This is a genomic window from Leptolyngbya sp. 7M (assembly GCF_018128485.1).
The window spans coordinates 6,302,197-6,412,372 of sequence record NZ_CP070897.1; the positions used below are offsets into that span (position 1 = coordinate 6,302,197).

General features: G+C 51.3%; 122 protein-coding genes and 19 pseudogenes (2 of these 141 running past the window's edge). 73 read left to right on the plus strand and 68 right to left on the minus strand.

Features of this window, described 5'->3' with window-relative positions; all coding sequences use genetic code 11:
- Window positions 1-702 carry the 5' portion of an SIS domain-containing protein gene (locus tag JVX88_RS33650; RefSeq protein ID WP_211623018.1) on the minus strand. It extends 288 nt beyond the left edge of the window, so 702 of the gene's 990 nt are visible here — the first part of the coding sequence; it begins with the start codon at window positions 700-702; its stop codon lies beyond the left edge, outside the window.
- Between JVX88_RS33650 and JVX88_RS33655 the strand changes: the two genes are divergently transcribed.
- The 3 genes from JVX88_RS33655 to JVX88_RS33665 are packed head-to-tail and all read left to right on the plus strand — an operon-like array spanning window position 694 to window position 1,887.
- Window positions 694-1,110 carry a hypothetical protein gene (locus JVX88_RS33655; RefSeq protein WP_211623020.1) on the plus strand — a complete coding sequence of 139 codons (417 nt, stop codon included), beginning with the start codon at window positions 694-696 and terminating at the stop codon, window positions 1,108-1,110. The two genes, JVX88_RS33650 and JVX88_RS33655, sit on opposite strands and share 9 nt — an antisense overlap.
- The gene (locus tag JVX88_RS33660; RefSeq protein WP_211623022.1) at window positions 1,091-1,555 is read left to right on the plus strand and encodes a response regulator transcription factor; all 465 of its coding nucleotides are present in this window, start codon (window positions 1,091-1,093) and stop codon (window positions 1,553-1,555) included. The genes JVX88_RS33655 and JVX88_RS33660 overlap by 20 nt, the downstream gene beginning before the upstream one ends.
- A 2-nt stretch (window positions 1,556-1,557) precedes the next feature.
- Entirely contained in the window at window positions 1,558-1,887 is a 330-nt protein-coding gene (locus tag JVX88_RS33665; protein ID WP_211623024.1) for a hypothetical protein, read from the plus strand.
- Here the strand turns inward: JVX88_RS33665 and JVX88_RS33670 are convergent.
- The 6 genes from JVX88_RS33670 to JVX88_RS33700 form a co-directional block, all read right to left on the minus strand.
- Complete coding sequence (locus tag JVX88_RS33670; protein WP_211623026.1) at window positions 1,820-2,596, minus strand: carbohydrate kinase family protein; 777 nt, start codon at window positions 2,594-2,596, stop codon at window positions 1,820-1,822. The genes JVX88_RS33665 and JVX88_RS33670 overlap by 68 nt on opposite strands.
- 233 nt (window positions 2,597-2,829) lie before the next feature.
- Window positions 2,830-3,657, minus strand: a complete 828-nt coding sequence (locus JVX88_RS33675) for a DUF29 family protein (RefSeq protein WP_211623028.1) — start codon at window positions 3,655-3,657, stop codon at window positions 2,830-2,832.
- Between the two features lie 247 nt (window positions 3,658-3,904).
- Window positions 3,905-4,123: a BrnA antitoxin family protein gene (locus JVX88_RS33680; protein ID WP_211623030.1), complete on the minus strand. Its 219-nt coding sequence runs from the start codon at window positions 4,121-4,123 to the stop codon at window positions 3,905-3,907.
- Window positions 4,120-4,509, minus strand: coding sequence for a BrnT family toxin (locus tag JVX88_RS33685; protein ID WP_263975370.1), 390 nt, complete (start codon window positions 4,507-4,509; stop codon window positions 4,120-4,122). The genes JVX88_RS33680 and JVX88_RS33685 overlap by 4 nt, the downstream gene beginning before the upstream one ends.
- Window positions 4,510-4,524: 15 nt before the next feature.
- Window positions 4,525-5,379: an ABC transporter permease gene (locus JVX88_RS33695; protein ID WP_211623033.1), complete on the minus strand. Its 855-nt coding sequence runs from the start codon at window positions 5,377-5,379 to the stop codon at window positions 4,525-4,527.
- Between the two features lie 49 nt (window positions 5,380-5,428).
- Window positions 5,429-5,584, minus strand: a complete 156-nt coding sequence (locus JVX88_RS33700; RefSeq protein ID WP_263975371.1) for a hypothetical protein — start codon at window positions 5,582-5,584, stop codon at window positions 5,429-5,431.
- On the opposite strand from JVX88_RS33700, the gene JVX88_RS33705 reads away from it, so the two are divergent.
- A complete protein-coding gene (locus tag JVX88_RS33705) occupies window positions 5,583-6,479 on the plus strand; it encodes a cytosine permease (protein WP_211623035.1) in 897 nt (298 codons plus the stop codon). The two genes, JVX88_RS33700 and JVX88_RS33705, sit on opposite strands and share 2 nt — an antisense overlap.
- A gap of 34 nt (window positions 6,480-6,513) precedes the next feature.
- On the opposite strand, the gene JVX88_RS33710 is transcribed toward JVX88_RS33705, so the two are convergent.
- A complete protein-coding gene (locus JVX88_RS33710; RefSeq protein WP_315875378.1) occupies window positions 6,514-6,882 on the minus strand; it encodes a DUF4394 domain-containing protein in 369 nt (122 codons plus the stop codon).
- Window positions 6,883-6,990: 108 nt separating this feature from the next.
- Here JVX88_RS33710 and JVX88_RS33715 point away from each other — a divergent pair, with 108 nt between their 5' ends.
- The 3 genes from JVX88_RS33715 to JVX88_RS33725 all read left to right on the plus strand — a co-directional run bounded on the left by JVX88_RS33715 (window position 6,991) and on the right by JVX88_RS33725 (window position 10,196).
- The gene (locus tag JVX88_RS33715) at window positions 6,991-7,902 is read left to right on the plus strand and encodes a glycine betaine ABC transporter substrate-binding protein (protein ID WP_211623039.1); all 912 of its coding nucleotides are present in this window, start codon (window positions 6,991-6,993) and stop codon (window positions 7,900-7,902) included.
- A gap of 182 nt (window positions 7,903-8,084) precedes the next feature.
- The gene (locus JVX88_RS33720; RefSeq protein WP_211623041.1) at window positions 8,085-9,392 is read left to right on the plus strand and encodes an LIC_10190 family membrane protein; all 1,308 of its coding nucleotides are present in this window, start codon (window positions 8,085-8,087) and stop codon (window positions 9,390-9,392) included.
- 42 nt (window positions 9,393-9,434) lie between these two features.
- Entirely contained in the window at window positions 9,435-10,196 is a 762-nt protein-coding gene (locus JVX88_RS33725) for an MBL fold metallo-hydrolase (protein ID WP_211623044.1), read from the plus strand.
- A 214-nt stretch (window positions 10,197-10,410) separates the two neighbouring features.
- Here the strand turns inward: JVX88_RS33725 and JVX88_RS33730 are convergent, their stop codons facing one another.
- Window positions 10,411-10,923: an AAA family ATPase gene (locus tag JVX88_RS33730; protein WP_263975372.1), complete on the minus strand. Its 513-nt coding sequence runs from the start codon at window positions 10,921-10,923 to the stop codon at window positions 10,411-10,413.
- A gap of 265 nt (window positions 10,924-11,188) precedes the next feature.
- Between JVX88_RS33730 and JVX88_RS33735 the strand changes: the two genes are divergently transcribed.
- The 3 genes from JVX88_RS33735 (at window position 11,189) to JVX88_RS33745 (ending at window position 12,368) form a co-directional block, all read left to right on the plus strand.
- On the plus strand, window positions 11,189-11,821 hold the full coding sequence (locus JVX88_RS33735; RefSeq protein ID WP_211623046.1) for a glycosyltransferase: 633 nt from the start codon (window positions 11,189-11,191) through the stop codon (window positions 11,819-11,821).
- Between the two features lie 80 nt (window positions 11,822-11,901).
- Window positions 11,902-12,144: a DUF6888 family protein gene (locus JVX88_RS33740; RefSeq protein ID WP_211629115.1), complete on the plus strand. Its 243-nt coding sequence runs from the start codon at window positions 11,902-11,904 to the stop codon at window positions 12,142-12,144.
- A complete protein-coding gene (locus JVX88_RS33745) occupies window positions 12,141-12,368 on the plus strand; it encodes a DUF6887 family protein (RefSeq protein ID WP_211623048.1) in 228 nt (75 codons plus the stop codon). Before JVX88_RS33740 ends, JVX88_RS33745 begins: the two co-directional genes overlap by 4 nt.
- 27 nt (window positions 12,369-12,395) lie before the next feature.
- Here JVX88_RS33745 and JVX88_RS33750 read toward each other — a convergent pair whose 3' ends face one another.
- Window positions 12,396-12,962 carry an ATP-binding protein gene (locus tag JVX88_RS33750; RefSeq protein ID WP_211623050.1) on the minus strand — a complete coding sequence of 189 codons (567 nt, stop codon included), beginning with the start codon at window positions 12,960-12,962 and terminating at the stop codon, window positions 12,396-12,398.
- A 34-nt stretch (window positions 12,963-12,996) separates the two neighbouring features.
- Window positions 12,997-14,142, minus strand: a complete 1,146-nt coding sequence (locus tag JVX88_RS33755; RefSeq protein WP_211623058.1) for a transposase — start codon at window positions 14,140-14,142, stop codon at window positions 12,997-12,999.
- A gap of 773 nt (window positions 14,143-14,915) precedes the next feature.
- On the opposite strand from JVX88_RS33755, the gene JVX88_RS33760 reads away from it, so the two are divergent.
- Together JVX88_RS33760 and JVX88_RS33765 are read left to right on the plus strand one after the other, a co-directional pair.
- Window positions 14,916-15,512, plus strand: coding sequence for a Crp/Fnr family transcriptional regulator (locus JVX88_RS33760; RefSeq protein ID WP_225931271.1), 597 nt, complete (start codon window positions 14,916-14,918; stop codon window positions 15,510-15,512).
- Between the two features lie 272 nt (window positions 15,513-15,784).
- The gene (locus JVX88_RS33765; protein WP_211623061.1) at window positions 15,785-16,150 is read left to right on the plus strand and encodes a single-stranded DNA-binding protein; all 366 of its coding nucleotides are present in this window, start codon (window positions 15,785-15,787) and stop codon (window positions 16,148-16,150) included.
- Window positions 16,151-16,191: 41 nt separating this feature from the next.
- Here JVX88_RS33765 and JVX88_RS33770 read toward each other — a convergent pair whose 3' ends face one another.
- Window positions 16,192-16,662, minus strand: coding sequence for an NUDIX hydrolase (locus JVX88_RS33770; RefSeq protein ID WP_263975373.1), 471 nt, complete (start codon window positions 16,660-16,662; stop codon window positions 16,192-16,194).
- Here JVX88_RS33770 and JVX88_RS33775 point away from each other — a divergent pair.
- The 15 genes and pseudogenes from JVX88_RS33775 to JVX88_RS33840 all read left to right on the plus strand — a co-directional run bounded on the left by JVX88_RS33775 (window position 16,655) and on the right by JVX88_RS33840 (window position 29,044).
- On the plus strand, window positions 16,655-17,365 hold the full coding sequence (locus JVX88_RS33775; RefSeq protein WP_263975374.1) for a PleD family two-component system response regulator: 711 nt from the start codon (window positions 16,655-16,657) through the stop codon (window positions 17,363-17,365). The two genes, JVX88_RS33770 and JVX88_RS33775, sit on opposite strands and share 8 nt — an antisense overlap.
- 188 nt (window positions 17,366-17,553) lie before the next feature.
- The gene (locus JVX88_RS33780; RefSeq protein WP_211623070.1) at window positions 17,554-17,880 is read left to right on the plus strand and encodes a hypothetical protein; all 327 of its coding nucleotides are present in this window, start codon (window positions 17,554-17,556) and stop codon (window positions 17,878-17,880) included.
- 74 nt (window positions 17,881-17,954) lie between these two features.
- A complete protein-coding gene (locus tag JVX88_RS33785) occupies window positions 17,955-18,338 on the plus strand; it encodes a mechanosensitive ion channel family protein (protein ID WP_410503816.1) in 384 nt (127 codons plus the stop codon).
- A gap of 530 nt (window positions 18,339-18,868) precedes the next feature.
- Entirely contained in the window at window positions 18,869-19,273 is a 405-nt protein-coding gene (locus JVX88_RS33790; protein WP_211623072.1) for a hypothetical protein, read from the plus strand.
- The gene (locus tag JVX88_RS33795) at window positions 19,200-20,147 is read left to right on the plus strand and encodes an S-layer homology domain-containing protein (RefSeq protein ID WP_211623074.1); all 948 of its coding nucleotides are present in this window, start codon (window positions 19,200-19,202) and stop codon (window positions 20,145-20,147) included. The genes JVX88_RS33790 and JVX88_RS33795 overlap by 74 nt, the downstream gene beginning before the upstream one ends.
- Before the next feature lie 222 nt (window positions 20,148-20,369).
- On the plus strand, window positions 20,370-21,365 hold the full coding sequence (locus JVX88_RS33800) for an MBL fold metallo-hydrolase (RefSeq protein WP_225931272.1): 996 nt from the start codon (window positions 20,370-20,372) through the stop codon (window positions 21,363-21,365).
- Between the two features lie 223 nt (window positions 21,366-21,588).
- Entirely contained in the window at window positions 21,589-22,590 is a 1,002-nt protein-coding gene (locus tag JVX88_RS33805; protein WP_317134543.1) for a hypothetical protein, read from the plus strand.
- A gap of 49 nt (window positions 22,591-22,639) precedes the next feature.
- Window positions 22,640-22,816 carry a type II toxin-antitoxin system HicB family antitoxin gene (locus JVX88_RS33810; RefSeq protein ID WP_263975375.1) on the plus strand — a complete coding sequence of 59 codons (177 nt, stop codon included), beginning with the start codon at window positions 22,640-22,642 and terminating at the stop codon, window positions 22,814-22,816.
- A 136-nt stretch (window positions 22,817-22,952) separates the two neighbouring features.
- Complete coding sequence (locus JVX88_RS33815; protein ID WP_211623076.1) at window positions 22,953-24,176, plus strand: DUF4038 domain-containing protein; 1,224 nt, start codon at window positions 22,953-22,955, stop codon at window positions 24,174-24,176.
- Complete coding sequence (locus tag JVX88_RS33820; protein ID WP_211623078.1) at window positions 24,091-25,467, plus strand: efflux RND transporter permease subunit; 1,377 nt, start codon at window positions 24,091-24,093, stop codon at window positions 25,465-25,467. Before JVX88_RS33815 ends, JVX88_RS33820 begins: the two co-directional genes overlap by 86 nt.
- Before the next feature lie 105 nt (window positions 25,468-25,572).
- On the plus strand, window positions 25,573-26,457 hold the full coding sequence (locus tag JVX88_RS33825) for a hypothetical protein (protein WP_211623080.1): 885 nt from the start codon (window positions 25,573-25,575) through the stop codon (window positions 26,455-26,457).
- 94 nt (window positions 26,458-26,551) lie between these two features.
- Window positions 26,552-27,316 (plus strand): annotated as a pseudogene (locus JVX88_RS43560) (hypothetical protein); the annotation flags it as partial.
- Window positions 27,317-27,406: 90 nt separating this feature from the next.
- Window positions 27,407-27,733 (plus strand): annotated as a pseudogene (locus tag JVX88_RS43565) (sigma-70 family RNA polymerase sigma factor); the annotation flags it as partial.
- 8 nt (window positions 27,734-27,741) lie between these two features.
- A complete protein-coding gene (locus tag JVX88_RS33835) occupies window positions 27,742-28,050 on the plus strand; it encodes a hypothetical protein (RefSeq protein WP_211623084.1) in 309 nt (102 codons plus the stop codon).
- A gap of 136 nt (window positions 28,051-28,186) precedes the next feature.
- Entirely contained in the window at window positions 28,187-29,044 is an 858-nt protein-coding gene (locus JVX88_RS33840) for an Rpn family recombination-promoting nuclease/putative transposase (RefSeq protein ID WP_211623086.1), read from the plus strand.
- Here JVX88_RS33840 and JVX88_RS33845 read toward each other — a convergent pair.
- The 5 genes from JVX88_RS33845 to JVX88_RS33865 form a co-directional block, all read right to left on the minus strand.
- On the minus strand, window positions 28,940-29,356 hold the full coding sequence (locus JVX88_RS33845; RefSeq protein WP_263975376.1) for a glutamine amidotransferase-related protein: 417 nt from the start codon (window positions 29,354-29,356) through the stop codon (window positions 28,940-28,942). The two genes, JVX88_RS33840 and JVX88_RS33845, sit on opposite strands and share 105 nt — an antisense overlap.
- A gap of 68 nt (window positions 29,357-29,424) precedes the next feature.
- Window positions 29,425-29,919 carry a 4a-hydroxytetrahydrobiopterin dehydratase gene (locus JVX88_RS39910; RefSeq protein WP_225931274.1) on the minus strand — a complete coding sequence of 165 codons (495 nt, stop codon included), beginning with the start codon at window positions 29,917-29,919 and terminating at the stop codon, window positions 29,425-29,427.
- 151 nt (window positions 29,920-30,070) lie between these two features.
- A complete protein-coding gene (locus tag JVX88_RS44710; protein ID WP_263975671.1) occupies window positions 30,071-30,175 on the minus strand; it encodes a hypothetical protein in 105 nt (34 codons plus the stop codon).
- A gap of 286 nt (window positions 30,176-30,461) precedes the next feature.
- Window positions 30,462-30,689 carry a Calvin cycle protein CP12 gene (locus JVX88_RS33860; RefSeq protein ID WP_036000717.1) on the minus strand — a complete coding sequence of 76 codons (228 nt, stop codon included), beginning with the start codon at window positions 30,687-30,689 and terminating at the stop codon, window positions 30,462-30,464.
- Window positions 30,690-31,352: 663 nt separating this feature from the next.
- Complete coding sequence (locus JVX88_RS33865; RefSeq protein WP_211623088.1) at window positions 31,353-31,820, minus strand: hypothetical protein; 468 nt, start codon at window positions 31,818-31,820, stop codon at window positions 31,353-31,355.
- Between the two features lie 602 nt (window positions 31,821-32,422).
- Between JVX88_RS33865 and JVX88_RS43570 the strand changes: the two genes are divergently transcribed.
- Together JVX88_RS43570 and JVX88_RS33870 are read left to right on the plus strand one after the other, a co-directional pair.
- Entirely contained in the window at window positions 32,423-32,800 is a 378-nt protein-coding gene (locus JVX88_RS43570) for an NAD(P)-binding protein (RefSeq protein ID WP_263975377.1), read from the plus strand.
- 98 nt (window positions 32,801-32,898) lie between these two features.
- Complete coding sequence (locus tag JVX88_RS33870) at window positions 32,899-33,945, plus strand: peroxidase family protein (RefSeq protein WP_263975378.1); 1,047 nt, start codon at window positions 32,899-32,901, stop codon at window positions 33,943-33,945.
- Here the strand turns inward: JVX88_RS33870 and JVX88_RS33875 are convergent.
- Window positions 33,833-34,465, minus strand: coding sequence for a deoxyhypusine synthase family protein (locus tag JVX88_RS33875; RefSeq protein ID WP_263975379.1), 633 nt, complete (start codon window positions 34,463-34,465; stop codon window positions 33,833-33,835). The genes JVX88_RS33870 and JVX88_RS33875 overlap by 113 nt on opposite strands.
- 808 nt (window positions 34,466-35,273) lie before the next feature.
- On the opposite strand from JVX88_RS33875, the pseudogene JVX88_RS33880 reads away from it, so the two are divergent.
- Window positions 35,274-36,203, plus strand: a pseudogene (locus tag JVX88_RS33880) (B12-binding domain-containing radical SAM protein); the annotation flags it as partial.
- A gap of 31 nt (window positions 36,204-36,234) precedes the next feature.
- On the opposite strand, the gene JVX88_RS39920 reads toward JVX88_RS33880, so the two are convergent.
- The 3 genes from JVX88_RS39920 to JVX88_RS33890 form a co-directional block, all read right to left on the minus strand.
- Window positions 36,235-36,819, minus strand: coding sequence for a DUF924 family protein (locus JVX88_RS39920; RefSeq protein WP_225931275.1), 585 nt, complete (start codon window positions 36,817-36,819; stop codon window positions 36,235-36,237).
- Between the two features lie 22 nt (window positions 36,820-36,841).
- Window positions 36,842-37,219, minus strand: coding sequence for a hypothetical protein (locus JVX88_RS33885; protein ID WP_211623092.1), 378 nt, complete (start codon window positions 37,217-37,219; stop codon window positions 36,842-36,844).
- A gap of 184 nt (window positions 37,220-37,403) precedes the next feature.
- A complete protein-coding gene (locus JVX88_RS33890) occupies window positions 37,404-38,648 on the minus strand; it encodes a hypothetical protein (protein WP_211623095.1) in 1,245 nt (414 codons plus the stop codon).
- Between the two features lie 96 nt (window positions 38,649-38,744).
- Between JVX88_RS33890 and JVX88_RS33895 the strand changes: the two are divergent.
- From JVX88_RS33895 to JVX88_RS33905, 3 genes and pseudogenes are all read left to right on the plus strand, one after another.
- Window positions 38,745-38,966 (plus strand): annotated as a pseudogene (locus JVX88_RS33895) (HAD hydrolase-like protein); the annotation flags it as partial.
- A 227-nt stretch (window positions 38,967-39,193) separates the two neighbouring features.
- Window positions 39,194-39,958: a glutamate 5-kinase gene (gene proB / locus JVX88_RS33900; RefSeq protein ID WP_211623099.1), complete on the plus strand. Its 765-nt coding sequence runs from the start codon at window positions 39,194-39,196 to the stop codon at window positions 39,956-39,958.
- Window positions 39,948-41,213 (plus strand): SGNH/GDSL hydrolase family protein, encoded by a 1,266-nt coding sequence (locus tag JVX88_RS33905; RefSeq protein WP_211623101.1) that lies wholly within the window; start codon window positions 39,948-39,950, stop codon window positions 41,211-41,213. The genes proB and JVX88_RS33905 overlap by 11 nt, the downstream gene beginning before the upstream one ends.
- Here JVX88_RS33905 and JVX88_RS33910 read toward each other — a convergent pair.
- Together JVX88_RS33910 and JVX88_RS43575 are read right to left on the minus strand one after the other, a co-directional pair.
- Window positions 41,210-42,052 carry a hypothetical protein gene (locus tag JVX88_RS33910; protein WP_211623103.1) on the minus strand — a complete coding sequence of 281 codons (843 nt, stop codon included), beginning with the start codon at window positions 42,050-42,052 and terminating at the stop codon, window positions 41,210-41,212. The two genes, JVX88_RS33905 and JVX88_RS33910, sit on opposite strands and share 4 nt — an antisense overlap.
- 322 nt (window positions 42,053-42,374) lie before the next feature.
- The gene (locus tag JVX88_RS43575; RefSeq protein WP_263975380.1) at window positions 42,375-43,100 is read right to left on the minus strand and encodes a peptidoglycan DD-metalloendopeptidase family protein; all 726 of its coding nucleotides are present in this window, start codon (window positions 43,098-43,100) and stop codon (window positions 42,375-42,377) included.
- A gap of 626 nt (window positions 43,101-43,726) precedes the next feature.
- Here JVX88_RS43575 and JVX88_RS44715 point away from each other — a divergent pair.
- Window positions 43,727-43,939, plus strand: a pseudogene (locus tag JVX88_RS44715) (IS3 family transposase); the annotation flags it as partial.
- A 94-nt stretch (window positions 43,940-44,033) separates the two neighbouring features.
- Here JVX88_RS44715 and JVX88_RS33925 read toward each other — a convergent pair.
- The 5 genes from JVX88_RS33925 to JVX88_RS33945 form a co-directional block, all read right to left on the minus strand.
- On the minus strand, window positions 44,034-44,852 hold the full coding sequence (locus JVX88_RS33925) for a hypothetical protein (protein ID WP_211623113.1): 819 nt from the start codon (window positions 44,850-44,852) through the stop codon (window positions 44,034-44,036).
- 588 nt (window positions 44,853-45,440) lie between these two features.
- Window positions 45,441-45,728 (minus strand): hypothetical protein, encoded by a 288-nt coding sequence (locus JVX88_RS33930; protein ID WP_211623115.1) that lies wholly within the window; start codon window positions 45,726-45,728, stop codon window positions 45,441-45,443.
- A gap of 319 nt (window positions 45,729-46,047) precedes the next feature.
- Complete coding sequence (locus JVX88_RS33935; protein ID WP_211623122.1) at window positions 46,048-46,563, minus strand: lasso peptide biosynthesis B2 protein; 516 nt, start codon at window positions 46,561-46,563, stop codon at window positions 46,048-46,050.
- A 41-nt stretch (window positions 46,564-46,604) separates the two neighbouring features.
- Window positions 46,605-47,267: an asparagine synthase-related protein gene (locus JVX88_RS33940; protein ID WP_211623125.1), complete on the minus strand. Its 663-nt coding sequence runs from the start codon at window positions 47,265-47,267 to the stop codon at window positions 46,605-46,607.
- Window positions 47,192-48,460 carry an MFS transporter gene (locus JVX88_RS33945; RefSeq protein ID WP_211623127.1) on the minus strand — a complete coding sequence of 423 codons (1,269 nt, stop codon included), beginning with the start codon at window positions 48,458-48,460 and terminating at the stop codon, window positions 47,192-47,194. Before JVX88_RS33945 ends, JVX88_RS33940 begins: the two co-directional genes overlap by 76 nt.
- Window positions 48,461-49,336: 876 nt before the next feature.
- On the opposite strand from JVX88_RS33945, the gene JVX88_RS33950 reads away from it, so the two are divergent.
- The 3 genes and pseudogenes from JVX88_RS33950 to JVX88_RS44720 form a co-directional block, all read left to right on the plus strand.
- Entirely contained in the window at window positions 49,337-49,726 is a 390-nt protein-coding gene (locus JVX88_RS33950) for a Tic22 family protein (RefSeq protein ID WP_211623129.1), read from the plus strand.
- Window positions 49,696-50,178, plus strand: coding sequence for an MFS transporter (locus JVX88_RS33955; RefSeq protein ID WP_211623131.1), 483 nt, complete (start codon window positions 49,696-49,698; stop codon window positions 50,176-50,178). Before JVX88_RS33950 ends, JVX88_RS33955 begins: the two co-directional genes overlap by 31 nt.
- Before the next feature lie 201 nt (window positions 50,179-50,379).
- A pseudogene (locus JVX88_RS44720) lies at window positions 50,380-50,619 on the plus strand (pentapeptide repeat-containing protein); the annotation flags it as partial.
- A 94-nt stretch (window positions 50,620-50,713) separates the two neighbouring features.
- Here JVX88_RS44720 and JVX88_RS33960 read toward each other — a convergent pair.
- Entirely contained in the window at window positions 50,714-51,757 is a 1,044-nt protein-coding gene (locus JVX88_RS33960) for an ABC transporter ATP-binding protein (protein WP_211623133.1), read from the minus strand.
- 152 nt (window positions 51,758-51,909) lie between these two features.
- Between JVX88_RS33960 and JVX88_RS44725 the strand changes: the two are divergent.
- Window positions 51,910-52,044, plus strand: a pseudogene (locus JVX88_RS44725) (molybdopterin-binding protein); the annotation flags it as partial.
- 63 nt (window positions 52,045-52,107) lie between these two features.
- Here JVX88_RS44725 and JVX88_RS39940 read toward each other — a convergent pair.
- Window positions 52,108-53,310: pseudogene (locus tag JVX88_RS39940) on the minus strand (efflux RND transporter permease subunit); the annotation flags it as partial.
- Window positions 53,311-53,331: 21 nt separating this feature from the next.
- On the opposite strand from JVX88_RS39940, the gene JVX88_RS33980 reads away from it, so the two are divergent.
- From JVX88_RS33980 to JVX88_RS33995, 4 genes are all read left to right on the plus strand, one after another.
- Window positions 53,332-54,552 (plus strand): FAD-dependent oxidoreductase, encoded by a 1,221-nt coding sequence (locus JVX88_RS33980; RefSeq protein WP_263975382.1) that lies wholly within the window; start codon window positions 53,332-53,334, stop codon window positions 54,550-54,552.
- A 593-nt stretch (window positions 54,553-55,145) separates the two neighbouring features.
- Window positions 55,146-55,451, plus strand: coding sequence for a response regulator transcription factor (locus JVX88_RS33985; protein ID WP_263975383.1), 306 nt, complete (start codon window positions 55,146-55,148; stop codon window positions 55,449-55,451).
- Window positions 55,452-55,757: 306 nt separating this feature from the next.
- Window positions 55,758-56,426 (plus strand): hypothetical protein, encoded by a 669-nt coding sequence (locus JVX88_RS33990; protein WP_317134545.1) that lies wholly within the window; start codon window positions 55,758-55,760, stop codon window positions 56,424-56,426.
- Between the two features lie 33 nt (window positions 56,427-56,459).
- Window positions 56,460-56,972, plus strand: coding sequence for a PP2C family protein-serine/threonine phosphatase (locus JVX88_RS33995; RefSeq protein WP_211623140.1), 513 nt, complete (start codon window positions 56,460-56,462; stop codon window positions 56,970-56,972).
- Between the two features lie 106 nt (window positions 56,973-57,078).
- Here JVX88_RS33995 and JVX88_RS34000 read toward each other — a convergent pair whose 3' ends face one another.
- Window positions 57,079-58,197, minus strand: a complete 1,119-nt coding sequence (locus tag JVX88_RS34000; RefSeq protein WP_263975384.1) for an ATP-binding protein — start codon at window positions 58,195-58,197, stop codon at window positions 57,079-57,081.
- Here JVX88_RS34000 and JVX88_RS34005 point away from each other — a divergent pair.
- Window positions 58,189-58,719, plus strand: coding sequence for a hypothetical protein (locus JVX88_RS34005; protein ID WP_211623142.1), 531 nt, complete (start codon window positions 58,189-58,191; stop codon window positions 58,717-58,719). The genes JVX88_RS34000 and JVX88_RS34005 overlap by 9 nt on opposite strands.
- A gap of 4 nt (window positions 58,720-58,723) precedes the next feature.
- On the opposite strand, the gene JVX88_RS34010 is transcribed toward JVX88_RS34005, so the two are convergent.
- Window positions 58,724-59,419, minus strand: a complete 696-nt coding sequence (locus tag JVX88_RS34010; RefSeq protein ID WP_263975385.1) for a S41 family peptidase — start codon at window positions 59,417-59,419, stop codon at window positions 58,724-58,726.
- Here JVX88_RS34010 and JVX88_RS34015 point away from each other — a divergent pair.
- From JVX88_RS34015 to JVX88_RS34030, 4 genes and pseudogenes are all read left to right on the plus strand, one after another.
- Window positions 59,414-60,145, plus strand: a complete 732-nt coding sequence (locus tag JVX88_RS34015; RefSeq protein WP_211623144.1) for a hypothetical protein — start codon at window positions 59,414-59,416, stop codon at window positions 60,143-60,145. The two genes, JVX88_RS34010 and JVX88_RS34015, sit on opposite strands and share 6 nt — an antisense overlap.
- Before the next feature lie 139 nt (window positions 60,146-60,284).
- A pseudogene (locus tag JVX88_RS34020) lies at window positions 60,285-60,581 on the plus strand (ATP-dependent Clp protease proteolytic subunit); the annotation flags it as partial.
- Window positions 60,571-61,035, plus strand: a complete 465-nt coding sequence (locus JVX88_RS34025) for a FecCD family ABC transporter permease (protein ID WP_263975386.1) — start codon at window positions 60,571-60,573, stop codon at window positions 61,033-61,035. The pseudogene JVX88_RS34020 and the gene JVX88_RS34025, both read left to right, overlap by 11 nt.
- 4 nt (window positions 61,036-61,039) lie before the next feature.
- A complete protein-coding gene (locus JVX88_RS34030) occupies window positions 61,040-61,795 on the plus strand; it encodes an ABC transporter ATP-binding protein (protein ID WP_211623149.1) in 756 nt (251 codons plus the stop codon).
- Here JVX88_RS34030 and JVX88_RS34035 read toward each other — a convergent pair.
- Together JVX88_RS34035 and JVX88_RS34040 are read right to left on the minus strand one after the other, a co-directional pair.
- Window positions 61,791-62,345, minus strand: a pseudogene (locus tag JVX88_RS34035) (DNA gyrase subunit A); the annotation flags it as partial. The gene JVX88_RS34030 and the pseudogene JVX88_RS34035 overlap by 5 nt on opposite strands.
- 185 nt (window positions 62,346-62,530) lie before the next feature.
- The gene (locus tag JVX88_RS34040; protein ID WP_211623151.1) at window positions 62,531-63,910 is read right to left on the minus strand and encodes an ATP-binding protein; all 1,380 of its coding nucleotides are present in this window, start codon (window positions 63,908-63,910) and stop codon (window positions 62,531-62,533) included.
- On the opposite strand from JVX88_RS34040, the gene JVX88_RS34045 reads away from it, so the two are divergent.
- Window positions 63,909-64,082, plus strand: coding sequence for a hypothetical protein (locus JVX88_RS34045; RefSeq protein WP_211623154.1), 174 nt, complete (start codon window positions 63,909-63,911; stop codon window positions 64,080-64,082). The genes JVX88_RS34040 and JVX88_RS34045 overlap by 2 nt on opposite strands.
- Before the next feature lie 103 nt (window positions 64,083-64,185).
- Here JVX88_RS34045 and JVX88_RS34050 read toward each other — a convergent pair whose 3' ends face one another.
- Entirely contained in the window at window positions 64,186-64,542 is a 357-nt protein-coding gene (locus tag JVX88_RS34050; protein WP_211623156.1) for an alpha-amylase family glycosyl hydrolase, read from the minus strand.
- A gap of 298 nt (window positions 64,543-64,840) precedes the next feature.
- Here JVX88_RS34050 and JVX88_RS34055 point away from each other — a divergent pair, with 298 nt between their 5' ends.
- Window positions 64,841-65,572 (plus strand): hypothetical protein, encoded by a 732-nt coding sequence (locus JVX88_RS34055; RefSeq protein ID WP_211623159.1) that lies wholly within the window; start codon window positions 64,841-64,843, stop codon window positions 65,570-65,572.
- A 60-nt stretch (window positions 65,573-65,632) separates the two neighbouring features.
- Window positions 65,633-66,517: pseudogene (locus JVX88_RS34060) on the plus strand (asparagine synthase-related protein); the annotation flags it as partial.
- 63 nt (window positions 66,518-66,580) lie between these two features.
- On the opposite strand, the gene argJ reads toward JVX88_RS34060, so the two are convergent.
- Entirely contained in the window at window positions 66,581-67,585 is a 1,005-nt protein-coding gene (gene argJ, locus JVX88_RS34065) for a bifunctional ornithine acetyltransferase/N-acetylglutamate synthase (protein WP_317134546.1), read from the minus strand.
- 80 nt (window positions 67,586-67,665) lie between these two features.
- Window positions 67,666-67,833 (minus strand): peptidylprolyl isomerase, encoded by a 168-nt coding sequence (locus tag JVX88_RS34070; protein ID WP_211629020.1) that lies wholly within the window; start codon window positions 67,831-67,833, stop codon window positions 67,666-67,668.
- Between JVX88_RS34070 and JVX88_RS34075 the strand changes: the two genes are divergently transcribed.
- From JVX88_RS34075 to dtd, 5 genes are all read left to right on the plus strand, one after another.
- On the plus strand, window positions 67,826-68,011 hold the full coding sequence (locus JVX88_RS34075) for a hypothetical protein (protein ID WP_211629116.1): 186 nt from the start codon (window positions 67,826-67,828) through the stop codon (window positions 68,009-68,011). The genes JVX88_RS34070 and JVX88_RS34075 overlap by 8 nt on opposite strands.
- Window positions 68,012-68,179: 168 nt before the next feature.
- The gene (locus JVX88_RS34080; RefSeq protein ID WP_211623163.1) at window positions 68,180-69,028 is read left to right on the plus strand and encodes a nitrate ABC transporter ATP-binding protein; all 849 of its coding nucleotides are present in this window, start codon (window positions 68,180-68,182) and stop codon (window positions 69,026-69,028) included.
- Between the two features lie 71 nt (window positions 69,029-69,099).
- Window positions 69,100-70,302 carry a M10 family metallopeptidase gene (locus JVX88_RS34085; protein WP_211623165.1) on the plus strand — a complete coding sequence of 401 codons (1,203 nt, stop codon included), beginning with the start codon at window positions 69,100-69,102 and terminating at the stop codon, window positions 70,300-70,302.
- A gap of 146 nt (window positions 70,303-70,448) precedes the next feature.
- On the plus strand, window positions 70,449-70,856 hold the full coding sequence (locus JVX88_RS34090) for a Fur family transcriptional regulator (RefSeq protein WP_036005916.1): 408 nt from the start codon (window positions 70,449-70,451) through the stop codon (window positions 70,854-70,856).
- A 56-nt stretch (window positions 70,857-70,912) separates the two neighbouring features.
- Entirely contained in the window at window positions 70,913-71,362 is a 450-nt protein-coding gene (gene dtd, locus JVX88_RS34095) for a D-aminoacyl-tRNA deacylase (protein ID WP_211623175.1), read from the plus strand.
- 44 nt (window positions 71,363-71,406) lie between these two features.
- On the opposite strand, the gene JVX88_RS34100 is transcribed toward dtd, so the two are convergent.
- Together JVX88_RS34100 and JVX88_RS34105 are read right to left on the minus strand one after the other, a co-directional pair.
- The gene (locus JVX88_RS34100; protein WP_211623177.1) at window positions 71,407-72,237 is read right to left on the minus strand and encodes a DUF4347 domain-containing protein; all 831 of its coding nucleotides are present in this window, start codon (window positions 72,235-72,237) and stop codon (window positions 71,407-71,409) included.
- A gap of 457 nt (window positions 72,238-72,694) precedes the next feature.
- Window positions 72,695-73,879: a GTP-binding protein gene (locus JVX88_RS34105; RefSeq protein WP_225931276.1), complete on the minus strand. Its 1,185-nt coding sequence runs from the start codon at window positions 73,877-73,879 to the stop codon at window positions 72,695-72,697.
- A 93-nt stretch (window positions 73,880-73,972) separates the two neighbouring features.
- Between JVX88_RS34105 and JVX88_RS34110 the strand changes: the two genes are divergently transcribed.
- Complete coding sequence (locus JVX88_RS34110; RefSeq protein ID WP_211623179.1) at window positions 73,973-75,604, plus strand: IS4 family transposase; 1,632 nt, start codon at window positions 73,973-73,975, stop codon at window positions 75,602-75,604.
- Window positions 75,605-75,637: 33 nt separating this feature from the next.
- A complete protein-coding gene (locus JVX88_RS39950; RefSeq protein ID WP_263975387.1) occupies window positions 75,638-76,402 on the plus strand; it encodes an MBL fold metallo-hydrolase in 765 nt (254 codons plus the stop codon).
- Between the two features lie 318 nt (window positions 76,403-76,720).
- Here JVX88_RS39950 and JVX88_RS43580 read toward each other — a convergent pair whose 3' ends face one another.
- Together JVX88_RS43580 and JVX88_RS39955 are read right to left on the minus strand one after the other, a co-directional pair.
- Entirely contained in the window at window positions 76,721-77,266 is a 546-nt protein-coding gene (locus JVX88_RS43580) for a hypothetical protein (protein WP_263975388.1), read from the minus strand.
- A gap of 25 nt (window positions 77,267-77,291) precedes the next feature.
- Window positions 77,292-77,519: pseudogene (locus JVX88_RS39955) on the minus strand (potassium-transporting ATPase subunit KdpA); the annotation flags it as partial.
- A gap of 674 nt (window positions 77,520-78,193) precedes the next feature.
- Between JVX88_RS39955 and JVX88_RS34120 the strand changes: the two are divergent.
- On the plus strand, window positions 78,194-78,421 hold the full coding sequence (locus tag JVX88_RS34120) for a hypothetical protein (protein WP_035997790.1): 228 nt from the start codon (window positions 78,194-78,196) through the stop codon (window positions 78,419-78,421).
- Window positions 78,422-78,732: 311 nt separating this feature from the next.
- Window positions 78,733-79,425, plus strand: a complete 693-nt coding sequence (locus JVX88_RS34125) for a hypothetical protein (protein WP_211623182.1) — start codon at window positions 78,733-78,735, stop codon at window positions 79,423-79,425.
- Window positions 79,426-79,806: 381 nt separating this feature from the next.
- On the opposite strand, the gene JVX88_RS34130 is transcribed toward JVX88_RS34125, so the two are convergent.
- Window positions 79,807-80,196, minus strand: a complete 390-nt coding sequence (locus JVX88_RS34130; RefSeq protein WP_211623184.1) for an HpsJ family protein — start codon at window positions 80,194-80,196, stop codon at window positions 79,807-79,809.
- Window positions 80,197-80,735: 539 nt separating this feature from the next.
- Between JVX88_RS34130 and pgl the strand changes: the two genes are divergently transcribed.
- Entirely contained in the window at window positions 80,736-81,095 is a 360-nt protein-coding gene (gene pgl / locus JVX88_RS34135; protein WP_211623186.1) for a 6-phosphogluconolactonase, read from the plus strand.
- Here the strand turns inward: pgl and JVX88_RS34140 are convergent.
- A complete protein-coding gene (locus tag JVX88_RS34140) occupies window positions 81,083-81,514 on the minus strand; it encodes an ABC transporter ATP-binding protein (protein WP_211623195.1) in 432 nt (143 codons plus the stop codon). The genes pgl and JVX88_RS34140 overlap by 13 nt on opposite strands.
- Window positions 81,515-81,609: 95 nt before the next feature.
- On the opposite strand from JVX88_RS34140, the gene JVX88_RS34145 reads away from it, so the two are divergent.
- Window positions 81,610-81,804 carry a hypothetical protein gene (locus JVX88_RS34145; protein ID WP_211623197.1) on the plus strand — a complete coding sequence of 65 codons (195 nt, stop codon included), beginning with the start codon at window positions 81,610-81,612 and terminating at the stop codon, window positions 81,802-81,804.
- A 103-nt stretch (window positions 81,805-81,907) separates the two neighbouring features.
- On the opposite strand, the gene JVX88_RS34150 is transcribed toward JVX88_RS34145, so the two are convergent.
- Both JVX88_RS34150 and JVX88_RS34155 read right to left on the minus strand, forming a co-directional pair.
- Window positions 81,908-82,216 (minus strand): hypothetical protein, encoded by a 309-nt coding sequence (locus tag JVX88_RS34150; RefSeq protein WP_211623199.1) that lies wholly within the window; start codon window positions 82,214-82,216, stop codon window positions 81,908-81,910.
- A 65-nt stretch (window positions 82,217-82,281) separates the two neighbouring features.
- On the minus strand, window positions 82,282-83,004 hold the full coding sequence (locus tag JVX88_RS34155; protein ID WP_211623201.1) for a PTS transporter subunit EIIC: 723 nt from the start codon (window positions 83,002-83,004) through the stop codon (window positions 82,282-82,284).
- A gap of 69 nt (window positions 83,005-83,073) precedes the next feature.
- Between JVX88_RS34155 and JVX88_RS44730 the strand changes: the two genes are divergently transcribed.
- On the plus strand, window positions 83,074-83,634 hold the full coding sequence (locus tag JVX88_RS44730) for a DUF2993 domain-containing protein (protein WP_410503743.1): 561 nt from the start codon (window positions 83,074-83,076) through the stop codon (window positions 83,632-83,634).
- Here JVX88_RS44730 and JVX88_RS34160 read toward each other — a convergent pair.
- The 9 genes and pseudogenes from JVX88_RS34160 to JVX88_RS34205 all read right to left on the minus strand — a co-directional run.
- A pseudogene (locus JVX88_RS34160) lies at window positions 83,531-83,746 on the minus strand (30S ribosomal protein S3); the annotation flags it as partial. The gene JVX88_RS44730 and the pseudogene JVX88_RS34160 overlap by 104 nt on opposite strands.
- A gap of 29 nt (window positions 83,747-83,775) precedes the next feature.
- A complete protein-coding gene (gene rplV, locus JVX88_RS34165) occupies window positions 83,776-84,138 on the minus strand; it encodes a 50S ribosomal protein L22 (RefSeq protein WP_211623214.1) in 363 nt (120 codons plus the stop codon).
- Window positions 84,139-84,183: 45 nt separating this feature from the next.
- Window positions 84,184-84,462, minus strand: coding sequence for a 30S ribosomal protein S19 (gene rpsS, locus JVX88_RS34170; RefSeq protein WP_036002416.1), 279 nt, complete (start codon window positions 84,460-84,462; stop codon window positions 84,184-84,186).
- Window positions 84,463-84,525: 63 nt separating this feature from the next.
- Window positions 84,526-84,690: pseudogene (rplB, locus tag JVX88_RS43585) on the minus strand (50S ribosomal protein L2); the annotation flags it as partial.
- A gap of 305 nt (window positions 84,691-84,995) precedes the next feature.
- Window positions 84,996-87,716 (minus strand): annotated as a pseudogene (gene glgX, locus JVX88_RS39965) (glycogen debranching protein GlgX); the annotation flags it as partial.
- Window positions 87,713-88,288 carry a peptidylprolyl isomerase gene (locus JVX88_RS34190; protein ID WP_263975389.1) on the minus strand — a complete coding sequence of 192 codons (576 nt, stop codon included), beginning with the start codon at window positions 88,286-88,288 and terminating at the stop codon, window positions 87,713-87,715. The gene JVX88_RS34190 and the pseudogene glgX, both read right to left, overlap by 4 nt.
- Window positions 88,251-89,408, minus strand: coding sequence for a TonB-dependent siderophore receptor (locus JVX88_RS34195; RefSeq protein ID WP_211623224.1), 1,158 nt, complete (start codon window positions 89,406-89,408; stop codon window positions 88,251-88,253). The genes JVX88_RS34190 and JVX88_RS34195 overlap by 38 nt, the downstream gene beginning before the upstream one ends.
- A gap of 576 nt (window positions 89,409-89,984) precedes the next feature.
- Window positions 89,985-90,197 carry a DUF2839 domain-containing protein gene (locus JVX88_RS34200; RefSeq protein ID WP_211623226.1) on the minus strand — a complete coding sequence of 71 codons (213 nt, stop codon included), beginning with the start codon at window positions 90,195-90,197 and terminating at the stop codon, window positions 89,985-89,987.
- A 79-nt stretch (window positions 90,198-90,276) separates the two neighbouring features.
- A complete protein-coding gene (locus tag JVX88_RS34205; RefSeq protein WP_263975390.1) occupies window positions 90,277-90,705 on the minus strand; it encodes a helicase C-terminal domain-containing protein in 429 nt (142 codons plus the stop codon).
- Here JVX88_RS34205 and JVX88_RS34210 point away from each other — a divergent pair.
- Window positions 90,700-91,272 (plus strand): CHAT domain-containing protein, encoded by a 573-nt coding sequence (locus JVX88_RS34210; protein ID WP_211623227.1) that lies wholly within the window; start codon window positions 90,700-90,702, stop codon window positions 91,270-91,272. The genes JVX88_RS34205 and JVX88_RS34210 overlap by 6 nt on opposite strands.
- A 686-nt stretch (window positions 91,273-91,958) precedes the next feature.
- Window positions 91,959-93,092: a hypothetical protein gene (locus JVX88_RS34215; RefSeq protein ID WP_211623228.1), complete on the plus strand. Its 1,134-nt coding sequence runs from the start codon at window positions 91,959-91,961 to the stop codon at window positions 93,090-93,092.
- A gap of 60 nt (window positions 93,093-93,152) precedes the next feature.
- On the opposite strand, the gene JVX88_RS34220 is transcribed toward JVX88_RS34215, so the two are convergent.
- Window positions 93,153-94,508 (minus strand): ABC transporter substrate-binding protein, encoded by a 1,356-nt coding sequence (locus JVX88_RS34220; protein ID WP_211623230.1) that lies wholly within the window; start codon window positions 94,506-94,508, stop codon window positions 93,153-93,155.
- Between JVX88_RS34220 and JVX88_RS42655 the strand changes: the two are divergent.
- The 3 genes and pseudogenes from JVX88_RS42655 to JVX88_RS34230 all read left to right on the plus strand — a co-directional run.
- A pseudogene (locus tag JVX88_RS42655) lies at window positions 94,393-94,731 on the plus strand (DNA cytosine methyltransferase); the annotation flags it as partial. The gene JVX88_RS34220 and the pseudogene JVX88_RS42655 overlap by 116 nt on opposite strands.
- 294 nt (window positions 94,732-95,025) lie before the next feature.
- On the plus strand, window positions 95,026-96,306 hold the full coding sequence (locus JVX88_RS39975) for a DNA cytosine methyltransferase (protein ID WP_315875379.1): 1,281 nt from the start codon (window positions 95,026-95,028) through the stop codon (window positions 96,304-96,306).
- Between the two features lie 100 nt (window positions 96,307-96,406).
- A complete protein-coding gene (locus JVX88_RS34230; protein WP_211629117.1) occupies window positions 96,407-96,715 on the plus strand; it encodes a hypothetical protein in 309 nt (102 codons plus the stop codon).
- Here JVX88_RS34230 and JVX88_RS44735 read toward each other — a convergent pair.
- The 5 genes from JVX88_RS44735 to JVX88_RS34255 form a co-directional block, all read right to left on the minus strand.
- A complete protein-coding gene (locus tag JVX88_RS44735) occupies window positions 96,639-96,932 on the minus strand; it encodes an SAM-dependent methyltransferase (RefSeq protein ID WP_211623241.1) in 294 nt (97 codons plus the stop codon). The two genes, JVX88_RS34230 and JVX88_RS44735, sit on opposite strands and share 77 nt — an antisense overlap.
- A 45-nt stretch (window positions 96,933-96,977) precedes the next feature.
- Window positions 96,978-97,334 (minus strand): Fe-S cluster assembly protein IscX, encoded by a 357-nt coding sequence (gene iscX / locus JVX88_RS44740; protein ID WP_410503744.1) that lies wholly within the window; start codon window positions 97,332-97,334, stop codon window positions 96,978-96,980.
- Entirely contained in the window at window positions 97,298-97,717 is a 420-nt protein-coding gene (locus JVX88_RS44745; protein WP_211623253.1) for a 2Fe-2S iron-sulfur cluster-binding protein, read from the minus strand. Before JVX88_RS44745 ends, iscX begins: the two co-directional genes overlap by 37 nt.
- A gap of 115 nt (window positions 97,718-97,832) precedes the next feature.
- Window positions 97,833-98,096, minus strand: a complete 264-nt coding sequence (locus tag JVX88_RS34250) for a hypothetical protein (protein WP_211623255.1) — start codon at window positions 98,094-98,096, stop codon at window positions 97,833-97,835.
- 3 nt (window positions 98,097-98,099) lie between these two features.
- Window positions 98,100-98,333: a hypothetical protein gene (locus JVX88_RS34255; RefSeq protein ID WP_211623257.1), complete on the minus strand. Its 234-nt coding sequence runs from the start codon at window positions 98,331-98,333 to the stop codon at window positions 98,100-98,102.
- Here JVX88_RS34255 and rpsB point away from each other — a divergent pair.
- A pseudogene (gene rpsB, locus JVX88_RS44750) lies at window positions 98,324-99,058 on the plus strand (30S ribosomal protein S2); the annotation flags it as partial. The gene JVX88_RS34255 and the pseudogene rpsB overlap by 10 nt on opposite strands.
- Before the next feature lie 78 nt (window positions 99,059-99,136).
- Here rpsB and JVX88_RS44755 read toward each other — a convergent pair.
- From JVX88_RS44755 to JVX88_RS34275, 3 genes and pseudogenes are all read right to left on the minus strand, one after another.
- A pseudogene (locus JVX88_RS44755) lies at window positions 99,137-99,562 on the minus strand (homocysteine S-methyltransferase family protein); the annotation flags it as partial.
- A gap of 250 nt (window positions 99,563-99,812) precedes the next feature.
- Window positions 99,813-100,118: a 50S ribosomal protein L31 gene (rpmE, locus tag JVX88_RS34270; protein ID WP_211623259.1), complete on the minus strand. Its 306-nt coding sequence runs from the start codon at window positions 100,116-100,118 to the stop codon at window positions 99,813-99,815.
- A 29-nt stretch (window positions 100,119-100,147) separates the two neighbouring features.
- Window positions 100,148-100,369, minus strand: coding sequence for a hypothetical protein (locus tag JVX88_RS34275; RefSeq protein ID WP_211623261.1), 222 nt, complete (start codon window positions 100,367-100,369; stop codon window positions 100,148-100,150).
- Here JVX88_RS34275 and JVX88_RS34280 point away from each other — a divergent pair.
- On the plus strand, window positions 100,368-101,549 hold the full coding sequence (locus tag JVX88_RS34280; protein ID WP_211623263.1) for an ABC transporter ATP-binding protein/permease: 1,182 nt from the start codon (window positions 100,368-100,370) through the stop codon (window positions 101,547-101,549). The two genes, JVX88_RS34275 and JVX88_RS34280, sit on opposite strands and share 2 nt — an antisense overlap.
- Before the next feature lie 439 nt (window positions 101,550-101,988).
- The gene (locus tag JVX88_RS43600; RefSeq protein ID WP_211623273.1) at window positions 101,989-103,887 is read left to right on the plus strand and encodes an iron uptake porin; all 1,899 of its coding nucleotides are present in this window, start codon (window positions 101,989-101,991) and stop codon (window positions 103,885-103,887) included.
- 93 nt (window positions 103,888-103,980) lie between these two features.
- Here JVX88_RS43600 and radC read toward each other — a convergent pair whose 3' ends face one another.
- The 4 genes from radC to JVX88_RS34305 form a co-directional block, all read right to left on the minus strand.
- Window positions 103,981-104,712, minus strand: coding sequence for a RadC family protein (radC, locus tag JVX88_RS34290; protein ID WP_211623282.1), 732 nt, complete (start codon window positions 104,710-104,712; stop codon window positions 103,981-103,983).
- Window positions 104,713-104,949: 237 nt separating this feature from the next.
- A complete protein-coding gene (locus tag JVX88_RS34295; RefSeq protein WP_211623284.1) occupies window positions 104,950-105,483 on the minus strand; it encodes a hypothetical protein in 534 nt (177 codons plus the stop codon).
- A gap of 137 nt (window positions 105,484-105,620) precedes the next feature.
- Window positions 105,621-106,322 carry an ABC transporter ATP-binding protein gene (locus tag JVX88_RS34300; RefSeq protein ID WP_263975393.1) on the minus strand — a complete coding sequence of 234 codons (702 nt, stop codon included), beginning with the start codon at window positions 106,320-106,322 and terminating at the stop codon, window positions 105,621-105,623.
- A complete protein-coding gene (locus JVX88_RS34305) occupies window positions 106,231-107,637 on the minus strand; it encodes a recombinase family protein (protein ID WP_211623286.1) in 1,407 nt (468 codons plus the stop codon). Before JVX88_RS34305 ends, JVX88_RS34300 begins: the two co-directional genes overlap by 92 nt.
- Before the next feature lie 191 nt (window positions 107,638-107,828).
- Between JVX88_RS34305 and larB the strand changes: the two genes are divergently transcribed.
- The 3 genes and pseudogenes from larB to JVX88_RS34320 form a co-directional block, all read left to right on the plus strand.
- Window positions 107,829-108,656 carry a nickel pincer cofactor biosynthesis protein LarB gene (gene larB, locus JVX88_RS34310; protein WP_211623289.1) on the plus strand — a complete coding sequence of 276 codons (828 nt, stop codon included), beginning with the start codon at window positions 107,829-107,831 and terminating at the stop codon, window positions 108,654-108,656.
- Between the two features lie 351 nt (window positions 108,657-109,007).
- On the plus strand, window positions 109,008-109,466 hold the full coding sequence (locus JVX88_RS34315) for a hypothetical protein (RefSeq protein ID WP_035997326.1): 459 nt from the start codon (window positions 109,008-109,010) through the stop codon (window positions 109,464-109,466).
- A 103-nt stretch (window positions 109,467-109,569) separates the two neighbouring features.
- Window positions 109,570-109,818 (plus strand): annotated as a pseudogene (locus JVX88_RS34320) (tRNA-guanine transglycosylase); the annotation flags it as partial.
- On the opposite strand, the gene JVX88_RS34325 reads toward JVX88_RS34320, so the two are convergent.
- On the minus strand, window positions 109,758-110,176 hold the 3' portion of the coding sequence (locus JVX88_RS34325) for a DUF4126 domain-containing protein (RefSeq protein ID WP_225931280.1). Its footprint extends 262 nt past the window's final position; 419 of the gene's 681 nt are visible here — the last part of the coding sequence; the start codon falls outside the window, past its right edge — the gene reads right to left on this strand; its stop codon occupies window positions 109,758-109,760. The pseudogene JVX88_RS34320 and the gene JVX88_RS34325 overlap by 61 nt on opposite strands.

The window sequence follows — 110,176 nt, forward strand, 5'->3', positions numbered from 1 at the left end:
GTTACGCAACTCACCGCCATCGCCACCCAACAGCGCAATGGTTTTCACGTTGAGTCGTCGGGCCGCCTGAAAGGCCGCAATTACGTTTTTGGAACGTCCGCTGGTGCTGATTCCCAACAGTAAATCATGGGCTTGGGCAAAGGTTTCCACCTGGCGCGCAAAGATATCGTCATAGCTGACATCGTTCGCCCAGGCGGTGAGAAAGGCTGAATCGGCCGAGAGCGCCATCGCCGGTAGTCCAGCTCGATGCGGACAGCAAAACCGCCCTACCAATTCCGCCGCAAAATGCTGGGCATCCGCCGCACTACCCCCATTGCCGCAGAGCAGCACCTTGCCGCCGCGCGCAAAGCAAGCACTCATAGCTTGGGATGCCGCCTGAATTGCCGGACGCAGCAGCCGTTGCGAGCGCTGTACCGCGCTGATCACCGCCTCGAAGCCCCGATCCAGAATCGCTAACTGGCTGGCTTCTCCATCTGTGACTGGGCTAGCGCCGCTCAACACCTCTTCATACAGTGCCGCCACCGCACTCGTCACCTTTGGCCAGGTAAAATGCTCTTGACAGCGCCGGATCGCCTGTTGTCCCAACAAACTCCGGAGCGGTGAATTTTCGGCTAGATGCAGCAGCCTTTCGGCTAACAGTTCGGGCGCATTCGGCGGCACCAGATAGCCGGTCTCGCCATCTTTGACCGTGAATTGATCCACGCACCCCGACCCGCTCTTCTACCTGACCGCGCGCTGGCGCCGGGCGGTCGAGACGATGGTCCGGCGAGCCCCGGAGCAGTACCTCTGGATGCACAGGGTCTGGCGCAGCCGACCAAGGCACGAGCGGCTGGGCCGGCCGTTCCCGCCCGCCCTGCTCGACAAGCTCCGGGCCCTGCCATGGATGACCGCGGACGGCCTGGACCGCCTGGTCGACCGCTCCGCCCGAGATGCTCGCCTGCTGGCGGAAACCGGCCAGGACAAGCTGTCGTAGCGGGAGGAGCACGGGCCCGCTGGGCGGCGTGCCCCCGGGAGCGTGTGCCGACGCGAGTCGGCCGTGGAGCGATGTGGCCCCTAAACTGGATCAAGCCCTCTTCGGCGGAGGTGCGGCATGGAAGGCGTGATGGCTGAGCTTCGACTCGAGGACGTGAAGGTGCTGATCGTCGACGACGATCGGGACGTGCTTGAGTCCATCGAGGCGGCGTTCCAGTCCGAGGGCGCCGCGACGCAGCTGGCGATGGACGGGCAGGAGGCGGTGCGGATCTGCCAGGAGGAGCCGCCCGACCTGGTGGTGCTCGACATGATGCTGCCCAGGCGGAGCGGGTTCCTGGTGCTGGAGAAGATCAAGGGCCACGAGGACTCGCCGCTGGTGATCATGGTGACCGCCAACGAGGGCAAGCGGCACCAGGCCTACGCCGAGAGCCTGGGCGTGGACGCGTACCTTCTCAAGCCCGTGCCGCTCTCGCGGCTGCTTGACACCGCGGTTCGGCTGCTCGACCAGGCCGACGCGGAGGAGCACGACGAGGCCAAGAACGGGAAGGCGGACAACGACGCCGGCCCCGCGCCGCGTGAGTGATCATGCCCAAGAAGCGTCAACTGGTCATCACCCGCAGCAGTCGAGCCACCGGCGGCTCGCCCGGTGAGCTCGCCAGCATGGGGCCCATGGCCAATGTGCTCTCGTCGCTGGCGCTCTACAACACCGCGCCCGACGGCTCGCGCCGCAACACCGGGATGGAAGTGCTCTGGGGGCCGGGCATGGTGCTGGAGATCCCCGCGGGAGTGGACGAGGTCTCCCAGGTGCTGGCGACCATCACCGACGACGACATCGCGTTGCCCGTACTCATGCGCGCCTGCAAGGCCCTTGGCTGGGCCATGACCGACGTCGAGACCGGGCGATCCTTCGGCTGACGCCGACTCGACGCTGCACCCAACGGAATCCGACATGCCCACCTGTCTGCTCACTAATTTCACCGGGGTCAGCGGTACCAAACAGCCACTCGGCTTCTTCTACCGTCAGCTTCAGGAAATCAATTTGGCTAACTAGCTGATGAATCCAGGGCTTGGCCAAACTTGGTTCGGTCCAAAACATGGGCCGCCAGTTTACATCTACCAAAATCTTGAGATAGTGTTGCTCGGCCAAGTCCAGCGCCCGTTCAATCGCGGCACGAGTATCAGGATAGGACAACTCCAGCGTTCCCAAAATCAAAAACTCAGCAGCTTCAAACAACTCCACAGGCAGCAAGTCGGCTTGCAATTGGGTATCAGCAAACTCAGTGGTGGCTCGTCCGCGAAATCCGGCAAACTGCCGTTCACCTCCTGGTAAGCGCAGCACTTCTACTTGTCGGGTTGGGGCGGTGGGATGATGCTGGATGCCGATGGTATTAACCCCTAGCATTTGGAGAACATCCACCAGCTTTTGGCCCAGTTCATCAGTGCCAACACAGCCAATAAATCCGGCAGTAGTGCCCAACTTTACCAAAGCCGAGGCAACATTAGCGGGTGCTCCACCTGGATAGCGTGTCCATGCATGCACTTGAGCGATTGATTCAGTGACTTGATCGGCCAAACAATCCCAGAGAATTTCCCCCAAACATAAGACACGCAAGCTCTGCACCATTTCTACCCTGTTCTTCTGAGGTTTGGCCTACACTATACCATCGAGACTCAGGGGCAAGTTAGCAGACCATCCAATAACAAGGCAATGGGATAGAACATGGGATAGAACATGGGATAGAAATAGGTGTCAAAAGGTTCGTCGTTGCTTCCAAATGGCAAGGGCATAACAATAAAGGGCATAACAATAAGGGAGAAAGGGCGATAGGAATTGGAGCGTCCTGTCTAGCGTCCTGTCTAAAGTTCGAGCCAAAAGTCTCGATCGAGCATTGCTTCAAGCGAGCGCGAGTAGGGCCATTCGGGAGGAAAGTTCGTCTGAGGATATTCCTTGCATGTATTTTTGAGCGCAATCTGCCAAGCCTTATCAAAGCTAGCGTCCCATCTCGTTTTCAGACTAGGAACTGCATCTAATAAAATTTCGAGTTCACCGCGCTGAGTCCGAATGGTTCGTTCCCACCCGTTGTAATCATCTGGTGATTTCACATACAGTCGTTTCAATAAATGCTCTAGTAAAACAATTAAACGACTAATCAGTTCCTTTTTTTGAGCAATTCCCAATCCCTCTACCTCTTCGACCTGGAGCCGCAGGTTTAGAGCTTGGCTGCACTGGTCTGCAATCCGTAGGTAGCGTCCTTCTTGCAAACGATACCCCAGCAACTGTCCGTCAATCCAGTCGCCTTTGGGATCAAACAGCCAATATTCTTCGACTTCGAGCTGTTCATAGAGCACCTGTTTGTGGCCGGTGTCTTCCTGCCGAGTGCTGGCCGAGGTAATTTCAAAAATCACTTTAGGAACCTGTCCTTCTTGCCAAATTTTGTAGTTGTCGCGCCCGCCCGGTTCTACGTCAAAAATCACCATCACATCGGGCGCAACCCGCAGCTTAGGGAAGCCTTGGGCATAGTAAAGAAACTGATTTGCTAATACAGTGGCCCGTTGGCCTTGCGAATACTGCCGCAGCACTTCCAGAATCGTCAGAATTGCATAGAGATGATCGAAGGTTTCGGCCACGGGTTTTCCATCAGCACTGGGATAAACTAGCGTATCCGAGGGGGTAATTGCAGTCATGGCATTGATTTCCGGTGTAGGGGGTCCGGTGATGAAGCCGATGATGTTGAGGATAGCACAGGTGTTCTAGCTGGATTGAGCTGTATCTTGGCTCGCTGGCCAATTATGTCGCAGTGTTATTCTGGTCTCCAAACGGTTAGCTGTAATTATCAAGCTCTCGCATTTATAGTCTTGCTAATTCTTGATGATCTGGAACAACGACTTGAGCAAATGGCTCATCTCGCCGCAGAATAACGTTTGGGCACCTCTAAGATTTGCGTATCCATTCCAGAGATGGTTTGCGCTGTGCTTTGACGCAGTCTTGCAGATAAAGATTGATCAGGCTTTGATAAGAAATGCCTGTTTCGGCTGCCAGGTTCTTGAAGTATTCAATCACTTCTGCTTCTAATCGAATCGTTACTTGTTGTTTTAGTTTTCTGGTGTAGGGGTTTTTAACAGATTGGGAAAAATCGTAATTGTTTTTCATTCCAAGAAACTCCGGTATTGTTGACACTCTCGTTTATTGGCTTTACGAGCTGAGAAAATCCGAATAATTTCTTCCTCCTCTCGATATGTATGACAAACTACCAGTAACCTCAGCGAATCAATCATGCCTAGCAGGATGTAGCGTTCCTCCTCAGATGAATGGTTGGCATCATAGAGGAAACGAGCATTCTCGTCATAGAAAACTGATTCTGCTTCATCAAACGATACGCCGTGCTTTTGCTGATTGACTCGCGCTTTTTGTTCGTCCCACTCGACTGGCCCCTGCAACGACAGCATGAAGATGGCAATCATCGGACCGTAGAGAAACAGTACGAACAAACTAAAGAAGGCAGCCAGAAAATAGAAGGAGAGGGGACGTTTGTTCATAATGGTTAGAGATGGTTAGAGTTCCTTGCGAATATCCACCACTCGCAGAATACCGGCTACCAGGAAGAGCGTGACGATCAGCAGCACCACAGCATTGGCGGCAGCGAGGGGATATTGCAAACTACCAATTTGGGTTTGGATCAATTTGCCGACCGAGGCCGACTGGCCGCCCCCCATCAGGCGGACCGTGATGAATTCGCCCATCACCAGCGTCACAACAAAAATCGAGCCGATGGCAATACCGGGAGCCGTCAGCGGCAGAATCACTTCCTTGAGAATCTGAAATCCTGATGCTCCCATGTCTTCAGCGGCGGTAATCAGGTTGCGATCGATCCGCATCATGCTGTTGAAAATGGGCGCGATCATAAAAAAGTTATACAGATGCACCATCCCCAGCACGACGGCAAAGTCGGAATACAGCAACCACTCCACCGGCTGTTCGACTAAGTTTAGATTTAACAGCAAACTGTTGATTAAGCCTTCCTTGCCCAGGACAGGAATCCAGGAAATCATCCGGATAATGTTAGAGGTCCAGAACGGCACCGTGCAAATTAGGAATAAAATAATTTGCAGCTTCTGGTTTTGAATATGAAAGGCGAGAAAGTAAGAAACTGGAAAGGCAATCGCTAAACAGAAAAACCAAACTAAAACAACATATTTAAACGTATTTAGGTAGGTTCTTAAGGAGACTTCTGTAAACACGTCAGCATAGTTGCTCAGCGTAAAACCGGGTACCATCGTGTAGCCGTTAAACTCCCAGAAACTGACTAACCCGATCATCAAAATCGGAAAGATCAGGAACAGCAGAAATACCAACGTCTGCGGTATGGCCAGCAAATAGGGCTGAACCCCTTTCCAAGTTTTATACATACAGAAGTCTCCCCCAGGCGCTCTTAGCTAAGACGTAGATAAGACGTAGCTACGAGGCAATAAACTCGTTCCACTTCTTGACCAAGTGCACCTGCTCATCCATTGTGGAGTTCCAGACAACGACGTTACCCATCCGCTCTTTGAAGGAGCCGCCATCGCGCACAGCGCCCTTTTTCTCTAGAGTTTTGCCAAACGGATCGACCATGTCTTCGGCGGCAGGTTTGCCTTCGTACCAGAAATCCCACTCGGCTGTGCTTGCCGGAACGTCATCGTTACAGAAAGGTCAGGCGAGTTTTTGGACTTTATTTCCCGCGGCGTTAACCGCGTCGGTCGGCTATTGGGCAACGCTAAGTCTAAACATCCCTGACTTTACACGATATGCACGGTCACAGCGTTCGCAGATGCTCGGGCAAGCATTGGGACTGCCGCTGACGATGACAGCGTTCGCCTTTATCGGCGTTGCCGTGACGAGTGCGACCGTTATTATCTACGGCGAAGCCATCGCCGATCCGGTTCAGTTGATACAGCGTTTTGACAGCCGACTTGTGATCTTGTTTGCGATGATCGTTATTTTTGTCGCGCAAATATCAACAAATATGGCGGCAAACGTCGTATCGCCATCGAACGATTTTTCGAACCTCAACCCGAAACGCATCTCGTATGTCACGGGCGGCTTGATAACGGCCGTGATCGGTATATTGATGATGCCGTGGCAACTGATGTCGTCGATGGGTGCGTATATCTTCACGTGGCTGATCGGTTATTCGGGTCTTATGGGTGCGATCGGCGGAATTTTGATCTGTGATTACTGGGTTATCCGCCGCCGCCGCATTGAAATAGCGGAGCTCTACAAGGCGGACGGAATTTACAGCTACGGCAGCGGATTTAATTTGCGTGCGATTGCCGCTCTGGCTCTCGCTATCGCTCCGGTCGTTCCCGGTTTCCTGCGTGCGGCAACCACACCGGGAGGACAACTTGCTGATCCCAATCCGTTCGATACCGTTTATACATATGCGTGGTTCGTTACGTTTGTAATCGCGTTTACCCTTTACTACTTTTTGATGTCCGGGCTAAAGCCAAAAAAAGCCGACGCACGGTAGCAGTGCGTGCGCCGGCAAGCCAAACAATTATGTTTTATCGTCCGCCTGTTTGATCAAGCGGGATTGCGATCTTGAAAACCTCGTTATCGGCGCCGAAATTCCCGATCCAGGTCGCTTTTCCGGTCAGCAGCGAAACGTAGTAGAGCTGCCTGTAACCGGCGTCGGTAGAGATCACTGCAAATGCCTTATTATCAACAGTTGCGGAACTTTTTCGCGAACTGTAAATATCAAAACCCGTAACGCCGATCGCGTCAACTCCCAGGCGTCCCGTCGCAACCAGAATCCCGTTGTTTGCAGGGGACTGGATCGCCACTTGGTCCAAATTAGAGTCGATGACGAACAACGTCGTCGCCGTGGACGGGTCAAGGTCGTTATTCGTATACTCTGCCAGATGGGGTTTTATTCAAGCTGTTGTTTTGTTGGATTGATGCCACAAAATGATTGGGTTGGCCGTAGCTCGAATCGGCCCAAACGCCAACTCTCATAGAATCTCTGGGATATGAATCTAGCCATGAAAAAATTGCATCGCATATTAGTTTTGCCCCTGCTGGCTCTGTTGACTGCTGGAATTTTGATTGCCTGCGCTAGCGGTGGAGGGACGGGTAGTGCCAGTGCTCCGATTAAAGTTGGCTCCAAAGACTTTACAGAGGCGTTCATTATCGGTGAGATGTATGCCTTGGCATTAGAAAAAGCTGGATTCCAGGTAGAGCGCAAACTCAACTTGGGCGGAACTCCCGTAGCACAAGCAGCGTTGCAAAGCGGCGAAATTGATTTATACCCGGAGTATACTGGCACCGGGCTGCTGACAATTTTGAAAGAACCTGCCATTAGCGACCGGCAGCAGGTATTCGACAAGGTTTCGGCTGGCTACAAAGAAAAATACAGCTTGATTTGGCTTGAACCGGCTCCGATGAACAATACCCAGGCTCTAGCCATGACCCAAGAAAAGGCCAACCAGTTCGGTATCAAAACAATTTCCGATATGGCCGCCAAGGCAGGAGAGCTAGTCATGGTAGGGCCACCAGAATTTGAAGTTCGAGAAGACGGATTGCCCGGCATTAAAGCTAAGTACGGCAATTTTGAGCTGAAGGAGTACAAGGCCGTCGATCCAGGCTTGCGCTATAAGGCTCTGACCGATGGCGAAGCCGATGTAACCGTTGCCTTTGGCACCGATGGTGAGATCGCCGCCTTCAAGCTCGTGGTACTGGAAGACGATAAGCAGCTCTTCCCGCCCTATCAAGTTGCTCCGGTCGTGCGGCAGCAAACCCTAGAGGCCAATCCCAAAATTGCCGATGCCTTAAATGCAATTGCCCCCAAATTAACCGATGCCACGATGCAAAAACTCAACTACGAGGTGAGCGGCAACAAGCGAGAGCCAGCTGAGGTTGCCAAGGAATTTCTGACTCAAGAGGGGCTGATATAGACCCAAAGAAGTTGCCGAGGGATAGGTCATAGAGGGATAGGTCGTAGAGAGAGAACTTGTGAGCACAATTCGGTTTGACCAAGTTTCGCTTCAGTTTCCCGGTGCTGCTCGTCCGGCAGTTGATCGCTGTAGCTGTGAAATTGCCTCTGGCAAGCTAGTCGTTATTTTGGGGCCTTCTGGCTGTGGCAAAACGTTCGGAAGTAGCAATCTTCTATCGTCAGATCTCTACCTGGCAACTTGTCCTTTACTTTGGTGTCGCAATAGCGATTGCTGCCTTTGTATCCCAGCCCGTTATTTGGGAAGATACAGGACTTTATCACTACAGCGTGATTCGCTGGCTAGCAGAGTTTGGCACCGTGCCAGGAATTGCCCTGTTATTTGCTAACTTTGGTTTCACCTCTGCTTGGTTTGCCTTTGCCGCACCTTTGAACCCAGATGTTCTCGCGGCTCGCGCCAGTACGGTTGCCAATGGTTTCATCTTTCTGCTGGCGGTTTTGCAGTTTGGTCTCAGTTTATCTCGAATTTGGCATAAGCAGGCCCAATTGACCGATGGTTGGATTGTAATTTGCTACAGCTGCCTTTTGCCAATTATTCTGGCAACTGACTTCATGTCAATTATTTTGATTTCTGCTTCTCCAGATATTCCTGCGCTGTTTCTGGTCATTGCGACTGCATGGACTCTATTACTGACTGAAACTGCTGCTAACGAAACCCAAGAATCCACGAAAAATAGTCAAACTGTTCCCTTATTTCTAGCGATAGGAGCCTTCAGTATCAAACTAACGGCTTTACCGCTTTTGTTTGTGACTGGATTATGGTTCATCTTCAGATACAGCCTAAACCCATTTAATCCTCGGTGGTTGTTGCACCAAATTGCCATAGCTGCTTTGTTTGGTCTATTGCTAGTTCCCTTTTTCCTGTCCGGTATTATTACCTCTGGTTGTCCGCTGTATCCCTCTGGAGCGTTTTGTCTCGATTTGCCTTGGTCTCCTGATCGGGAAACTTCTGAATCCATCGCCAAATCTACTCACGGCTGGATTAGCTGGTATGGTACGCCGCCGGAAGGTGTGAGTCCTTTAGTCTGGGCGCTGGGGCATTGGTTCAAAGAGTTTGGCAATAAAGTGATGGTGTCGCTAATTGTGAGCACCATTGCTGCGGCCATCTATCTGCTTGTGGGCAAGAATCGGCATCGCGTTGTGTCACGTTGGTTAATCGCTCTAGCCGTAACAGGAATCACCTTTTTTCTATTCACAGCTCCATTTAATCGATTTGTTCTCCCTTATTTATTTCTGGTCCCGGCCTTGGCTATTTCAACCTATCTGCAATCCTTTAAAGCAGGCGAGTTTTTAGGCCGCCTGAAGATTTCTGTACAACTATTCGCAACCGGGCTGGTCATCGCAGCAGGACTCTTTAGCGTGCTCAGGCACTTTCGCGGGCCGGAAAGCGACAACTATCAGAAGGGTTTACACCTTTCAGATTGTCTTGGCTGAAGCCGAGGTGTGAAATCAATCAATCAAGGATGTGAGGAGACGATGAAACGACGGCAGTTTGTACAATACACAGGGGCAGGCTTATTGGCTGGTTTAGGGTTGAGCTTGGTGGATCGGCTGCCAGCTCAGGCTCAATCGGGAGCGGTCAGCATTCAATATCTAGGCCATACCTGCTTTTTGTTCACGGGCGATGGACGGCGGATTCTGGTCAATCCCTTTCGTCCGGTTGGCTGTACTGCGGGCTATTCTGCGCCTCAGGTTGGAGCCGATTTAGTGATGATTAGCAGCCGCTTGCTGGACGAAGGATCCGTCGAAGGGTTGCCGGGAAATCCGCGAATTTTGTTTGAACCGGGCGTGTATGACGTGAATGGGCTACAGGTGAACGGCATCGCCACTGCTCACGATGATGTAGGTGGACGGCGGTTTGGCACCAACGTGGCCTGGAGATGGGTGCAGAGTGGAGTGAATATCCTGCATTTGGGCGGCGCGGCGGCTCCGATCACGACTGAGCAGCAGATTTTAATGGGGCGTCCGGATGTACTGTTGGTTCCAGTAGGCAATGGTCCCAAAGCCTTTACCCCCGAAGAAGCTCAGGCTGCAATACAATTACTCAATCCTAAACTGGTGATTCCGACCCACTTCCGCACAGCCGCTGCCGATGCTGCAACTTGCGATATTCTGCCCATCGATAACTTTTTGGCCTTGATGGGCGGTACTCCAGTGCAGCAAGTAGGCAATTCGATTAGCGTTGCTCCGGGCGATTTACCAGGCAGCACCCAGATTCGCGTCATGAGCTATGCCTGATGAGTGGTGGCTGAGCGTCGGTATCACCTAAAAGATGTTCAGCGCCATTTCAATTCCATTTCAATAATTTGGTGCACCTCTCTGCAAGACTCAATAATTTCTCACCGATGAGCAACTCTCTGGCCGGTCGAAGATTTTGTCCTGTGATTGATCCTAATTTCATATGCGCTTGAGCTTGAAAGAATTTTAGGCAAATCCTCCTGAAGATTTGTTTTCATCTGGGTAATCTTGATGAGGTGAGAAGTTTCTGAGCCAGATCCAGTCCTGCAATTGGGCTGCGCTCAGCAACTTCCCATGCCAATTGATTCCCATAGATAATTTTTTGAGGACGACAATGGACGGTGGAAATACGTTTCAACTGCTCGTGACCATTCGACTCGTGGCCGTTGGATTCGGTCCCTACGGATTGCAGCCGTTTGTCCTCTTCCTCCTCGGACTCCAGGACTCGCTGGACATCTTCGGCGTCTAGGGCAAAGGTGACGGTGACGCTGGCTTCCACCATCGAACGGCCCCGGCTGGCTTGGGTCTGGTTGACCAAATCGGGCAAACGCTCGGCTCGCATTCCCTTGGAGCTAGATAGGCCCAGGGCAAACAGCAACGCATCCAAAATGTTGGATTTACCAGAGCCGTTTGGCCCAGAAATCACGGTGAACCCTGGCAACAGCGGAACTTCTGTGGTGCCACCAAAGGACTTGAAATTCGTCAGTTCAACGCGTTTGATATACACAGGTCGTCCATGAGAGCTTAGTACAAATATACTATCTTAAATAGAAAATGCAAGACCTGTTGGGGCAAGGTCAGTGCAAACTTGGTGCAAACACAAAGACGCTCCTAACTTTACTCAAAAAATGCAGAAGTGCGTCATAACGCAACTAAAATTTTGTAATCTCGGAGGCGGTAGGAAGCACTCTACCCCTACGTGAACCGACCCACTCGATAGTTTCCCCTTCTGACTAGGCACTCTAAAACCGATGATTCTGGAGAGCGGCCTGATGAAGATTTTGATGCTGTCGTCTACGTTTCCCTATCCACCCAGTCGGGGAGGAACGGAAATTCGCACGTTTAATTTACTGAAATACCTGTCGCAGCACCATTCAGTCACGCTTGTCACCCAACGCCACAAGGGAGTCAGCGATCAGGAAGTGGAGGAACTGCGGACCTGGGTGGATCAGCTCCAAATTTTTGCCCTCTCAGAAACATCTCTGGCGGCAAATCGGCTCAGGCGGTTCAGCGGCCAGCTTCAGCGTTTGGCCCAATCCCTCTGGAGCAACACCCCTCCCAATGTCCTTTATCGCTATTCGCCCCAGATGCAGGACTGGATTAGGGCAGCGGTGCAATCGGGCTATTACGATGTCGTCACCTGCGAGCACAGCGTCAACGAAATCTATATCCAGCCAGAGTTCCGGCAGTCGATCAAAACCGTGGTGGATGTTCACAGCTCGGTCTATGCCTGGACGCGCAATCATCTGGAAATGGGTGCCTCTGCCCATCCTGGACGAGATCGGCTGTATCTGCCGCTGCTGAAGCGCTACGAAAAACGTTATTGCCGCAAGTTTTCCCAAATTGTTGTGACAACCGAAGACGACCGAGTGCTATTAATTTCAGTCTATTCTCCTATCGCCTGAAACCGCGCGTCGCTCCGCACCCGGTTAAAGTCGGCTTCCATTTGGGCGAGGATCACGATAGATGGGGTTGAGGCTTACAGTTGAAGCTTACAGCAGGAATGGGCAAACCGATGTCTGCCGCGTTTCTTGGGGGCAAACCTATTCCTGCACTTCCTACCCAGGTTCAAGCGCTGAACAGCTTCATCGTTTGCTATAACTTAACCAAGCTGTATTTGCCCATTTTTATCATTCGTCAAGATGAGCGGACAGGCGATGTGTTCATTTTGGCGGGTGAAGAAACGATTGTTCTAATCAGCCCCAACGGTGAGCGGAGATTTCTATGAGCCAGCCTGATTTCCACAGCATGAACCGCAAAGCCTTAATTGCCTACCTGCTAGAGCATCGAGAAGATCAGCAAGCTTTTTATGCCCTGATGGATAAACTGGCAACTGAACCCGTTTTGGCAACATTGCCTCCTGTGTTTTCGAGTGAAGAAGCTGAGCAAGAAAACTTCGCAGAACTTCTCAAGGAGATTAATAAAAGACGAAATTTAGGGCAAGCCTCTTAACTGAAGGAAAAGGACTTTACGCATCGATCAGGTAAAGGTGTTGATCTTCTGCCGCATTTCTCTCCGTTTATCAGGCACCGCTCGCAGATTGGTGGTAATTTTGGCAAACTGAGAAATCTGTCCTTCTAAACTCAAGCCATCGAATGCAACTTCCGTTAAGGCCAAATCCTTCAGCGATTGCCAGCGGCTCTCCATCCATTGCAACAGCGGATTTCTCTCTTTTTCTAACTTGATTTCCTGAACCAGATGCCTTGTGCAAGCGAACAAAATATCGGCGTATTCAGTATCGTTTGGCTCGATGTCTTCATCATCCGCTGCAAAGTACACCACAAAATACTTTTGCCGTTCCAGCGCTTGCTTCAACCGCAGCAGTTCTGTGGACTTGCCCACTCCTCGATGCCCAGTATAGATCTGGCAAGTTGGCTTTTTGGAGCGGGTAATTTTGTTGCCCAGTTCTCGCATGACATCCCAACGACCACGCACTTCCTGACAGTCCACATAGGTTTCTGGCGTAGGAGGTTGAAATGGCTCAAAAGCACTGTAAATTTCTGTTAGTAATTCTTGTTCTGTAAATTTCTGGGATGAGCGAATCATAGCAGGGGATCAAGACAATCTTACCTCCCAGATTCTAGCCTTCTATATTCAAGGCATCATTGTGTTGCCGCTTGGAAGCAATAGCAGGTTGAGGGTCGGGCAGACTTGAGAGAAACGGATAAACCTGTATCTTCCATTGCTGGGTGATGGCAAGGCGAATCCAATTCCACCCGATTTTGAGATAACTCATGCCGCGATTCCAATGGGCATCGACTTGCCGACGATTACCCGATGTAACTACATTCATCCCTTGCAGCACCAGAAACAGCATTGTTAAGGCAATCACACCACACAATTGTGACAGGGCAAATTTGTCCCGCAGCCTGGAGGCTTCCAGATTGAATCCATTTGATTTCAAATCTAAAAACGATTCCTCCACCTGAAACCTTAGTCGATATTGGGCAAAGGTTTGTAGGGTTGTGGGTTCATCACTCACAATCACCCACTGCTCACCACTTTGCTTGTCATGGGCAAAGGCAAGATAAACGTTGGGGTAGGGCTTGGTTTTACCCACCGATACCACCGGGGTGAAGTAAGCTTGCCCCGGTTGCAACTGCACCGATGAGACCTTGCGCCACTGCCCCTCTATCTGAAACTGGAATGAGCGCTTGATGCGGATCCGGAAATGCCAACCCAAGTTCTCTCTGAGGTACTTCATCAACTTGCCATCAGCAAAGCCTCGGTCTGCCAATAAGACAATTGCCACGCCATCGGGCATCACTCGTGCCGCTTGCCGCAGTACCCGTTGAATCGTCCACAATCGGACACTGCTGCTCGAGTGCGCGACAATTCGCCAAGCCACAGGTATCGTTCGTCCTCGATACACCACTCCTACCCAGACGATGCAAAAGCAATTCCACACTACTGTCGTGTCCAAGCTCAAATACAATCGTTGCTGCTTCCATCCTGACAAAGCTTGGTCAACCAGAGCCTGATGGGCAGAAACGACATCAATCCGGCGATTGGACAACCATCGGCGAAACCGTCGCTGGTGCGATTGGGCAATTTTTGCTCGAGTGAGCACGTATACCCCAAATCCATTGAGATGAACGTTTTGGCTCTGGATCATCCCCACCATCATCCAGCACAGGGTTTGCAGATGACGAGCATCTCGCCATTGAATTTCGCATTGACTCAGAAATTCAGACAGCGCATCATAAAGACGGGAAGTAGGAGACATATGATTTGACTGATTTGTGTGGTTACTTCTCAGCCTAGATCATGCTCCACTTCCCTCCCAGCTTTCGCTTCAGCCTCATCTCGTTTTGTCAGTCAATCAGCAAATCTCCATTTGAATTGTTTGGGTGGATTCAGTCTGGATCAACGAAACTTGTAGCGCAGCTGAAAAGAGTATTAAAAAAAGCTTAAGTTGATTTCAGTTTAGAGAGTTACTTTCTAAAAGCCACTGACTACCAAAATAGTCTTCGACCTGACCCAAAGCTTAAAACTCAGCTATTCCTTTGGGATAGGGAAAATCCTACACTTACGATCAGGATCAATTTACTGCCAGTAGCTGTCTTCTGTGCATCCATCTGACTATAGCTTTTTCCACTCTGGTGAGGTGCGAGGGGTGTGGGGGCGAAGCCCCCACGCAGGGGCACGGCCCCTGCACCCCATTTTTTGTACTTCATTAGCCTGGAAAAGACAGTAAACAACATAGTTCAAGCACTGGCAGTTCGAAGCCGCACCTACACAGACAAAACCCGCCTTCGCGGGTTATTCATCCACAAGACTAGTCGGCCTGATCTGACTAGGTTTTGGATAGCGGCAGTTACTCTACGAGAAGCCGCTCCACGTCTAGAACCGCTATGAGCAAACGTTTTGTCAGTCAATCAGGCCAAAGAGTTTTTCTACGTAGAAATCATTTTCAAATTGCTTTGATTGTGGTAAGTTTCAAGGTCGATGAGCACGACCTGCTTAAAACTCTGTTCTATCTGATTCTAAAAGTCATCTATGTTGCCACGGTTCAATCTTGACGACTTACCCGCAGACCTGAAAAGCCAGATTACTCGACGCTCACTGACTGGGAAAGAGTGCTTATTTCTGGATGGAGATCCTGCCAACTATATCTATTACGTGGAATCTGGCGTGATTCGTCTGCTGCACTACACCGAATTAGGGCAAACGGTAAATCACTATACACTCATGTCCGGCAATTTTTTAGCCGAGGTTTTGATTGTTGCCGAGAAATACCTCTGTACAGCTATCGTGGAAGAGCCTGCTGAGGTCTTGGCTATTCCCAAACAGGCATTTATTAACGCCCTTTCCCAAGACTCTTCGTTGATGATGGCTTTTTTAGGCGAGGTGGCCTATCGGTTACACATGACCAAAGTGATGATGCAAATTCGCAGCATTCGTTCTGCCTCAGAACGAGTATTGAATTACTTGCGGGTTACTGTTCCAGCAGGCACGAATGTGATCGTCCTCGATCGTCCTTTAAAGGAAATTGCCTACAATCTAGATCTAACTCCCGAAAGCCTCTCTCGCGCCTTAGCTCAACTTCAAGAAGGCTGGGGAGGTGAGGGCAAATATAGTTGCACATCGCGTTAAATGCTTTAACGCTCGCCTCTAGACTTTGACGCCTTCAGGGCAGTCTATCAAATTCGGTGCGTTTCCTTGAAAGTCGATATAAAATAGCAGAAAGACGGAATAGTACCCCTGTACCAAATCCTGCTCAACAATTGCGGTAGTTGGGCTTGTGGTTAAGCTTAAGTGGTTAAGCTAAAACATCAAGTCCAAAATCAAGCCGTCCATTCCTTTTCTTCAGCTCATCCAGTCCAGTTTATTTTCAGTTCATCTAGTCCAGATAGTGCAGACGTCCTATGAGTTTAAATATTGTCACATTGGTTGGTCGTGTCGGTGGGGATCCAGATGTCAAATATTTTGAGTCTGGAGCTGTGAAGTGTAGCCTGACTCTGGCAGTCAGAAAGCTGAGCCGCAATAGCGATGAGCCGGATTGGTTCAATCTGGAGCTGTGGGGCAAGCCGGCTGAGACGGCTGCCAACTACGTGCGCAAAGGCAGTTTGATTGGCGTCAGCGGTCCACTTAAGTTTGACCATTGGCAAGACCGCACTACCGGCGCAAACCGCATGAAGCCGATTATTCGCGTGGATCGGTTGGAGTTGCTGGGTTCCCGCAAGGATAATGAAGCTGGAACGGACTCCGGCTATGGAGCTGACGAGTTCTAAGAAAACTCGAAGCACTGACTTTCAGCTCGCTCATTCCTAACTCAGAGATATTGCAGGCATTCCTCTGGCACCAGCAGCAGCTCACCGGACTTGAACCGCTCGATCTCGACCCAGTGAGCTGTCAACATTTGATCGCCCTCATAACCAGAGATGACTTCTTGCTGGTAGAACTGGGGGTCAGCCAAATCGCACTGATAGAGCAAGACTAGCTCATGTCCTGATTTGTCTTCATAGACAAAGCGATTTTCGATGCAGCCGAGGTACTGAATATTGGTTAGCTCCGCCTGAATTTCTTCCTGGAATTCTCGCCGCAAGGCATCGCGGCCTGCTTCACCGAACTCCACGCCACCGCCGAGGGCGCGGTAAAAGGCTTGCTGTTTCACCGAATCGTAACCGCTGGAGACCAGTAGATGGGTGGAGGTTTTGATTAAACCCAGCGTAATCACACGAATTTGTGGTTGCTTAGTCGGAGTGAGGATTGGGTTGGGGTGATCCATAAAAAAGGTGATCAATTATTTTCTGGATCAACAAACTCCGACCGTTTCTTTGACTTCACCTATCATTGTTCTCCGCCAAGGACCGCAGGTCGTTGCCCTAGCCGTTGACCGGATTCTCACCGAACAGGAGCTAATCATCAAACCGTTTGGTTCTGCGATCGCGCCTCCCAATTATGTCTATGGCTGCACAATCCTGGGTGACGGTAGCCCCATTCCTGTAATCGATGTAGCAACTCTAGTCACGTTCCAAACGTCAGATTCCCTGCCCACCTCCGCGACGCATGCCTTACTGGAAGTTCGTCAAGCCTCGTATGATCAACCTCCTAGCCTGCTGCCAACCATACAAGCACCTACGATTCTGGTAGTCGATGATGCGGTGACCCTGCGACGAACGCTAGCCCTATTCCTAGAACGAGAAGGATTCCGAGTGGTGCAGGCCCAAGATGGACAAGAAGCCCTGAGTCAGCTGCAGCAAAACCCATCTGTACAGTTAATTCTCTGTGATATTGAAATGCCAAATATGAACGGCTTTGAATTCCTCAACCATCGCCGTCAATCCCCTGATTTAACAGATATCCCCACTGTAATCCTGACGTCCCGCAGCAACGAGAAGCACCGCTGGCTAGCCATGCAGCTGGGTGCTACGGCCTACTTCACCAAACCTTACTTAGAGCAAGATTTGCTGTCTACTCTCAAAACCCTGCTCAAAATGAGCTGATCTAACCTGATTCACTCGAATAGATTAATCGTCCTCTCATTAAATCTCCAGAGAATTTTTATATAGCAATTAGCGGCAACTCAGTATTGAAGCAGATGATGAACATTAGTCCAAGTGAAGAGTTCAAGTGAAGACAATCACTCATGCTCTCAGTTCATCTCAATTTGCCTCAATAAGGAGTCACAATCGTGAAACGTACAGTGAAACAGGCTATGCTTGCTGGCTTATCGGTTCTCGCTCTATCTTCGGCCTTTGCCCTACCATCTGCCGCGATTGAGCAACCCTTGGCACAATCTCTGGAGCAAAAAGCCCAAGCCATAATCAACAAACAGGTTGACCCAACCGATGAGCAGGGCTATCAGCAACTACTCAATGAACTCACTCAGATGTTCGAACAAGAGCGCCAAGCAATGATGGCGGAAATTAACGAGCGCATGGATCGAATGCACGATGAGATGGTTAGGATCCTGAACGAACGGTTTCGAGAAGCTCGTGAACAGCGGTTGAATCGATAATCTTCCGGATGTAGGCATCTTGTGAACAATTAGGACATTGGTGTTACCACAGCAATCCCCTATCACGGCTGCATATTCCGGTTAGCGTTGCCTACAGTACAGATCCACAAGCGGTACAAACGACCCTGACGGAGGTGGCTCAAAATCATCCCGATGTGCTGTCCATGCCCTTACCGCAGGTCTGGTTTACCGGCTTCGGAGACAGCGCACTCCAATTTGAACTCTTGGTCTGGACACGGGATCCGAGTCGCCAGTACATCCTTAGAAGCGAACTGAACTACCGCATCTATGCTGCACTGAAACAGGCACAAATCGAAATTCCCTTTCCACAGCACGATTTGCATTTGCGCTCTGGCAGCTTCGGTCTCTCGCCCCAACTCGAATCAGCGCTAATTCGCCTCTCTAACCAGTTTCCGTCCAACGGTCAACCAAACAAGCAGGAGAATCGGAATGACTGAATGAGCTAGCAGGCGGTATGCCAATCTTCTTAAAGATCGGTTTCGATCGCTCCTAATGCCGACAATATTGTTTTTTGTGCCTCAGTTAATCCTGTTATTTCGGCGATGTTCATACCTTCGTAGGGACGATTGATTTTCAATGTCCCTAAACATGTTCCTATTTTTCTATTCTACAGCTTGATCGTTTCATCTTTTGAGTGCAGCTTTTGCACCAGCGTGGAGACGGATTGAATGATCGTCGAGCGATGTAAGTAATGCCTCTGAGACTCCTGCCCTGACTGTGAGATTGCAGGATAGGGTAAATTTCCTCAGGCGTAAGTTGACGGCGACAATAGAGCGTATCAACGGTTTCGGTGAAGGTCTGGTGACAGGTAGGGCAACGCACAGATTGTGCAACTGATGCATCAACGAAAGTATGAGATGACTAATCTATTCGTCGAGATCAAGTAGAGACGTTTTGCTGATGAATCTTGACCGTAGCATTTCTACGATAGAGATGAAGGGGTAATAGCCAGTCATTGAGAAAATGATTGACTCAAGAAACGTCGAATTCTGTCACCCAGTTGCTCGACTATCGGAAAGAAATCATGCAGCAACATTCAGTAGTTCAACAACAATTCTGTCTAGAGACAAACCGGTTGATTCTGCGTCCGGTCTCTTTTGCTGACGCAGCATCCATTCAAGCCGCTGCGAGCATTCGGGCAGTTGCGGACGCCATGATCTCGATTCCTCATCCCTATCCTGTTGGTGAGGCAAAGCGATACATTGCTAGACAGATTGCTGATTTTGAGGCAGGCCAAGCTTTTTCCTTTGTGGGCGCAGTTTGCCGCCATGGTACGTCAGGCGTTTTCCCGTGCGCCCATGCGTCAAGAAGCTCGCTTTGTGGATGTGCCGAACAACTACTGGGGGGCGGCGGCTATCCAAGATGCCTATAAAACTGGGTTTTTAAGTGGCTATCCCGGCAATGTATTCCGCCCTGAAGAAAATATTCCTCGTGCTCAGGTTCTGGTATCTTTGGCGAATGGATTGGGATACACGGCTAGCAATTCAGCAGGTAACGTGCTGCAGATTTATAACGACGCTAGTGCCATACCAAACTGGGCGACGAACAGCATTGCTGCCGCGACCGAAAAGAAAATAGTGGTTAACTACCCGAACGTGCAAACCCTCAACCCGAATCGGGCTGCAACGCGAGCAGAAGTAGCTGCCTTTATCTATCAGGCGATGGTGAGCATGGGACAAACTGCTGCTATCTCGTCTCCCTATATTGTCGGTCAAGCCACTAGCCCGGTGGTTTCCCAATTGCCAGCGGGCACCACGCTAACAGTCGGCCACCAAGCTGAGAAAATTTTGGTTTCGCTTGAGGAACCCAAACCCGTACCCCTGACGTTGACGCTGAACCGCGACGTGATGATGGATGGGAAAGTGCTGATTCCAGCCAATAGCCAGGTGGTCGGTGAGATTCGCCTGGAGGGAGAAGGGGCACGATTCTATGCCAATGAACTGTTGGTCAATGGCTCTCGCCTGCCGTTGAGCGCCACCTCAGCGGTTGTCACCAAAACGCAACGGGGGTCACGAGGAGCCAATGCCCTCGAAATTATCGGAGGAGCTGCCTTGGGTGCTGGAGCCGCTGCTGCCATTACGGGCCTGACAGGCGATCGGGAAGTCGAACTTATCACCGTATTGGGCGGAGGTGCCGCGGGTGCCCTAGCCGGTTACTTCCTGGGCCGCGATTCAGTGACGCTGATTTCGATCAATCCCAATACCGACTTGAACCTGACTCTAAGTGCGCCGTTAGCCATGCGCTAGGTTGGGCAAGCAGTGAGGAGGAGAGGAGTTCGGTAGTAGTTTGTTTACGGCAGGCTGCTATCTCCCATCTCCTCCTATCTCTTCAATCATTCTCACGAAGGCGCATCCCCGTAGCGGTTTGGGGGGATTGTGCGATGCACACACTGCGCGAACGAACCTAAGACTAGCCTCAAAACGAATTCATCTTCGATCGACTGATTCTACAGCCATCCTTTCTTGAGTTTGAACGGGGACACTGATAGGGTCGGAGCTGTTATCGATGCTGATGGTGATGCTTCTAACTATCTGTACACAATTGGAACTGCCCGTAAGGCTAGCCTGTGGGAAACAACTGCCGTACCCGAACTGCGGCTACAGGCTCAGAATTTGGCAAAGCAGATCCTGCAATCGCTCGCTCAACCCGTTACATCGCCTGATGCTGTAGCTTCTCAATTCAACCAGTCGCTTCAGCCTCCTCAGCTTGCTGAGTGGACATTCCGGCAGCTTTTTGACCGAGAATCCTGCACCTACACCTACCTGATTGCTGACTCCCACAGCGCCATCGTGATTGATCCAGTGCTGGAACAGACGGAACGCGACCTGCAAGTACTGCGGGAATTAGGACTGTCCCTATATGCCTGCTTGGAAACCCATATTCATGCTGATCATATTACTGGCGCACACCAATTGCGGTCATTAACCGGATGTCAGGTGATTGTGCCCAATGATGCCACCGTGAACGGAGCAGATCGGTTGATTCAAGATGGCGAAATTCTGCAATTGGGAGCGATTAGAATTCTGGCAATTGCTACCCCAGGGCATACCAATAGCCACATGGCTTATTTAATCAACGGAACGCATTTGTTGACGGGTGATGCCCTGTTTATTCGCGGCTGTGGCCGTACCGATTTTCAAGGTGGTGATGCTGGCTCGCTGTTTGATGCCGTCACTCAAAAATTGTTTACGTTGCCAGATTCGACGCTGGTTTATCCAGGCCATGATTATCAGGGCAGAACCTGTTCGACGATTGGCGAAGAAAAACGCTGGAATCCTCGCTTTGCTGGACGTAACCGCTCTCAGTTTATTCAACTCATGGGTAGTTTGAACTTACCGCTGCCGAAAAAGATGAAGATAGCAGTGCCCGCTAATGAACGCTGTGGTAAACCGGTGCAACCAACCTCTATTGATGCTGATGCACCAACGCCTGATATTTCTGTGTTTTTCGGTATGTATATCTAATGCGCTCAAATCTTACGTGGGGGATAATTATGAAATAGATGAGGTTTGGTAGCTGGCTAAGCGTTGCTCTAATGTACCAGTATGCAGCTCAAACAGGTGATTATCATCGTCGTAGAAGTAGAGTGACTGCCCTTCACCGGGTATCCGGCTGCGTCCCCATTCTGGTTTAATTCCCAAGAATTGAATCCGAGCCGCATACTGTTTAAGCTCCGATTCAGGAATTTTGAAGGCTATATGGTTCGTGGGGCAAATGCTGCGAGCCTATGGACTCACTGACCGCCGCCTCAAGACCTTTTTGGACCTCCAGCTCAAGCTTTATTCTCAAGTCGATGCCGATGAAACCGCGCTGCTCTATGCTGCAACGGCACTAGGCGTTTCCCAGGAGCCACAGGGACTGTATCATTTGCAGGGCAGTATGCAGGCGTTGAGTGATTGTTTGGTGCAAGCACTAGAACGCGATGGCGGCAAGCTATTAATGCGGCATACGGTGCAGCGAATTCTGACTGAGAATAACCAAGCCAAAGCTATCGAAATTCGCAATCAAAAAACAGGTGAAGTTTGGGTCGAACCAGCAGATTACATCATCGCGAACGTTACGGTGCAAAACCTGGTGCAGTTGCTGGGTGACGCTGCACCGTCAGGATATCGGCGGCGGGTAGACAAGCTGCCTACAGCTTCCGGCGCGTTTGTGATCTACCTTGGTGTCAAGCAGGAGGCAATTCCAGCCAACTGTCCGCCGCATTTGCAGTTCCTCTACGACTATGATGGCCCGATTGGCGAAAATAATTCCCTATTTGTTTCGGTCAGTCATCCCGGCGATGGACGGGCACCAGAGGGATATGCCACGGTGATTGCCTCTTCGTTTACCAATCCAACCATTTGGTGGAACGGTGAAGCAGAATCGGACTCCTACCAATCGCTAAAGCAGCACTACACCGACACAGCGATTCAGCGTCTAGGCCAATTTTTCCACCTCACCCCTGACACAATTGTGCATGTAGAAGCGGCGACTCCGCGCACATTTGCCCACTATACCGGACGCGATCAGGGCATTGTTGGCGGTATCGGTCAGCGCATTTCCACCTTCGGTCCGTTTGGGTTTGCCAATCGCACCCCGATTAACCACCTGTGGCTCGTAGGCGATTCGACCCATCCAGGAGAAGGAACGGCTGGTGTTAGCTATTCGGCTCTCACAGTCGTTCGTCAAGTCGAGGCAGAGTCATAACCTATCTGTACCATTCTGCGTCACGATTGCGTATACACAGATTGATTTTTTGCCTCTTGACGATATTCCGGGCTTAGTTGCCCAGGGGCGTACTGTTGCTGAAACGATTGAAATTGCTCGTGATGTCGCAAGAAAGCTGATTGAAGCTCAAATCGAACGTCAGAGCACAGTCAGGCTCTCCAATATCGAGGATTCATTTGACTACCCGCTGATTTTGGGGGTTTGATGGGAAGACTGTCAGGGCGGCGGATAGGTGGCGGCGGCTCAGGCAAGCAGGCTACACTGGCCTAAGTTGCTTGGCTCAAACAGGGGCTTAGACAGGGCTGCATCAGAATTTTGACCACCACTTTTCAGAATTCAAGATGAATAGACCCAGCCTTCATTGGTCCAGACGGAAATTTCTTGGCCTTTCAGCTACGGCGTTTCTGGCTTCTTTTGCCAAAGCCTGCACTCCAGCCGCCTCTAATTCAACCCCCAGCTTGCGAGTTCATTCCAACCAGCGCTTTTTGATGACTGCCGACGGGCAACCCTTTTTCTACTTGGGCGATACGGCCTGGGAGTTGTTTCACCGCCTGAATCGGGACGAGGCAACTCTGTATCTCCAGGATCGGGCCAGCAAGGGTTTTACAGTGATCCAGGCTGTGGTATTAGCCGAACTGGATGGGTTACGGCAACCTAACCCGGAAGGACACCAGCCCCTGTACAATAACGATCCGGCCCAACCCAACGAAGCCTACTTTCGGCATGTGGATTACATTGTCGATCAGGCGGAAGCTCTGGGGCTGTATATTGGCATGCTGCCCACCTGGGGCGATAAGTGGAACCAAAAGTGGGGCAACGGTCCGGAGGTTTTCACCCCGGATAATGCTGAAATCTTCGGAGCGTATCTAGGCAAGCGGTATCGCGACAAGCCGATTATTTGGATTTTAGGCGGCGACCGCAATCCAGAAACCGAGCTGCACTTCGCGATCATTCGCGCCATGGCTAAAGGGTTGCAGCGAGGCGATCAGGGTCGTCATCTGATCACTTACCATCCGGTTGGCGGCAGTAATTCTGCTTTCTGGTTCCACCAAGACGATTGGCTCGCTTTTAACATGGTTCAGTCGGGCCATAGCGAAGCCGACACCCCCAACTATGAGATGACCGAAGCCAACTATGGGTTGCAGCCAGTCAAACCGACCCTGGACGGCGAGCCTTGCTACGAAGATCATCCGATTGGTTGGAATCCTGACAATGGCTGGTTTGATCAATTTGATGTGCGGCGAGCAGCCTATTGGTCGATGCTAGCGGGAGCCTGTGGACATACCTACGGCAATCACAATATCTGGCAAATGTGGCAACCAGGACGCGGACCCATCTCGGCGGCGAGAACTCCCTGGCAAGAGGCACTGAACCATCCGGGTGCGACCCAAATGGGCTATCTGCGCCGGCTGTTTGAATCCCGCCCCTACACCGAACTGGTGCCGGCTCGCCATCGCCAGCGTGCCGGAGGTCGAGAGTGTGGTCGGCAAGATCGGGCGGGCCGAGTCCGCGCTCGACCCCGCGCCCATCGGGATGATGGAATCGATCGTGATCTTCAAGCCTGAGAGCCAGTGGCGGACGCGCCCTGTGGAACGCGTCTTCTCCGACTGGCCCGCAGTGTTCCGCACGCCCCTCTCGTGGGTCTGGCCGGAGGAGCGTCGGATTACCAAGCAGGAGATCCTCGCCGAGTTGCAGGAGAAGACCGCGATCCCGGGCGTGCTACCCACCTGGCTTCAGCCGATCCAGACGCGACTGGTCATGCTGCAGACCGGCTTCCGGGCCATGATGGGTGTCAAGATCTACGGCAGCGACCTCCGCGAGATCGAGAAGGTTGGCCTGCAGATCGAGCAGCTCCTGCGGGAAGTGCCCGGCGCCACCGACATAGTCGCCGACCGCATCGTCGGCAAGCCCTACATCCAGATCGAGATCGACCGGGAGCGGATCGCCCGTTATGGCGTCAACGTCCGTGATGTGCAGGATGTCATCGAGATAGCGCTGGGCGGGATGAACCTCATGGAGTCGGTCGAGGGCCGCGAGCGCTATCCGATCCGCATCCGGCTGGCCCGTGATTTCCGCGAAGACCTGGAGGCGATCCAGCGGATCAACGTCCCCTCTTCGACTGGCGCGCAGGTGCCCCTGGCGCAACTGGCCTCGATCTCCACGGTCCTGGGGGCTCAGGAGATCAAGGGCGAGCGGGGCCTGCTCGTCGGCTACGTGACGATGAACACGCGCGACCGCGACGAGGTCTCGGTCGTGCAGGACGCGGAGCGCGTGCTCCAGCAGGCCCTCAAGGACGGACGGCTGACGCTCCCCCCCGGCTACTACTGGGAGTGGTCCGGCCAGTTCGAGAACCAGGTCCGCGCCACCAAGCGGATGCAGATCCTCGTTCCCATCACGTTGGGCATCATGTTCGTGATGCTCTACCTCGGCTTCTCGCGCTGGTGGATCGCCCCGCTCATCTTCTTCGGCGTGCTGGTCTCGGCGTCGGGCGGGTTCATCATGCTCGCCTTGTGGGGCGTGAACCTTTCGGTGGCGGTGTGGGTTGGGTTCCTCGTCCTGTTCGGCGTCGTGGACGACGACGGCGTGGTCATCTCGACCTATCTCGAAGGTGTCTTCAAGGATCGGACGTTCACATCGAAGCGAGAGATCCGCGAAGCGGTCATCGAGGCGGGGGTCCTGACCGATGCTAAATCCCGTGCCGCTGCCATCAAGGCCAAGGCCGACGAAGTTAGGGCCAAAGCTGCCGCTGCTATGGAAAAAGCCGCTGCTGATTCAGCCCAAGCCAAAAAAGCCCAACCCGGAGATGAGTATCCACCGATGCTGAAGCCCCTGTTGGCCCCGCAACCTGCATCCTAATTAAGCTGAATAACCAAGCTGAACATTAACTGAATTGCTCGTTCAGCGCATTTAAGTTCAGCATGTTTAAGCCGCTTTCGCACTTTTACGCTTAAGGAGTCGATTGTGAGTAAACCCATATATCAGTTGGTGGATGAGTTGCCTAAAGGTGGCCTCACCGTAACCGCATTAAGATCTCTGGATTTTGTGATTCCAGGCCAGTGGAACAATCTGGTTGGATTCGACAATACAATTCGAACCGTCACCGGCGAAACCGACGAAGCTCTGATTCAGCAAATTGGTGAACGCGCCGTTACGCTCTACAACGATAAATCTCAAGGCTATCAGCGAGCACTCTGGCTCTATGAATCGGTCGATTCAGCAGCGGGATTGCTGGGAGCCGCCGCGATTGCCAACCGGATTGGGCAAGATACGTTCTTGGGATTTCTGAAGCACCTGACGCCCAAGCCTGAACGCGCCCAAAGTATTGACCTCTGCATCAAGCTGGTGACCGAACTAGTAGCCTTCTGTCAGATCAACGGCATTCCGGGTGACAGTATTGGGGATTTCCTGGCTGCCTTGAAGGATTACAGCGGCGAGTCGCTGATGCGGATGGCGGCTCTAGTTTCCTTCGATGGCTTGATTCCGCTAGGAGCGGGCTTTACCGAAAAGGCGCTTTCTGTTCTTAAGGGCACCAGTCCCTCTGAGCTGAGCCACAACCAAACCTTCAAAGGCGTCGATGAGCTAATTCCGGGTAATGACAACGCGAGCAAGCTCTCCTTTATTACCCAAAGCTTTGAGTCCACCAAAGGCTGGATGGACGACTTTGTCTCTGCCCGCAATCTGACTCAGGGTGATTTGGTGAATAATCTTTCTAAGTTTGTCGAGATCTCCAGCGATAAGCTGGATTACCTGGGGGCGTTTCTGGATGTCACTGTGAAGTACTACCGCCATACCGGCATCCAAACTCTGGCCCGCCGCCTGATCGAACGAGCCGTGGCGGAGATTTGATCAATCTTAAGCCGCCTGGTGTGGCTTTTGTTTCGAAGCGAAAAGTAGCTGCGCCATCGCCAAGCGGATCGAGGCCGGGCGCGACATGATGATCATGGGCCTGTGCGAAAGCCCGATCACCTTCCACGAGATCATCAAGTGGTCCGAAGCCCTCAATAACGAGGAAATGCAGCTGCGCGAGATCCTCGATCTCGACGCCATGCTGTCGAAGGAGCCGCCCGTCGACAAGATGGAGGAAGGCGCCGAGGACGATGACGACGACGGCGAAATCTCCGAAGCCACCGCCGGGCCGACCATCCGCGACGACGACGAGGTCGAGGAGGAAGAGGAACAGTCCGACGACGACGACGAGGACGGCGAGGAAGGCAGCCAGCGCCGCCGCGAGGAAGACGACGAAGAAGACAACACCATGTCGCTCGCGCAGATGGAGGCCGCGCTCAAGCCCGAAGCGCTCGAGCGGTTCCAGCGCATCGCCACGCTGTTCAAGAACTTCGAGAAATTGCAGGCCGAACGGGTCGAGATCCTGGCCGGGGGCAACGACTTCCCCAAGGCCAAGGAAACCAGGTACGAAAAGCTGCGCGAGGACCTGACCGCCGAGGTCGAGAGCGTGCAGTTCCACGCGACCAAGATCGAATACCTGGTCGACAACCTCTACGCCTTCAACCGCCGCCTGACCGCGCTGGGCGGACAGATGCTGCGCCTGGCCGAACGGCACAAGATCAAGCGGTCTGAATTCCTGTCGGCCTATGTCGGCAACGAGCTTGACGAGGGCTGGCTCGGCGCCTGGGCGGGCAAGGACAAGAAATGGGCCGCCTTCGCCGAACGCGAAGCCGACGCGATCGAGCGTATCCGCGCGGAAATCGCCGACATCGCCAGCCAGACGGGCATGAGCCTGGAAGAGTTCCGCCGGATCGTGAACATGGTCCAGAAGGGCGAGCGCGAGGCGCGCATCGCCAAGAAGGAAATGGTCGAGGCGAACCTGCGGCTGGTTATCTCGATCGCCAAGAAATACACCAACCGCGGGCTGCAATTCCTTGATCTCATTCAGGAAGGCAACATCGGCCTGATGAAGGCGGTCGACAAGTTCGAGTACCGCCGCGGCTACAAGTTCTCGACCTACGCCACGTGGTGGATCCGCCAGGCGATCACCCGCTCGATCGCCGACCAGGCGCGCACCATCCGCATCCCGGTGCACATGATCGAGACCATCAACAAGCTGAACCGGATCAGCCGGCAGATGCTCCAGGAGATGGGCCGCGAGCCCACCCCGGAGGAGGCATCTACTTGGGTTGGATCAGTGTGGCGACGATTGTGAATGTCGCGATTGCGCTCTACAGTCAGGGCTGGAACGGTTCGGGTATTTCGCCCACAGTTTGGACAGTACTGATGATGGCGGTGGCAACTCTAGTCGCGACTAGTTTAACGAGACGGCATCGAGAAATTGCTTTTCCGCTAGTAATCATTTGGGCATTGGTGGCAATTGCAGTCCGGCAGACCACGATACCGTTCATTGTGATTACAGCCATTGCCCTATCCTTTGCCTTGGCAGTGCTGGTATTCCTTAAAGTAATGGCTAGACCCAAGACGACTTGAGGTTAGTGGTTTGTAACCGTGGTTTGTAAACCTAAAGAGTAGTGTGAGAGCATCTGTCTGCTGCTTCTGTGGAATTTACTCTAATCAAAACTTCTCGATTTATAATCAAGTTTAATTTCTCTATGACTATGACCTGATGCGTCAGGATGCTATCTTCTACCAACTGTTCAAACGTTTTCCTACATTATTTTTTGAGTTGATCGCCATTCCTCCAGAACAAGCACGAGGCTATCGCTTCGAGTCGGTTGAAGTGAAGGAACCTAGCTTTCGCATTGATGGAGTTTTCCTGCCTCCTCCCGATGCACCTGATAAAGTCGTCTTCTTTGCGGAAGTCCAGTTTCAGAAAGATCAGTCTCTTTACCACCGTTTCTTTTCCGAGCTATTTCTTTACCTGCGGCGCAATCCTGAACAGTTTGACGATTGGCAAGGAGTGCTGATTTTCCCTAGTCGAGGTTTAGAACCAGACAAAACAGCCTTTTACCGCTCGCTGCTCAATAGTAGCCAGGTGCAACACCTTTACCTGGATGAACTCACTATTACTGACGAGTCATCTATTGGTTTGAGTCTGATGCAGTTAACGATTGCTCCCGAAGCGCAAGTGGCAGAGCAAGCCAGACGCCTAGTTGAACGAGCACAGACCGGGGATAGTGCTACCCTATCCGCCAGCGAGATAATTGATATAGTAGTCACCATAGCAGCCTATAAGTTTGCCAACCTCAGCCGGGAGGAGATTCAAGCCATGATTGGAGTTAGCTTGGAAGAAATTCCTCTGTTCCGAGAAGTCAAAGCAGAAGGACGAGCAGAAGGACGCCAAGAAGCCCTACTGGAAACGGTGCCGTTATTACTGGAGTTGGGGCTGAGCGTGGAGCAAATCGCAGCGCGGCTCAAGCTAGATGTTGACCTGATTCGGATTCGCTTGATGCGGCGTGGGTTGGATTGTAGCGTACCCGATTTCCCGCCAGTCATCTGGATGGGGAGCCACCTTTGCGCCTAACACTCGTGCCAGCATTTGTGCTCCCAGACAAATTCCCAGAAAGGGTTTTTGGGCTTCCAAAACCAGTGGAATCCAGTTTAGCTCATCCCGAATGAAGGGTAGCGTTGTATCGTCATTGGCACTCATAGGACCACCAAAAATCACCACGCCATCATGGGCATCAAGGTGGTCTGGCAGGGATACTCCTGTGGCCGGACAGCGAATATCTAGCCAGCATCCTTCGGCCTGCAGAATTTGCCCGACTAAGCCGGTTTCGGAGCTGGCTTGATGCGTAATCACCAAAATTTTCTTCACGACAATCGATTGACTCAAAACCGCTATCGCAGTTTAGCGAGTTTAGAGGTAAAGCTGCATTTAAGCAGGATACAGAACCAGAACTACTACTGCGCTAATTCGTTCATTTTTTTGGCTAGAGCCACATCCTTGTCGGTAATGCCGCCGGCATCGTGGGTGGTCAGATCAACCGTGACGCGGTTATACACATTGAACCATTCAGGATGGTGTCCCATCGATTCGGCCACGAGTGCCACACTCGACATAAACCCAAAGGCTTCCACAAACGAATTGAAACGGAATTGGCAATGCAGTTTGCCTGCCTCGAGACTCCAGCCAGGAAGTTCGCTGAGGGCGGCATTGAGCGCATCGGTTGAGAGGGGTGAGGTAGCCATAGGTACACCTTGAGCAATAGGAGCAATAGATTGGGCAACGGGTTGAGCAGCAACGAGCTGAGCAGCTACAACTTGAACGCCCTTAACCGGAGCTGACACTGCCGCCACCGACAGTCCCAACCCCAGCACCAACCCCAATGCTACAACAGCCCAAAAGCGACGCGATAGCATCTGCGAAACTTGGTTAAACAGTTTTTTATAGGACATAGATAGAGTGACCTTGATGGCAAGAGCAACCTGCAATTCGTAAAATTGACCTGATTTTAGAATTTTGTCAGTTTGGTGCTCGGTTTTTCACTCCTCACCCTACCATGCTCTCTCTACCGCACAGACACGGTTCTGCCTCTACACATGCCTATTATTTACCGATGCAAAAACGGCTGAAGATTTGGTCTAGGACCGACTCGGTGATTTCTTCGCCCGTGATTTCGCCCAAAGCTTGGACAGCGCACCGTAAATCAATGGTCCATCGGCATAATTAAAAACCAGATTCAAAACCCTGCGCCGCCCGCGCAGAGGGCGGCGCAGGGTTTTGGGTTTTATGTTTAATTATGCTCACCTACTTAGTTTGATGGTTGTTAGGATAACTCGCAAATCACACTTCCCTCGCTGAAGCAGCGAAAAACGCTTTCGGCCAGACACCACAAAACTAAAGAGGCACCTGCGGAGGTGCCCCAATCGGTAATTTCATTGTAAAAAGCCCGTAGCCAGTCAAACGAATACTAACTTCAAGCCTTCAAGTGAAACGTCTAGTTATCGTAAACGCGGCACTCGTCAGCTTCTGGATTAGCATCACAGTACTGTTGAAAAGCATTTTTTGGGGGTTCTTTTTCCCGCTGATGAGATGCTTCAGCCTGAAGCTCTTCTACGGCATCCCAGGCAGCAGCACACTCAGGAGAGTTAGTACCGTTGACTTCGCAGGCTTCACGGGCCTCTTGCCGTTCTTTTTCAATTTGCTCTTGGATATTGTTGCTCATGAGTTAGCAATTGTTAATGATTCTTAAAGTTTACCGGGTGGTCTGCTTCTAAGGTAGCTTAAACTGCTTTCAAACCAAATCACCCTTATGGGTGTCTTCCTAGACATCACCCATACTTTAGTAATGCCTAAGGTTAGGTTCAATCAGCCAAAATAAAGTGGCTTTCTTAAGAATTGGCTCATCCTACCGGAAAATCGCAGTTTACACCACTCTTTAAACTAATCCTAGCCTTTAATTTGGCGAAGACTTGTGAGCTAGGATACTGAAACCTGGAAACGCCCATAGTAGAGCAGCTTTGTCTAAATGGATTGCCTGAAGCGCATAGATCTAGCCAGTCGAACTATAGCGAACACCCAAGGCTAGAGCGGGTAGTCCTAGCCTATTCCTTTAGGGATAATTAGTGATCTACGGCAACAAAGTGAATGTAAGGATTCATAATAAATTTTAAAGTAGCTATTGTTGCTGTTAAGCCGCATTAGTTTTGATTTTTACACTCGGATTTTTGGACCTCGAGTATTTAGACCTCGAGTAATTGATGCGATGATCGGCGTAGGGATCCGGTAGAACCTAGCCCTTGCCTAAAAATCTACGGAGGGAGAACAAATGGCAGAACCGATGTTGCAATCCATGCGGTGGGTTAGTGCCCTCTCGACCCGTGCTTCGTTAGAAGCAGCCGTGAAGGATGTGGTGGCTCAGTCCCAACAGCAAATCCAAACTGGTTGGAACAACCAACGTTCGCCCGCGGTACCAGCGCTCACCAATGAAGACATAGCCATCTTCACTCGCCGGCTCAATCCAAAGCTGACTGGTCTGAAGTTGATTGACCGTGACTTTACCATCTTGAGATTGGGCCACCACCGCATTCATAGCCGGAATTTGGGCTAACACCTGACCGGCCCCATCCCGGAGGACTGCCTCGGTTGACCCCCCTACCTTCACCTGCCCCACATCCTGCTCAATCGCCACTCGCAACTCTAGTTCGGCCCGCGCTGGCGCGATTGCAACCAACCAAAACAGCAGCGTCATCCACCAGGACTTTTTACCGTAGCGCAGGACAAGCTGAATTACCTGCTGAAGCTGGACCGCCAGAGATGGTTTGGGATCTCCAGCCGCGCAGAAATAACCTGTCATCGTTGGCAAACTCCTCACACTGACGATTAGTATCCGATACACTTAACGATTCACTCGGGCAGGAGACAGCCTTAAATGGCTCTTAAATAAGCTAACTTTGCATTATATTAAGATAATTTTTACTTTAGCCGAATAAAAATGCGAGGTCAAATCAATATTACTTAGCGATAAATTATCGACGAAAGCCCAGTCAATTGGCTCTATCGCTACAAGGTTTCTTAGGAATTTCCTAGCGAGGTTTCATCAATTTCAAGAAGCTGTGAATTTGCGCGTGTTCAACTTGACGGGCTAGAAGCAGGATGAGACACTCCATTAGCATCAAGTAGTTGCAGATGGGTCAATCTAGATACCCTTACTCTATTTGCAATCTAGTTTGATGGAACTGGATAGAAATCTGAAAGCTACTGCTATCTCCAAGAGCTATGGAAGTTTTGGAGTTGAAATACAGCGTTCATAAATAGGTTGTGGACAAGGGGGTGTGGGGGCAAAGCCCCCACGCAGGGGTTCCACCCCTGCACCCCGTTCAAACTCAAGAAAGGATGGCTGTAGTACTCACTCTGAATTAATTAAGATTAACCAAATTAAGATTAACCAAGCTGCAAATGTACAAAGAAAAGATTGCTGTAGTCGGAGCGGGTTTTTCGGGGCTTGCAGTCATGGCAGCCTTTCAACGGCACGGCATTCTATTTGATGGGTTTGAAGCCGATGAACAAATTGGCGGCAATTGGCTTCACGGCGTTTATGAGACTGTCCATATTATTTCTTCTAAAAAAACGACTCAGTATCCTGAGTATCCAATGCCAGATCTGAGCCTGGAGGTGCCACCATTGTCGATCAGGGTCTTGGCTGGAAGAACACCTACAACACGGGAGTTGGCGCTGATGCGATCACCAGCGGCATCGAAGGCGCATGGACTCCCACGCCAACCCAGTGGGACAACAGCTATCTCGAAACCCTGTTCAAATATGACTGGGAGCTAACCAAGAGTCCGGCTGGCGCATGGCAGTGGAGGCCCAAGGACGGCGCTGGCGCAGGTACAGTACCCGATGCCCACGATCCGTCGAAACGGCATGCCCCGATGATGACCACAGCGGATATGGCGATGAAGATGGATCCCATCTACAACCAGATTGCACGGCATTATCTTGAGCACCCAGATGAATTTGCCGAAGCGTTTGCTAAGGCGTGGTTCAAGCTAACCCACCGCGACATGGGACCGCGATCGCGCTATCTTGGCCCGGAGGTTCCTGAGGAAGAATTCCTGTGGCAAGATCCTATTCCCGCTGTCGATCATGAACTGATTGATGAGCAGGACATTGCCGCGCTCAAAGCCAAGATTCTGGCTTCGGGATTGTCTGTCTCCCAACTGGTTTCGACCGCTTGGGCGTCGGCGTCCACGTTCCGCTGCTCTGATATGCGCGGTGGAGCCAACGGAGCGCGGATTCGGCTGGCACCGCAGAAGGATTGGGAAGTCAACCAGCCGCAGCAGTTGGCCACCGTGCTGCAAGCCCTGGAGAGAATCCAACAGGAGTTCAACAGCTCGCAGTCTGGCGGCAAGCGGGTTTCGATCGCTGACCTGATCGTTCTGGGTGGATGCGCAGGCATTGAAGAGGCGGCCAGGAAGGCCGGTCACGAGGTGACAGTTCCCTTCAAGCCGGGACGCACCGATGCGTTGCAGGAGAAAACGGATGTCGAGTCCTTTGCCGTGTTGGAGCCAACCGCAGACGGGTTCCGTAACTACACCAGCGGCAGACACAGCGAATCGCTTGAGGAACTGCTGGTCGATCGGGCGCAATTGCTGTCCCTATCAGCCCCTCAGATGACGGTTCTGCTAGGCGGCTTGCGCGTTCTAGGTGCCAACTATGGCGGATCTAAGCATGGCGTCTTCACTCATCGGCCCGAAACCTTGACCAATGACTTCTTCGTCAACCTGCTTGACCTGGGTACGACCTGGAAGGCAACCTCGGAAGATGAGTATGAGTTCGAAGGAAGCAGTCGCAAAACCGGCGAACTCAAGTGGACTGCGACCCTGCCACGTTCATGCCAATCGAGCTGTCTCCTGGAGATGAGGTGTAGATCGGAACGCCACATTCATAGGCCGTCGAAAGGAGACAGGGATTTTTGACGCCGAGCTGTTTTTCGACCTCATGCACATACTTGCCCAGCAGATGATGAAACTCTGCTGTACCCATGCGCTTCTGAAACGGTTCCGCCTTGAGTAGCTCTCGAATAAAAGCATCGGTTTCCAGCAGCACATCGTAGCCAAACACAATGTCGTAGATGCGAATCCGCCCTTCTTGGCGCAGTTTTGTATCGTCAACAAAGGGATTACTGGCGTATAGCTCCAGACCCAGGCCATAGTGCATGTCATGGTACAAGTTAGCCCCGGTGCTGATAATCCAGTCGATGAAACCGTGGCGGATTAGAGGTGACAGGGCTGAGACACCAAAACCAGCTGGAGTCAAGGCACCCGATAGGCTGAGGCCAACCGTAACTCCGGGCTGCATAACTTCGCGAGTCAGCAAATGGCAAATTTCCCGCAACCGGGCCGAATTGTAGGCAGTGAAATACCCATCAATCAAATCCACCACGCTGATGTTGGCCGGCATGGGGGAGGGTGAAATTTGGCGACTAAGTAAAGACATGATTGCTCTCCTAAATGGTTGAAAAACATACGGAACGAACCAGTAAGCCATGAGTGATGATGAATGGGCATGAGAACGGCCATCCTGATGCCAGCCCAAAGCTGCACGATCTCAAACCGCACGATTTCAAGCTGTAGGGTTTCAAGCAACCACAGCACTGAATCAAGGCTGAAATCAATCACTTTCTGCTCGTACAGCCAGCAAAGTTTGGGGCCAATTGCCTGCAGGCAACCTATCCCCATCCCAATTCAGTTGGAAAAAACTCTGGTACACAGAGCACCTGATCGACCGAGTTTGCGAGGTTGCCTGCTTAGAGAGGCCGGTTGCTCAGAAAACTTAAACCACCTGCAAACCTACAGTTACAGATCGATCAGCGCATACTGGGTCCTTCACAACGATCTGCCCAGGAGAGCGCAGGATCGGCGAAGCGCCTACGCTGTAGTTTCATCTCCAGATACCACATGGAAAGCCAGGGGTGTCCAGTCAATGAAAAGTGTTTCAACGCCGTAAAACCTTAATGGAAGTGATGGACAAGATCAGTGTAACACCTACATCCCTTACCTCTTCAGAATAATCACGGAAATTCCTGCTCTCTTCCTGCTTTGCATTGCCAGGACCATTAGCCCCAAGGCAAACCCCATACTCACCAGATCCAGCTCAATGAGATTATTCATTCTTTGCAAGAGGAGATTACGATAAACAACGAAAAATCACAAAACTTGAAGATAATTGGAGGTTTTTCCGGTCTGGTTAAAACTTAGCAGTAAATTTGAAGAATTCATGCATTCTTCTGCCCCCTGGAGTGCCTATGAGAACGCTACTAATCTGGCCTATTCTGCCGAATTCCTTCTGGTCCTATCAAGCCACGCTCGACTTGGCTGGGCTGCGGGCTACCAATCCACCGCTGGGATTGCTCACGGTTGCGGCCCTACTGCCCCAAGACTGGGAGTTTCGCCTGATTGATCGCAACGTTCAGCTTGAAACAGACGCGGATTGGGAATGGTGCGATCTGGTGATCATCTCGGCAATGGTGATCCAAAAGCAAGATTTTCAAGACCTGATTCGCAAAGGTGTAGCGCTGGGTAAGAAAGTCGCGGTAGGCGGCCCGTTTCCGACCTCGGTACCAGACGTGGCGCTAGAAGCCGGAGCGCACTACCTGATTCTAGACGAGGGGGAAATCACGATTCCCATGTTTGTCGAAGCATTGGCAAACGGCGAAGAACGAGGCGTATTCCGGACATTGGAAAAACCCGATGTCACCCAAACCCCGATTCCCCGCTTTGATTTACTCAACCTCGACGCCTATCTAGCGATTACGCTTCAGTTCTCGCGCGGCTGTCCGTTTCAATGTGAGTTCTGCGACATCATCACTCTCTATGGCCGTAAGCCCCGCACCAAAACACCAGAGCAAATGCTGAGGGAGTTTGATGTGCTCTACAACATGGGCTGGCGGCGCATTGTATTTGTAGTAGACGATAACTTCATTGGCAACAAGCGCAACGCTAAGGTGTTCCTGCGCGAGCTGATTCCCTGGATGCAGGCGCACAATTATCCGTTTATGTTAGTGACCGAAGCTTCGCTGAACTTGGCCGAAGACGATGAAATGATCGATTTGCTGGTGCAGGCCGGATTCACGATGGTGTTTATGGGCATCGAAACCCCCGATGTCGATAGCCTCAAGGGCATCCACAAAGAGCAGAATACCCGCAGTTCGCTGATGGAATCGTGTCACAAAATCACGCGAGCCGGACTACAAATCATGTCTGGCTTCATCCTGGGATTTGACGGTGAAAATCCGGGAGCCGGACAGCGGATTCAGGCATTTGAATCCGATTGCGATGGGGAAACCGCCCGAACCGTTCAATCACATCCTGATGCCGCACGGCGTAATCAAACACATCGGCCAGTTCCGGAGCCTCGGCGCTGAGTTGGCGGGTCAGCTCAACCGACTGATGCTGATCAGCTAAATTTTCGCTGTGCTCAAACGGCAAATACAGAAAAATTCGCTGAATTGGAGCAAGCTGCTGATCAAACCCCTGGGCAACCGCCTGCTGGGCAATTTGCAGCGCCTTGGCATCAGTAGCAAAGGCTTGGGGGGTGTCGCGGAACATATTGCGGGAGAACTGATCCAGCACAACTACCAAAGCCAAACAGCCAGCCGGAGACTGTTGCCAAGCGTCCAGTTCACCAGCGGCTGCTTGCTTATAAATGGTCACAAACTTTTGCCGAATCTCGGCATCAAATTCTGGCTGTTTACCAAACCAAACCTTACGGCGCTGCTCGTAGGAAGCGGCTTCAGGTGGGTTTCCAAACCAGAAGCTCAAGATTGCTTGAATTTGCAAGTTGTTGTCCATAGAGCAGCCCGAATCAGATTAGCTAGGGGTTCACGACGGGCGGTTCGGTGGGTACAGTATTGGGTTCTACAGTGGTCGGTGATTGCTGGTTCTGCTGCATCAACTCGCGCTGCCGAGTGCGAAAATCATCCGCCTCAGTACCAAGATTTTCCTGCTGGTCTTCACTAAACTCGGAAATGCTGCGGACATTGCCAAGCTGGATGCGGTGCATCATGTTGAAGAAGGGGGAATAGCCATTGTCCCGGTTCGAGAAGGGGTCAGAATCTCGGGCTTGATTGGCATCGAGCGGATCCACACCCTGGGCTGAGACAATGCCAGTCCCGGCGCTCAAACAGGCTCCCACTGCGGCCAGTCCGATTGTGAATTGAGAAACTTGTTTAAGTAGAAAATTCTTGCTCATTAGCCTGAAACTCCTCACAGAGCGATTTTCAACAACTCAATGCTGTTCAGCTAGGACGCAACTCAAGCGGAAATTGCTCCCAATTTCTCTCAAAGTTTAACGACAAATTCGATTTTTGAACGCAGCCTGTTCGGTTTTTCTTTGAGCAAACCGAATTCCTGCAACCCGTTGCCTCCAGCCAGAATCAGGCAAACGACCGCCGCAGCAATGGTCGAATACTCAGCAAAGCAACGAGGCTGAATCCCGCCAAAACCAATAGCGCCGTTCCTAAACTAATCGTGGCAAACGGAGCCAGTGGAGCATTCAACTCAAACCGCAGCGTAATCTGGCTGTTACTATCGCCCTGAATTTCCAGCCGATAATGTCGTTGTATCTGGAGAATGGTCGGTCGCAGGCTGATCTGAATCAGGGCCAGCATTCCTTCAGGTGCTACCGTTCCAGGTTCTAGACCGATGCTGTTTGCAGCTTGGAACAGTAGCTCTACATGGAGATGGGGATATATATCATTGTATTTCTGCTTGAGATCAGCAAGTGTGTTCTGGACCGCGTTCAGCAGATCACTTCCCGTAACATAATCACCAGTACTAGAATCTTGCAATGTGAAGGCAGTAGTCAAGCCGAATCGCTGTAAAATCCCCCAACCATAGGGATCAGCTGTCTCAGCGGTGGAGTTTAAGAAGGTAGTCAGTGTCTGGGGCTGAATCGGAGGGCTGGTTTGTAGAGATACCCGATATTGGGGCAATGCAGTCGTGCTGTTGTCTACCGTTTGCGCTTGCAGTACCTGAATTAGCTCTTCCAGGAAGGGATGCAGAGCCGTGTCTCGGTTGCCATTGCCGTTGGTTAGTCCCGGCCACTCAGGCCATACCAGAATCGACTCGCGCCAGGAATACCAGGAACTCTCTTTAATTTGAGCACCCGGAATTGGCTGGTATAGCTCTCGCCTTTCTACCTGACTGGGATACCAGGCTTCCCATTGATTGGTGGAGAGGGTATCACCAGGAGTGAGCGGCAGATCAGCAGGAGAAAGCATCTGCAAAGTTTGCCGCAGGCGTAAGACATCAGCTAAGCGCTCCGGATCGGCAAACGTAGCGGTAGTGTGGGCGTCGATATCCAGTTCTAGCAAATCGTAGCTGGCTGTGAGCGCCAAGGGATAACTCTTAACCCGACTTGGCCCCTGATTCCAGCGGAAGCGAATGCAGCGTATTTCTGCTGGATGGGGCTGATAGCGGAGAGAATCAGTGTCCTTGGTGAATTGGTAGTTGCCCTGGATTGGCATAGGGACATGAGCGTTAGCAACAATCGCTCGCTGATCTTCAGGAGGTAGTAGCGGCAGGAAAAGCGGTTTGGGTAGCCACTCCAGTTCGGCAGGTTGCCGTTCTTCAACCTTTTCACCACTGGCTTGAGACTTGAACTTGAGCAGAACCTGCACCGGAGCCAGAGCCGAGCATACTCCATTAACCGACTCCGTCTGAATAAACAGCTTCCAGGCTTCAGGTTGCCAGTAGGCAGGTAGGGGCTACCGTTTGAACAGGTGGCAATGGTGGGCGATCGCCTATTTACTGATGTGCTGGCCGGCAACCGTTTGGGGATGTTTACCATCCTGGTCGAACCGATGGTCAATCCAGCCAAAATTCAAAACCGCTATCTATTACGCGATATCGAAGTCTGGTTCTCTCAAATCCTGGGCGTCTCTCTGATCCCCTGGCAGCAAATTCAACAGAACATTACAGATCCTGACAGATCTTAATATTTTCTAGTAAAAGGTAATGATTCTGAAGAAAACGTTAAGGAATGCTGATACGGGATGTAGCCCTGCTAACGTTTTAGTTAGATAAAACGAGGTCATCCAATATAAAGACCTTGAGCATAAATCTCCGTAGATACTTCGTAAAGCGTCGGTTCTCACTGTATAGAGGGCGGGCGCTTTATGATTTGGATTTATGATGAGGAACGTTGCCTTCGATTCTTTCACCTATGTCGCAGACGATCGTCGTTAAAATCGGTACTTCTAGCCTGACGCAACCCGATACTGGCTATCTGGCTTTAGCGACTATTGCCCAAGTGGTGGACAGCCTCAGCCGCCTACGCAAGCAGGGCCATCAGGTGATTTTGGTATCTTCAGGAGCCGTGGGTGTGGGCTGTATGCGGTTGGGATTGACGGAACGTCCGCGCACCATCTCGATGAAGCAAGCCGTTGCCGCTGTGGGGCAGGGACGGTTGATCCGCACCTATGATGATTTGTTTACCGCCCTCCAGCAGCCCATTGCTCAAGTTCTTTTAACTCGCAGCGATCTGGCGCAGCGCAGCCGCTATGTCAATGCCTATCGCACCTTTCGCCAACTCCTCAAACTTGGCGTAATTCCTATCGTCAATGAAAATGATACGTTAGCCGTTGAGGAATTGAAGTTTGGCGATAACGATACCCTGTCGGCGTTGGTAGCTAGCCTGATTGGAGCCGATTGGCTGTTTCTGCTCACTGATGTCGATCGGCTTTACTCGGCAGATCCGCGCTACGATCCCAACGCCCGCCCAATCGCCCTTGTCAATCAAATTGATGAACTGGAAGCGCTGCATGTAGAGGTGGGAGACCGAGGTACCAGTTGGGGTACGGGCGGTATGGTGACGAAAATTTCAGCTGCCCGCATTGCCACCACAGCCGGAGTCCGAACCGTGATTACCGAAGGCCGTTCACCGCAAAACATCGAAAAAATTCTCCAAGGCGAGGCGATTGGCGTCTAAAGCAACATCGGGTTTGCTTCCTCCTAGCCCGCCTTACTTTGATGGGCGTTTTTCAAACGGGCCAGTTGCGGTTGAAACACTGGCGGCCCAGCTTGGTCTGCCCTCATCGCTTGCCACTAACTTTGCGGTTGGGGGTGCCCGCACCGGACGCGAAAACGGCAATAACAATCTGGTTCCCGGTTTGAGATTAGACGGCTTGCTCGATCAGATCGATCGCTTCAAGAGCCAGGCCAGCAGTTTAGGAGCGGGAGCAGAAGATCTGTATTTCATCTGGGCCGGTGCTAATGATTTGAATCAAATTGGGACGAGCGATCCGGTCGCTACGGTCAATACCGCCGTCAGCAACATTGCAGCTGCTGTGACTAGCCTAGTGCAATCGGGTGCGAAAAACATCGTGGTGGTACAAACCCCCAACCTGGGCCGAGTTCCTGCCAGCCTCCAATCGGGACGGTTGCAGGATCTAACAAACTTGAGCAACGGGTTTAATGCTGCCCTGGAATCATCGCTGACGGCCTTAGAGAACTCGTTAGCAGGTTCCAATATCATCCTGTCTAATCTGTTTCCCTTATCCGAGCAAGCCGCCCAAAATCCGGCAGCCTTTGGCTTTACCAACATCACTGATCCTTATTTGAATGGCCTGCGACCTGGAGATCCAGCCGCCGACCCGAATCAATTTTTCTTTTGGGATCAGTTTCATCCCACCACCCGTGCCCACAGTTTTTTTGCGGATGTGTTTCGCAACAGCGTTATTTCTGGCATTACGGACGACATTACTCGCAGCGGTACAGCCGGCCCCGATAAACTGGTCGGCTTCAGCGGCGATGATGTCCTCAGGGGGTTGGGGGGTGCCGATCAGCTCGAGGGCAGTCCCGGCAATGACACTCTAGTTGGCGGTGCTCAGGCGGATACTTTAACTGGCGGCGGCAACCGCGATGCTCTAACTGGTGGCGGTGGGCCAGATGTGCTGCAAGGTGGCCCCGGCAGAGATCAATTTATCTATAGCAACCCCAACCACGGGCGCGACACAATTACCGACTTTCAGCTTGGCAGAGACCGGATTGATCTGAGCAGTATTTTCAAGCGAGCCGACTACAGCCGCCCCAATCCATTTGAGTCCTATGTGCGGCTAGTTCAAGCAAATCGGGGTACCGTTGTCCGCATCGATAGCAACGGCGATGCCAGCGGTGGCTTCAAACCTTTAGCGTTGCTGTTACTAGGTCTGTGGGCAGCGACTCTATCTTATTCCTTTGTCTAGTTTTCGGGGTACATTATAACTTGAAAGACTTTATTAAGAGTTTCATGTGCAGAATTATTCATGGCGTTAATAATTGGTTTAAATTTAGAATGATTTCCATTAAGCTTTGAAAAAAGGTTGACTTGAAATGCATTCCGAATGGGATGTAAAAAAAGATCTACATCAAACTGCCGCGCGGCAAGAGTATAGAAAGTAGTTCTAAAAGCTAACCAATTCAGTCCAGCAAGAAAAGCTGATGTTTGCCTTGCTATCTCAGCTTCTTTGCTACTTACGCTATAATTTCCACCAATCCTGTTACCACGAGAATCGTAAAGTATTGGCTCTTTGTCTTCCATAGAACTCACGGAAATCTTTTTTTCCATTAGTTCACTGTAGATCATTGATGATAACTGACCGTATTTAGATCTATCTATGCTGCTATCGCCTTCTAAAGCTTTAACCGTCAGATAGAAAACACTGCTGGTCATATCCCAAGTAAATACCAAATTCATCTTGAGCATCTCAAGAAAAGGAGCAAAGTCTCCATCAACAATCTTGCCGCCGGAAACATTTAAGACGATATCTTCTGTTATTTCTTTTGCCTTATTGATTAGAAGTTTGTAAGTCTGGTCACGAAATTGATAGCCAAGTAGCTTATTGAAGAAGTCCTTTCGCTCCTCGCGGTGTACTTCCTTGTAGTCATCTAGAAATAAAATCTGATCATAAAATAATATTGCTTGTATTAAGCTTTCTAAAGCTGGTATGTCAGCATCAATAAGGTACTTATTTTTAACTGGAATATGTCCTAAAACCCTTTGAACAGCGGTGAGGGTGGAATTATCAATAAGTGCGTAGCGCATTGAGGTTTTTACTTTTTCTCGTTATTACTCTGGGGATATCGTAACAACCCCATAGCTAAGAGCGCCATATACCGCAGCTAACATGTAATCTTTCGCTTAGCCAGCGCGGAACTCCGGCAGATAACTCATTGGTACTATCTCACCGAGAAACTAAGCCACCTAACAACGCCCATGAACCCGACCGTTGAGAGGTTGCTGGTTGAGTTCGAGAGTCTATTAGCGGCGGGTTATGGGCACCGTTAGACCGTTTCACCACGGAAGATACTGAACTTGACCTTCCAACTCTCCGTCCTGGCTGCACTCTACAAGTACAAGCACATCTTCAATCACTCGCCCGATCCCAGATTTGAATGCCGCCTTCCCGGTCAATCATGTAGAGCTTGCCGTCTTCTTTTTCCACATGGCCCTGCATATGGCAGTAGATATGCATCCAGGGGCCAGATTCCACGACAACTGAAGTACCGCAATTGCTGTCGTCTGAGACTTCTACCACCTTGCCACTCCACCAGTTGCGGATATAACTGCCTTCGGGAGCCGCCATGTCGAGACCATAGTGGAACTCTTGCGTGTAGCCGCCATAGGGGGAAGCACGGTAGCCAAAGGGAGAGGTATAGGCTTGAAACCCTTCTACCGGAAACGAGGCTCCTTCCCATGTCCGAGCTGCCACTTGGGTCGGATTGATTTGAGCAATTCGCTGCGCCGGATCGTCAGCCGTTCCGGTGCTAATGGCTAACTTCTGAGCTTGGGCAGGCCGTTGAGTCTGAGCCGATCGATGCGTAACCGCTGGGTTCGTTTGAGTCGCACCGTTAGAGGCAGATCGATCTAGCCCCATACTGGGCTTGACTGAGTTGGGCTGGGATGCCGTTGGGGCAGGCAAATTGGGGACAGCGGGTGTAGAAGAGGAACTGACAGCCACTTGAGGAGCAGGGTTTGTATCGGTTGCCTTCACCATTTCCTGGCCGGTTTCAATAGCAGCGATACAACAGAGGCCAATTGCTGCCCAGAGCGCCACCTTACCGAAACGTCTCATACCGTCTTTTCGCATCATACCGTTCCATTAAAAGCCTTAGGAGATGAACTTCACTGACTGACTTTTAGGTCTGCTGATTAGGTTGAATTTCAATTAGATTGAATTCCAATTGGCAAGCGTTCGCGGGAATAGGCGACCTTCGTCTATATTTCTTTGTTTGCTCATTCAGTCAACCGTTTTCTCAAGTTCAGTACAGATGAAGGCAAACCAAACATCTTAGCAAGCTACCGGGCAGGAAAGCACGAGCTATCTAGCAAAGCTGAACTATCCACTCTTAATTTTCTTCCTAGAAATTTAATTAAACATCCAGAATACTTGAGGAGCCAAACCAGTGCACCGGCCAGTTTGTTAAGTTTGGTCAAATCTGGCCAAATGCGGTCAATCAAATAAATTCGTTACAGTCAGGTCGTGGCTATTCCTGGCGAGCAGAACCCAAACAGCAGAATCAGGATATCGTTAATAAAGTTAAGTAATGTTAAAACGCCTAGTATGGACTGTTCAGTATGAAGCTACCAGACTCCTCCAGTGAATCTGGACTGTTATTTCATTCGGACCGGGGCAGTCAATAGGCCAGTGGTGCATATCGAGGGGCACTGCAAGCAGCAGGGATTTCTTGTCGTATGAGTTGAAAAGGAAATGGTTGGGATAATGCAGTGGTTGAAAGCTGTTTCGGAACGCTCAAAACGGAGTTTATTCATGGTCAGAGCTTTGTCAGAGAGGTTGCAAAAACTGCGATCGTGGACTGGATTGAGGTGTTCTACAATCGTCAACGTATTGATTCCAGATTAAGTGATCTTTCCCCTGTTCAGTTTGAGCAACAGTATTGGTTATCCTTGCAACAACCCAAAGCCGCTTAATCACACTGTCCACTTTTTCGGGGCAAGATCACTCTGGAACAAGTCTTGGATGAGGACTGGCTTCCTTGTGGCAGCCTTGACAGGTTTGTGCTTGCTAAGCCTGGGTTTTGTCCTGAGTAGGTAGGTAGGCTGTAAACTTCTCAATCAAATGCACACTCCATAACCCGAAGCTGCCAAACCCCAACCCAATCAGCAAAATGATTAGTTCCGGGCTTAAAAAAGAGATTGTCTTTGGCATCAGAATCGTGATTCCTAGCGTAATTAAGGCTGAGACACTGCCTGCTGTCAAAGCGGTTCGCACGCTAGTAGAAGAGAAGTAATAGATCTTGAATTCAGCTAGTAAAAAGGCAATGAATGGAATCCATACGGTCGAGAGATAGGCTGCATAAAAACAAAGAATCAACTGAATGATTTCACCACCTTTGAAGGCAACCGCCAGCGCTAACAGAGCGTTGATGATTACAATACCGATCCGATTCATCCCTGTTGTGGGAATCACCTCTAGATCTAAGATCGTTTTGGCTTGAATCCGCAGTACATTGCTTCCCAATCCCAGGGCCGGAACCGCCAGTGCTGTCACCAGCACTCGCCCCTCTAACCGGTTAGCTCCGCCCCCGATCCAAGTCAGAATATAGGGAATCACTTCCTTCCCGGTTAGATCGGTCGGCAAAATTTGCGCTGCTTGTGCTGCCATTACCACCGCTGTCGGCAAAAAGGCGAGCAGCAACAGCATCAGAGCTGCCAGAATACAGCCCCAATAGGCTGCGCGGACATCTTTGGCTTGCACAATAAACTGTTGACATTTCATATCGATCAGCACCAGCAAAATTGTGGGCAGAGAAACGCCAATCCGCTGGGCTAGGGACAGATCGGACAGGGACGGTGCTAATCCTTGATACGAAATAGACGGCAATATCGTGAACAGCAGCGTTTTTGGCCATGCGAAAGCGGGCAATCCGTCTGTTCCAGATCAGGAGCAAACAGGATGCCGTTATTGCTATGCAAGGTGCGAAGCACTGTCTTGCAAGGAGCACTGATGCAGCTCGCAGGCAGGCAATTGAATTCAGCAAAAATGGGGGATATATTTTCCTATTCGCACCAACGGACGCCCAACAGGAAAGTATGAAAAATTACTTGAGTTAATTTCTTCTATACGGTGATATAGCTGCTGAAGTGATGCTTAAAATATCGAATTTAGATGGATCAGTGAAAACCCCGAAACAATCTAATTTTCGTTTCAATTAATACTTTTATTGGAGCGAGCTGCGTGATATTCCGGCTAACTCATCTAAAGTCATGATGAGTGAATGAGAATTCTCAGCAGAATTTAGCAGATGGTCAAAATTGAGCATCAAACACACAGCAGACATCCGGCCTGCTGGCAGGAGGGTTGTGCTATGGGTTTACCGAATCATCAGGTTGACCTACTCAGGTCACCATATTGATCTGGCAAAACTTTGCTTAAGGGAAATAAAGGAAATACAGACGCGAAGCGATTTCCCTAAAACATCCAATCTCCCGGAAACGGTTCGAACGGGTCAGGTGTATCTGGCTTTTTTAGCGTAGTCGGCGGACGATCGCTACTCCAGGCCCACCAAACGGTTCCACACTGGCACTGGTAAAATTCCTGCCATTTGCGCCGATGGTCTTCGGTAAACACCGGTGATCGCCGATTAATCCAAACCTGTTCCGCTGCAGCGGTCGAGGCACGACAGGTGGGACAGCAGAATTCTTGCGCGTGTACTGCTTTTTCGGTCCAGTCGGGCGGAATGCGAGCAAAGGCGTCCATGCAGGCTGTTTAGGGGAAGGTGGGTTCATTCACTATCCTACACATAGTTTCCGGTCAAGGAGGTCGCCTCAGCCACAGCCTTAAACTCAGCCTCCAACTTTAGATTGCGACTCGCCGATAAAAAGGCCACATTTTTAGCTATTCTCTGTAGGTAAATTTATTTGATGGCTCTATTCGGTTTAGCGCCCTAGCTTCATCGACAAGCTTCATCGACAAGCTTCGCGGTTGGCTTCGACTACTCTGCATCAGCTTAGGTGGCTTTTATGAGTTTTCTCAATCTCATCTCCTTTTTTGGCATTTTCGGGTTGTGGAATACTAGTCAGCCAATACTTAGAATTGGTATGTAAACATTCTGTTGAAAGTCTAATCCGCTAATTATTTCAGAGTTTAGTTCTAACCATGCATGGGCATCGAACCTGTCATCAATGCCACTAATGGTACTTTTAACTCCAACAACTAAAATTACTGTAACGCCTCTTGTCTTCATCAGCAGGAACATTGCAATAGCTTCCTCTAGGCATTTTGATCGATCTTTTGGGAAACAAAGGCTTGCAGCTTTTACAGCCCAAGTAACTTGATCGATCAACTCTTCCTGCAAAGCTGGTAAGTATAGGTAGGGTGTAGTAGATTTACATGTACAAATCAAGCTATTGAATCCATTTTCTGTAAGATGAAGCCTTATGATTACAAATACAAGCTTCTTATATGCTATCAATAACATCCAAACGTCTTCATAACCTAATCCTCGGATTAATAGAAGTAATTTTGCCAAACTGCTTAAAAGCATTTTGCTATTTTGGAAAATTTCGTTAGCTTTCTTGAGAACAGTTTTCATGATGAGAATTGGAACTCTGAAATAGAAATGAGAGATAAATTCTATACACTTAAGGTTCCTCTCAAAAGTTGATCTTGTATCCATATTTCTAAGGTTAAAGCCTGCCACATCCAAGTTGAATAATGAGGATTATCGGTTGAGTAAAGATCACTATGGTTCAGTAAAGAATCGAATTCGGCTATGAATTCAGTCTTTTTTACTATTCCTAGTTCGCCAAGCAAACATTTGTTTATTATTGATGTAAGACGAGATTTCTCTTTAATAAGTCCTTTAGTTATCGAAGGACTAAATTCAGTTTTAAGTTTGCGTCGATATAAGGAACTAGGAATGTCGTTTCTGACAGCTCTACGAAGAAGAGATTTATTAACTAAAGGTACTATTAATTTTGAAATCGGTAATTGGAATATAAATTCTATCAAATATTGATCAAGAAAAGGATGGAAACTTTGAATGCCAGCTGGTGTTAGAATTTCACGCTGGAGCCAGATACAATCTTTAACATAATTATTGTTGAATCGAAAAGAGAGTAATCGATAATAGGTTAAAAAATCTAGATTAAGCTCTAATAATTGTAGAAATGGATATTCAATAAGGTCATATAGATCAATATCATTTACAAATTTTTGCTCTAAGAAATTAGGAATAATATTTTTATCAGGGAGACAAGGGATAGCAATATCGTCAGGAAAATGCCTAAAGAACAAAGAACATAGAGCACGGCCATCCCTACTCCTGGCCCTGTACCAAAAATTTGAGTCAATGCAATGGTAACAGCATGGTTGGACATCATTGCAGGCTCCAATACCCGATCGGCTAGTGGTCCAGCCAAGAAAGTAGCAAAGGCTGAAACGATCTGCACAATCAGTGAGCTGGTCGCAAATACTCGTCCTTGAAGCTTGGGAGCAACATTTGCCATCCAAATGGCTGTTTCGGAACTACCCAACAGCGGAAAGTTCAACGATGAACAGAACTGAGCTGGAATCCAAATCGAGACTGTTCGCCCCAGTCCAAACACCGTTTTGCTGATACCGGCTCCAACCATGCCGACTAGTAATCCCCGCAGGCGACGCCTAAACCCGCCCCAAATGCTCACCCCAATCGCTCCGACCACGCCGCCAATGCCAGCAGCAACGTTTGTACTGGCCAACACCTGAGCACTGCCATTGCTGCGAGCCAGAATCATTGGATCGTAAATTGCGCCACCCAAGTCATGCACAAACCAAAACAGGGCAGTGATCAAAACCAGGAGACGTAAACTGGAATTTTTGAAGAAATACTTAAAGCCAAAGGTTAGATCATGCCAAATGGTGTTGAGTTGGGATGATTCAGTTATACGCGACGGCTGTGGAATGGTGACCGCTAGCAAGGTGGCGATCGCGACTCCGAAGGTGACAATATCAATCAGGAATATTCCAACCAAACCTATGAAAAGATAGAGGCTGCCTGCCAACGCAGGTGCAAAAATAGCAGAGCCATAATGGACTGTTGATTCCATGCTGTTTGCCCGTGTGTAGTGCGACGATGGCACCATCAAGCTGACGGAAGTGGAATAGGCTAACTGCTGGATTTGGCCAAAGCTGCTGTTGACCGCACTCGTAAGGTAGAGATGCCAGATCTGGAGGTTTTCGGTTGCATATAATAGAAGCAATGCAACTGTAGAGAGAACAGCGATCGCATCTCCTAAAATCATCAGGTGCTTACGATTGCAGCGATCAACAATCGCGCCGGCAAATAAGGTAATTACTGCTCGCGGCAACTGAGAAAAAAATCCAACTAACGTCAGTGCAGTAGCAGAACCTGTGACCTCCCAGACCCATAAAATCAGCGCGAATTCGGTCATGTAACTGCCGATTGTCGAAACCAGTTGACCGAACCAAATGACGGTAAAGATGCGCATGTAAAAATTACATGTGAAGCTGCATAGAATTTACCCCACCGCCTACGGCACCTCCCCTTGGTAAGGGGAGGTTGGGAGGGGTCTGATAATAAGCCGCTTCACAAAAAATTGGTATAAGCTTGTCCTTTGGCAGATTTGTTTTGGCTTGTTTTGCTTTGCTTAATCGGACATGGTCTACAACCTGTTCTTACAGCCAGGGGAACCCCCAACCCGGATTGGCTGTCATGCACAACTACTTCAGGTAGAAAGCAATCTCCGTATGTTCCTTGCTATTCAGCCAGTTTCATCGCTCAGTCTCCCAGCTCAAGCTACAAACTTTGGTTTTATCCGGTGCGCCATCAGATTCTGCCCACAAGATAGGACGTATAAAACAGGACAGGCTGATTCAACTACTGTAGGGCTGAGGCTGTCAAGACGGCTGAAACACCTCTTTAGAATAGCTTCAAGCTATCTTTGGGTTAGAGTTGGTTGAATTGACCAGAATTTACTAAAAGTTTGCTTCAGTATTTGCTTCAGTCAGGTTGATGGCGCTGAGGATGTGTCATGGACAACTCTGTCCCAACGGTTGCCGATGGCGTGAAAGTATGTAACTCTATTCAGCGAGTTCTTGCCGTTCTCCGACTAGTCTGCACTAACTTTTGGTCGTAGGGAAATCAACCGCAGACTGATCCGAAAACTGAGAGGAAACGTAAATGCAGCTACGTAATTGCAGCTATGGTGGCAAATCAAGGTGGGTCATGATGCTCTGAGAAATTTCGATAGTCTGAGTTCAGAGATTTGATGATTGGCTACCGCTCAAATACGTTCAAATCAGCGATGATCAGGCGATAATATGCCTTTTTGTTAAACATGCTAGTGACGCGACTAGGAGCAGTTATGAAATCATTCGTTCGTTGGAGTAAAAAGCTTGGTTTGGTGAGCGGCATTGTCTTAGGCTCGCTGCTTGCCAACAGCCTACAGGTGTTGGCATTGACCACTGAACAAGTGGTAGAGCGTCTACGTTCGGTGCCGGTATTTGCGCTGGCTAATAACGAAGGCAAGCCGTTGGTTGCAGTGCCCACAGAAGGTGCTGATCCAAGCCAGACCCCCAATATCTTTGTGTTTATGAATCAACAGGATGCCCAAACTTCGCTCAACAACTTGAGAACACGGGATCCCCAAACTGCTGAAGGCATCCAGGTGATGCCAATCTCGCTGGCCAAGATTTATGAATACGAAGTTTCTACACGATTCCAGTGCAGATTCCGTTTTATCTTCAACAATTGATCAACGCCAATGCTTCCCAAAGTGGGCTGGCGATCGCCCTTGCTACCCTTGCCACGTCCATCAGTGCCCTCAGCTATCAACGCCTGAAAGCCCGGTTCACCTTTACGAACATTTATGCGATCGCCTTTGGGCTGATGGGGATTGGCTACTTGGTGATTAGTGTTGTCCGCAGCTATGAACTGGTTTTAATCGGTCTGGCGATCGCTGGATTGGGCGTAGGGCTACTGATGCCGAACATGAATGTGTGTCTGACCTCATCCACACCAACAGCATTGCGAGGGCGAATTTTGGGCGGGTTGACCACCAGTTTTTTCCTGGGGCAGTTTGTCTCTCCATTAGTCAGTCAGCCGCTCAGCCAGTGGGTAGGATTGGGCACAACCTATGGGTTGGCAGGTGGGTTAATGCTGGTGATGAACGTGATCACCTATGGTGTGATGGTTCGTTGGAAATGAATACTCTAAGGATTAGAGAAGGATATCATAATCAGGAGAATTTTCTTACCTTGATGCTCGACACTCGATTCAGTGTGTATCTTGAACGGCACTACAGCGAGCGGGGAGGGCGTTCTCTGAGGAGTTGAAGGAGAAGGTTTAACAGACATATTTCTATCAAAGAAAAGTATGGAATTCTCCTGTAAGACCTGTCCATCCTACATGGCAGATGGCAGTTCGATCTGCTATCTAATACTCCAGCAGCATGGTAAAACCAATCAATTGCTCAAGCAATGCCTTAGCCATTGTAACGAGCAAGGGATCAGTATATTTGCAGGGCTTTACTTGCAGGGAGCCGATCTTGGGGACAGTGATTTTCGCTTAAAAACCTTTCAACATACCGACTTCACCGATGCGAATTTGCAACGGGCTTACCTCAATCGGGTGCGGTTGGAATCATGCACTCTGGATGGAGTGAATTTAGAAGAAGCAATTCTAGAGCAGGTGGATTTTCGCCATGTCAAGAGCATGAGAGACATTCGGCTGTTTTATGTCATTACTCTGGATGTTTTGCTTCCACATATCTCTCATCTGGGAACTGAATGTGTCTACGAAAAAGAACAAGATTGGACAAAAGCCGAATATGTTTATCGCCATTTGAAAGAGCTTTACAAAAATCAGGGACAATACAGCACTTCTGGACGCTTCTTTGAACAAGAAATGGAAATGCAACGGCTTCCGGACGAATGCCGAAAGTGACACGCTTGCCCACGTGTGAGCGCAGGGGTTCCGCCTTCGAAGCAGGAACCGGAACCTGGAAGCTCTGCGTCTCGATGACAATCCTGCCATCCACCGACTTCAGCGTGGCATCGAAGAAGTTCATCGACGGGCTGCCGATGAAACCGGCGACAAACAGATTGCGCGGATTATGATACAGATTGAACGGGGTATCGATCTGCTGAAGCTCGCCTGCGCTGAGCACGCAGATGCGCGTTCCCATCGTCATCGCTTCTACCTGGTCGTGAGTGACGTAAATGAACGTCGTCGCCAGGCGCTGGTGCAGCTTGCTGATGAATGAGCGCGCTTCCACGCGCAGTTTCGCGTCGAGATTGGAAAGCGGCTCGTCCATCAGGAAAACGGCTGGCTCACGGACGATGGCACGCCCCACAGCGACACGCTGACGCTGACCGCCCGAAAGCTGGCGGGGGCGACGATCGAGCAGATGCTCGATGCCGAGGTTCTTGGCAGCTTCCTTGACGCGCTGATCGATGATCTGCTTGGGTGTTTTGCGCAGGCGGAGACCAAATGCCATATTTTCATAAACGGTCATGTGCGGATACAGCGCGTAGCTCTGGAACACCATCGCAATGTCGCGATCTTTGGGGGCCACATTATTGACCACGCGATCCCCGATGAGAATTTCTCCATCAGAGATTTCTTCCAGCCCTGCGAGCATACGCAGGCTGGTTGATTTACCGCAACCTGAAGGACCTACCAATACCAAGAATTCTTTATCAGCAACTTCAATATTCAGATCCTTTACCGCCGCCACGCCGCCGGCATAACGTTTCCAGACATGCCTGAAAGTTACACTTGCCACGAGCTTTCCTCCGTAAGAGAATTATGACAATGGTTTATCAGAAAACACCATGTTGTTCAAAGTGCACAAACTTGTTGCGCTTTTCTGGGCATGTGTTTTCTGCGACATGATTATAGACGCCTGAGCAAATATTGCAAAAAATCGAGGATCGTATGTCACGCGAGGTCAACGCGGAAATCATTGCTATCGGCACGGAGATCCTGCTGGGAGAGATCACAGATACCAATTCCGTCTATATCGCGCGGCTTTTGCGAGACCTGGGGATCAATCTGTATTACATGACTTCTGTGGGTGACAACGAGGCGCGTATTGCGGAGGCAATTCGTATCGCCCTCAGCCGCGGACAGGTAGCCGGGGGCGGGCTGTCCCTGAATTTTGATCGAGCGGAACAGGTTGAAGCGGTTAATCGAAGCTGGTCCAGTAATCGGAGTGACCGTGGCGACATTACTCAGGCGCACCAAGTTGCCATCGCGAGAACGAACCTGGATTTGCTGCAAGTCTTCGGGTTTGCTGCGGTAATCTGCATCCGCCTGCACAAACACTCGATAGCTGCGTTGTCCAAAGGTAAAATCATTCACATAGCGGCTGCCCATGTAGGTACTGACGGTGGACAGCGCTTCACCAATATCCACGTTCTGGGCATTCAACTGTTCTCGATTCAATTCCACCTCTAGCTGCGGTGTATTGATCGTGAACTGAGTAAACACACCATTCAAAACTGGATTCTGGTTGGCTTTCGCAATAATTTCTTGAGCCGCTCCTAAAAAGTCCTCGAAGCTCAACCGCCCACCCGAGCTATCTTGCAGAATGAACTCAAAGCCACCCGTGGCACTAAAGCCGGGAACGGCTGGGGTGTTGAAGACCACCACTACCGCGTCTTGGATAGCGGCAAATTGGCGATTCAAGCGACCAATAATGCCCTGAACACTCTGTTCCGGCTCTTGGCGTTCCGACCAGTTCTTGAGCTTGGCAAAGAAAGTGCCTTGATTTGGCCCGCTGCCTTCCAAGCCAAATCCCGGTACAATCAGGGATGACTCAATTTCTGGCGTTTCTGCAAAGGTTTGATAGACCTGCTGCGCGATCTGATCGGTATAGTTGCGCGCCACCCCTTCGGGAGCCTGGATAATCCCCAGGAATACACCCTGATCTTCTTCGGGAATAAAGCCGGTCGGCACCGTGCGGAACATAAACACCGTGGCCGCCAAGCCCATCACAAACACCGCCATCACGATGTATCGAAACCGGATCAGAAACTCGAGCAGGCGGCGGTAGCGCTCAACCAGCCAGCCAAAGCCCCGATTAAACTGCCGGAAAAACCAGGCCAGCGGTCCTTGCCCTTCCCCCTGTTTGGGACGCAGGAGCAGCGCCGACATACTTGGGGTAAAGGTCAGGGCATTAAACGTGGACACCACGATCGAGAAAGCCATGATCAGGGCGAACTGCTTATACATAATCCCGGTTGCGCCCGGAAACATGGCAACTGGAATAAAAATGGCAATTAGCACCAGCGAGGTAGAAATAGTTGCCCCTACCAGCGTACTCATCGAGGCCATTGCCGCCTGCAGCAGCTAAAGTTGCGGAACGAATCGGTTGCCCTGTTTCTGGTAGACCAGCGCATGCCGCAGATGAGCGGAATCGAGCTATTGGAACAGGCGATGCCCATGTTCCCCAATGCCCAACGGGTACTTCTTACCGCCTACGCTGACACCGATGCCGCCATTCGAGCCATCAACTCTGCTCGCTTGCAGTATTATTTGCTGAAGCCGTGGGATCCGCCGGAAGAAAAACTCTATCCGGTGCTCAACGATTTGCTCGACGATTGGTTGGCCTCATTTCGGCCGCCCTTCGAAGGTATCCGCGTGGTTGGCAACCGTTGGTCGCCTCAGTCGCACCAAGTTAAAGATTTTCTGGCTCGCAACCAAATTCCCTATCAGTGGCTCGATATTGAACTTCAGGAAGCCAAACAACTCGTCACCTACGCCGAATCCGATTGCAAAGCCCAACTCCCGCTGGTGCTGTTTCCAGACGGTGAGCGATTAGTTAAACCCAGTAACGTTCAGATTGCTGAAAAAATTGGTCTGCGCACCCAGGCCGAACGTCCTTTCTATGATTTGCTGATTGTGGGCGGCGGTCCAGCAGGGCTAGCAGCAGCCGTATATGGTGCGTCCGAGGGGTTGAGTACGGTGATGATCGAGCGGGAAGCGCCTGGCGGTCAGGCCGGCTCCAGTTCCCGGATTGAAAACTACCTCGGCTTTCCCAGTGGCTTAAGCGGTGGTGACTTGGCTCGTCGGGCCGTAGCCCAAGCGCGGCGGTTTGGGGTCGAAATCCTGACTCCTCAGGAAGCCAAAGGCGTTCGGATCGAGGATCCTTATCGGATTGTCAGCTTGGCCGACGGCAGCGAAATTAGCTGTCATGCGCTGCTGATTGCTACGGGCGTCTCTTACCGCAAACTGGATGTGCCCGGCATGGATCGGCTGTATGGTGCGGGTGTCTACTATGGTGCAGCCATGACTGAAGCGATTGCCTGCAAAGGTGAAGAAGTCTACGTCGTAGGAGGAGCCAACTCAGCCGGGCAGGCCGCCATGCACTTTTCTAAATATGCAGAGCACGTCACCATGCTAGTGCGAGGCGAATCCCTCACCAAGAGTATGTCGCAATACCTGATTGATCAAATCGAATCCACGCCTAACATTACCGTGCGCCCCTGTTGCAGTGTGGTTGAAGTGCATGGTGAAACCAGCTTAGAAAAAATTGTCGTGGCCGATTCCAGCAGGAAACTTGCCGTTGCTCGATAGCCCCTAAGTAAACCCGCCGCCCCTAACAGGAGGCTACCGCCACAAATTCCAATCAGGTATCTTGCCTTGGCACCTCGGTCGGCCAGAAACAAGAGAGCCTGATTAGACAACATGGTTGTGGACGCACCAATACACAAAACATCCAAATTCTCTGGGCATTCCGTGAATGTTGTCGTAGCATGCATTGGAAAAGTAGGATAACCAATGATGAGGTCTTTATTTTCCCAGATAAAGTAAATATCACAATTGGGAACAACACTGAACACGGTATTAAATTCCGATGATGTCTGGAATATAGCAGTTCGGGCTGATAAAAATCCCAATTTGCAACTTAGGTGAGTCTTGAGTAAACATGTTTGTCTTCCTTTTAATATTCGTACATATGTTAGGCCAAGTCCGACTAGGACTTAGCAGCCAACGCTGTATCGGATTGTGGAAATGCCACCTGAAAGGCTCGGTGAACTAGAATTGTAGAAGTTGAAAACAACAGAAATCCTGTGAGTGGATGTACAACTCCGAGAGGCAACGGTGACTTTAGGTGAATCGTCAGAAATTGCAGAATTAGTAGTATTGGCAAACTAAGCCTAGCTGACTTGAGCGCTCTGTGTCTGCATCTATCCACTCGGTTAGTCACCCTCACTGCCCAGCCGCAATTGACGCCCCGTTTGAATACGGCCTGTTTGACAGCGCGTCAGGCTGAAATTACTGAACTAGTTGCCCAGGGGTTGACTAATGCCGAAATTGGTGCAACCCTTTGCATTACAGAACGTTCCGTCAAGCAAGCCTTGAAACGCATGTTTCGCAAACTGGAGGTCTCATCCCGGGCGGAAATAGTGGCGCGGCTTTCAACTCATCTAGCTACTGCCGCTGATAACAAGTCACTGCTGTCGAATCCTTAGCAACATCTTGATCTGCTAATGTCAAGATGTTAACACTGTACACAGTGTTTGCCACAATAATATCTCTGTCCTAATCTCTGTCCTAACTGTCGTGGCGACGGCTAAGTAGGTGAGCATAATTAAACATAAAACCCAAAACCCTGTGCCGCCCGCTGCGCCGCCCGCGCAGGGTTTTGAATCTGGTTTTTAATTATGCCGAGGTACTTATAGATAAAAAAGTAGACAAAAAAATCCTCCAATTTAGGAGGATTCTAAATCAGATATAACCTTTGTTCTAACTCATAACGCTGGAAGGATTCCGAACAGGTGGTAGCTTCGCTGGTTGACCTGGGTGCTTTAGCTCCTGCCAACGATATGGGGCCGGTACGGCGCTCAGTGCAGTACATGCTCGATCACTTTATGGATAAGCCGTTTGAGGAGCAATCCGTCGCGGCGATTAGCGATGATCTCTACGAAATTGCGTTTGATCAGCCGTTTCGTTTCCCGGCTACATTTACCTTTGTGATGCGGGCCTTCTCTACCCTAGAAGGGGTCGGCAAAGGCTTAGATCCAGAATTTAACTTTATGGAGGTTGCAAGACCGTTTGCAATGCAGCTTATGACCAATGGCAATGGCTCACGCAATAGTATTTCGGAAGGATTGCTAGGTGAAATTGGCCGGCAGGCGGCGCAGGTCAGCACTACTGCCCTAGGACTGCCTCGTCGAATTGAAGATACGCTAGATAAGCTGGAGCGAGGCGATATTCGAGTCCGGGTGCGGTCCACCGAAACCGATCGCGTTCTGCGCCGAATCAGTGGGGTCAACATGGGGACAAACTACACCCTGTTGATCGGGACATTCACCTTATCTGCCACAATCTTATTGGTGAATCAATACATCTGGTTAGCTATACTGGCGGCTATAGCTGCTTTAATCTCAGCGATTGCTTTTATTCGGCTGCTGATTCGCCTTGATCGAGCGGATCGGATGTTTTAACATCACCCCCATCTGCGATGCCAGGGTCATGCTATGAAACGTTTATTCACGGGTCTGACCGATCCGGGACTTCTCCGCGCAGTAAATCAAGATGACTATTTTATCGATCCCAAGGGTCGATTCTTTATCGTGGCGGACGGCATGGGCGGACATGCAGGGGGTCAGGAAGCTAGCCGCATCGCAACGCAGGCCATTCAAACCTATCTCAACGAACATTGGGACTCAGACGAACCGTCCCAGTTGCTGCTAGAGAACGCCTTTTTGAAGGCCAACGTCGAGATTTTGCAAGACCAAAGCAAACACCCAGAGCGGGCCGATATGGGCACGACGGCTGTAGCTGTGATGTTTCGAGATGATCAGCCCTGGTGCGCCCACATTGGCGATTCGCGGCTCTATCGATTGCGGGGAGCCAAACTGCATCAAATTACCGAAGACCATACCTGGGTGGCTCGCGCCATGAAGTCAGGAGATTTGACGCCGGACCAAGCCCGAATTCATCCCTGGCGGCATATTTTGTCGAAATGTTGTGTAAGTACCTCGGCATAATTAAAAACCAGATTTAAACCCTGCGCCGCCCGCGCAGGGTTTTGGGTTTTATGTTTAATTATGCTCACCTACTTAGATGCTCAGTTGTAGATGCTCAGTTGTAAATTCAAAGATTTTTGCTTGGGGTGATTGTGTCTGAAGCTTCCACCCGTCCAGGCAACACAAGCGTAAACCTCGTTTGGCCGGGAGGGGTTGGATCTAGAGTGAGATCGCCGCTGTGGGCACGGGCGATTTCCCGCGATAGGCTGAGACCTAGGCCAATGCCTTCCACCTTGCGAGTACGGGCCGGATCGCCGCGATAGAAGCGATCAAAAATGCGCTCGCGATCGGGTAGGGGAATCGGCCTTGAAGCATTCGTGATCGTAATCTGAACATTAGTTCCCTGCTGGTGGCCTGCAATCCGAATCCAGCCGTTGGCGAGATTGTATTTAATCGCGTTGCTTATCAGGTTTTGCAGCAGTTGCGTCAATAAATCCAGATCGCCCCAAACAGCTAGGTCGGCGGGCAGGTGGGTTTGAACTTCGAGATGGGGCGCTGACAGTTCGATGTCTTCCACGATCACTGTCAGTAGAGTAGATAAATTGACTTCAACTTTGTGTAGGCTGATTTGGCCCGCATCGGCTAGCGATAGCAACAGCAGTTTGCGCACAATGCTATTCAAACGGCTGACTTCATCCAGCAGGGTACTAAGGCTTTGCTGCATGGGTGATCCGGGTTCGGTATGTTGCAGCGTATGCTCTAATTCTCCTTGCAAAATTGCCAACGGCGTTTTCAGTTCATGGGCGGCATCGGCGCTAAAGCGAGACGCTTGCTTAAAACTGCGGCTTAGGCGCTCTAGCATTTGGTTAAATACTTGAATCAATTCAACAAATTCGAGATCGCCAGTACCAATCGGCACCCGTTGATCGAGGCCAGTGACTGTCACCTGTTGAATGGCGCTGGTGAGTTTGCGAATTGGATGCAGTGCATTACCAGATAATCCCCAAGCCCCGCCTGCAATCAGTAACAGAATACCGGAAATCACCAGCACAAAAATACTCCGAATCGCCGCCATTTCCTGATCAATGGCTTGAAGGTTAATGGCAAGCACCGCCTGGGCTGGAGGAAAATCCACTGCTGCCACTCGCCAACTTCCGGTGGCCGTACGCTGCGTCATGACCTGTGGATCGGGTAGTGTGCCATCGGGTAAACGTTTGGAGGGCTGGTTGCCTTTGAGATGGCGCAACAGCTAACCCAAGCCGGTCAGTCAGTGGGTTTGCTTGCTATCCTCGATACTCCAGCCCCCTGTTATCAACCCTCGTTTTCTCAAAGCCTGAAGTTTCTGCTGGGCACAGCCCTCTGGTCAGGTCTGCCGTTTTTGCTGAACTACGGGGCCATTGTCACCCAACGCTGGCAGCCCCAAGCCTGGCTGTCTCGCTGGCAGTGGGCGGCGATCACTCGTTTACTTCCCCAATCTCGGCTCCGATTGTTGGATGAGTCTGCCATTGTACCAATGCTGCGAATTTTCTATGCCAATGCCCAAGCTGCCTACCGCTATGTGCCGCAGTATTACCCTCACCGGATTACTGTCTTCAAAGCTGCTGAATCCGTAGATAAACTGCAGTCCGATCCGATGCTTGGTTGGCAGTCCCTAGCGAACGATGTGCAACTGCATTCGGTGCCAGGAAATCATCTGTCCTTGCTGCAATCCCCCCATGTGCAAGTGCTGGCGGAAAAACTGGGGCAATGTCTGGCAGAAAACCCGTAGGCTTCTACTGACTGGCTTGCAGCGCCGTCTTAAGTGCCTGTTCTTTCTGGGGATCGGCTCCCGCCGCGTAAGGGAGAACAGCTGAAACTGAGATATCAGGGTTAACGCCTCGTCCTTCCAACCGTTGCGTTCCATCCAATAAAACATCTGCTACTGCCACATACAGAGCGCTTCCATCCGGCATCAGAAACGGACGACCGGCCACTACAGCACCGGCGGTTCTAGAACCCACAACTGGGCCAATGTTGTACTGCTGAAACGCATAGGCGAGAATTTCCTTGGCACTGCGGCTCTCTTCATTCACCAGCATCACAACCGGCTTATTCCAGTGCGATGGCGTTGTGGCCCGCAGGTTTTGCCGGGGGACAATATTGGTAACGCTCGGTCCCCGGCCTGTAAAGAAATTCAGCACTGTGGGTGAGGCTCCTCCCCAGCCGCCGCGTAAATCCAAAACAAAAGCATCCACATCCTTCAATCGCCCATAAAGTAACTCGTCCTCTAGCTGTTGCTGATACTGATCGCCCGCATAGGACCAGAGGTGCATATAGCCAATTCTGCGATCTTGTTGTTCAATCACCTCGGTGCTGGCAATCTGCGCGTCCAGAAACATCGTGGTGGCCTCAAACTGTTTGGGCGCAACGATCAGCGTTTGTATCCTGAGGATTTCAGTTCGTCGGCTCTTGCGGGAAAGACTGTGCACTATAAGGCAAAGATCAAATCGGTTGGTCGATCTGAGACGCCGGAATTGAATGACGACTGGGCCAGAAGTCTTGACGAGGGATATGAATCCCTTGCAGACCTTCGGAAGAAATTGAGAGCGGATCTTGAAACTTATGCCGAATCAGATGCCGATGCACGGCTGAGAAATAACGCGATCGCAAAATTGCTTGAACAGAACGAATTTGAGGTGCCTGAGGTCTTGATAAATAATCAGGCGCGAAATCTACTGAACGATTTCGCCCGTGATCTTCAGCAACGGGGCGTAGATCTTTCGAAGGTCGAGAATGATTTTGTCCAGGTCGCATTTCATCAGATGCGGACTCAGGCAGAGCGCGATGTTCGCGGAGCGATGCTATTAGATAAGATCGCTGAAGCTGAAAAGATCGAGGTGTCCGACGCAGAGGTTGAAGAAGAGATCACCAAAATGGCGGAGCTTTATAGAACGACGTCTGATGAAATAAAGGCGTCGCTCGAAAGGCAGGGCGGCAATGGCGCTATCGCTAACAATCTCCGTACACGAAAGGCCATCGAATCGATCATTCAAAAGGCAAAGATAACGGACGGCCCTTGGGTGGACGAATCAGCTCAGGATCCGTCAGCGGCCTCAGGCTCCGTTGAAAAGACAGAAAAGCCGAAGAGGACCCGGAAAACAACTGCGAAAAAGGCTTCAGCCAAAACCTCATCAGGGACCGAGGCTGGCAGCTAGATTCGTATTGAAATGGACAAACATTTTTGCTTGCATTTTTTTGAAAACAGGGTAGAATCTGCAATCGGCCATTTTTCAATGGTTTAACAGTACCCTGTTCAAGTTTTACTTAAGCTATATTTATTTTCTTGAGGAATTTATGGCACTTGTTCCTATGGTTGTTGAGCAAACGTCTCGTGGGGAGCGGGCGTTTGATATTTATTCGCGGCTGTTGAAAGACAGCATTATATTTATCGGAACTCCGATAGATGATCAGATAGCGAATTTGATCGTTGCCCAATTGCTTTTCCTGGAAGCGGAAGACCCAGAGCGGGACATCAATCTTTACATAAACTCTCCCGGCGGATCGATCACTGCCGGTATGGCCATCTATGACACGATGCAGTTCATCAAAAACGATGTAACTACGATCTGTGTTGGCCAATGTGCATCAATGGCTAACGGGTAGCGTATATGGACGCAACTGGGAGCATATTCAGGCGTTACTCCCGTGGCTGCTGGTGTTTTTGCCGCTGAGTTTTCTGCTGTCGCGGGATTTGAACACGTTAGCGTTGGGAGACGATATTGCCAAAGGCTTAGGCAGCAAAGTGGAGTGGCAGCGGGGATGGTTGCTGATTACCAGCGTCGCCTTAGCTGGAGCAACAGTAGCCACTGCGGGCACGATCGGTTTTGTGGGCCTGATGGCTCCCCATCTTTCGCGGCAGTTGGTGGGTGCTTCTCATGAAGGATTGCTGCCGGTCGCGGCCTTGGTGGGGGGATTGATTGTTGTCCTGGCCGGTTTGTTAGGCCGATCGCTGTTTGCCCCGATCGAACTGCCCTGCGGCGTGATTACGGCTGCCGTTGGTGCCCCCTATTTCCTCTATTTGCTCTATTCCAATCGCAATGCTTAATCCTATGAGTGTAACGATATCTTCCACTGAACCCGCCCTAACCACTCGTCAACTCACCCTGGCCTATGATAAGGCGATTGTGATCCGCGATTTGGATTTAATGATTCCAGCCGGACAGATTACGGCACTGGTTGGCCCGAATGGCTGCGGCAAATCCACCCTGTTGCGGGGACTAGCTCGCTTACTGAAGCCGCTGAAGGGAACGGTCTATCTCGATAGCGCCTCCATCTTCCGGCTCTCTACGAAGGAAGTCGCCAAGCAACTCGGAATTTTGCCCCAAAGCCCCACTGCACCCGAAGGGTTGACAGTCCGCGAACTGGTGGCCCAAGGCCGCTATCCTCACCAAAGCTGGCTGCAACAGTGGTCTGCCGAAGACGATCGGTTTTTGGAGCAAGCCCTCGCCATCACCAGCATGGTTGAGTTAGCCAATCGCCCCCTCGATACCCTCTCTGGCGGACAGCGACAGCGAGCCTGGATTGCCATGACCTTGGCCCAAAATACGCCAATTCTGCTGCTGGATGAACCAACCACGTTTTTGGATCTGGCGCATCAAATTGAGATTCTAGATTTGCTCTACGAATTAAATCAAACCGAAGGCCGCACGATTGTCATGGTGCTGCATGATTTGAATCAAGCTTGCCGCTATGCCGATCACTTAATTGCTGTGAAGAACGGTGGTGTATATGCTCAGGGTATTCCAACAAACATCATGACTGAAACAATGGTTCAAGAAGTATTTGGCGTCGAGAGCCGCATGTAGCCATGCCGACGGCAATTCCAGAAGAGCCGTTTAGCAGAAGCTGCGGGACACGGGCGGGTAGAACCAGAGGCTCTTGCTGCGAGCCATCAAAGTTGTCGGTGAAATCGACTGTGTCGGACTCGATATCTTGCAGAAGGGCGTTGTTGGTGAGAGCCTGCAAACGACACTCAGTATACCGCATTGCAGCAGGTGGATCGTTATCGATCGAGCCAAAGTTACCATGACCATTGATTAAGGGATGGCGCATCGAGAAGTCTTGGGCCATGCGGACCAGCGCGTCATAAACGGCGGTATCTCCGTGGGGATGATATTTACCCAGCACTTCCCCGACCACACGGGCGCATTTCCGGAAAGGACGGTCATGCATCAAGCCCAATTCATGCATAGCATAGAGAATACGCCGGTGAACTGGCTTAAGACCATCACGAGCATCTGGCAATGCCCGACCCACAATCACGCTCATGGCGTATTCCAGGTAGGAGCGGGACATCTCGTTGCGTAGATCAGTGGGGACAATCCGTTCCTGTATTGGCTCCTGGGAAAAGGTCATATCCTGCAAAAAACTCCAAATCTGTGCGATTCCAGCAGTGAATTCAAAAAATCAAGCAATCTTTGCTATTCTGACTCCTGGTAGTTGCCAAATATCGCGCTTTACCTCTAAAATTTTAGCGCATTTTGCCTATGAGTGAGATGCAGGATAACTATACAGCTAGTGCGATCTGCTGATGGAAATTCTTATCGATCCATATCGGCTTCTCGATCTACTTCTTCCTCTAACGTCTCCGGTTCTAGCCGATTCTCCTGACCAAAGCGTTTCTCGTACCAGTTCATCAGGGGCGTGGCGCTAATGCCGTGAATGATCACCGACAAAGTGACTGTGAAGAACGTGATCCAGCTCAGGGGTGAGGCAATTTCGTCAGGAATACCTTCGCTTAGAGCGTAGGTGAGGTAGTAGAGCGAACCGACGCCGCGAATCCCAAACCAGCCAAACAGTAGCCTAGTCGTAGGGCGCAGGTTGTCGCCAATCGTACTAATCCAGGTGGCAATCGGGCGAATCAGAAAAATCAGCGCTCCGGCGATCAGCAAGGTTTGTCCGCCGTAGGTAAAGACTGGCTCAATCCGCAGCATGGCTCCGACCAGCAAAATGGTTCCAACTTCCAACAAGCGTTCCATCAAGCCAGTGAAGTGAAGTTGAGAAGTTTTTTCCTCGTCCTTGTACGGCACCTTCGCATAGCCGATCCAGCCAGTCACGGGATAGGCCTTGCCCTCGTGCTCGAAGCCAGCGCGCAGTTTGTCGTGCGGCTTTCCATCTGGAAGGTTGATCGGACCGAGGACGATCCCCTTCTTGGGCTTGGGGTCCTCCAGTCTCAGCAAACTCGCCGGCATCGTGTCCACATCCAAGTCCCCCACAACTGTCATGTAGCCCTTCTGAGAGGGCTTCTTGTTGCTGTCCCGAAGTGTGATCTGCCAGTTGGAGGACTGAACCCCGAAGCGAGCTGCGAGCTGCCGGGAGAGTTCGGGCATGTCGGGAACGCGGCGATGGTTAAAATCGCGCAGAATGACCTTTGTACCCGATCTCTTCTGAACCGTTCCGTCAAGGGGGCCGGGCGGGGGTTGGTAGTCCGAATCGGTGTCCTGCTGGATCTTCTCCATCTCCAGGGTGAAGTGAGCAACCCTGTGGCCCTTCGCCGACCGGCCTTTCGCATCGACGCCGTCAACGACAGGCCCCCCTGCGCTGATGATCTCGACGATTTTGCAGACGCCGAACGGGGCGAGCTTGCCCACACCCTTCCGGCCCATGACTTTCCGCTTGAACTTCCTGGACACGTCCCCGCGCTTGGGATCTGCGCGCCTCTCGGCTCCTACGCGCAGGTAGAACGGGTTGACCTCCTCGGGGGACATTCCGCAGCCATCGTCTTCAACCACTATCTCCAGCCCCTTATCCTTGATCGTCCCGCCCTTCTTCTCTGCGAGGAGAGTGTCCATCGGGGCGGTGACGATCACCGACTCAGCATCGGCGTCGTAGCAGTTGGCGATCAACTCGGCGAGTACGGCGGAAACCCGGTCATACAGCTTGACGCCGAGCTTGTCCACGGTCAGACGCGAGATCGTCATGACGTATGGTGACTTGGTGCTAAGCTCTTGCGGCGATCCCACGGTCAGAGTGCTCCGGATTTGGACATGGAGTGTAGGGAAACCCGAGAAGGGCTGTCGAGACTTCCGCGGACCGGAGCATGCCGTGGCAAACGCTCCCCGCCGGCAAGGACAGCACGACAGTCGGGAGTGAAGTGCCGCAAAGGCGTCCAACTCGGTGATGGCAAGGCTGCGCATCCAATCACTCTCCTGAAGCGGTCTTGCTGTGGTACTCGCTTTCCTGCGACGCCGGGAGCTCAGATCGAGTACGTCCCCGTCCCGCCGCCATCTTTGTGGTTCAGCACCACATCAGCATACACTTCAATTCCAACGGCCTGCAAGGCTTTAATGGCGCTTAAATATTGCTCTCGCGTACCGTACTTGGTCCGCACCGAGCCTTTCTGGTCAAATTCTCCTAAATCAAACAAATCGTAGAGACCATAGCCCACATCGAAACTTCCTGCACTTCCTTTGCAGGCCGGCGGCAGCCACACCGCAGTGATTCCCACCTCGGCCAGCGCTTTGGCTCGGTCCTTGACGGTTTGCCAGTGGGTGCCGTCGTTGGAACTGTACCAATGAAAATCCTGCATGATGGTGCCGTTAAGGTCTGACATGGCGGCTTCCCTACCTGGTTGAGTACTATTCTTTCCTCACTATAAAACTGTTTAAACCGAACGAATGTAGCTTTTTGCGACGGCCAAGCGCCAGTAGTTTTCCTTAAACAGCTTAAGAAGTTAAATCTAAAAGTTTAAGTATAAATAATTACTTACTAATTTATTTAGTAAGTATTTGCGCGTAGAAAGTATTTCAAAGCTAAAACTCTGTAAAACATTTGACATCTTGGCTGAAAAGGAACCATCGTGATGGGAATGTTAGTTGGATGACGTATGTTTCTTAACCGAGGCAATCAGGATGAAAACTTCTTTGTTAACGGGACTGCTATCCCTTTCCCTTTCGGTGATTGGAAGCACTGTTCTAGGTTCAATCTCACCTGCACAAGCAGCCTCCCTGAGCTTTGATCAATCAAAATTAGAACGCTTTAACGATTCAACTCCGGTCAATTTCAACGTCACTCTAGACGATACAGTCGCCGGAGAAGGAGCGGTTCAATTTAAGGTCGATATTTCGCAAGGCTTTTTTGCAGATTTGCGAGGCATCTTTTTTCACATTAAAGACGAATCTTTGCTAGCGGATCTGAACATTACAGGGCCATCCTACATTACGCAGGTGGTCAAGAACGCGAACTCAGTTCTGGACTTAGGCGGCGGTGGCAACCTGAACGGTGGTGGCAGTGGTGGCAGTAAAGGCGGTGGTAAGCCCAAAACCAATTTAGATTTAGATGGTCAATCGACTAGCTTTACTTCGGGGACGGGCGGCTTCGATGTAGGGATTGAAATCGGCTCTCAAGGGGCAGGCAAGGACGATATTCGGTCCGCCAGTTTTGTAGTTTCCCATAAGCAGAAGAAACTTAGCCTCAGCGATTTTGCTGAAATCCTACCTATGCAGGAAGTGATTGTCGCAGAAACCCTTCGATTTTTAAGTACTTATCCTTGTGCGACCCACTTTTTAAATCACCCTGATCCTTATGGAGATATTAACCTTTTCTGTCAGTCTATTAAAATGTCTTCCCTTGAGAGAGCTTAGATTGCTGTAGGAATAGCATTGTGCGAATTCATTTTAACTCCTTCTTAACAAGGTGGAATTATGTTTTTAGTAGCAACTTCAATTTTAGAAAAACTTGAACAAACCGAAAGAATATTAGATCAAGATAATATATGTTCACACTTATTCAAATACAAAGCTGATTTCTATATAGATGGAAGTTGGCAATGTTTGTTCTATTCTAAGCCTAGTCAGTGTGGAGAGATAAACAATTTGTTAGTGGCTTTCTCTGGAAATATTTATGATGTAGAATCTCAAGATGAAAAAATACTTAATACTGCCATACTGCAAAGAATAGCATGTGCAGAAGATAACGCTATTATTGAAGCTTTGAATTGCACTTATGGGGATTTTAATGGACTAATTATTGATAAATTTTCTAAAGAGATAAGACTTTTGGGTAGTAGATCAGGATTACCTCCACTTTACTATTATCTTGGAAAGGAATTGTTTTTGATAACAGAAGAATTAGATCTTCTTCTCAGAATAGTTTCCGCTTGCAATGGAAGCTTGAGCTTAAACAAAAAATATGTAGGCACCTTTTTAGTTGGAATATGTGATGAAGAATTTGCTGTTGATCCAACAATTACTATTTATGACCAAGTTTATATTGTTCCACCAGCACACATTGTCTATTTGAGTGAGGGAACAAAGAGAATAAAAAGGTACTGGACCTACTGGAAAAGCAATTCCTTAGATAGAAGTAATATTGAAGAAAAACTTCGCCAACTTTTATTTCAAGCGGTTTCAGTGCGTATATCTACTCCTTTTTCTATAGGAGTTCGTTTAAGCGGAGGTTTAGATTCAGGATCTATTGCTTGCATTCTTGGAAAGATATTGCAAAACTCATTTTATTGTTACTCAAATGTTTTTGACTTTTCTAATTCTTTAAATGAGAAGTACTACGTGGAACAAATTTCGCGCCACATAAATGCGGCTGTTCGTTATATTCCTGCCGATCACTTATGGGCATTGAGAGATACTCCTAATTTATCTCGTAGACCTCAACCTGAACCTTATCAGGGATGGTTTTACCCAGTTTGGATCTCGTCCAAACACGGCAGCCTTAAACAGGGCCGAACCCGCAATTGTGCGGGCAATTTGACGTGCCGCGGCATCATCGCTCGTGCCAGAAACGCGGATTTCTAGCAGGCAGGTGGCTCCCTCGCCGTCGCGGGCAATTGCCTTTGCCATCCCCATACAAACCTCGGTCAGCATTGCTTCCAGTTTATCGGCCTCTGGACCGGGTTCGGTAATGGCCGGCGTGCGGGATTCCCCATTAGCAAGCGCAATCAGCGAATCGTTGGTGCTGGTATCGCCATCAACGGTGATTTGGTTAAAGCTTTTATCGGCGGCGCGACTCACCATTTGCTGCCAGAGGTGGGGGGAAATGGCCGCATCGCAGGTGACAAAGGCCAGCATCGTCGCCATGTTGGGATGGATCATGCCGGACCCTTTACAAATTCCACCAATCCGCACCGGGCGACCATCCATTGTGGTTTCTAGCGCAAAGGACTTGGTGACGAGATCGGTAGTAATGATCGCCTTGGCGGCAGCATCGGATCCGGTTGGAGAAGCAGCGGCTACCAGCTGGGGAATGCCCGTCCGCAGTTGGTCCATCTTGATGCGCTGCCCGATGACACCCGTTGAAGCCACCAACACCAGCTCTGGAGAAATGCCCAACTCGCGGGCCAGCAGTTCGGCGCTTTCGTTGGCATCGGCCCAACCCTGTGCTCCGGTTGCCGCATTTGCCTGTCCAGCATTACAGAGAATGGCACGCGCAACTGATTTGGCTTGTAAGCGTTGGCGACAGTAATCTACACAGGCTGCCTTCACTTGACTGGTGGTGAATACACCCGCTGCAATCGCATCCACATCCGACACAATCAGCGCTAGATCGGGTGCACCCGATGGTTTAAGACCAGCCGCAATCCCCGCTGCCCGATAGCCTTTGGGGGCCGTGACCCCGCCCGTAATCTCCTGCCAATCTGCCATTCTTTCACCTCTTTTGCGATAGCTTGATTCACCCAATCCGCGTTGTTTTTGTCCTGTTTGGATTTTTAAAAATGCGGCCTTTATTCTTCGATGGTTACCGATAGAATTTTGTCGCCAATCCGGATGGCTTGAACCACGGTAATATCTTCTGTTTTGCCAAAGGCGGCGTACTGGCCGTCCAGAAATGGGGTGGCATCGAGGGTGATAAAGAACTGACTGGTGGCGCTGTTAGGGTCAGAGGTGCGAATCGCGGCTCGTGAATTGGGATTGGCTGAACTGTCCTACAGTCGCGGTCCGATCCATTTGTTCGATGGAGTCACCTTCACAGCCGATGATCCGATTGCCTACCTCAATAGTCTGGCGATCAAGCACGACATTTACATGGCCGAAGTGCCTCTAAGTACCCCCATTGCCCGTTCTGCTTAAAGTGAAAAATTTTGAGTGCTGAGTTTTGAGTTTCTCAGTTATTCAAGGGTCGATCGAGTGCGAGCATCTTACCTGCTTTTAACTAAACTTCGCCCCTGTCCCTTCTACAGTCACTATTCCTAACTCAAAACTTAAAACTTGGCTTCCATTCCTCATTCTCTTCTAACCATGCAATCCTTAATGACTACTGCAACTCAAACTCAAACGTACCCACAGTCTACTAGTCAGCAACCTTTTTTAGTCGTTGACAACGTTTCCAAGATCTATGACTTACCGAAAGGTGATCAATATACCGTTCTGCAAAACGTCAACTTGACCGTTCAGAAAGGCGAGTTCATCTGCGTCATCGGTCACTCTGGTTGCGGTAAAACCACATTACTGAATATGGTCAGCGGTTTTTCTAGACCGACAATTGGCGAGGTGCGTTTACAGGGTCAACCGATCCAAAGCCCTGGTCCCGACCGGATGGTGGTGTTTCAAGGCTATGCGTTGCTGCCTTGGATGACCGTATTTGACAATGTATACTTGGGTGTCAACGCCGTGTACCCAGAAAAATCCAAAGCCGAGAAAAGCCAGATTGTAAAAGAACACCTGGCAATGGTGGGTTTGGCCGATGCTGTCGAGAAAAAACCACCGGAGATCTCGGGCGGGATGAAACAGCGGGTTGCCATTGCCCGTGCCCTCGCAATTCGACCTGAAGTATTGATTCTGGATGAACCCTTCGGTGCCTTGGACGCCATCACCAAAGAGGAACTACAAGAAGAACTGCTGAAGATCTGGAACCATAATCGCTGTACGGTGCTGATGATCACCCACGACATCGACGAAGCCCTATTCCTGGCCGATCGGTTAGTGATGATGACTAACGGACCCGCTGCCAACATTGGCGAAATTATGGAAATTCCGTTCAGCCGCCCCCGCGATCGCACCCGGATTATGGACACGCCAGAATACTACAAGCTGCGCAACCACGCACTCGACTTCCTCTATAACCGCTTTGCCCATGATGTGGATTAACGCTGAGATTTTTATGCTGAGTTTATTTCCCCAATCCGTAGTCCGAATTGCTCGAACCTTAAAAAAACTATATGAGTACGAATTCTGTTCAGGGTGCTTTACAGTCTGATGACTTGCTTTACCCCTATACTGATCCGTTAGAGCCAGAAAATAGCTACTACTACGACGATATTCTGCTAACGGGCGCGAAAGCTGGACAGAAAGTTACCATCACGCTGGAGTCACAGCAGTTTAGTCCCGAACTAGAACTACGCAGAGCTGACAATCTGAGTCGCTTGCTTCAGTTTCAAACAGGCCCGGAAGCAGCCCAACTTACGTTCACTGTGAAACCAGGAGTAGATTATCTTCTACGCGTTACCAGCGAGAACCCACAAGCAATAGGAGCATATACATTAAAAACTACCGCTGGTATTCTTGATCCTGTTCCGCAATATCAAGCAGAATCATTAGCTCAGCAAGGACGGTACAGGTGGCAGCCCCATCGCTTAGGCCAGCCGATCACCTTAACCTATAGCTTTATGGAGAAATTACCGTCCTACTACAAACCAAATCGCAAAGGACTGTGGGACGATACAACCAGTAACTTTAGGCCAATGACCCAGGTGCAAAGACAAGGGGTACGATTGGCGCTGCGAGCATGGGAAAAAGTCTCAGGCATCACATTTAAGGCCGTTCCCGATGACAACTCGGTTCAGCTTCGCTTTGGTACGGCCAAAGAACCAGGTATACTCGGTTGGGCCTACTTCCCAGACGCAGGCCCTCTGAGGAGAGGAGATACATGGTTGAACCATGTAAATGCTTCCAACCGCAAACCTCTGCCGGGATCCTATGGATTTTCTACAATTTTGCACGAAATCGGTCACGCGCTCGGACTCAGCCATCCCTTTGATCTGGAAGCCACGCTACCGCTAGCCAAACAAACAGTGCAATATACGGTGATGGCCTACAACAATCACCCGACTTTACCAGCGGATTACCAACCTCATACTCCGATGCTGTATGATATCCCAGCGATTCAGCAGCTTTATGGAAAGAACAACGAAACGGGCCAGGGCGACCCCGTTTACCAATGGAGATCTGATAAACCATTTATTGAAACCATTTACGACACGAGCGGCATAGATACCGTGAATGCTCGCAACCAGCAGCAAAATACATGGATTAATCTGAAGTCGGGGCAGTTTAGCTCAATTGGTGAGTTTCGCAATCAGCCAATTGCGCAGGGTGACATAAATCCGAGCTTGATAGGTTTGGGTCACGGTAATTTAGGCTGACTAGGCTGAACGTTATAGACCTCATTCTATGATGGAAGCAAGCGAATCGTGAGCCACGTGGCACCATCCCACGGCATCAGGCTGAGATAACTTCTGATCACCGGCTTGCCAACGATCCCCATGCCCAGCAGCCAGCAGGTTACTGTATGAAATCCCAACGGACTCGTAGTCAGGATCGAATCCTCAACTTACTCAAACGATTGGACCGTGCTATTTCGGCCCAAGATATTTATATGGAACTGCGCAACCGCAATGAAAGTATGGGGTTGGCTACGGTTTATCGCTCGCTTGAGGCGCTGAAGCTAGAAGGGGCAGTGCAGGTGCGGACCCTTGCTAATGGTGAGTCTCTCTACAGCACTATGCAGGAAGATCGTCATCACCTCACCTGCCTTCAGTGCGGCACTTCGATCCCCATCGATAAATGCCCAGTGCATGACTTAGAAGCGCAGTTGCACCAGTCCTATCAGTTCAAAATTTTTTACCACACATTAGAATTCTTTGGCCTTTGCACCAAATGCCAGCTCGCCCATCTCAGTGGGTCATCGGGTTCTTGATTAAACCCCTGATCTGCTGATAATGAAGAGTTGAAATTTTAAGGCGAATCTTGGCTATGCGTGTCGTGATCCAGCGAGTCACTGCTTCTCAAGTTACGGTTGGCGGCAAAGTGATTGGCAAAATTGGACGAGGCTTGAATTTGTTGGTCGGAATTGCTGAGACCGACACGGATGCAGAATTAGACTGGATGGCCAAAAAATGCCTGGAGTTGAGGCTGTTTCCTAGTGCTGAAGGCGACCGCTTCGATTATTCAGTTCAGGAAATCCAGGGTGAGCTGCTTGTGATCAGCCAGTTCACCTTATATGGAGATTGCCGCAAAGGCCGGCGGCCATCGTTTGATCGAGCAGCAGCTCCGCGCATTGCTGAAAAACGTTACGAAGAATTTGTGGCAAGGCTGCGTCAGAGTGGTCTAAAAGTCGAGACTGGTCAGTTTGGTGCCATGATGCAAGTCTCGATCGAGAATGACGGACCCGTAACCATTCTGCTGGAAAAAACGGCATCCTAGTCCTAGTCGCGTTTAGGCCAAGTTCAAGGTCAAACCAAATTCAATCAAGCTAACGGCTGATTGCAGCGCCGAGATGCTCGCTGTCTATTGAAGTCAAAGCCGAAGTTAGTTCCTGTAATGGGTGCAGGACTACCGTTAATCGTGAAGCTCCCGGCTGTGCCGACAGCAGTTGCGACTCCAGTTTGTGTACTAATGGCATACAATTGGACATTTCCGGCTGTATCTCTGGCAAGTCCATAAAGTTTGCCATTTTGTGGACGGAAATCGATACCAACTAGCGTTTGTTCTGCTGCTAGTCCCGTGATAGCCAGTGGCGATTGAGCTGCTCCAGGGTTAGAGGTATCAAAAGCAACTAGCGTATTGTTGCGCAGAGCATAACTAACGCTAAAGGTACCAGCATAATTCTGTTGCGCTTCAGCTGTAAACGCTAACGCCGCCGTTATGTTCCCCAAATGTTGATCCAGCTTCCACCAACCTTGTCCCACCGTCCGACTAGAGGCCGCAATACTAGCTCCAGTTAAACTACGCAGCATTTGCAAGAACCGGGTCCGACCCCGCTCTGCGACACGGCAACCATAGATTAAAATCTCAGGGCGGTCAGTAGCTTTGCCCCATTGTTGGAGGTTGGCTGCATAGTGCTTCAGGTTGGTTGAATTCAGCTGAGTATTGCCTAAGTACAAACAGTCGGGACTACCGTGGCTAACCAAGTGAATTTCCGCAACATCGCGGCGGTTCTGCAACGCTTCGCTAATTTGAATTACACCGTCCCGGTCTGGGTCCAATAGCACCACTTGGCTGCCCGGTTTGACGTGCTGCAACAGATATTGGTAATCACGGACTTGGCGATCAATAAAGACATAGGAACGCTTTTCCATCTGACTATTCCACTTGATGATTAGAATGGACAAACTGCAACTAAGCCTGCTTCAATCCACAGGGCTGCCTATGAGTAAATAAGTTACTTGTATTCAGTACGGAGCAGTATGCAAATCGGATTTGCAAATTTTGAAGAGGTAGGAAATTTCTAGAGTCCAGTTAAAGTAAAGCTCAACTTCCTATCTCATACCACGCTTCTGCTCAGTCGATATACCGAAGCAGACACATAGACGCAAATTAGAGGAAGATAGCGACTGTGATAACGACACACTTGCGATTGTGATAACGGCACACTTGGGTAATTTTAAGCTTATGGCAATCGCAACCTAAAGTGCATATAGCTGTCATTTATCACAAAGAGTAGTTCCCCATGAATAACGAATGACAGGTGCTTTGTGATAGTTCTAACATGATTAATTGCATCCACCCATCCACCCATCCACCCATCCACCCAAACTACTGGCCCTCTAACTCACGCCGCAATCGGTGGATTACAGTCTTAGCATCGACCTGTTGCAAAATTTCTTGAATCACGGTATCCGCGCCTTGGGGTCCCCAGGTACAGCCCTGCTCGAGATAGACCTGCGTGGCCTTACCCACTCGATAGGAGCCATAGCCCGCTAAGCTGGCTTGAGCCACCGCCGCACTGCTGTAGGCCATGATGCCAGAAAAGCTGTCAAATGCTGTAGCTACGGCTGCCGCGCTCTTGCCTGCCCCAAACAGCAAGCCACTTCCGACTTCACCTACGAGCAAACTTCCCGAACTCCACAAAATTGACCGCAGCAGTTTACCGGCTTCGTGGTTGGTGATGGGTAATCCGTAGAGTTTCGCCAGTTCCCGAATTAGCACCAAATCGGTAACGGCACCGCCTAGTAGATCAAGTCCGGCAATCGGATTGGCGGCGACTGCAATGGCTTTCCATTTAGCAAATTGCCAGATCAGGTTTTCTGCTTCGGCTCGATGGAGCTTCAAGGTTTTACGAGCCAAATTGGCCTCGGTTTCACGCGCTTGCCGTAGGGCGTTTAGGGCCAACAGCGATTTGCCTTCTCGATTCAAAATCTCTAATAATTTTTGCTTTAATTCATCAATCTGCGGGGGTGGCGCTTCCCACTCATGCGTGACGCGGCCATCTTCCCATTCAACTCGCACTTCCATTGGGGCTGGTTCGGCAGCTACCAACACAATATCCTCAGGAGCCAGCAGCGGGCGCTCAGACGAAAGCCGATCGGCAGCAAACAGCATTTCTAATTTGCGGTAAATGCTCTGGCGGTCCTGATCTGGATAGAGGTCAATTTTGTTAAATACCAGAATCAGCGGTTTACGAGCGGTTTGCAGTTGGCTCAATGCCTGATACTCTGTGCGAGTGATGTCTCCAGCTACCACAAACAGAATTAGATCAGCCTGTTCTGCTACTTCTCGCGCCATGCTCGCCCGACTCTCGCCACCCACTTCATCGAGTCCGGGAGTGTCAATTAGCTCAATCTGTACCTGCCCTTTTGCCGCCGACCAATACACCGAGCGGGGATATTGGGTGACACCATGCAACGGCCCAGTTTGCAAGATCTTTTGCCCCAACAAGGCATTGATGACCGCCGATTTACCACGACTGACCAGCCCAAACACCGCCTGGAAGGGTGACAACAGGGTACAAAGGTAGCTGCTATCGGAAGTACAGGCAGATGAGGTAGAAAAAAAGGGTCAAGGCTAATGCAGCCGACCCCTAATCTTAAAAAGATGCCGCAATTCTATCAAATTCATCTCAAAGCGCAATTGAGTCTGGCGCAATTCCTATTATTGTCCCTGCTTGTTCAGCTATTACAAAGTCTGCGAACGGTCAAACTCGAATCCCTTGCTGCCAAATTGCCCCTGCCGATTCTGGCTGAGAGCCGACGCCGCAAACTGCAACGCTTTTTGGATCTGCCGCAATTAAAACTGGAAACCCTGTGGTTTTCCATTTGGCAACAGTGGCTCGCTGAGTCAACTCCACAGCGGCAACGAATTTATCTTGCCCTTGACCGAACGCAGTGGAAAGCTATCAATTTGTTGACGGTAAGCTGGATTAAAGATGGACGAGCCATCCCCTTATACTGGGTGCTCCTGCCTCATCTAGGCAGCAGTAATTTCAAACAACAAAAATCGCTGCTTTTGAAGGTCTTGATTGAATTGAAAGCTTACGATGTGGTGGTGTTAGGCGACCGAGAGTTTTGTTCGGCAAAATTGGCTCGATGGCTGAAGCAGCAAGGAGTCTACTGTGCTTTGCGATTGCGTTGCAATGAGTACATTCAAACAACTGATGGGGTTTGGGTGCAATTAAATAATTTAGGATTAGCCCCTGGACTATCGCTTTATTTTGAAGGCATTAAAGTTACGAAAACGCATGGATTTGGCGACTGGAACTTAGCAGCTTATTGGCGCAGACCCTACCGAAAGCGCCGTGCCAAAGAAGGGTGGTTTGTGTTGACCAACCTGGACAGTTTTGGGCAAGCCATGAGTGCCTATCGTCAGAGAATGGGGATTGAACAGATGTTTCGAGATTGCAAAAGTGGCGGCTATCAGTTGGAGGATACTGGCTTGAAGGGCGAGCGATTGATGGGCTTACTGTTGCTGATGACTTTAGCGTATGGAGCAGCTAGTTTTGAGGGCAAAAAGCTGCGTCAACTCCAGCTTGACAAGTACATTGCTAGGTCAAAAGATGCCGCTGCTGCTTCCTTGCGACATAGCCATTTTTATGTCGGTTTGTATGCTTATGCTTGGGTGAATGTTGAGCAATCTTGCCAAACCACGGTGGAGACCTTGCTCAGTCTTTCGCCTGGAAAACGCTTGTTTTATCGGACCTTCGGCCGAATTGACGCTCTTGTCAACTCTGCGGGAGTTATCAAGTCAGGGAATATTGAAACGACCACGATGGACGAATGGAACAAGATGTTGGACATAAATCTGACATCCGTCTTTCGTCTGATGCAGAAATGCGTGCCCCATCTTGAGCAGACCGGCGGCTCAATAATTAATGTTTCGAGTGTTACCGGGCTTCGCTCATTTCCGGGAGTTCTCGCGTACTGCGTCTCAAAGGCTGCTGTTGATCAATTGACGCGCTGTGCGGCGCTCGAACTGGGTTCAAAGGGAATTCGGGTAAATGCCGTCAATCCGGGCGTGGTCGTTACAAACCTGCATAAGCGCGGCGGTATGAGCGATGAGGATTACGCGGCATTCATCGAGCACGCGCGGGATACACATCCGCTTGGCCGGGCGGGGCAGGCGGAAGAAGTCGCCGAATTGGTCTATTTCCTCGCCTCCGAAAAGGCAGAATGGATCACCGGCGTTACCTATTCTATTGATGGCGGGCGTGCGCAAACTTGCGCTCGTTGATACGTCCATTGCTTATATCCAGAGGAGATCGAGATGAAGCTCCGTTTGCTGCCAAGTTCGTTCGAAGCGGATGGGACCGCGTCCCCACGGCAGCATTCGACGTGTTTTGTTGTAGATTCGACCGTTGCTATCGATGCGGGCAGCCTTGCTAATGCGGCAGACGAAGCTATTCGAGCCGGTCTTAGAGACATAGTCCTAACGCACGCACATCTTGATCACATCGCCGGACTTCCATTGTTCATTGACGATCTGTTCTCAATTCTAGAAACGCCAGTCAGGGTTCACGCGATGCCGGAGGTTATCGAAATACTCGAACGTGACATTTTTAATTGGTCTGTTTATCCGAGATTTTCAGAGCTAAATAATGAACGTGGGCCGGTGATGGAATATGTTCCGCTCGGGAACGGTCATGAACATCATGTCGCACACTTAACCTTCCGTCCGATACCTGTTAACCATAAAGTTCCGTCGAACGGGTTTGCTTTTTCGGATGGGCGGTCGGTTGCCGTCATTTCCGGCGATACGGCAGAGATGGACGGTTTCTGGGAAATTGTAAATGGACTTGAACGACTTGATGCACTTTTGATCGAATGTGCATTTCCCGATCGCCTCGGCGATCTCGCCCTGATATCACATCATCTAACGCCTTCGCTCTTGGCGAAAGAACTTGCAGAAAATTCGACGCCTTCAGCCAGATTGAGATCGAAACTCGGCTTCGCACCCGATCGCTCTGCCAAGGTCACAATCGAGCGACCTTCCGGCGTTTCATCAAACACGCTAGCATTCAGCGCCGCCTGAGCTACTTCTTCCAGGGTATGGCCGTTGACCGGGATAAATTCAGCCGCTAAGCGGTTGCCCAACGTAATCGTGCCGGTCTTATCCAGAACCAGTGTATTGATGTCGCCACAGGCTTCTACAGCCCGTCCAGAGGTGGCAACTACATTGAACTGAGCCACCCGATCCATTCCAGCGATGCCGATGGCGCTCAGCAATCCTCCAATTGTGGTGGGAATCAGTGCGACTAGCAGCGAGATCATAATGGCAACGCTGGCTCCGTTTCTCAGATCCGCTCCGGCTTGTGCGCCAATGGTTTCCGTTAAAAAGCCAGCAATGTAGTTAGCCAGCGGTGGAATATTGGCTACCACAATTAGAAACACCAGCGTCAGTACGGCCGGCCAGCAGTACCGTTAGGGCAATTTCGTTGGGAGTTTTGGTGCGTTCTGCCCCTTCGACCAAGGCAATCATGCGGTCGATAAACCCCTGTCCTGGATCGGCTGTAATTCTAATTGTTAATTCATCGGACAGCAAGCGAGTTCCACCCGTAACTGAACTGGCAATATCCGTTCCTGGTTGTTTCAGAACCGGAGCCGATTCTCCAGTGATGGCCGATTCATCGACCGAACCCAGTCCGCTAATCACTTCACCATCCGCGGGAATCATATCTCCGGCAACCACTCTTACCTGATCGCCGCGACGCAGTTCAGTAGAGTTGATTTCTTGAATCGAGCCATTGGGCAGAATTTTCTTGGCAATCGTGTCGGTTCGGGTTGAGCGGAGCGCATCGGCTTGGGCCTTCCCTCGTCCTTCCGCAACCGCTTCGGCAAAGTTTGCGAAGACAATTGTGAAAAATAGATTGTTTGAGATTATTGGCAAAGATGCCATAGGTGGTGATCAGAGATGAGGGAATCGAAAGGATGGCAATGAGCTGGATTAAATTGGTTAGTCCGTTTGGGTTTTCCAATGGATGGGCAGAATTAATTCCAAAGAAACCGCCACCATTCTCACCTAGCTCTTTGATAATCTCGTAGTGAGCCACTGGACCGCGTGCGATCGCCTGACTAATTCCTGGATTTTCCAGCGTGGGAACCACAACTATCGAAAAGTTGCGAATTCGAGAGACAGGTGCGTCCGTCATAAACCTCAACGTAAGGGGAAGCAGAGTAGGTAGATTCAACCCCACAGCATCAGACCTGACTTATACCGGGGATCGCTGGGGATAACAGATAGCATCAATGCTTGCTTAAAACATTGTAATCCTTCCCTTCCCTCTGCGGATGGAACAAAGACTCTCTCAGGGCGGTTGGGCAAGCGGTTGAGGCATTTTGCCCTCTACACACAATCAAACCCATCTAGCCGAAGTGACAGCAATTAAAGCGATTTGGGGTTGAATAGGGTTTAATGGATTGCAGAGGTTCAGTCTGTCTCGGTGTTCTCAAGGCGTCGGATCTGCTTGATTAATTGAAGGCGCTGAGTGAAGCGTTGAGTGGCCTGAGTTGGCTCTAGTTGAGTTAGCTCTACTGGCCTGTTTAGGCTCTGGCGCTTGGTTGCAATTGGGTTGCAGCTTGGTCGCAGCTTACCCGCTCAGCATTTATGCTTACGGCTTCGATCGACAGTTTGCTCTAGTCTAGTACTTATTGCTAGTAAATTTACAGCATGAAAGTTAGAACGACCTTATCTCTCAGCCATAGTCCGGTCATGTTGCCTACGACAGATCCTACGCCCGCTCTACAATAGCTCCATACTTTGCTCCATACTTTACTGTCAGTGATTTGCTGGTAAAACCCCAATTTTGAATCATCCTAATCCTGTATGAATGACCCTAGTGTTGACTCTAAACCCCTGTCTGGCAAAGTTAGCGTCTCGATCCAAATTGACGCAGAGTTGCTAGAGCAAATTAGTCATCTAACAAGCGATCCCAGTAAGGTAATTGAAGTCGCAGTGCGGCAATGGCTGGGTGGCAGTCGCCGAGATGATGATTTGACGCGCACGATGCGCCGAAATCCTCCTGTTCCTCCCAAGGGAGAGTGGAATGATTAATGTGGATCGGTTGGATCGGTTTGGATGGCGCAACCTGCTTCGCTGATTGTGATTTACAATCTCAGCAATTTGGCTGGCTCCCGCTTCCGGTGGGAATGAATCGGAATATTTAGGTTAGCGCAACGTTGACTTGCCTTGGCTGGTCTGTCGGCTGGATCGATCTCAAGTCAACCTGGGAAAGTTCTCCAAATTTTACCCTGCTGTTTGTGGTTCTACTTGTGACTCTACACCGATGACTTCTTCCGGCGACCTTTCACTTTCATGGTTATTCTTCTAGCTATATTTTCGATCGCTGGTTTCTCAATCTCAATTTGGCGTTTTTCAGTCGCGAGTTGGGTGGAGCTAATATTCTGCTGGTTATTATTACGCTGATCGCGCTTTATGTATTTTGTCGTTCTGCGCCCAAGCGAGCTTGGCTGTTTGTGCTGCTGTTGATTGGCGTTACGTTTACGGTGTTAGCTGTACCAGATTTGATTTTGGGCGGGCGGCGTTCGCTGCGGATTCGCTATCTGTTTCCCTGCTTTTTCGGAATTCAGATCGCCTATGCCTATGTATTTGCGACGCAGGCGGTGTGGGCAAAAAACTGGCGGCAGCAGCTTTGGCGCGTGTTTATGGTGGTGTTAGTGGCCGGAGGATTAGCGGCCTGTATGGCCAGTTCCCAAGCCGTCGTTTGGTGGAATAAAAGTGTACCCCGCAGCAGCTACTATCCCCCGGTTGCTGAGCTGATCAATCAGGCAGCAAACCCGCTTGTAGTTAGCGATGGTCCAGTGACGGATACGCTGGCCTTTAGTGCGTGGCTAGAGCCGGATGTGAAGCTGCAATTAGTGGCTACCGAACCAAGAAAGCTGAAAATTGCGCCGGGTTACGATCCGGTTTATCTGCTCAATCCATCCGAGCAACTGCAAAAAATCCTGACACGGCGCGGCTACAAGCTGAGTGTGGCCTACGAAGATCGGGCAGACCCAACCGAAGTAGAAAACCGCCTGTGGCTGGCGAAGCAATAGGCAGCGGATTTATAAGTTTTTAATGTCGCCCTATGTTTACTTGCAAACGAGACGGATAAGTACCCATCTGGGTAATGCCGGCTATTGATCAAGTTGCTTAAAGTGAATACACCAGTCAGGAAATGCATTGAGTTACGGTGAATCGCTGCACGTTGTTATGACTATCATTTTCCTATCAACATAACATTGAATCAATGCATCAACCGCGCTTGAATTTCAATTTTGCATTTCAGCATCAAGACATCATTCAACCCAGTTAAAGACTAATATCAATTCTTCTAAAGTCAGGCTATAGATTCGGCCCCCATCCATCCTCTCCGTGCTAAGGGAAGGTACCGGAGGCGGAGGGGGAATCCTTTGTGGTTCTTACTTGAGGTATGACTAGCAGCCCACAGTGAATACAGCGTTCATAAATAGGTTGTGAACAAGGGGGTGTGGGGGCTTCGCCCCCACGCAGGGGCCCAGTAAACTCGCTAGAACATAGGCCCAAAAGCGAGGATCTTGCCAAAGGGATTTCTTTTCTTTTTCTAAGCCACCTTCAACCGCGAAGCCAATCAGGAACAGCACAATCCCAACCAGCGGCACAATCCCCCGCTCAACCCATGCCGTGACAAAGCTAATCTGCCACGACCGATCCAGAAATTGATAGGGTAACGGCAGGATGAACATGTCCAACAGGGCAGCCAATGTAATCACCACGCCAGCAGTCTTGAGGATCAGAGCGACTAGCGACGGAACGGAACGGCTGCTTGATACTTTCTTGGAGGTCATGGCAAGAATAAATCCGAACTTGACTTCTGAACTTGATTAAACTGGCGTAATAAATTGCCTATTCTGATTAATTCGCTTGAGCCGAGCCTGAATCAAGCTCGTACAGCCTGAATCAGGGGCAGGTTAAACAGGTCTCAGGCTTTATTAAACACGATGCTGGTCCCTTGATCATGCGGGCCGATGGGTATAAAACTAGCGCGGCATAGAATCGCTGCGAGCAAATCGGTTGATGCAAGTCGATCCAAAAAAATTGGTCAAATTGATTCAAACCTGAGTCCAACAGTCAACAGATTCAAACCAGATTCAAGCTATAGAGTGCCCCTTGGTCAGCGAAATGCAACAGCGTCCTGGAGAGCACATGGCGACAACTAATAGCAATTTGGGCTACGGGACGGTTCAAAAGTGCGAAACCAGCTTGTAGTTTTACTCAACTTTACTCAACGAACGTTTGGCGATCTTGCAATCTTAAGTGATCCTGATCGATTTTGAGACGACCTATCGAAGTTGAGTAGAGTGATACGGATAGCATGAGGTAGAGCATGACTAAGCGAGTTGAGGTACTAGCAGACAAACCGGCGTTAATTCAGCGCTGTCTAGAGCTGATTCTGGAGAAGCTGCATGCCGCTATTGCTGAGCGCGGTCGATTTACGCTTGCCCTATCGGGCGGCAGCACCCCCAAGCCTCTGTATGAAGCGATGGCTCAGCAAGATCTACCCTGGGACCAAATCCATGTGTTTTGGGGCGATGAGCGCTATGTGCCGCCCGACCATCCCGACAGTAACGAAGGTATGGCGCGAGCCACTTGGTTAAATCATGTGCCGATTCCAGCGATCAATATTCACCCAATGCCAACCGACGCTGCGGATCCAGCCGTAGCCGCCCAAACTCATGTAACCTGAATCACGAGCTGGGAAAAGAAGCGGGCCAGCACATTCACATCGCCATCGATTCGTTCCAGTAACTCTCCGGGCGTGTGGGCTTTGTGGAAGGTTAAATCAAGCTGAAGACAATGGCTAACCAGATCGGCCCGCAGGGCATTTGTGGCGGTCCAGGCGACCGTTTCACCGAAATAGGTCGCAATGATACTAAGGAGTTGGCTCAGTAAGGCGACTCCCAGAAACAGCAGAGCTGCGGTTAGCAGGGCCTGAGGAGGGCCACCGGCCATCGTGGTATCAATAAAATAGCCCAATAGCTGTGGGTTGAAAATCTGTAAACCGATGCTGCCTAATAGGGCAATCGCCAGCCCAGCGACACGACTTTGTTGGGGTTTAAGATAGTGTCCAAGCAGTTCCCCGTAGCGTTTGAAGGGAATGTTCATCCCACATCCTCTCTTCTATCATCCAGGTAATACTGTCATGACTCAACCGCGTTCGATTTTACAAGAATGATGACTTAACGAGAGGATTCATCCAATTGGCGGTTGAGATGATTGCCCTAGTCGAGGCAAAAGGCCAGGATATTCTGTATGGTGCTGTAACAATTGGCGATGCATGGCGTTTCAGTATTTTAGATAGAACACAAAAACGAATCACTCAAGATATCGCCTTGTATCGAGTTCCAGATGATTTAGAAGAGTTAGTTCGATCAATGATTGGCATGATTGAATGAGAAGCATAAGACCACCAGTAGCTTAGCTTAAATTCTGCCGGCTTAAAAGGTGATTTTGGCTCCTAGCGGGAGTTTTTTGGCGTGTAGACGGAATTTTGATTGTTTAAAATCGTTTGATCAGGTGAGTAAGTCGGTACTGCTTCACCTCCCAGAGAGGTTGATTCTTGCCGGATGCCCACATCGTTGTAACGGTACCCTTAGCTTCAATTCGGGCTTCGTAAGTGCCGTGGATGCTGCCATCTGGTGAGGTAAACTCGATCTGCACTTCGACCCAATTGGGATAATCTTCATCGGATGGGTCAATTGCCAACACCTGTCCCGATTTCGGATAGTCCAGCCAATCCCAGCCTTCCTGCATCCAGATCTCTCGTTCTGCAATTTGCTCCGCCCAACCCAATCCAGCCCAGCCCATATAGAAGGGACAAAGTTGCTCAACTGAACCACTGTGCTGGACTAGTAGGTCTACTATTTCACAGTTTAGCCGTACATCATCACCGGATAGAACCCGGCCATGAAGGTGCCCGCTGTTGGATCGCCGGCAAAGAAACGGTTCAGGTCGCCGGTGGCAATTGTGCCGTCCGGTTTGGGATAGGAGCCGAATACAAACCAGACCAGACTGTTGAGAATGTGGTGTAGCCCCAGCGGAATCAGCAGTCGGTTCAGTGTGCCGTAAACAAATGCGCCAATTGAACCGGACGTAACAATCCAGTTGCCGATCGCCTCAATCACCGCCTGGATTGGCGGCCAGATAAAGCCAAACAGTACCGCTAGCAAAAAGCAAACACCGCCCGTGATAATTGGCACAAACCGTTTACCGCCGAAGAACCCCAGATAGTCGGGCAGTTTGATTCTATAAAAGCGGTTGTAGAGTAAACCAGCCGTAACGCCTGTGATAATACCGGCTAATACGCCCATGTTGATATCGGCGTTGATGGCTTTCATCCCCGTTGTCATCACATAGTAACCCACCAAGCCCGCTAGCCCTGCTGCTCCTGCCGCATCCTTGGAAAAGCCAACCGCAATCCCCGCTGCAAAAATGGCCGCCAAATTGTCGAACACGGCTCCGCCCGCTTTGGTCATGACCGGAATATCTAACACATCGGGTGCGCCCAAGCGCAACAGCAACCCCGCTGCTGGCAACACGGCAATCGGCAGCATCAAGGCTTTTCCCAAGCGCTGTAGCTCGCTAAATCCTGCCATTTGTCTTCCCTCCCCCGATTGTGGTTAGTTATTAATGAATCATGTCTGATCAGCGGAACCGTAAATTTGATGGAATTTTTTACGATTGTCCTGTCGGGATTGCTAGGAATTGTTTCGCCGCTTGGGTTTGTGGTGGAGCGGGTGGCAGAAGATGCGATTCGTGATCAGTTGGAAGCTGTGGAAACGCTGGCTGTTCGCGTGGATAATACGCCCAACTATCAATTGGCTCAAGGGACCGTGGATCGAGTGTGGCTGGCAGCGCGGGGTGTTTATCCAGAGGCAGGAATTCGGATTGCGGTGCTGGAGATAGAAACAGATGCTATCCAGGTCGATCCAGGCAGACTGCGGCAGGGTGAACTGGAACTGGAACGGCCCTTGAATGCAGGAGTGCGGCTGGTGCTGACGGAAACCGACCTGAATCAAGCCTTGCAGTCGCCCCAAGTCAGTGAACAACTCCGGAACCTCAGCCTGGATTTTTTGGGCGATCGCGACCTACCACTACACCAGGGCGAGAGGTATGGATCTCCAGATCAATCTGATCGGCCTTACGCTCGATGCGAATCTTGGCGATTCCTGGGCTATCAAGGCTTTTCAGCTTGTAGGGATTGGTTTCGAGAAAGTTGCGGATAGTGTAGTCTTCTTGCAGCAGTTTGGGATAGCGATCGGAATCAGCAAACCAGCGAGACTTGTGCTCTTGGGTAATGCCGAGTCGAAAACCAACTGGATGAATCTTCTGTCCCACGGTACGTCCTCTATCAAAAATTAGAACTTTTAATCTTCTTCCCCACTCGGTGCAACCGCAATTGTGATGTGACAAGTCGGTTTGCGGATTTGGTAAGCCCGTCCCTGAGCACGAGGCCGGAAACGCTTCAGCACCGGGCCTTGATCGGCAAAGGCTTGGGTGATCACCAGATCGGTGGGTTCATATCCCTGATTGTGCTCTGCATTGGCCACCGCCGAACGCAATACCTTCAGGACCGGATCGCAGGCTCGATAGGGCATAAACTCCAGAATAATTAGAGCTTCCCGGTAGGAACGTCCCCGAATTTGATCCAAAACCCGCCGCACCTTAAACGGCGACATGCGAATATATCGAGCAACCGCTTTAACTTCTTCTCCAGCAGCAACAGCCATAATCTTCTCCTTCAGCGATTCGCCTATCGCCAATTACTTCCTTTTCTAGCGACGAGCTTTTTTATCACTCTTAGCGTGACCTCTAAAGGTGCGGGTTGGAGCAAACTCACCCAGCTTGTGGCCCACCATCTGTTCGGTCACGTAGACGGGCACATGCTGGCGTCCATTGTGTACGGCGATGGTATGTCCAATCATCTGAGGCAAAATCGTGGACGCGCGTGACCAAGTTTTGATCACTTGCTTTTCCCCTTTGGCATTGAGTGCTTCTACCTTGCTGAGTAGGTGATCGGCAACAAATGGACCTTTTTTCAGTGAGCGCGACATGGTACCAAACCTCTGTTCAACCTTGCATCCTTCATGTGTTCTGACTCGTGTTTTTAACTAGCCCTACGACTCTCTTCCGCCCCGGCCCCGCTTCGAGGTACGACGACGACGACGAACGATTAACGCATTGCTTTGCTTCCGCTTCTTGCGAGTCTTAGCGCCAAGTGCAGGCTTACCCCAGGGGGTAACTGGTCCCGGGCGACCAATCGGAGCACGACCCTCACCCCCATCCCGTCGCCGTTCATATCGGCAATTCCGTTCACACGTCCTCTGATCGGCCCTCCGAGAAACTCATATTTGTCCCCGCCTACCGCCGAAAGGAGCCGAACTCTTCCCGCGCTGCTGAACACAATGTCATTCGATCCGTTATTATCGATATCCGCAATGAAGATGGAGCAATCATCAGAACCGCTCGACTCTGCCGTACACTTTACCTCGTCTGACATTTCATCAAATGAAGCGACCTCCCAATCGAATCCCGCGCCGACATCGGTAATACGGTAGATCGCATCGCCAACTGCAACTATATCCAGCTTGCTGTCTCCTGTTATATCTCCGACTGCAAATGCCTTTAGGCCGGAGACATTGGGCATATTTCGCTGAACGAATTTCCCTCCGCGTTCATTTGAAAAAACCTGAACTTTTCCGTCTGTAGTAAGAACGATCGCATCCGCATCGCCATCCTCATCGATGTCGGCATAGATCAGATCTGCTGGCTTTCGCGCATCCGAAAACAGTGAGAGCGCCCTAAACGTTCCATCCGAGTTGTTCTGCAACCCGATGAATGATCCGTCTTCGCGGGCCAATACGAGATCAAGGTCGCCGTCATGCTCTATGTCTATTGTCCAAACACCGGTGTATTTTCCGCGCAAGATCTCCGGATCAAGCTTTGTTGCTGTCGTCGCGTCAGCAAATTTCCCCGGCTCGCTTTGTGTAAATAATCTAAAGCCATTCCTGGTCGCAATGGCAAGATCATTGCGGAAATCGTAATCAAGATCTAACACAGCGATCTGCCTGGGAAACTCCGGCTCAACCTCTAACGGTATTTCCCCGATCTTCAACCCATTCCTCCCGGCGATCGCCAAGATCGGCGGCTCATCGCCATTTAGATAAAGAGGGAATGAAAAAAATACTTCATCGTTTGAGCGTTTTTCTGTAATGAATGAAAGTTCTCGGTCAGGTTCGGCAGCCTTGGTTTCCTGCGTCTTAAGACGCAGCGGCTTGTATATAAGACGCCCAACTGCTGTATCGGACGGCTTGAACTCGGCGATCGCTTCGCGAAACCACGGCTCACGTAGCAATACATTCCTTAGAAAAGATATCTGCGTTTGGGCAGTACGAGCATCGTTCCGCTCGGCCGCAGCGGAAACCTGTTCAAAAACCTCCCGAGCTTCATTGGGAAATCGAGTCGAGCTCCCTGCAAGCTTCGAGTCTCGAACTGTATCGCGGTATTTGCCGTTCCACTCGGACCACAGCAGCGGAAATTCGCCCACCTGATAGCCGCCTTCGCCCACATCCCAGGGTTCGGCAATCAGTTTCACATCAGCCAGCACCGGATCTTGATGAATGATGTCAAAAAAGGCCGCTAGTCGATCTACCGCATACAGCTCGCGAGCCAGCGCCGAGGCCAGATCAAACCGGAAGCCGTCTACATGCATTTCCAGCACCCAGTAGCGCAAGCTGTCCATGATTAACTTCAGCACCTGCGGATGGCGCACATTCAGCGAGTTGCCGCAGCCGGTGAAGTCCATGTAGTAGCGTGGCTGGTCTTCGACCAGGCGATAATAGGCGGCGTTGTCGATGCCGCGCAGTGATAGGGTTGGCCCTAGGTGATTGCCCTCGCCAGTATGGTTGTAAACCACGTCTAGAATGACCTCGATGCCGGCTTTGTGCAGATCTTTCACCATTTGCTTGAATTCAATCACCTGCTCGCCCAGGGTGCCGCTGGCGCTGTAGCCGGAATAGGGCGCTAGATAGCAAACGGAATCGTAGCCCCAGTAGTTGCGCAGTCCCCGATCCACTAAATGGCCTGGATAGGCGAGGAAATGGTGCACGGGCATTAGCTCGACGGCAGTGATGCCCAAGGATTGGAGGTGAGCAATAGCGGCGGGGTGGGCTAGTCCGGCGTAGGTGCCGCGCAGGTGAGACGGAATATCGGGATGGAGCTGGGTGAAGCCCTTCACATGGGTCTCGTAAATAACCGTTTCATGGCGAGGGGTTTGCAGCAGGGTGTCGTCTTCCCAGTCAAACCAGTCATCAACCACAATTGCTTTGGGCACCAGCTCGGCATCGTCCTGATCCGAAAACGACAGATCCTGATCGGGGTGGTCCCACCAGTAGCTGAAAATTTCTGGCCCAAATTTGATATCGCCTTCTACCGCTTTGGCATAGGGGTCGAGCAGCAGCTTGTGGGGATTAAATCGATGGCCAGCATGCGGCTCAAACGGGCCATGCACTCGAAATCCGTAACGCTGCCCTGGGCCAATCGAGGGCACATAGCCGTGCCAGACAAAGTTACTCACCTCGGTTAAAGGGAGCCGCGTTTCCTGCCCTGCTTGATCGAACAAGCAAAGTTCTACGGCAGTAGCATGTTCTGAGAACAAGGCGAAATTTGTACCCTCGCCATCCCTGACATTGAGGCGGCTACCGGCTGAAAAGTTGCTAATCGAGCCGCCACCGCTGACGAGCCAGATCCGATCGGGTTCTAGCTGGTTGGTAGGAGTTCGGCCAGGGGGTAAGTTACAAACCACAGCTTGGGATTCGGCTATTAGCGCTAATTCCTTCAGGTCGGCGCTACCGTTAGCCTGACGGTGGAGTTCGGTTCCCAACAGGTCGTAGATCTCGATCAGGGAGCAGCGGTTCCGAAACGCCTGGTCCAGTCGAGGTTCCCGTTTCAGCAACTCTAGAAAATCCGTTGCCGCGACTGTCAAACAGATGCTTTCACGGGAGGCAATCGCCGTTTCGCAAGGGATGCCTCGAATCAGGCCGATCCAGCCTAGAATTTCTCCAGGTTGCAGCAAAGCAAGCGTTACTGGCTTCTGAGTGCGGGGATCATATCCCAACAACCGAATTTGCCCTTGATACAGAATCGAAACTTGGTTCGGCAATCGATCCCGCACCAACACAGCTTGCCCAATGCGGTAGCGCAGCAGTTGAAATTGTTCTGTAACCCGTTCTAAGGCGTCAGGAGCGAGCTGATCAAACGGATCGACGGTTGCCAAAAATTCTTGAACACTAGATTTGGTATAGGTCATGGTGCTGTGGGGGTAACGGCAGAATCAATTGCAGTAGATTCAACAGGTGGGGCCGGCTCGCTGCCATTGGTGGTTTGAGAGACGGTAAATGCACTGATCTGATTCAGTTGCTCTTGTAGCCAATTATTGAAGCATTCATTTAATAAGCGGCGTCGCATCGAGTCGTCAAGCTGGGCTGGAATAAATTTTTCTAACCGAACTAAAACTAACCATTCTCCGACACGAGTGGGAGGTGTCAATTGCCCTGGCTGGCTAAGGGTAAGAATCTGGGCCAAAGTGGGATGGGGAACGCTCAGTTCTACAGGGCCGATTAACCCATCGGTCTGGGCTTCTGGCCCTTGGGAATAGGTGCGGGCTAGTTCAGCAAAACTCTGCTCTCCTTCCAAAATGCGGAAATAAAGCTCTTGAGCAATGCCGGTATCTTGCGTTCGAATCAAGGAATAGATGACCTTGTCTAGCTTGTCTTTGCGGCTGAGGAAGTAGGACTCGAGCTTGGGTCCCCAGGTCAACTGCTTATATTTCTCGATCCGCAGTTCACGGGTAGCGAGGGATTCGAGTTGCTCTGGAGCCATCCCGCTGAAAGAAATCGGGAATGCGGGAGGTAACCCGAGAAAGCTCCACTCCAAATAGAACATCGTGTGCAATTCCCCAAGTTGTAAAACGGCCTGTTAGATCAGTCTGCAAGGCGTAGGACTCTTCAAGTCTCCCAAGTTGCTGTCTAAAAAACCGATCGCTTCCCTCTCCTGTTGCTTCATCCAGGCTATAGGTTTCAGTCGTTAAAGAGTCTGTATTTCGGGAAGTGAGTTGAAAAGCACTCCGAATCGACCAATCTTCATTGAAGTCATGCTCAAACCGCAATCCGGCTCGCCACTGTTCAAAATTGTCTTCATCAAATGGTTCTCCCAACCGTCGGCTAATTGGAATATCGGCTACCTCTGTACCAATGGCAACTAACCCTCGATCGCGGGGTCTCGTATCATCTAAGAACTCTGCATTGAGCAAGATTCGGGTATTGTCGCTAATATCCCAAGCCAATACGGGGGCAACAAAGTACCGTTCAATATTGGTAAAGTCTCTAAAACTGCCTGAACTCAAGTAAGAAGCACTCAAACGATAGCATAGGCTGCGATCGTCATTTAAAGGCCCAGAAAAATCGAGCGAGGGACGATAAAATTCGTAGTTGCCAGCTTGGAACTGAACCGAATAAAAGGGATCTGCCAAGGGTTCTAATGTGATGACGTTGATCACTCCACCTGGCTCAAGTTGTCCAAATAAAACCGATGAGGGACCTTTGAGTACTTCAACCCGCTCAATGTTGGTGGTGTCCAACAGTTCAAAAGGAACACCTCTTCTAAAACCATCTCGCAGGACGGTGCCTTCAAATCCCCGGATATTAAAGATTTCAGCAATCCCTCCCGCCGAATTGGATAGGTTCACCCCACTAACATTTCGCACAATTTCATCAATATCTTGCGCCTGCTGATCTTCAATCACCTGCCGTGGGACAACCTGGATTGATTGCGGGATATCGCGTAAGGGGGTGTCCGTTCGGGTTGCGGGGGTTGCCCTCGACGGGTTGTATCCCTCATCCTGTTCTCCGGTTACAACCACCTGAATCGCATTGTCCTCTGTTCCGGCAGCTTCATTTCCCGGAACTACACTCAGCACTAAACCCTGTGCCTCTGCCCTCACCTCTGCCGTAGGCGGTGCCTCCGTTCCCGTAATTTTGACCCGAATGCCGTCGCCCCTTGGAGTTACTGAGACCAGCGCAATTCTTTTATGTTTTCTTAAACATTCGACAAGAGGTTGACTGTTCTTCTTGTCCCAGAATACAAGTCAGAAAGCGGGGATTCCGTACAAAGAAGGGCTTTGGTAGCTTTGTTTAAGCAGCTTTTATAGATCGCGGCTATTTATGAAGTTGCCGATCAACTACCACAGCCTAACTGATGGTTTCTATCAATAAAGTATCGGGCATGACAGTCAACTGTAGTCCTGTAGTCGCCGACTCGTATAACCCATTGTAATGAGCAACGCATTATCTTGTAATGAGCAACGCATTATCAGACTGCTGATTATCAGACGCTGGTTATTGGACTATTAGCTGATCACACAGATCGACTAATGAGCCGTAGTTATTTCAGCCTAACGCCTTTTGAGGGAACCAAGCAAAAACGTTAGGCTTTGCAACATCTATATTTGCGTGAGTTTACTTAGATTGCTGAGAGTAAGCAAGTTCATTCATGGGTTGGTTACTATTTGCTGTCAGCCTTAGTTCACCTGCCACAGCCCCAGTGCCGGACCAATAAACCGGACAGTTACCCAGTAGAGTACCAACAGGCCAATTCCAATCCAAGCGCCACGAGTTGTCCAGCTCACAAACTGCTGGGCCTGACTTTTCTTGACGGGCAACCACGGAAAAATGTTGGCTTCCTGCCCGTACTTCTCCCCTAAGGTTTCCTTCCGACGTTTCGAGTCTCCCATCGTCCTTTCTTCCTAAAACTTGCTCTGATTTTGATATTAGCGCTTCTCAATCGCCTTATGGAGCAGATCAGAAGGCTTCTCAATCGCGTGCCCCCAGCCCCTCAAACTGGGTAAACAGGCTGGCATCCACATAGTTGATCCGAGCCAGGGGACTCATGGCCGCTAGAACCTGCTGCCCATAGGTGCGGTGATTAACGCGGTTGTCCAGTAGCGCTACTACACCTTGAGACTCACGGACTGGTGCAATAGCCCGCTGCAATTCGGTTAAGGCTTCGGGCAGCAGGTAGAGGCGGAACCAGTCTTGTCGTGCTCGTTTATAGTGAGCAACTCGACCTGCCACGAGCGGATCTTCCAACGAAGGTAGCGGCAGCGTTGTGATCACCAACAAATGCGGTGCGGGCAGCACGGCCTGATGCTGACGCCAAAACTCCCAGCCGCTGATCAGAATGCCATTTTCATCCAGGCAGGTTTTCTCGACCTGAACGCGCGAGCCCCTCAGACTTTGCAACAGCGTGCCTTCCCAAAAATCGAATATCTAACGCCAGAACTAGAGCAAATCCAAAAATTGGTGCAAGCCAAGCAGCCCTTGCTGAACGAAGCCTTTACCGAAACGAATCTAGAACAGCAGCTCCAGGCGGGTGAGTTCTCAGCCATCCACCTCAAAACCCACGGTATTTTTAGCTCGGACCCAGAAGAGACCTTTATCGTCGCCTATCAAGAGCTGATCACCGGCCGCGATTTGGGCCGCTTGATTCAGCTAGGTCGCCTAGGCGAAGCCAGTCCAATCGAGCTATTGGCTTTGAGTGCCTGCTCAACTGCCCAGGGAGATAACCGGGCTGTCCTGGGTTTGGCAGGAGTGGCGGTCCAGGCAGGTGCACGCAGCGTGGTATCTACCCTCTGGGAAGCGCAGGATCTACCCAACACAGAGCTAATGATCCGCTTCTATCAAGAGCTGTTGGATCCGCAGATCAGTCGGGCCGAAGCACTGCGGCGGGCGCAACTGCATTTGTTGCAGCAGGGATATCCAACTCCCCATGTGTGGGCTACCTATGTGCTGGTGGGCAATTGGCTTTAGGAGATAGGTGGATGAGTAGATGAGTAGATGAGTAGATGAGTAGATGAGTAGATGAGTAGATGAGTAGATGGGTGGATGGGTGGATGGGTGTAACTTCCCTAGCAAGTCATGTAGCGTCAAGGATTGGCTAACGACAGCCCCAAACTCACCCAACTGCGCCAACTGAGTTTGCTGTCCGACCAAGATACCCAGGTTTTCAAAAAGGCAATCGTTAAGAAATTCAGCAATTCTTTAAAGCGGTTGTAGCCAAATTCGCTGTGGCGTGAAATGACAAGAATGTTGTTTCCCCTTTCCCTCAAAATTGAAGAAAACTGCAATGTCTATATTAATTGAGCTATACCCAAATGCCGCCAATCCTACTGTGGTGATCGGTTCTGCTTGGCTATTCCATTGAGCTTTGAGCTGTTGGGCTTTAGAGGAATAGATCTAAATCAATAGTTCTAATATTGCCTTTGCATTCAGTCGTCGTTCCTGCGGGGTGGCTGCTGCCATTCCTCAATTTTTCAGGAAATTAACAATGTCTCAGAACCCTCCGATTCAACGCCAAATTCTGCCAATTCCAGATCAAGCCTACTTCGGGTTAACTAAGTCTTTTTCCATCACCGCTGAGCTGGGCAGTACATAGAAAAGTCAGCTGATTCAGCTAAAGTAGTTATATTATCTGGTTCGGCAAGGTGACATCAATAATGGCATTTGAACAGCAAGGAAGTCTCGCGACCAAGAGCATTGAATTACGCCAAAAGTTAAATGCCTTATTAGAAGCACGCGACTCTAATGCTGCTATTCAATCCGAGCAAATTATTTTCGATCGCTTAACCCCTTCGGAACTAACACTACTGAATGCGGATGTAATCGTAACCGCCAACGAAGTTAATCAGCGACATGGAACCGGAGTTTTAATTAATAAGATCTTTGGTAACTGTGCAAATATTTTTTCAATTCGTGCTCACAATCATTATGACGCGGAGCATGATTTCGGTGATCTGAGTGCTGTTATATCGGTACAGGAACTCAGCCGTAAAAATGTATTTTCCAATGTTTTACAAGCTTTTGCTCAGTGTACGTCTCGTCAGGTGATTTGCATTCCGTTTGATCCAGATGAAATTCTAATTGCAATTGCGATTAAGGAATTGTTTGATGTGCCCCTCTGCATGTACATCATGGATGACAACAATATCTACGCCAAAGGCATTCCTGATTCCCTGATGCAAGAAGCACTGACCAAGTCCTCGCTACGATTGGCCATTTCCCCAGAATTACAGCAAGCCTATCAACACAAATACAACCTCAAATTCTGGCTTCTGCCTCCAGTAGTTACAGGCGAATTGATTCATACTGGCATAGGCACAGTCCCAAAACCGCGCAATCCCAAAACGGGAATTATTGTTGGCAACATTTGGGGGCAACGCTGGCTAGACCTACTGCGGCAGACTGTCAAAGGCTCTGGTATTACGATTCACTGGTACTGTAATGCAGCATCTAAAAGCCGATGGTTGCAGTTTGACCCCGCTGAACTAGCACAAGATGGCATTTTCTTTCGCGATCCGCTTCCCGAACCCGAACTGGCCGAGAAGCTGAAAGAATATGCCTTTGCCGTTCTGCCTTCTGGAGTTTTTGACAGTACAGAAACTGAAAATAACCAGGCAGTAGCAAAGCTTAGTTTACCAACGAAGGTGCCATTCATTACGGCAACATCAAATACGCCAATCGTTGTCTTGGGAAGTCGGGAGTCTGCTGCCGCTCGTTTTGTAGAACGCTTCAATTTGGGTATCATTTGCGACTATCATCCCAACAGTTTTCAACAGGCGATCGACCATTGAGTAAAGTAACCCGCGCAGGCGGGTTTTGTCTGTATAGCCGCGTCTTCAGCCGCCACCAGCCTAAGGTACCGCTCCGACCAGTACAGGATTACGAGCATAGGTTTGCTGCAACCCTCTAAATGCCGTCACCTGCCCTCCTGTTTTGGCTGCAAACGCCTGCGCATCTGATTCTAAGAGGAACGCCGCTACCTCATCCCCCTGAGTCACAAAGTAGGAATTTTCGGCGAATAGTTTCCAACCGTTGTTAAGGTCATGCACAAACATCGCATCCGCCGTTTTACCATCCGCCTGCAATTTTGCCAAGGCTTTCAGCATGTTGCTAACAGAGGCAAAGTTAGTCACCGTATCTTCCCCTTGCACCCAATACTGCGCCGCCATCTTTGGATCTTGAATCGGTTCACCAGTCAGAGCATCTTTACCGCTAATCTGAAAATCCTCACCTGCTGCGACAACTTCCTCGTATTTCAGCCCCAGTTCGTTCATCGCTTGCTTAAGGTAGTTTTCATCGATCCAATTCACGACTTCATCCGGATTAACCGGTTTCTCGATCTTACCCAAGCTCGTCAACGTGGCAATACTATTCTTAAGTGCATTCACTTGAACGGCTCGCACTGTGGGGTCCAGCGATTGCAGTCCAGAGGGGCCTAAAAACATGTAGACCACTTCTTTTTCCACACCAGACCATTCCTCAATTTGGGCCGCTAGTTCCTCCGGCTTTTCGCGGAACATCTGATTGGCTTCCAGCACCGCCTTTAAGTAGGCCACGACAACCTCAGGATGGTCTTGAGCGAAATCGGAGCGCACCACAATTCCGTGCAGGGTAGGTATCCCCGTTTGAGCACCATCAAAAATCTTTTTGGCAAATCCCCGGAACGGAAATAGCTCTCCAAACGGAACAAAGTCAGCATGGGCATCAATTTGTCCTGTGCGCAAACTTGAACCGCCCACTTCCGGAGACTGGCTAATCAGTTTAACATCCTTGTCGGGAGTGATGCCAGCTTGTTTCAAAGCTTTCAGAAGCATGCCGTGGGCAGCAGATCCAAAGGGGACAGAGATCGTTTTTCCCTTCAGGTCTGACAGGCTCGTTGCAGCACTGTCTTTCGGGACAACCACCGCGTTTCCTGCTCCAGTGGCACTGTAAGCCAGGGTACCGATAAAAATTGAATCCACATCCTGCGCTTCCTGCTGAAACTTAAACGAGTCTCTTCGCCGACCGGTTCCGAGGGTCGACGCGCCAGTCGTAATGGATCTTTTTGCCGGCTGTGGTGGACTTGCGTTGGGATTCGAAGCGGCTGGCTTTCGAACCTTCGGGTTTGAAATGAAGGAAAGCAATGCTTCGACATATCGAGACAATTTGGGTGCATGTGCGACGACGTTGCTCGAGGTTGGGCAGCCCAAAGCGGTGGCGGATGTCATCGTTGGGGGGCCGCCGTGCCAGCCTTTCAGTCAAATTGGTTATCAGCGCGGCAAGCGGGACGCTCGCGACGGCTTTCCCATTTTCCTGGACGCGGTGAATCGTATTCGGCCGAAGATTGCGATTATCGAGAACGTACGGGGCCTTCTCTTTAGGAATAAAGACTATCTGCGGCAGGTGGTCGCCGAATTGGAGCGGTTCGGCTATCAGGTCGACGCTCGACTTCTCACAGCCTGGCATTACGGCGTGCCACAAAAGCGGGAGCGCGTGTTTGTTGTTGCTTCGACTATTGGGTGGGAATGGCCAGCGGCTGTTTTCGAGCGACCGGTCACAGCCGGAACAGCGCTGGGTGATGCCGCTATCGCGATCCCGGATGGAGCTAGATTCCTCACTCCCGCCATGGATCGCTATATTGCCAAGTACGAAGCCGCATCGAAGTGCGTGCGTCCGCGCGACCTTCACATGGACAAACCCTCTCGGACGGTGACTTGTAGAAATTTGGGTGGCGCGACTTCGGACATGCTTCGCATCAGATTACCCGATGGCCGCCGAAGATTTTTGACCCCTCGGGAGGGCGCCCGACTTCAGTCGTTTCCTGATTGGTACGTGTTCAGGGGTGGAGCCTACGATCAGTGCGAGCAAGTGGGCAATGCCGTTCCGCCGTTGATGTCTCTGGCGGTTGCACGGCAAGCCATGAAAATGATCGAGAACAGGCACTCGCAATCGCGTACTAACAGGAGTGAGCTATTGAACGCGTCGCCAAAGCAAATCCGAATAGAGCAAGCACTCACGATTTTACGCGAAGCTGGTGTGAACGTAAGGGAATTCGGCACCCCTCGCGCGAAGGAAAAGCTCGCGCTTTGTCTGCTTTCAATTGCGCGAATGACCCCCAAAACACCATGGTCAGGTGCCTGGTGCTGGCTTGATGATACCTCAACTGGCAAGCCGATGAAGACCAGGGACATCCTGAGATGGCAGAACTCGGCTCAACCGTCGGAGGCCGCTCTTGAGCGGTCGCGGGAGGTAGCCATGCAACTCACTTCTCATCCCGTCAATCCGTTCTATGCCGAGCGCGTTCGACCATGCTTCGGGGTGGTCAGTTCTAGATCAGTGCGATACGCCAAACTTCCGCTTGCACCCCTGAACGCCAGCCCCGTCCCACACCTGACCAGTTTGTACCACAATGCCGACGCCGGCTCCTATGGTCGCCGCAGCTATCCTGGGAACTGCGGAGGCAACCTGATCCGCGATCTACTGGTCTACTTCCGGCCAACTACGGTCCTCGATCCCATGAGCGGGAGCGGCACCTGCCGCGACGTGTGCAGTGAACTCCGCATTGATTGCCGAAGCGGCGACATTCACGCCGGCTTCGACGCAACAGATGCCCGAGCGATGCTGGCGCTCGCGGGGCCATCCGGTGCTGACTTTGTCTGGGCACACCCGCCCTATTGGCGGCAGAAGCTCTACGCAAGCGATCCGAGGGATCTGTCGAGAACAGAATCCCTCTCGGACTTTCTTGATCGGTACTCCGCTTTCATCGAAGCTGCCACGAGCGTACTGGCACCGAGAGGACGACTCGCCATCCTGATGGGCGATTACAGCGACCGCCAAGAGGGCTTTGTTCCTCTGGTCTATCACACGAAGCGGCTGGCGTTCGACGCGGGGCTGGAGCAGTGCTGCACGGACATCATCCGATTCAGTCACGGAGCGTCGAGCAGCCGGAAGGTCTACCGCTCGTCATTCATCCCTGGTCTTCACGACGTGTGCATGGTGTTCGAGCGGCCCGATCAATTTCGTTGACAGTGCCGCATAACGTCCTTTATGCTGCACCCGACTCAACGGTGAGCGGACTCGGTTCAGAAGCGTGATCGTCTCCGGCGCCAGACGCACGGAGGCGATCATGACCGGCTTGACACTCATTGCACCGGGATTCGGTGAGCTGGCTCACCATGCCGTTTCAGTACCAGCAGCGGTTTCCGCCGCCGGCGAGCACGCGGCACGCCGCTTCATCGAGTTCTTTACGGCAACGATCCGAAATCCGAACACGCGACAGGCATACGCCCAGGCGGTGGTGCAGTTCTTCGATTGGTGTGACGTGCACGGTGTCAGCGACGTTCGCCGCACCGAGCCCGTCATCGTCGCGGCCTACATCGAGCGGTTGATGCGAGAACGCTCTGCTTGGGACCGAACGCCGTGCGGACCTCCTTGAGATCGATGCCGATCACCACGCCGCGCGGGCCGACCGCTTCGAGAGCGACCTGGATCCATGCCCCCGGAGCGCACCCAAGGTCGAGCACCCGTGCGCCGGTTCTCATCAGCCTGAAACGGCGGTCGATCTCCATGAGCTTGTACGCCGAGCGCGCGAGGTATCCCTCTTCCTTGGCCTGTTTGAAGAACCGGTCGTGCAGCACCCTGCGAGACGCCATGCTCCACCCCTCAGCCGGCCCGCCCGAGAACGCGGGCTGCCATGATCAGTCTTCGTCCTCGTCGCCGCCCCGGTCTTCGCGCTCCTCGATCCAATGCCGCTGGATCGCCTCGAGGATCTTCTCATTCGAGGGGTGCCCAGGCTCCTCTTTGAAGCCCGGCAGTTCCGACACGAGCTTTCGGAGTTGCGGGAATCCGATCCGGTACGGATCGAGGTCCGGGTGACGCTCGGCCAGCATCTCGCCGATCAACTGCACCTCAAGCCACCCGAAAGTCTTTGCCGCCACGTTCCGCTCCCCATTTCGTCGGCGCCGGGCCACGCTTCGGCCAGCGCGAACGTCATGCCATTGAGCAAACGCCACCCCGTTCAGTGCGGGATCTCCTTGATCGCGTTGCGGTTCCATGCCGGCACGCGCACGTGGATCGGCCCATCCCCCTTGACCACGCACTGGCACGAGAGTCGGCTGTTGCGCTGGAGCCCCGGAGCCTCCTCGACGCGGTCCTCCTCCGCCTCGGTTGCCTCGCTCAAGTCCTCCATGCCCTTCTCGATGTAGACGTGGCACGTTGAGCACGCGCACACCCCGCCGCAGGCGTGCTCGATGTTGATGCCGTGCTCCATGGCCACTTCGAGCAGGTGCTCGCCCTTCGCCGCCATCAACTCGTGGACTTCCTTGTTGCCGCCCGTGAGCGACTCGGGATCCTCCAGGTGGTAGACCACCTTCACCGTCGGGGGCCCGTGATGATGGCCCGAACTGCGCAAGTGCATGCCGAACTCCCATCGGTCCATCTCGGCCCGGCGTGCTCGCCGGTCCTCTGTTGCGAACCGCTCCAGTCTAGGGATGCACGGTCCACCTCCGACCTACCCTCCCGTCATGTCCGATTCGGACCGCCGAACTCCTGATCTAGACCTCTCCGTCGTCGCTCCGGCCCACAACGAAGAGGACAACGTCGCTGGCGGCAATGCCGCGCAGGCCGCTGTCGACCAGCACCGTCGCAGAAGCGAGTGCGGTCCCGATGAAAAGAGCGATGAGAGCGAATGCGAGCATCACGACTGATCCCTGATTATGTCGACAAGCCTGTTGATGGCCTGTGGAAATCTGGCGGTTAACGTCTGCTGACGAGCTTATGTTCCGCCACCAGAGGCAATGTTCTTTATCTGTTCTCATCAGTCAAGCTCTTTTTGCGGCAAAGGCCCCCATCCTGTCGGCGAATTGAGGGTGGCTTTTTGCGCCATGCCTCGCTAAGGGGCCGCCTTCGCCGCGAATCCTTGCCCGCACCGGGCCGGGAAAGCGGCGAAAATCCACATGGGAAGCGCCCATACCGGTGCCGCCAGCGGGATCTCCGCAGCGGTTCCAGCTTCCCAGAGGCTCAACCGGAAAAGGAACATACCACCATGGCGGCACCTACCGTCTCTATGCAGCAGCTCATCGAAGCTGGCTCGCACTTCGGCCACCAGACCCACCGCTGGAACCCGCGCATGAAGCCGTATATCTTCGGCGCGCGCAACGGCGTCCACATCATCGACCTGTCGCAGACCGTGCCGCTGTTCGCGCGCGCGCTCGATTTCGTCGAGGCGACCGTCCGCTCGGGCGGCAAGGTCCTGTTCGTCGGCACCAAGCGCCAGGCGCAGGAACCGATCGCCCAGGCCGCGCGCGCGGCCGGCCAGCACTTCGTCAACCACCGCTGGCTCGGCGGGATGCTGACCAACTGGAAGACCATCTCGGGTTCGATCAAGCGCCTCAAGACGCTTGAAGAGCAGCTCTCGGGCGACACTTCGGGCCTGACCAAGAAGGAAGTCCTCCAGCTCACCCGCGAGCGCGACAAGCTCGAGATGAGCCTCGGCGGCATCCGCGACATGGGCGGCATCCCCGACGTGATGTTCGTGATCGACGCCAACAAGGAAGACCTGGCGATCAAGGAAGCCAACGTGCTCGGCATTCCGGTCGTCGCGATCCTCGACACCAATGTCGATCCCAGCGGCATCGCCTTCCCGGTGCCCGGTAACGACGACGCGGCACGCGCGGTACGCCTCTACTGCGAAGCGATCCGCGACGCGGCGGTCTCGGGCCGCGGCGGCAAGGTCGTCGATTCGGGCGCCGACGTGGGCGCGATGGAACAGCCTCCGGTCGAGGTCCAGGCCGAAGCGGACGGTCTCGATGATGAACAGGTCCACCCCGCCGTCGATCAGCCCGCGCGCCTGCTCGCGATAGCTGTCGAGCATCTCGTCCCACGTGGTGTTGCCGAGCGTCACGAGCTTGGTGCCCGGGCCCATCGACCCCGCCACGAACCGGGGCTTGTCCGGTGTCGAATGCCTCGCGCACGCCGCCCGCGCGACCTCAGCCGCCTTGCGCGCCAGCGAGTACGTCTCGGGCATCAGGCCGAACTCGGCCAGCACCAGTTTGTTGGCACCGAACGAGTCCGTCTCGACCACGTCGGCCCCGGCGACCAGGTACTTCTCGTGGATGTCCAGGATGACATCGGGACGGGTCTTGACCAGGATGTCCGTGCAGTTCTCGCAGCCGCAGTAATCCTGCTCGACGGAGAGGTTCCGCGCGTAGATCTGCGTCCCCATTCCGCCGTCGAACACCAGGGTTCGGCGGGAGAGCTCATCGAGAAACCGGGCACGCGCCATCGCTCAGGGCCTCCACAACCTCGGCCCGGAAGCTGGCTACAGCCACCCGGTGCCGACTTCCACGGCTTGATGTTCATCCGTTCTGCCGGATGAATGGATGAAGTCTAACCACTGCCCGACTCCGGTCAAGCATCCGGGGTGTCAACGAAGCCAAGCCGAGGCTGAGAGGTCCGAAAAACACAGACGCCCAGCTCCTTGGCTGGGCGTCCACGCTTCCGCACATTGACCCTCACGAAGGAGGATCCCAACATCAGGGCTTCTTCTCCCCCTTGCCGGGGGTCTGGACCTTGTCCGTCCCGATGTCCACCGGCTTGGCCGCCTTCGGGCCCGCCCTTTCCTTGGGCTGGAAATAATTGCCCGCGTACTTGCGCTGGAAGCGCTCGACCCGGCCTGCTGAGTCGATGAACGTCTGCTTGCCCGTGAAGAACGGGTGCGAGCCGGACCACACTTCAACGTGCAGCTCGGGCACCGTGGCCCCGACGGTCATCACCACCTGACCGTTGTGGTAAACCTTGCACGAGGGGTAGTAGGTCGGATGGATTTCGGACTTCGGCATCGCGCAACTCCCAAATCACGGCCCCAACATTAGCCCAATCCTCCGCCCCGCGTCCACTCCCGATCCCTGCCCATTCCCGTGCCCTCGGACGCCGATCGGGTCAGGCCATGCCCCGCGACCCGGTTCGGCCCGCCGTACGCTCGGACGATGCCCGGCACCAGGGAAGTGTCTGAGTAGGGAAAGTGCCCTGAGTAGGAGGGTATAGTTAGGCTGCGGCAGTTTTGCCTATTTCTAAAAGGTGGAAGAATCATGGATCGATTGAATCTGAAAGTGTTCCAGCAGTTTTGGACGATTGCTAAAACCTATTGGCAGAGCGATGAAAAATGGCAGGCTAGAGGGTTATTGCTGGCCGTAGTGCTGTGTTTGTTAGCTTACACCGGATTGAGCGTTGTGCTAAACAACAAGCGAGGTGTATTGATTTCGGCCCTTTCTGCTCAAGATGAACCGCGCTTTTGGCAAACGGTTTTAATTTTTTTGGCCGTATTGGTAATCTACGCTCCGCTACTGGCAGGGTATCAGTATCTGCGGGACCGGCTGAGTTTGCAATGGCGGCGCTGGTTGACACATCGGTTTGTAGATCATTATTTCCGTGATCGGGCCTATTACAAACTGCACATGTTCGCCACCGAGATTGATAACCCAGATCAGCGAATTGCAGAAGATGTGCGTAGCTTCACCCAAGAGTCGCTCACCCTTTTTCTGGTGGTCGTTGAATCCGTGCTGTCGATTATTGCCTTTAGCGGTGTACTCTGGGGCATTTCTAGACCACTGGTGTTTTTTCTGCTGCTCTACGCTGTGTTGGGTACACTGGCTACCACTGTGGTATTTGGCAAACCGCTGGTGCGGCTTAATTATGAGCAGCTCAAAAAAGAAGCGAACTTGCGTTTTGGTTTGGTGCGGGTACGGGAGAATGCCGAAGCGATTGCCTTTTATCGTGGTGAAGAACAGGAGTCAGAGCAGATTAAGCAGCGCTTTCTAGCCGTATTTGAGAACGTCAAGCGCTTGCTAATTTGGGAATTAAATCTGAATGTATTGACGAATGCCTACGAGTTTATTCCGTTTATTCTGCCAGCATTGGTCGTGGCTCCGGCTATCTTTGCAGGCGAGATCGAAGTTGGGAAAGTCAGTGAAGCTCAAGGGGCATTCATTCGCGTCTTTTTCTCGCTCAACGTAGTCGTGGCTCGCTTCCAGGCTTTGACTACCTTTGGAGCTGGAATTAGCCGGTTATATCAGTTTTCTGAATTTCTCGATCAGGAGCCAGCAACTGAGCAGAGCAGCGACATCAGCCTGATTCAAACCACCGCTGCTGAGCAGCTAGCATTGGAGCATCTGACGCTAGAGACGCCGAATCACCAGCGGCATCCAAACGATTTTGGCCACACCGGGCGTCAGACCAAACCCTTCAAGGAGTTCAATAAAGCTGGCTTGTAGATCAATTCCTGGACTCATGTTTCTTGCTGAACTGAGTGGACCGTATGGCTGGCGTACTGAGTTATTGTGAAGTTTTTTCGCTAGCCTCCAGCCTTAGTATACCGTTGCATGGTTTTCCTTATGGTCTGCCGGACGACAAGAAGATCTGCTAATTAGCATAAGCCCGTCTTAAGACTCCGAGGGTGAACTGCTGTATTTCGTCAAGCTCTGACGAGGTTGCTCATCAGCATCAAGTTAGTTCTATAGCAGAACTTAGAAAAATCAGAGGCTGCCAAGCAGAGTTCTTTACCTGCCAAAACGATTACGAATCCGTAATTGCCGAGGTGAACCAAGTTTTACCAAAAATGTGTCACTTTTTGCACTTGTCAGTATGATGTGGAGCTATTCGTCGCGTCTAGCGGCTGACTGTCTTATTCTGTGGTGATTTGTTTCGAGAACCATGCAGATTCCTTCCTTCCCTGAATGTAATCATCCCCTTGTGCAAACGCTGCATCACCATAGCGACCGCGAGTTGTTGACCCTGTTTCAGCGCCACCCCGAGAGCGGTAAATACTTTACGGCCATCTTTTGTCGCTACAGCCCAATCGTCTATTCGCTGATCCAGCATTCGGTGCGCTCCCCGGCTCAAGCAAACTATTTATTTGCCGTGACTTGGCGGCACCTATATTACGAGCTTGGGGGCTTAGATTTAAACGGCAAGCTCGTCCAAAGCCCTACCTTTTCGTTGCAAAGCTGGTTAATTCAAATTACGGCTCTCTGCATCAATCGAGTCGCTCTGCCAGCAGTAGAAGAGATTAACTACTCCCTACCTGCGGCTTCGCCGCCCTTCTGGTGTTTTGTCGAGCAAGCCCTGGATCGTCTCACTCCCCGTCAGCGGTTCATTATATTGATGGCGCAAACATTTCACTGGAGCGAACCCCGGATTTCGGCCTATCTACAAGCCGAGGGAGAAGTCATCTCGTCCCAGGAGGTGCAGCAGGAGCTAGCCGACAGTTACCAACAGCTAGAGCTAGCCCTACCCGAAGATATCTGCGCCATCTATTTAAATCGATCGATGCCCGATCCACTCAGCAACAACCGAGATGAGTTGGAGTCAATTTTCCGACTGGATCCAATTGAAGCCGCCAATCCCGGTTCAAGGTCTGATTTGGAGGATACAAGTCAAGAGCATTCGTCTGCGAATACACCAATTGATTCGCACCGAACCATAGATCAGACAGGTTGGGATGAAACCGATCAAGATGAGACCGATCAAGATCAGGCCCAGGAGTCAGAGGAGCCAACAACCGAGGAACCTGTAACCGCTGCTGACAGTGCCTTACCAATCGCTCCAGATCTCACCTTACCTGAGACGCCCCTACCCGACTTGCCATCAACCGCACCCACTGCCATACCTATTACTACACCGGGGGCCGCTGCGCTCAGTATTCCTGGCAATGGAGCCAAAACCAGCTCAATGGCGCAGATAACTTCGGTGAGTGAGCTGGCCGATGTACAGCCTAGCGACTGGGCCTATAAAGCACTGCAATCGCTGGTGGAACGCTACGGCTGTATTGTCGGATATCCTGATGGCACCTTCAGAGGGCAACGGGCCTTGAGCCGCTACGAGTTTGCTGCGGGTCTCAATGCCTGTCTCGACCGCATCAGTGAGCTAATCGAAGCTAGTACTGCTGATCTGGTCACTGAGGAGGATTTAGCAGTGCGGCAACGGCTGGCCGACGAGTTCCAGACGGAACTGGCTGTTTTACGGGGCCGGGTTGACGGCCTAGAAGCGCGAGTAGCCGAGCTGGAAGCCAATCAGTTTTCTACAACCACCGTGCTGCGGGGGAACGCAATTTTTGCCGTGGCCGATGTATTCGGTGAAGGCGATAATAACCAAACCGTGTTTCAACATCGCGAAAACCTGAACCTCGTCACTAGTTTGACAGGCGAAGATATGCTATTGCTCGGTCTCTATGCTGGAAATGCCCTCTTCGGCAGTTTGAATGCCGATCCGCCCTATACAGGTGTGTTTGACCTACCGGGCACCGAGGTAGAAGCCGCCGTGGGTGGTGTAGAGCAAACAGTAAAAGCTTCTACGGCAGAAGGCACGCTATCCTCCCAATTTGCGGGCCAAACCGGAGACACGCTGCAAGCCCTGACCTTGGCCTATAGTTTTCCGATTAGTCAGCAGGTTAATGTTGTCTTTGCCCATGCCTCGGCTCCATTTCAACTTTATGCTCCGACCCTAAACCCATATCTGAGCGATTTTGAGAGCGGTACGGGTGCAATCAGTGTATTTGGTGAATATAATCCCATCTATACCCTTGCAGGTGAGCAGTCACAGGAAAACAAATAATTCGAGGTTTAAGTATAAGTCAGGATCTTGCCATATGCAAGATAACCCTCAACTTTACCTCAAGGTCGATAATTCAATTCAGTATAGCGAGAATCAATCTCCTTGCGGGTAGTCCTGCCAGAGGGTTGTGGTTTGCCGCAGGCTAGTATAGTTGCCATCGCCCAAAATCAGGTGATCCAGCAGCGGAATGCCCAATAGCTGTCCGCCCTGAAGGAGTTGGCGCGTTAGGGCAATATCCTCGGGACTGGGGTCTACATTGCCAGAGGGATGATTGTGAGCTACCACCGCCCGCACTCCGCCTTGGCGAATGATCTCCCGAAAAATCTCGCGTGGATGGGCCAATGTTTCGGTGGCGGTGCCAATGCTGATAATCCGAGTACCCAACAATCGATGCTTTACATCCAGCAGCAAGATGGCGAATCGTTCCTGCGCCTGCCACATTAGATCGGCACTCAGTACGGCTGCGGCCACTGCGGGGTCGTCAATCACCGTCTTCTCAGTCGGAGCTGCGGCCAACACCCGCTTGCCCAACTCAATCGCTGCCAAAATCGTCGTCGCCTTAGCCGGACCAACGCCCGGAATTTGGGTCAACTCATGCACACTGACTTCCCGCAGCGCTGTTAATGGGTCTCGCTTATGTTCACCCAGCTTTTGCAGAATGTACTGCCCCAGCCCCACGGCAGACAGTTTGCCCGCGCCCTGTCCTGTCCCCAACAGAATCGCCAGCAGTTCTGCGGTGGCTAAACTTTTGGCTCCATGCGCCATCAGGCGTTCACGCGGCCGTTCAGTACTGGGTAGATCGGCAATTCGCAGGCTGTAGGTCATAGCAGGGCTGCCCAGATCAGGCGCAGTCAACTGTTTTCAGTAATCCCAGAACGGCTGGCAAATAACAACATCAAAACGGTTGAACCACTCTCTCGGTTCGTCTCTCAGCTCTCGGTCAGTGATACACTCGTCTAGACCAATCATTACAACCAAATCTGTAGTCGGGTACAGGCCACAGAGTTGATGCCGTATTTATGCAATTAGAGTTTGTCCCAGTTGAAGAGTTTTATTTTGCCCTCACCTTGGCTGTGAGGACGCTTGAAGAATTCGGCAGCCCAGAGTTAGTAGAGCAGGTGCGCTCCCGGTTGCAGGACAAGTTTGGTCAACCCTCCACAGTGGCCGCTGCTTCTGAAACGGGAAAGGGAAGGCGAAGACCGCAGTTATTACTATCACCGCTAGCAGGAAGAGTCCGGCCAAATTCCATCCGATAAGCAGCGGCTTATTCACACCTTCTTTACCAAACGCTAGCAGATATGCTATCGGCGCCGTAATCCCGGTCGCAATATCAAAATTCCAGCCTTCGAAGGTCATCTCACGAGGGATGCCGCCTTCATAATAAAGTGAATGGAGCACGAACTCGACTGGTATCCGGATAACGTGAATAAGCGTAAGTATTGTCAGCGGAAGCCGGGCAACTGTCTCACGATCAAAGGAAAGAAACGCGATAACAAAAAGGAATGCCGGAAGCGGGCCAAAGATCAAAAGGCGCGGCGGCAGAGAAGCGAAGTGATGATGAAATCCGCCCATTGCCAAAACAGTGTGAAAAAGCATCCACGCCGGAACGATCGCGATCAGGAGCTTACCGCCGAGCGTATCTGAGGCTCATCGCCTTACCGCAAAAAGAAAAATGCCGACCGTAAGGAAAGAGGTCAGCATAAAAATAATGTTCGTTACCGGCGAGAATTCGTTCATCTGATCCGCTCGTCTTTTTCGATCTGCCCGTCTTTGATGGTAATAACGCGATGTGCCCGCTCAGCCACTTCGTGTTCGTGGGTAACAATGATTATCGTATTTCCCTCGGCGTGCAGCTTTTCGAACAGAGCCATTATCTCCAAACTTGTTTTGGAATCAAGTGCTCCGGTCGGCTCATCCGCGAGCAAAATTGAGGGGTGATTCACTAGAGCACGAGCAATGGCAACACGCTGACGCTGTCCGCCGGAAAGCTCGTTCGGCTTATGCATAACGCGATCGCCGAGTTCAACGGAAGCAAGGGCAGCCTGCGCTTTTTCATGCCGTTCCGAGGCGCGCATGCCAGCATATATAAGCGGAAGTTCTACATTGTGCAAGGCAGTGGCCCGGGCAAGGAGGTTGAAGGTCTGAAAAACAAAGCCGACCTCCTTATTTCGAATACGAGCGAGCTCGTCGTCGCTCATATCAGAGACCAATTGGCCATTTATCCAATATTGTCCCTTTGTCGGCGAATCAAGACATCCGATCAGATTCATCAAAGTTGATTTACCGGAACCTGAAGGGCCGATTATTGCAAGATATTCGCCTTTATCGACCCGAAACGATACATCACGAAGAGCATGCAGCTCCTCCCTGCTCGCGGGGCGACAGTTGGGACCAGACGCCGTCAAACTCGTTGAGTGCTCGCCTGGCCTCCTCACGGTTGATGGCCTTGGCCCCGAGTACGCCGAGCCGGGTCTCGATCTCCGCGAGGCGGCTCCGAGCGCCGCTGACCTGCTCGTGTGCGCTGGCCAGCCGGGCGGTGGAAGCGGCGCTCCCGCTCTTGTCCGCGACGAGTTCCCGAAGCTCCTTCTCCATACGGCCAAGCGAGGCGTGGATGGACGCCCGCTCCGTGTTGAGCGCTGCGCGTTCATTCTCTGTGTTGACTTGGGCCTCGGCCAAGATGCGGTCCAGCAACGCTCGGTCGTTGCCGAGCGTGCGGATTTCATCGACGACGAGCTTCTCGATCTCCAGCCCCGGCAGCGACGACGCCTCGCAGGTGTGCGCCCCGTTCTTGATGGCCTCCAAGCACCGGTAGTAGCGGTACTGCTTGTTCCCTTTGCCATAGAACGTGTGGATCATCGCGCAGTCGCACTTCTTGCACCGGATCAGCCCGCGCAGGAGGGCCCCGTACTTGTTGCGCATCTCGATGCCACCAGTCCGGCCGTTCTCTAGGAGCTGCTGTCGCACCCGCTGGAACAAGGCAGAGTCGACGATCGCCTCGTGCTCCCCGTCGTAGGTGTTGCCCCGGTGGACGATCTTGCCCGTCAGGAGCGGATTGGTCAGAAGAACGTGGAGGGTGCCCGTGTTGAAGGGCTGGCCGCCGACGCTTTCTCCCTTCTTGGTCACCCGGCGCTTGTTCTTCCATTCCCGGTGCCGCAACTCGGTCACCGTCCGCTGGAGCGAGCCCTTGTCGAGGTACATCTGGAAGATCGCGCGGACCTTGGCCGCCTCGCGCGGGTTGACCACCAGGCGGGGGCTGCTGCCGGACCGATCGACGTCGTAGCCCAGGATGGGCACGCCGCCCGCCCACTTGCCCCGGCGTTTCTGTGCGGCGATCTTGTCGCGGATGCGCTCGCCCGCAACCTCGCGCTCGAACTGGGCGAAAGAGAGGAGCATGTTCAGCGTCAGCCGGCCCATCGACGTCGTGGTGTTGAACTGCTGGGTCACGGAGACAAACGAGACGTTGTGCTCGTCGAAGGTCTGCATGAGCCGGGCGAAGTCGGCCAGTGATCGCGAGAGGCGGTCGACCTTGTAGACCACGACGACGTCGACGCGGCCCTTGCTGAGGGCATGGCTCGGATCAAAGCCAGTAACTGCCTCAAATTCACCTTTTTCAACCGCATCGCCTTTGAAGTCTGCTGCAATCCGGTCATTAGCGCTATTCAAGGTTTCAGCCTCGCTCGATACAGCAGCATGCAGCTTTTGTTCAGCTTCTAACAAGGCTTCTGAAGAAACGCTTTCGTAAGTTGCCATATGGTTCTTCTCTGATTTTCAAATGTAATGGTGGACAGAACCGATTTTGGCAATCTCCGCCCAAGAACAGCATTACCCGCTTGGGTACTTTTGGTCAGACTACTTGACCAGCGACTTGACTAGCGACTTGACCAGCTTTTTGGTCATATCTACCCCAGGCATACACAATAGAGTTTAGGAGTTTTCCGTTTATGTCGCTGCGGCGGCAGTTTGCTTACCGTTCATTCTTCTTTTTTGCCGTGTCTCAATCCGATTTCTCTGACCCTAGGTCAGCCGCCCTACGCCATCTCCTCGACGCTGTTGCCCTAGGCGAAGTCAGCCCAGAAACCGCCTTTGATAAACTGAAGCATTTTGACTATGAGCCAGTCGCCGATTTTGCCAAGGTTGATCACCACCGTGCCCTGCGGACTGGATTCCCAGAGGTGATTTGGGGGCAGGACAAAACCCCCGAACAGATTGTGCAGATTTTCCAGGTGCTGCGGCAACACAACCCGGTTGTGATGGCGACACGGATCGATCCTTCGGTGTATGCCCAGTTGCGCTACCGAATTCCCGAATTGCAGTATTACGAACTGGCGCGAATTTGCGCGATTGTACCTCCCAACTGGCAGCCTTGCTACCCAGGTACCGTCACCTTACTTTCAGCCGGAACGGCAGATTTACCCGTGGCCGAAGAGGCCGCCGTCACCGCAGAACTATCCGGCTTTGCAACCAAACGGCTTTGGGATGTAGGCGTCGCCGGGATTCATCGGCTGCTGAACAATCGTCAGTTGATTGCCGACGCCGATGTGCTGATTGTGGTGGCGGGTATGGAGGGAGCGCTACCCAGTGTGGTGGCGGGTTTGGCTGGCTGTCCGGTGATCGCCGTTCCGACCAGCATTGGCTATGGCGCTAGCTTTGGGGGCTTGGCTCCGCTGCTGACGATGCTAAACTCCTGTGCGGCTGGCGTTGGAGTCGTGAATATTGACAACGGCTTTGGTGCGGCTGTTCTAGCTGGACAAATCCAGGGCAAGGCGTAAGACCCAAATAGGTGGCCTGACTGGGTGAAAAGCATACCACCTGGTCGCTCTAAAAGGTTCAGCACTCTGGCTGAATTTACAGAATCAAGTTGCGGCAATAATTGGAAATAAGCCAATGAATTGCCTATCCTTGAAGAACCGCTGGGATAGCTATTCAGGCCAACCCCTTACAGCAGGCTACTTACAGTAAGCAACCTAGAATAGCCAACTAGAGCATAAATAAAGTTCCGTGAATTCTATCAAGAGGTTCAGGGGATTTCTAGGATAAGCTGGTCTTGTGAGTTTAAGTTATGAACATCTCGTTGGCTGATAGGTCAACCTAGTGTCTGCGTTTCGACCAAGGCATTTTCTATGAGCTACGATCACCTTTCTGGAAATACGAAGCTGCCAGCCCCCTGCATTGTTGACACGGGCATCATTGTGAACAAGCAGGATATGCAGCGGCTTTTAGTCGATCTCAATCGGGTTCGCTACTGCTACAGCCAAGATGGACAGCTTTTGGTCGAAGACGAGGGCTATGTGCTGGAAGTGTTCTCAGACCCGCAGCGCTCTACCCTAGTGGCCAACCACACGCTCTACATCAATGTGTGCAGTTTCGACTATTTAGAGCTGAAGCGGTCGCCTGACCAGCAGCCCTGGTTTGACCTGATTCAAGAAAATCAGCACTTGCGGTTGATGCCGCTGTCTAACCCACTGCAAGAACAGAAAAACCGCAGCCTCAACGCGGCTGCCCTAGAAGCTGTCGTAGCTGAGGTGCTATCGGCTAGCTGGGATGTCCGTATTGATGATGACGATAGCTTTTCGTTTTGAGCGAGCGCTAAAGACTTTACAGGCTGTATCGCCTAACCTAGTCCAAGACGGGCCGTAGCTTGCTACGCTAGGTCAGTACTGTACTCGGATGCGATAGTCCAGCGTGAATTTTTCGTTTCAATCTCAGGCGAACTGCCAGCAAACTCAAGCCCGTGCCGGAATATTTTCAACGCCTCACGGTGTGGTCGAAACCCCCCGCTTCATGCCGGTGGGCACCTTAGCCAATGTGAAAACCCTGACGCCCGATCAGTTGCAAGCTACTGGGGCACAGATGATTTTGGCAAATACCTATCACCTGCATCTGCAGCCAGGAGAAAGCATTGTGCAGCAGGCGGGTGGATTGCATCGGTTCATGCATTGGCAGGGGCCGGGAGCATTAGCCAAAGATGGGTTTTGGACCAGAAACTTGCGAATTCTCCGTGCCGCTAGTAGCAATCCCACAATCACCAAGATACCTGCCAGCAAAGGTACTGTAATGGCCAATACAGCAATCGTAATCGCCAGCACTAACTCAATTGTGGCGACAACGGGATTGGTCAGCCCCGCTGAAATAGCTAGAGAAATGGCACGAACAATATTTGTCATGCCTTTGGTCAATCCTGCGGTTCCTCCGCCTGCAATCACCGCGATTGTCCATTGCAACAAGGGGTTTGTGTCGGGGAGAATCGAAGCTGTGATCAAGGTACCCGCTACGATTGCGGCTGGCGTTA

Excerpts from the sequence above, each read along its gene's own strand:
- JVX88_RS34045 (WP_211623154.1), top strand. The coding sequence starts at position 63,909 with ATGACGTATGGTGACTTGGTGCTAAGCTCTTGCGGCGATCCCACGGTC.
- JVX88_RS34140 (WP_211623195.1), bottom strand. The coding sequence starts at position 81,514 with ATGAACATTCCCTTCAAACGCTACGGGGAACTGCTTGGACACTATCTT.
- JVX88_RS33995 (WP_211623140.1), top strand. The coding sequence starts at position 56,460 with ATGAAACGTTTATTCACGGGTCTGACCGATCCGGGACTTCTCCGCGCA.
- proB (WP_211623099.1), top strand. The coding sequence starts at position 39,194 with ATGTCGCAGACGATCGTCGTTAAAATCGGTACTTCTAGCCTGACGCAA.
- JVX88_RS34315 (WP_035997326.1), top strand. The coding sequence starts at position 109,008 with ATGAGCTACGATCACCTTTCTGGAAATACGAAGCTGCCAGCCCCCTGC.
- JVX88_RS34230 (WP_211629117.1), top strand. The coding sequence starts at position 96,407 with ATGACCGGCTTGACACTCATTGCACCGGGATTCGGTGAGCTGGCTCAC.
- JVX88_RS34085 (WP_211623165.1), top strand. The coding sequence starts at position 69,100 with ATGAGTACGAATTCTGTTCAGGGTGCTTTACAGTCTGATGACTTGCTT.
- JVX88_RS43600 (WP_211623273.1), top strand. The coding sequence starts at position 101,989 with ATGCAGATTCCTTCCTTCCCTGAATGTAATCATCCCCTTGTGCAAACG.
- JVX88_RS33860 (WP_036000717.1), bottom strand. The coding sequence starts at position 30,689 with ATGAGCAACAATATCCAAGAGCAAATTGAAAAAGAACGGCAAGAGGCC.
- JVX88_RS34305 (WP_211623286.1), bottom strand. The coding sequence starts at position 107,637 with ATGGCAACTTACGAAAGCGTTTCTTCAGAAGCCTTGTTAGAAGCTGAA.
- JVX88_RS33695 (WP_211623033.1), bottom strand. The coding sequence starts at position 5,379 with ATGTATAAAACTTGGAAAGGGGTTCAGCCCTATTTGCTGGCCATACCG.
- rplV (WP_211623214.1), bottom strand. The coding sequence starts at position 84,138 with ATGGCTGTTGCTGCTGGAGAAGAAGTTAAAGCGGTTGCTCGATATATT.
- JVX88_RS34090 (WP_036005916.1), top strand. The coding sequence starts at position 70,449 with ATGAAATCCCAACGGACTCGTAGTCAGGATCGAATCCTCAACTTACTC.
- JVX88_RS33755 (WP_211623058.1), bottom strand. The coding sequence starts at position 14,142 with ATGTCTCCTACTTCCCGTCTTTATGATGCGCTGTCTGAATTTCTGAGT.
- JVX88_RS34215 (WP_211623228.1), top strand. The coding sequence starts at position 91,959 with ATGGCATTTGAACAGCAAGGAAGTCTCGCGACCAAGAGCATTGAATTA.
- JVX88_RS34005 (WP_211623142.1), top strand. The coding sequence starts at position 58,189 with ATGGCGCAACAGCTAACCCAAGCCGGTCAGTCAGTGGGTTTGCTTGCT.
- JVX88_RS33795 (WP_211623074.1), top strand. The coding sequence starts at position 19,200 with ATGCGTCAAGAAGCTCGCTTTGTGGATGTGCCGAACAACTACTGGGGG.
- JVX88_RS33700 (WP_263975371.1), bottom strand. The coding sequence starts at position 5,584 with ATGGTCGATCCGTTTGGCAAAACTCTAGAGAAAAAGGGCGCTGTGCGC.
- JVX88_RS34200 (WP_211623226.1), bottom strand. The coding sequence starts at position 90,197 with ATGGGAGACTCGAAACGTCGGAAGGAAACCTTAGGGGAGAAGTACGGG.
- JVX88_RS34080 (WP_211623163.1), top strand. The coding sequence starts at position 68,180 with ATGCAATCCTTAATGACTACTGCAACTCAAACTCAAACGTACCCACAG.
- JVX88_RS34110 (WP_211623179.1), top strand. The coding sequence starts at position 73,973 with ATGCCGCAATTCTATCAAATTCATCTCAAAGCGCAATTGAGTCTGGCG.
- JVX88_RS33875 (WP_263975379.1), bottom strand. The coding sequence starts at position 34,465 with ATGTCTTTACTTAGTCGCCAAATTTCACCCTCCCCCATGCCGGCCAAC.
- JVX88_RS33760 (WP_225931271.1), top strand. The coding sequence starts at position 14,916 with ATGTTGCCACGGTTCAATCTTGACGACTTACCCGCAGACCTGAAAAGC.
- JVX88_RS33670 (WP_211623026.1), bottom strand. The coding sequence starts at position 2,596 with ATGGTGCAGAGCTTGCGTGTCTTATGTTTGGGGGAAATTCTCTGGGAT.
- JVX88_RS34150 (WP_211623199.1), bottom strand. The coding sequence starts at position 82,216 with ATGGGCTGGGCTGGATTGGGTTGGGCGGAGCAAATTGCAGAACGAGAG.
- JVX88_RS34275 (WP_211623261.1), bottom strand. The coding sequence starts at position 100,369 with ATGATTCTTCCACCTTTTAGAAATAGGCAAAACTGCCGCAGCCTAACT.
- JVX88_RS33885 (WP_211623092.1), bottom strand. The coding sequence starts at position 37,219 with ATGAGCAAGAATTTTCTACTTAAACAAGTTTCTCAATTCACAATCGGA.
- JVX88_RS39950 (WP_263975387.1), top strand. The coding sequence starts at position 75,638 with ATGAAGCTCCGTTTGCTGCCAAGTTCGTTCGAAGCGGATGGGACCGCG.
- JVX88_RS33815 (WP_211623076.1), top strand. The coding sequence starts at position 22,953 with ATGAATAGACCCAGCCTTCATTGGTCCAGACGGAAATTTCTTGGCCTT.
- rpsS (WP_036002416.1), bottom strand. The coding sequence starts at position 84,462 with ATGTCGCGCTCACTGAAAAAAGGTCCATTTGTTGCCGATCACCTACTC.
- JVX88_RS34050 (WP_211623156.1), bottom strand. The coding sequence starts at position 64,542 with ATGTCAGACCTTAACGGCACCATCATGCAGGATTTTCATTGGTACAGT.
- rpmE (WP_211623259.1), bottom strand. The coding sequence starts at position 100,118 with ATGCCGAAGTCCGAAATCCATCCGACCTACTACCCCTCGTGCAAGGTT.
- JVX88_RS33715 (WP_211623039.1), top strand. The coding sequence starts at position 6,991 with ATGAAAAAATTGCATCGCATATTAGTTTTGCCCCTGCTGGCTCTGTTG.
- iscX (WP_410503744.1), bottom strand. The coding sequence starts at position 97,334 with ATGGAACCGCAACGCGATCAAGGAGATCCCGCACTGAACGGGGTGGCG.
- argJ (WP_317134546.1), bottom strand. The coding sequence starts at position 67,585 with ATGGCAGATTGGCAGGAGATTACGGGCGGGGTCACGGCCCCCAAAGGC.
- larB (WP_211623289.1), top strand. The coding sequence starts at position 107,829 with ATGTCGCTGCGGCGGCAGTTTGCTTACCGTTCATTCTTCTTTTTTGCC.
- JVX88_RS33950 (WP_211623129.1), top strand. The coding sequence starts at position 49,337 with ATGAAATCATTCGTTCGTTGGAGTAAAAAGCTTGGTTTGGTGAGCGGC.
- JVX88_RS39920 (WP_225931275.1), bottom strand. The coding sequence starts at position 36,819 with ATGGACAACAACTTGCAAATTCAAGCAATCTTGAGCTTCTGGTTTGGA.
- JVX88_RS43575 (WP_263975380.1), bottom strand. The coding sequence starts at position 43,100 with ATGATGCGAAAAGACGGTATGAGACGTTTCGGTAAGGTGGCGCTCTGG.
- JVX88_RS34100 (WP_211623177.1), bottom strand. The coding sequence starts at position 72,237 with ATGGAAAAGCGTTCCTATGTCTTTATTGATCGCCAAGTCCGTGATTAC.
- JVX88_RS43570 (WP_263975377.1), top strand. The coding sequence starts at position 32,423 with ATGTACAAAGAAAAGATTGCTGTAGTCGGAGCGGGTTTTTCGGGGCTT.
- JVX88_RS33675 (WP_211623028.1), bottom strand. The coding sequence starts at position 3,657 with ATGACTGCAATTACCCCCTCGGATACGCTAGTTTATCCCAGTGCTGAT.
- JVX88_RS44735 (WP_211623241.1), bottom strand. The coding sequence starts at position 96,932 with ATGGCGTCTCGCAGGGTGCTGCACGACCGGTTCTTCAAACAGGCCAAG.
- JVX88_RS39975 (WP_315875379.1), top strand. The coding sequence starts at position 95,026 with ATGCTTCGCATCAGATTACCCGATGGCCGCCGAAGATTTTTGACCCCT.
- JVX88_RS33945 (WP_211623127.1), bottom strand. The coding sequence starts at position 48,460 with ATGCGCATCTTTACCGTCATTTGGTTCGGTCAACTGGTTTCGACAATC.
- JVX88_RS39910 (WP_225931274.1), bottom strand. The coding sequence starts at position 29,919 with ATGTCCTATAAAAAACTGTTTAACCAAGTTTCGCAGATGCTATCGCGT.
- JVX88_RS33910 (WP_211623103.1), bottom strand. The coding sequence starts at position 42,052 with ATGCGCTACGCACTTATTGATAATTCCACCCTCACCGCTGTTCAAAGG.
- JVX88_RS34190 (WP_263975389.1), bottom strand. The coding sequence starts at position 88,288 with ATGGCTCCAGAGCAACTCGAATCCCTCGCTACCCGTGAACTGCGGATC.
- JVX88_RS33665 (WP_211623024.1), top strand. The coding sequence starts at position 1,558 with ATGCCCAAGAAGCGTCAACTGGTCATCACCCGCAGCAGTCGAGCCACC.
- JVX88_RS34130 (WP_211623184.1), bottom strand. The coding sequence starts at position 80,196 with ATGACCTCCAAGAAAGTATCAAGCAGCCGTTCCGTTCCGTCGCTAGTC.
- JVX88_RS43580 (WP_263975388.1), bottom strand. The coding sequence starts at position 77,266 with ATGGCATCTTTGCCAATAATCTCAAACAATCTATTTTTCACAATTGTC.
- JVX88_RS34295 (WP_211623284.1), bottom strand. The coding sequence starts at position 105,483 with ATGCTTTTTCACACTGTTTTGGCAATGGGCGGATTTCATCATCACTTC.
- JVX88_RS33685 (WP_263975370.1), bottom strand. The coding sequence starts at position 4,509 with ATGAACAAACGTCCCCTCTCCTTCTATTTTCTGGCTGCCTTCTTTAGT.
- JVX88_RS33750 (WP_211623050.1), bottom strand. The coding sequence starts at position 12,962 with ATGATTCGCTCATCCCAGAAATTTACAGAACAAGAATTACTAACAGAA.
- JVX88_RS34220 (WP_211623230.1), bottom strand. The coding sequence starts at position 94,508 with ATGACATCCGCCACCGCTTTGGGCTGCCCAACCTCGAGCAACGTCGTC.
- JVX88_RS33735 (WP_211623046.1), top strand. The coding sequence starts at position 11,189 with ATGAAGATTTTGATGCTGTCGTCTACGTTTCCCTATCCACCCAGTCGG.
- dtd (WP_211623175.1), top strand. The coding sequence starts at position 70,913 with ATGCGTGTCGTGATCCAGCGAGTCACTGCTTCTCAAGTTACGGTTGGC.
- JVX88_RS34040 (WP_211623151.1), bottom strand. The coding sequence starts at position 63,910 with ATGACGATCTCGCGTCTGACCGTGGACAAGCTCGGCGTCAAGCTGTAT.
- JVX88_RS33765 (WP_211623061.1), top strand. The coding sequence starts at position 15,785 with ATGAGTTTAAATATTGTCACATTGGTTGGTCGTGTCGGTGGGGATCCA.
- JVX88_RS34155 (WP_211623201.1), bottom strand. The coding sequence starts at position 83,004 with ATGGCAGGATTTAGCGAGCTACAGCGCTTGGGAAAAGCCTTGATGCTG.
- JVX88_RS33840 (WP_211623086.1), top strand. The coding sequence starts at position 28,187 with ATGCGTCAGGATGCTATCTTCTACCAACTGTTCAAACGTTTTCCTACA.
- JVX88_RS34280 (WP_211623263.1), top strand. The coding sequence starts at position 100,368 with ATGGATCGATTGAATCTGAAAGTGTTCCAGCAGTTTTGGACGATTGCT.
- JVX88_RS33865 (WP_211623088.1), bottom strand. The coding sequence starts at position 31,820 with ATGACAGGTTATTTCTGCGCGGCTGGAGATCCCAAACCATCTCTGGCG.
- JVX88_RS33930 (WP_211623115.1), bottom strand. The coding sequence starts at position 45,728 with ATGGACGCCTTTGCTCGCATTCCGCCCGACTGGACCGAAAAAGCAGTA.
- radC (WP_211623282.1), bottom strand. The coding sequence starts at position 104,712 with ATGACCTACAGCCTGCGAATTGCCGATCTACCCAGTACTGAACGGCCG.
- JVX88_RS33680 (WP_211623030.1), bottom strand. The coding sequence starts at position 4,123 with ATGAAAAACAATTACGATTTTTCCCAATCTGTTAAAAACCCCTACACC.
- JVX88_RS33745 (WP_211623048.1), top strand. The coding sequence starts at position 12,141 with ATGAGCCAGCCTGATTTCCACAGCATGAACCGCAAAGCCTTAATTGCC.
- JVX88_RS33935 (WP_211623122.1), bottom strand. The coding sequence starts at position 46,563 with ATGAAAACTGTTCTCAAGAAAGCTAACGAAATTTTCCAAAATAGCAAA.
- JVX88_RS33725 (WP_211623044.1), top strand. The coding sequence starts at position 9,435 with ATGAAACGACGGCAGTTTGTACAATACACAGGGGCAGGCTTATTGGCT.
- JVX88_RS33705 (WP_211623035.1), top strand. The coding sequence starts at position 5,583 with ATGTCTTCGGCGGCAGGTTTGCCTTCGTACCAGAAATCCCACTCGGCT.
- JVX88_RS33660 (WP_211623022.1), top strand. The coding sequence starts at position 1,091 with ATGGAAGGCGTGATGGCTGAGCTTCGACTCGAGGACGTGAAGGTGCTG.
- JVX88_RS34030 (WP_211623149.1), top strand. The coding sequence starts at position 61,040 with ATGAGTGTAACGATATCTTCCACTGAACCCGCCCTAACCACTCGTCAA.
- JVX88_RS34250 (WP_211623255.1), bottom strand. The coding sequence starts at position 98,096 with ATGAGAACAGATAAAGAACATTGCCTCTGGTGGCGGAACATAAGCTCG.
- pgl (WP_211623186.1), top strand. The coding sequence starts at position 80,736 with ATGACTAAGCGAGTTGAGGTACTAGCAGACAAACCGGCGTTAATTCAG.
- JVX88_RS44730 (WP_410503743.1), top strand. The coding sequence starts at position 83,074 with ATGGAATTTTTTACGATTGTCCTGTCGGGATTGCTAGGAATTGTTTCG.
- JVX88_RS34055 (WP_211623159.1), top strand. The coding sequence starts at position 64,841 with ATGAAAACTTCTTTGTTAACGGGACTGCTATCCCTTTCCCTTTCGGTG.
- JVX88_RS33870 (WP_263975378.1), top strand. The coding sequence starts at position 32,899 with ATGATGACCACAGCGGATATGGCGATGAAGATGGATCCCATCTACAAC.
- JVX88_RS34120 (WP_035997790.1), top strand. The coding sequence starts at position 78,194 with ATGAATGACCCTAGTGTTGACTCTAAACCCCTGTCTGGCAAAGTTAGC.
- JVX88_RS44745 (WP_211623253.1), bottom strand. The coding sequence starts at position 97,717 with ATGGACCGATGGGAGTTCGGCATGCACTTGCGCAGTTCGGGCCATCAT.